Annotated in this window: 132 protein-coding genes (2 of these 132 cut by a window edge); 121 read left to right on the plus strand and 11 right to left on the minus strand. The window is 55.0% G+C overall.

Annotation, left to right across the window (positions count from 1 at the left end):
- The 60 genes from J4772_RS10895 to J4772_RS11190 form a co-directional block, all read left to right on the plus strand.
- On the plus strand, window positions 1–668 hold the 3' portion of the coding sequence (locus J4772_RS10895) for a UbiA-like polyprenyltransferase (protein WP_116064441.1). The gene continues 208 nt to the left of window position 1, outside the view; 668 of the gene's 876 nt are visible here — the last part of the coding sequence; the start codon falls outside the window, past its left edge; the stop codon is at window positions 666–668.
- On the plus strand, window positions 662–1,288 hold the full coding sequence (locus J4772_RS10900; protein ID WP_247741071.1) for a UbiX family flavin prenyltransferase: 627 nt from the start codon (window positions 662–664) through the stop codon (window positions 1,286–1,288). The genes J4772_RS10895 and J4772_RS10900 overlap by 7 nt, the downstream gene beginning before the upstream one ends.
- On the plus strand, window positions 1,281–2,156 hold the full coding sequence (locus J4772_RS10905; RefSeq protein WP_209075215.1) for a menaquinone biosynthetic enzyme MqnA/MqnD family protein: 876 nt from the start codon (window positions 1,281–1,283) through the stop codon (window positions 2,154–2,156). Before J4772_RS10900 ends, J4772_RS10905 begins: the two co-directional genes overlap by 8 nt.
- Before the next feature lie 4 nt (window positions 2,157–2,160).
- A complete protein-coding gene (hepT, locus tag J4772_RS10910) occupies window positions 2,161–3,135 on the plus strand; it encodes a heptaprenyl diphosphate synthase component II (protein ID WP_209075216.1) in 975 nt (324 codons plus the stop codon).
- A gap of 73 nt (window positions 3,136–3,208) precedes the next feature.
- On the plus strand, window positions 3,209–3,652 hold the full coding sequence (gene ndk / locus J4772_RS10915; RefSeq protein ID WP_116064444.1) for a nucleoside-diphosphate kinase: 444 nt from the start codon (window positions 3,209–3,211) through the stop codon (window positions 3,650–3,652).
- Between the two features lie 18 nt (window positions 3,653–3,670).
- Complete coding sequence (locus J4772_RS10920; RefSeq protein ID WP_116064445.1) at window positions 3,671–4,498, plus strand: CheR family methyltransferase; 828 nt, start codon at window positions 3,671–3,673, stop codon at window positions 4,496–4,498.
- Between the two features lie 60 nt (window positions 4,499–4,558).
- Window positions 4,559–4,720 carry a hypothetical protein gene (locus J4772_RS10925; protein ID WP_181918042.1) on the plus strand — a complete coding sequence of 54 codons (162 nt, stop codon included), beginning with the start codon at window positions 4,559–4,561 and terminating at the stop codon, window positions 4,718–4,720.
- A 90-nt stretch (window positions 4,721–4,810) separates the two neighbouring features.
- A complete protein-coding gene (gene aroC / locus J4772_RS10930) occupies window positions 4,811–5,980 on the plus strand; it encodes a chorismate synthase (RefSeq protein ID WP_209075217.1) in 1,170 nt (389 codons plus the stop codon).
- A complete protein-coding gene (gene aroB, locus J4772_RS10935) occupies window positions 5,980–7,086 on the plus strand; it encodes a 3-dehydroquinate synthase (protein ID WP_116064447.1) in 1,107 nt (368 codons plus the stop codon). The genes aroC and aroB overlap by 1 nt, the downstream gene beginning before the upstream one ends.
- A gap of 6 nt (window positions 7,087–7,092) precedes the next feature.
- Entirely contained in the window at window positions 7,093–7,461 is a 369-nt protein-coding gene (aroH, locus tag J4772_RS10940; protein ID WP_209075218.1) for a chorismate mutase, read from the plus strand.
- Window positions 7,462–7,670: 209 nt separating this feature from the next.
- On the plus strand, window positions 7,671–7,970 hold the full coding sequence (locus J4772_RS10945) for a hypothetical protein (RefSeq protein WP_209075219.1): 300 nt from the start codon (window positions 7,671–7,673) through the stop codon (window positions 7,968–7,970).
- Window positions 7,942–8,349, plus strand: a complete 408-nt coding sequence (locus tag J4772_RS10950) for a hypothetical protein (protein ID WP_209075220.1) — start codon at window positions 7,942–7,944, stop codon at window positions 8,347–8,349. Before J4772_RS10945 ends, J4772_RS10950 begins: the two co-directional genes overlap by 29 nt.
- 734 nt (window positions 8,350–9,083) lie before the next feature.
- Window positions 9,084–10,661 (plus strand): anthranilate synthase component I, encoded by a 1,578-nt coding sequence (trpE, locus tag J4772_RS10955; protein ID WP_209075221.1) that lies wholly within the window; start codon window positions 9,084–9,086, stop codon window positions 10,659–10,661.
- Between the two features lie 22 nt (window positions 10,662–10,683).
- The gene (gene trpD, locus J4772_RS10960; protein ID WP_209075222.1) at window positions 10,684–11,730 is read left to right on the plus strand and encodes an anthranilate phosphoribosyltransferase; all 1,047 of its coding nucleotides are present in this window, start codon (window positions 10,684–10,686) and stop codon (window positions 11,728–11,730) included.
- Window positions 11,720–12,526: an indole-3-glycerol phosphate synthase TrpC gene (gene trpC / locus J4772_RS10965; protein ID WP_209075223.1), complete on the plus strand. Its 807-nt coding sequence runs from the start codon at window positions 11,720–11,722 to the stop codon at window positions 12,524–12,526. Before trpD ends, trpC begins: the two co-directional genes overlap by 11 nt.
- Window positions 12,523–13,209, plus strand: a complete 687-nt coding sequence (locus J4772_RS10970; RefSeq protein WP_209075224.1) for a phosphoribosylanthranilate isomerase — start codon at window positions 12,523–12,525, stop codon at window positions 13,207–13,209. Before trpC ends, J4772_RS10970 begins: the two co-directional genes overlap by 4 nt.
- Window positions 13,206–14,411 carry a tryptophan synthase subunit beta gene (trpB, locus tag J4772_RS10975; RefSeq protein ID WP_209075225.1) on the plus strand — a complete coding sequence of 402 codons (1,206 nt, stop codon included), beginning with the start codon at window positions 13,206–13,208 and terminating at the stop codon, window positions 14,409–14,411. Before J4772_RS10970 ends, trpB begins: the two co-directional genes overlap by 4 nt.
- Window positions 14,408–15,241, plus strand: a complete 834-nt coding sequence (trpA, locus tag J4772_RS10980) for a tryptophan synthase subunit alpha (RefSeq protein ID WP_209075226.1) — start codon at window positions 14,408–14,410, stop codon at window positions 15,239–15,241. Before trpB ends, trpA begins: the two co-directional genes overlap by 4 nt.
- Window positions 15,242–15,397: 156 nt before the next feature.
- Window positions 15,398–16,495, plus strand: a complete 1,098-nt coding sequence (hisC, locus tag J4772_RS10985) for a histidinol-phosphate transaminase (RefSeq protein ID WP_209075227.1) — start codon at window positions 15,398–15,400, stop codon at window positions 16,493–16,495.
- 4 nt (window positions 16,496–16,499) lie between these two features.
- On the plus strand, window positions 16,500–17,645 hold the full coding sequence (locus J4772_RS10990) for a prephenate dehydrogenase (RefSeq protein WP_116064456.1): 1,146 nt from the start codon (window positions 16,500–16,502) through the stop codon (window positions 17,643–17,645).
- A 190-nt stretch (window positions 17,646–17,835) separates the two neighbouring features.
- Window positions 17,836–18,681: an STM4015 family protein gene (locus J4772_RS10995; protein WP_209075228.1), complete on the plus strand. Its 846-nt coding sequence runs from the start codon at window positions 17,836–17,838 to the stop codon at window positions 18,679–18,681.
- 2 nt (window positions 18,682–18,683) lie between these two features.
- On the plus strand, window positions 18,684–19,901 hold the full coding sequence (locus J4772_RS11000) for an STM4014 family protein (protein ID WP_209075229.1): 1,218 nt from the start codon (window positions 18,684–18,686) through the stop codon (window positions 19,899–19,901).
- Entirely contained in the window at window positions 19,889–20,674 is a 786-nt protein-coding gene (locus J4772_RS11005) for an STM4013/SEN3800 family hydrolase (RefSeq protein WP_209075230.1), read from the plus strand. The genes J4772_RS11000 and J4772_RS11005 overlap by 13 nt, the downstream gene beginning before the upstream one ends.
- 16 nt (window positions 20,675–20,690) lie before the next feature.
- Window positions 20,691–22,031 (plus strand): STM4012 family radical SAM protein, encoded by a 1,341-nt coding sequence (locus J4772_RS11010; RefSeq protein ID WP_209075231.1) that lies wholly within the window; start codon window positions 20,691–20,693, stop codon window positions 22,029–22,031.
- Window positions 22,028–22,882, plus strand: a complete 855-nt coding sequence (locus J4772_RS11015; protein WP_209075232.1) for an STM4011 family radical SAM protein — start codon at window positions 22,028–22,030, stop codon at window positions 22,880–22,882. The genes J4772_RS11010 and J4772_RS11015 overlap by 4 nt, the downstream gene beginning before the upstream one ends.
- A 56-nt stretch (window positions 22,883–22,938) precedes the next feature.
- Complete coding sequence (cysC, locus tag J4772_RS11020; RefSeq protein ID WP_209075233.1) at window positions 22,939–23,529, plus strand: adenylyl-sulfate kinase; 591 nt, start codon at window positions 22,939–22,941, stop codon at window positions 23,527–23,529.
- A gap of 967 nt (window positions 23,530–24,496) precedes the next feature.
- Window positions 24,497–25,093: an RNA polymerase sigma factor gene (locus J4772_RS11025; RefSeq protein WP_116064523.1), complete on the plus strand. Its 597-nt coding sequence runs from the start codon at window positions 24,497–24,499 to the stop codon at window positions 25,091–25,093.
- Window positions 25,090–25,686 carry a hypothetical protein gene (locus J4772_RS11030; protein ID WP_209075234.1) on the plus strand — a complete coding sequence of 199 codons (597 nt, stop codon included), beginning with the start codon at window positions 25,090–25,092 and terminating at the stop codon, window positions 25,684–25,686. Before J4772_RS11025 ends, J4772_RS11030 begins: the two co-directional genes overlap by 4 nt.
- Window positions 25,683–26,294 (plus strand): histidine phosphatase family protein, encoded by a 612-nt coding sequence (locus J4772_RS11035; protein ID WP_116064465.1) that lies wholly within the window; start codon window positions 25,683–25,685, stop codon window positions 26,292–26,294. Before J4772_RS11030 ends, J4772_RS11035 begins: the two co-directional genes overlap by 4 nt.
- 131 nt (window positions 26,295–26,425) lie before the next feature.
- Window positions 26,426–27,706: a hypothetical protein gene (locus tag J4772_RS11040; RefSeq protein WP_209075235.1), complete on the plus strand. Its 1,281-nt coding sequence runs from the start codon at window positions 26,426–26,428 to the stop codon at window positions 27,704–27,706.
- Window positions 27,707–27,819: 113 nt separating this feature from the next.
- Entirely contained in the window at window positions 27,820–28,002 is a 183-nt protein-coding gene (locus J4772_RS11045; RefSeq protein WP_116064524.1) for an IDEAL domain-containing protein, read from the plus strand.
- Window positions 28,003–28,176: 174 nt separating this feature from the next.
- Window positions 28,177–28,605, plus strand: a complete 429-nt coding sequence (locus J4772_RS11050) for a DUF2487 family protein (RefSeq protein WP_116064467.1) — start codon at window positions 28,177–28,179, stop codon at window positions 28,603–28,605.
- A gap of 261 nt (window positions 28,606–28,866) precedes the next feature.
- Entirely contained in the window at window positions 28,867–29,400 is a 534-nt protein-coding gene (locus tag J4772_RS11055; protein ID WP_116064468.1) for a Rieske (2Fe-2S) protein, read from the plus strand.
- A 19-nt stretch (window positions 29,401–29,419) separates the two neighbouring features.
- Entirely contained in the window at window positions 29,420–30,091 is a 672-nt protein-coding gene (qcrB, locus tag J4772_RS11060; RefSeq protein ID WP_094042727.1) for a menaquinol-cytochrome c reductase cytochrome b subunit, read from the plus strand.
- A 19-nt stretch (window positions 30,092–30,110) separates the two neighbouring features.
- Complete coding sequence (locus J4772_RS11065; RefSeq protein WP_209075236.1) at window positions 30,111–30,980, plus strand: menaquinol-cytochrome c reductase cytochrome b/c subunit; 870 nt, start codon at window positions 30,111–30,113, stop codon at window positions 30,978–30,980.
- Between the two features lie 72 nt (window positions 30,981–31,052).
- Window positions 31,053–31,706 (plus strand): DUF1405 domain-containing protein, encoded by a 654-nt coding sequence (locus tag J4772_RS11070; protein ID WP_209075237.1) that lies wholly within the window; start codon window positions 31,053–31,055, stop codon window positions 31,704–31,706.
- 44 nt (window positions 31,707–31,750) lie between these two features.
- A complete protein-coding gene (locus tag J4772_RS11075; protein WP_209075238.1) occupies window positions 31,751–32,680 on the plus strand; it encodes a sporulation protein YpjB in 930 nt (309 codons plus the stop codon).
- Between the two features lie 293 nt (window positions 32,681–32,973).
- On the plus strand, window positions 32,974–33,342 hold the full coding sequence (locus J4772_RS11080) for a nucleotide pyrophosphohydrolase (RefSeq protein WP_116064472.1): 369 nt from the start codon (window positions 32,974–32,976) through the stop codon (window positions 33,340–33,342).
- Between the two features lie 83 nt (window positions 33,343–33,425).
- The gene (gene dapB / locus J4772_RS11085) at window positions 33,426–34,229 is read left to right on the plus strand and encodes a 4-hydroxy-tetrahydrodipicolinate reductase (protein WP_209075239.1); all 804 of its coding nucleotides are present in this window, start codon (window positions 33,426–33,428) and stop codon (window positions 34,227–34,229) included.
- Between the two features lie 71 nt (window positions 34,230–34,300).
- Complete coding sequence (locus J4772_RS11090; protein ID WP_116064474.1) at window positions 34,301–34,723, plus strand: methylglyoxal synthase; 423 nt, start codon at window positions 34,301–34,303, stop codon at window positions 34,721–34,723.
- 6 nt (window positions 34,724–34,729) lie between these two features.
- Complete coding sequence (gene bshB1, locus J4772_RS11095) at window positions 34,730–35,440, plus strand: bacillithiol biosynthesis deacetylase BshB1 (RefSeq protein ID WP_209075240.1); 711 nt, start codon at window positions 34,730–34,732, stop codon at window positions 35,438–35,440.
- Between the two features lie 107 nt (window positions 35,441–35,547).
- Window positions 35,548–36,711: an N-acetyl-alpha-D-glucosaminyl L-malate synthase BshA gene (bshA, locus tag J4772_RS11100; protein ID WP_209075241.1), complete on the plus strand. Its 1,164-nt coding sequence runs from the start codon at window positions 35,548–35,550 to the stop codon at window positions 36,709–36,711.
- A gap of 20 nt (window positions 36,712–36,731) precedes the next feature.
- Window positions 36,732–38,048, plus strand: coding sequence for a CCA tRNA nucleotidyltransferase (locus tag J4772_RS11105; RefSeq protein WP_209075242.1), 1,317 nt, complete (start codon window positions 36,732–36,734; stop codon window positions 38,046–38,048).
- Window positions 38,045–39,022, plus strand: coding sequence for a biotin--[acetyl-CoA-carboxylase] ligase (locus J4772_RS11110; protein WP_209075243.1), 978 nt, complete (start codon window positions 38,045–38,047; stop codon window positions 39,020–39,022). Before J4772_RS11105 ends, J4772_RS11110 begins: the two co-directional genes overlap by 4 nt.
- Before the next feature lie 306 nt (window positions 39,023–39,328).
- Window positions 39,329–40,198, plus strand: coding sequence for a 3-methyl-2-oxobutanoate hydroxymethyltransferase (gene panB / locus J4772_RS11115; protein WP_116064479.1), 870 nt, complete (start codon window positions 39,329–39,331; stop codon window positions 40,196–40,198).
- Window positions 40,195–41,106: a pantoate--beta-alanine ligase gene (panC, locus tag J4772_RS11120; RefSeq protein WP_209075244.1), complete on the plus strand. Its 912-nt coding sequence runs from the start codon at window positions 40,195–40,197 to the stop codon at window positions 41,104–41,106. The genes panB and panC overlap by 4 nt, the downstream gene beginning before the upstream one ends.
- Window positions 41,091–41,474 carry an aspartate 1-decarboxylase gene (panD, locus tag J4772_RS11125; RefSeq protein ID WP_116064481.1) on the plus strand — a complete coding sequence of 128 codons (384 nt, stop codon included), beginning with the start codon at window positions 41,091–41,093 and terminating at the stop codon, window positions 41,472–41,474. The genes panC and panD overlap by 16 nt, the downstream gene beginning before the upstream one ends.
- Window positions 41,475–41,548: 74 nt before the next feature.
- A complete protein-coding gene (locus J4772_RS11130) occupies window positions 41,549–42,187 on the plus strand; it encodes a tetratricopeptide repeat protein (RefSeq protein WP_209075245.1) in 639 nt (212 codons plus the stop codon).
- 17 nt (window positions 42,188–42,204) lie between these two features.
- Window positions 42,205–45,114, plus strand: coding sequence for an ATP-dependent DNA helicase DinG (gene dinG, locus J4772_RS11135; RefSeq protein WP_209075246.1), 2,910 nt, complete (start codon window positions 42,205–42,207; stop codon window positions 45,112–45,114).
- Complete coding sequence (locus tag J4772_RS11140) at window positions 45,111–45,770, plus strand: redox-sensing transcriptional repressor Rex (protein ID WP_116064484.1); 660 nt, start codon at window positions 45,111–45,113, stop codon at window positions 45,768–45,770. The genes dinG and J4772_RS11140 overlap by 4 nt, the downstream gene beginning before the upstream one ends.
- A complete protein-coding gene (locus J4772_RS11145; RefSeq protein ID WP_209075247.1) occupies window positions 45,767–47,071 on the plus strand; it encodes an amidohydrolase in 1,305 nt (434 codons plus the stop codon). The genes J4772_RS11140 and J4772_RS11145 overlap by 4 nt, the downstream gene beginning before the upstream one ends.
- Window positions 47,068–47,592, plus strand: coding sequence for a hypothetical protein (locus J4772_RS11150; RefSeq protein ID WP_209075248.1), 525 nt, complete (start codon window positions 47,068–47,070; stop codon window positions 47,590–47,592). Before J4772_RS11145 ends, J4772_RS11150 begins: the two co-directional genes overlap by 4 nt.
- A gap of 165 nt (window positions 47,593–47,757) precedes the next feature.
- Window positions 47,758–48,294, plus strand: a complete 537-nt coding sequence (locus J4772_RS11155; protein WP_116064487.1) for a hypothetical protein — start codon at window positions 47,758–47,760, stop codon at window positions 48,292–48,294.
- Window positions 48,287–49,786 (plus strand): AAA family ATPase, encoded by a 1,500-nt coding sequence (locus tag J4772_RS11160; RefSeq protein WP_247741072.1) that lies wholly within the window; start codon window positions 48,287–48,289, stop codon window positions 49,784–49,786. The genes J4772_RS11155 and J4772_RS11160 overlap by 8 nt, the downstream gene beginning before the upstream one ends.
- Window positions 49,787–49,930: 144 nt before the next feature.
- Window positions 49,931–51,448 carry a methyl-accepting chemotaxis protein gene (locus J4772_RS11165; RefSeq protein ID WP_209075249.1) on the plus strand — a complete coding sequence of 506 codons (1,518 nt, stop codon included), beginning with the start codon at window positions 49,931–49,933 and terminating at the stop codon, window positions 51,446–51,448.
- Window positions 51,449–51,593: 145 nt separating this feature from the next.
- Complete coding sequence (locus tag J4772_RS11170) at window positions 51,594–52,160, plus strand: RNA polymerase sigma factor (protein WP_342772522.1); 567 nt, start codon at window positions 51,594–51,596, stop codon at window positions 52,158–52,160.
- The gene (locus tag J4772_RS11175; RefSeq protein WP_209075250.1) at window positions 52,150–53,343 is read left to right on the plus strand and encodes a hypothetical protein; all 1,194 of its coding nucleotides are present in this window, start codon (window positions 52,150–52,152) and stop codon (window positions 53,341–53,343) included. The genes J4772_RS11170 and J4772_RS11175 overlap by 11 nt, the downstream gene beginning before the upstream one ends.
- A gap of 136 nt (window positions 53,344–53,479) precedes the next feature.
- Window positions 53,480–54,352: a 3-hydroxyacyl-CoA dehydrogenase family protein gene (locus J4772_RS11180; RefSeq protein ID WP_116064490.1), complete on the plus strand. Its 873-nt coding sequence runs from the start codon at window positions 53,480–53,482 to the stop codon at window positions 54,350–54,352.
- Entirely contained in the window at window positions 54,349–55,581 is a 1,233-nt protein-coding gene (locus J4772_RS11185) for an acetate kinase (RefSeq protein WP_116064491.1), read from the plus strand. The genes J4772_RS11180 and J4772_RS11185 overlap by 4 nt, the downstream gene beginning before the upstream one ends.
- Window positions 55,578–56,279, plus strand: coding sequence for a DnaD domain-containing protein (locus tag J4772_RS11190; protein ID WP_116064492.1), 702 nt, complete (start codon window positions 55,578–55,580; stop codon window positions 56,277–56,279). The genes J4772_RS11185 and J4772_RS11190 overlap by 4 nt, the downstream gene beginning before the upstream one ends.
- Before the next feature lie 484 nt (window positions 56,280–56,763).
- Here J4772_RS11190 and mtnB read toward each other — a convergent pair whose 3' ends face one another.
- The 7 genes from mtnB to J4772_RS11225 form a co-directional block, all read right to left on the minus strand.
- Window positions 56,764–57,417, minus strand: coding sequence for a methylthioribulose 1-phosphate dehydratase (gene mtnB, locus J4772_RS11195; RefSeq protein ID WP_209075251.1), 654 nt, complete (start codon window positions 57,415–57,417; stop codon window positions 56,764–56,766).
- The gene (locus J4772_RS11200; RefSeq protein ID WP_209075252.1) at window positions 57,414–58,106 is read right to left on the minus strand and encodes a 2-hydroxy-3-keto-5-methylthiopentenyl-1-phosphate phosphatase; all 693 of its coding nucleotides are present in this window, start codon (window positions 58,104–58,106) and stop codon (window positions 57,414–57,416) included. The genes mtnB and J4772_RS11200 overlap by 4 nt, the downstream gene beginning before the upstream one ends.
- Window positions 58,103–59,338 (minus strand): 2,3-diketo-5-methylthiopentyl-1-phosphate enolase, encoded by a 1,236-nt coding sequence (locus J4772_RS11205; RefSeq protein ID WP_209075253.1) that lies wholly within the window; start codon window positions 59,336–59,338, stop codon window positions 58,103–58,105. The genes J4772_RS11200 and J4772_RS11205 overlap by 4 nt, the downstream gene beginning before the upstream one ends.
- A 27-nt stretch (window positions 59,339–59,365) precedes the next feature.
- Window positions 59,366–60,238 (minus strand): pyrroline-5-carboxylate reductase, encoded by an 873-nt coding sequence (gene proC, locus J4772_RS11210; protein ID WP_209075254.1) that lies wholly within the window; start codon window positions 60,236–60,238, stop codon window positions 59,366–59,368.
- Window positions 60,239–60,252: 14 nt separating this feature from the next.
- Window positions 60,253–61,500, minus strand: coding sequence for a glutamate-5-semialdehyde dehydrogenase (locus tag J4772_RS11215; RefSeq protein WP_116064497.1), 1,248 nt, complete (start codon window positions 61,498–61,500; stop codon window positions 60,253–60,255).
- Window positions 61,493–62,620: a glutamate 5-kinase gene (proB, locus tag J4772_RS11220; RefSeq protein WP_209075255.1), complete on the minus strand. Its 1,128-nt coding sequence runs from the start codon at window positions 62,618–62,620 to the stop codon at window positions 61,493–61,495. The genes J4772_RS11215 and proB overlap by 8 nt, the downstream gene beginning before the upstream one ends.
- Before the next feature lie 353 nt (window positions 62,621–62,973).
- Complete coding sequence (locus tag J4772_RS11225; protein ID WP_209075256.1) at window positions 62,974–64,149, minus strand: pyridoxal phosphate-dependent aminotransferase; 1,176 nt, start codon at window positions 64,147–64,149, stop codon at window positions 62,974–62,976.
- Between the two features lie 205 nt (window positions 64,150–64,354).
- On the opposite strand from J4772_RS11225, the gene J4772_RS11230 reads away from it, so the two are divergent.
- On the plus strand, window positions 64,355–65,155 hold the full coding sequence (locus J4772_RS11230; RefSeq protein WP_371822894.1) for a carbon-nitrogen family hydrolase: 801 nt from the start codon (window positions 64,355–64,357) through the stop codon (window positions 65,153–65,155).
- Between the two features lie 345 nt (window positions 65,156–65,500).
- Here J4772_RS11230 and J4772_RS11235 read toward each other — a convergent pair whose 3' ends face one another.
- The 3 genes from J4772_RS11235 to J4772_RS11245 form a co-directional block, all read right to left on the minus strand.
- Window positions 65,501–66,406: a LysR family transcriptional regulator gene (locus J4772_RS11235; protein WP_209075257.1), complete on the minus strand. Its 906-nt coding sequence runs from the start codon at window positions 66,404–66,406 to the stop codon at window positions 65,501–65,503.
- A 103-nt stretch (window positions 66,407–66,509) separates the two neighbouring features.
- Window positions 66,510–67,769, minus strand: a complete 1,260-nt coding sequence (locus J4772_RS11240) for a tyrosine-type recombinase/integrase (protein WP_209075258.1) — start codon at window positions 67,767–67,769, stop codon at window positions 66,510–66,512.
- A 127-nt stretch (window positions 67,770–67,896) separates the two neighbouring features.
- The gene (locus tag J4772_RS11245; RefSeq protein WP_247741073.1) at window positions 67,897–68,247 is read right to left on the minus strand and encodes a helix-turn-helix domain-containing protein; all 351 of its coding nucleotides are present in this window, start codon (window positions 68,245–68,247) and stop codon (window positions 67,897–67,899) included.
- Window positions 68,248–68,427: 180 nt separating this feature from the next.
- Between J4772_RS11245 and J4772_RS11250 the strand changes: the two genes are divergently transcribed.
- The 3 genes from J4772_RS11250 to J4772_RS11260 are packed head-to-tail and all read left to right on the plus strand — an operon-like array spanning window position 68,428 to window position 69,201.
- Window positions 68,428–68,700: a helix-turn-helix domain-containing protein gene (locus J4772_RS11250; RefSeq protein WP_209075260.1), complete on the plus strand. Its 273-nt coding sequence runs from the start codon at window positions 68,428–68,430 to the stop codon at window positions 68,698–68,700.
- Between the two features lie 4 nt (window positions 68,701–68,704).
- On the plus strand, window positions 68,705–68,989 hold the full coding sequence (locus J4772_RS11255) for a helix-turn-helix domain-containing protein (protein ID WP_209075261.1): 285 nt from the start codon (window positions 68,705–68,707) through the stop codon (window positions 68,987–68,989).
- Window positions 68,990–68,994: 5 nt separating this feature from the next.
- Window positions 68,995–69,201, plus strand: coding sequence for a hypothetical protein (locus J4772_RS11260; protein WP_209075262.1), 207 nt, complete (start codon window positions 68,995–68,997; stop codon window positions 69,199–69,201).
- A 9-nt stretch (window positions 69,202–69,210) separates the two neighbouring features.
- Here the strand turns inward: J4772_RS11260 and J4772_RS11265 are convergent, their stop codons facing one another.
- Window positions 69,211–69,444 (minus strand): hypothetical protein, encoded by a 234-nt coding sequence (locus tag J4772_RS11265; RefSeq protein WP_209075263.1) that lies wholly within the window; start codon window positions 69,442–69,444, stop codon window positions 69,211–69,213.
- 56 nt (window positions 69,445–69,500) lie between these two features.
- On the opposite strand from J4772_RS11265, the gene yyaC reads away from it, so the two are divergent.
- The 57 genes from yyaC to J4772_RS11550 all read left to right on the plus strand — a co-directional run.
- Window positions 69,501–70,259, plus strand: a complete 759-nt coding sequence (yyaC, locus tag J4772_RS37400; protein WP_305827862.1) for a spore protease YyaC — start codon at window positions 69,501–69,503, stop codon at window positions 70,257–70,259.
- 349 nt (window positions 70,260–70,608) lie between these two features.
- Window positions 70,609–70,938 (plus strand): hypothetical protein, encoded by a 330-nt coding sequence (locus J4772_RS11280; RefSeq protein ID WP_209075264.1) that lies wholly within the window; start codon window positions 70,609–70,611, stop codon window positions 70,936–70,938.
- Between the two features lie 118 nt (window positions 70,939–71,056).
- Window positions 71,057–71,953 carry a hypothetical protein gene (locus tag J4772_RS11285; protein WP_209075265.1) on the plus strand — a complete coding sequence of 299 codons (897 nt, stop codon included), beginning with the start codon at window positions 71,057–71,059 and terminating at the stop codon, window positions 71,951–71,953.
- Window positions 71,950–73,143, plus strand: a complete 1,194-nt coding sequence (sbcD, locus tag J4772_RS11290; RefSeq protein ID WP_209075266.1) for an exonuclease subunit SbcD — start codon at window positions 71,950–71,952, stop codon at window positions 73,141–73,143. Before J4772_RS11285 ends, sbcD begins: the two co-directional genes overlap by 4 nt.
- Entirely contained in the window at window positions 73,140–73,472 is a 333-nt protein-coding gene (locus J4772_RS11295; RefSeq protein WP_209075267.1) for a VVA0879 family protein, read from the plus strand. The genes sbcD and J4772_RS11295 overlap by 4 nt, the downstream gene beginning before the upstream one ends.
- Before the next feature lie 190 nt (window positions 73,473–73,662).
- Window positions 73,663–73,860: a hypothetical protein gene (locus tag J4772_RS11300; protein ID WP_209075268.1), complete on the plus strand. Its 198-nt coding sequence runs from the start codon at window positions 73,663–73,665 to the stop codon at window positions 73,858–73,860.
- Entirely contained in the window at window positions 73,857–76,391 is a 2,535-nt protein-coding gene (locus tag J4772_RS11305; protein ID WP_209075269.1) for an AAA family ATPase, read from the plus strand. The genes J4772_RS11300 and J4772_RS11305 overlap by 4 nt, the downstream gene beginning before the upstream one ends.
- The gene (locus J4772_RS11310) at window positions 76,381–76,614 is read left to right on the plus strand and encodes a RidA family protein (protein ID WP_209075270.1); all 234 of its coding nucleotides are present in this window, start codon (window positions 76,381–76,383) and stop codon (window positions 76,612–76,614) included. Before J4772_RS11305 ends, J4772_RS11310 begins: the two co-directional genes overlap by 11 nt.
- 217 nt (window positions 76,615–76,831) lie before the next feature.
- The gene (locus J4772_RS11315) at window positions 76,832–77,098 is read left to right on the plus strand and encodes a hypothetical protein (protein WP_209075271.1); all 267 of its coding nucleotides are present in this window, start codon (window positions 76,832–76,834) and stop codon (window positions 77,096–77,098) included.
- Window positions 77,095–77,247, plus strand: coding sequence for a DUF6906 family protein (locus J4772_RS37515; RefSeq protein ID WP_371822845.1), 153 nt, complete (start codon window positions 77,095–77,097; stop codon window positions 77,245–77,247). Before J4772_RS11315 ends, J4772_RS37515 begins: the two co-directional genes overlap by 4 nt.
- Window positions 77,248–77,258: 11 nt before the next feature.
- On the plus strand, window positions 77,259–78,212 hold the full coding sequence (locus tag J4772_RS11320; RefSeq protein ID WP_209075272.1) for a hypothetical protein: 954 nt from the start codon (window positions 77,259–77,261) through the stop codon (window positions 78,210–78,212).
- A complete protein-coding gene (locus tag J4772_RS11325) occupies window positions 78,199–78,549 on the plus strand; it encodes a replicative helicase loader/inhibitor (RefSeq protein ID WP_209075273.1) in 351 nt (116 codons plus the stop codon). The genes J4772_RS11320 and J4772_RS11325 overlap by 14 nt, the downstream gene beginning before the upstream one ends.
- A complete protein-coding gene (dnaB, locus tag J4772_RS11330; RefSeq protein ID WP_209075274.1) occupies window positions 78,546–80,009 on the plus strand; it encodes a replicative DNA helicase in 1,464 nt (487 codons plus the stop codon). Before J4772_RS11325 ends, dnaB begins: the two co-directional genes overlap by 4 nt.
- A 121-nt stretch (window positions 80,010–80,130) precedes the next feature.
- Window positions 80,131–80,547: a RusA family crossover junction endodeoxyribonuclease gene (locus J4772_RS11335; protein ID WP_209075275.1), complete on the plus strand. Its 417-nt coding sequence runs from the start codon at window positions 80,131–80,133 to the stop codon at window positions 80,545–80,547.
- A 5-nt stretch (window positions 80,548–80,552) separates the two neighbouring features.
- Window positions 80,553–81,557, plus strand: coding sequence for a hypothetical protein (locus tag J4772_RS11340; RefSeq protein WP_209075276.1), 1,005 nt, complete (start codon window positions 80,553–80,555; stop codon window positions 81,555–81,557).
- A 14-nt stretch (window positions 81,558–81,571) separates the two neighbouring features.
- Complete coding sequence (locus J4772_RS11345; RefSeq protein WP_209075277.1) at window positions 81,572–82,789, plus strand: hypothetical protein; 1,218 nt, start codon at window positions 81,572–81,574, stop codon at window positions 82,787–82,789.
- A gap of 4 nt (window positions 82,790–82,793) precedes the next feature.
- On the plus strand, window positions 82,794–83,030 hold the full coding sequence (locus J4772_RS11350) for a hypothetical protein (protein WP_209075278.1): 237 nt from the start codon (window positions 82,794–82,796) through the stop codon (window positions 83,028–83,030).
- The gene (locus J4772_RS11355) at window positions 83,030–83,632 is read left to right on the plus strand and encodes an HNH endonuclease signature motif containing protein (RefSeq protein ID WP_209075279.1); all 603 of its coding nucleotides are present in this window, start codon (window positions 83,030–83,032) and stop codon (window positions 83,630–83,632) included. The genes J4772_RS11350 and J4772_RS11355 overlap by 1 nt, the downstream gene beginning before the upstream one ends.
- Before the next feature lie 252 nt (window positions 83,633–83,884).
- Window positions 83,885–84,394: a hypothetical protein gene (locus tag J4772_RS11360; protein ID WP_209075280.1), complete on the plus strand. Its 510-nt coding sequence runs from the start codon at window positions 83,885–83,887 to the stop codon at window positions 84,392–84,394.
- Entirely contained in the window at window positions 84,391–84,702 is a 312-nt protein-coding gene (locus tag J4772_RS11365) for a hypothetical protein (protein WP_209075281.1), read from the plus strand. Before J4772_RS11360 ends, J4772_RS11365 begins: the two co-directional genes overlap by 4 nt.
- Window positions 84,699–84,944 carry a hypothetical protein gene (locus J4772_RS11370; protein ID WP_209075282.1) on the plus strand — a complete coding sequence of 82 codons (246 nt, stop codon included), beginning with the start codon at window positions 84,699–84,701 and terminating at the stop codon, window positions 84,942–84,944. The genes J4772_RS11365 and J4772_RS11370 overlap by 4 nt, the downstream gene beginning before the upstream one ends.
- A 268-nt stretch (window positions 84,945–85,212) precedes the next feature.
- Window positions 85,213–85,440: a hypothetical protein gene (locus J4772_RS11375; protein ID WP_209075283.1), complete on the plus strand. Its 228-nt coding sequence runs from the start codon at window positions 85,213–85,215 to the stop codon at window positions 85,438–85,440.
- A gap of 2 nt (window positions 85,441–85,442) precedes the next feature.
- Window positions 85,443–85,739 (plus strand): hypothetical protein, encoded by a 297-nt coding sequence (locus tag J4772_RS11380; RefSeq protein ID WP_209075284.1) that lies wholly within the window; start codon window positions 85,443–85,445, stop codon window positions 85,737–85,739.
- Window positions 85,736–85,894 (plus strand): ASCH domain-containing protein, encoded by a 159-nt coding sequence (locus J4772_RS37520; RefSeq protein ID WP_371822846.1) that lies wholly within the window; start codon window positions 85,736–85,738, stop codon window positions 85,892–85,894. Before J4772_RS11380 ends, J4772_RS37520 begins: the two co-directional genes overlap by 4 nt.
- Window positions 85,895–86,003: 109 nt before the next feature.
- Window positions 86,004–86,477: an ArpU family phage packaging/lysis transcriptional regulator gene (locus J4772_RS11390; RefSeq protein WP_209075285.1), complete on the plus strand. Its 474-nt coding sequence runs from the start codon at window positions 86,004–86,006 to the stop codon at window positions 86,475–86,477.
- Window positions 86,478–86,490: 13 nt separating this feature from the next.
- Window positions 86,491–86,817, plus strand: a complete 327-nt coding sequence (locus J4772_RS11395) for a hypothetical protein (RefSeq protein ID WP_209075286.1) — start codon at window positions 86,491–86,493, stop codon at window positions 86,815–86,817.
- Between the two features lie 225 nt (window positions 86,818–87,042).
- Window positions 87,043–87,513, plus strand: a complete 471-nt coding sequence (locus J4772_RS11400) for a hypothetical protein (protein WP_209075287.1) — start codon at window positions 87,043–87,045, stop codon at window positions 87,511–87,513.
- A gap of 28 nt (window positions 87,514–87,541) precedes the next feature.
- Window positions 87,542–88,834 carry a site-specific DNA-methyltransferase gene (locus J4772_RS11405; protein ID WP_209075288.1) on the plus strand — a complete coding sequence of 431 codons (1,293 nt, stop codon included), beginning with the start codon at window positions 87,542–87,544 and terminating at the stop codon, window positions 88,832–88,834.
- 133 nt (window positions 88,835–88,967) lie between these two features.
- A complete protein-coding gene (locus J4772_RS11410; RefSeq protein WP_209075289.1) occupies window positions 88,968–89,180 on the plus strand; it encodes a hypothetical protein in 213 nt (70 codons plus the stop codon).
- A gap of 244 nt (window positions 89,181–89,424) precedes the next feature.
- Entirely contained in the window at window positions 89,425–90,327 is a 903-nt protein-coding gene (locus J4772_RS11415; RefSeq protein ID WP_209075290.1) for a phage terminase small subunit-related protein, read from the plus strand.
- A complete protein-coding gene (locus tag J4772_RS11420; RefSeq protein WP_209075291.1) occupies window positions 90,320–91,735 on the plus strand; it encodes a DEAD/DEAH box helicase family protein in 1,416 nt (471 codons plus the stop codon). The genes J4772_RS11415 and J4772_RS11420 overlap by 8 nt, the downstream gene beginning before the upstream one ends.
- A 24-nt stretch (window positions 91,736–91,759) precedes the next feature.
- Complete coding sequence (locus J4772_RS11425) at window positions 91,760–93,253, plus strand: phage portal protein (protein WP_209075292.1); 1,494 nt, start codon at window positions 91,760–91,762, stop codon at window positions 93,251–93,253.
- Window positions 93,250–94,932, plus strand: a complete 1,683-nt coding sequence (locus tag J4772_RS11430) for a minor capsid protein (protein WP_209075293.1) — start codon at window positions 93,250–93,252, stop codon at window positions 94,930–94,932. The genes J4772_RS11425 and J4772_RS11430 overlap by 4 nt, the downstream gene beginning before the upstream one ends.
- Window positions 94,929–95,084: a hypothetical protein gene (locus J4772_RS11435; RefSeq protein ID WP_209075294.1), complete on the plus strand. Its 156-nt coding sequence runs from the start codon at window positions 94,929–94,931 to the stop codon at window positions 95,082–95,084. The genes J4772_RS11430 and J4772_RS11435 overlap by 4 nt, the downstream gene beginning before the upstream one ends.
- 146 nt (window positions 95,085–95,230) lie before the next feature.
- Window positions 95,231–95,860 (plus strand): phage scaffolding protein, encoded by a 630-nt coding sequence (locus tag J4772_RS11440; protein WP_209075295.1) that lies wholly within the window; start codon window positions 95,231–95,233, stop codon window positions 95,858–95,860.
- Window positions 95,861–95,866: 6 nt separating this feature from the next.
- Entirely contained in the window at window positions 95,867–96,244 is a 378-nt protein-coding gene (locus J4772_RS11445) for a hypothetical protein (protein WP_209075296.1), read from the plus strand.
- A gap of 27 nt (window positions 96,245–96,271) precedes the next feature.
- Window positions 96,272–97,321, plus strand: a complete 1,050-nt coding sequence (locus J4772_RS11450) for a major capsid protein (protein ID WP_209075297.1) — start codon at window positions 96,272–96,274, stop codon at window positions 97,319–97,321.
- 53 nt (window positions 97,322–97,374) lie between these two features.
- Window positions 97,375–97,665 carry a hypothetical protein gene (locus tag J4772_RS11455; RefSeq protein WP_209075298.1) on the plus strand — a complete coding sequence of 97 codons (291 nt, stop codon included), beginning with the start codon at window positions 97,375–97,377 and terminating at the stop codon, window positions 97,663–97,665.
- Window positions 97,662–98,057, plus strand: coding sequence for a DNA-packaging protein (locus tag J4772_RS11460; RefSeq protein ID WP_247741074.1), 396 nt, complete (start codon window positions 97,662–97,664; stop codon window positions 98,055–98,057). Before J4772_RS11455 ends, J4772_RS11460 begins: the two co-directional genes overlap by 4 nt.
- A complete protein-coding gene (locus J4772_RS11465; protein WP_209075299.1) occupies window positions 98,054–98,425 on the plus strand; it encodes an ABC transporter ATP-binding protein in 372 nt (123 codons plus the stop codon). Before J4772_RS11460 ends, J4772_RS11465 begins: the two co-directional genes overlap by 4 nt.
- Window positions 98,425–98,793 carry a hypothetical protein gene (locus J4772_RS11470; protein WP_209075300.1) on the plus strand — a complete coding sequence of 123 codons (369 nt, stop codon included), beginning with the start codon at window positions 98,425–98,427 and terminating at the stop codon, window positions 98,791–98,793. Before J4772_RS11465 ends, J4772_RS11470 begins: the two co-directional genes overlap by 1 nt.
- Window positions 98,786–99,277, plus strand: a complete 492-nt coding sequence (locus J4772_RS11475) for an HK97 gp10 family phage protein (RefSeq protein WP_209075301.1) — start codon at window positions 98,786–98,788, stop codon at window positions 99,275–99,277. The genes J4772_RS11470 and J4772_RS11475 overlap by 8 nt, the downstream gene beginning before the upstream one ends.
- 6 nt (window positions 99,278–99,283) lie before the next feature.
- Window positions 99,284–99,724, plus strand: a complete 441-nt coding sequence (locus J4772_RS11480) for a phage tail terminator family protein (RefSeq protein WP_209075302.1) — start codon at window positions 99,284–99,286, stop codon at window positions 99,722–99,724.
- The gene (locus tag J4772_RS11485; protein WP_209075303.1) at window positions 99,714–99,902 is read left to right on the plus strand and encodes a hypothetical protein; all 189 of its coding nucleotides are present in this window, start codon (window positions 99,714–99,716) and stop codon (window positions 99,900–99,902) included. The genes J4772_RS11480 and J4772_RS11485 overlap by 11 nt, the downstream gene beginning before the upstream one ends.
- A gap of 3 nt (window positions 99,903–99,905) precedes the next feature.
- The gene (locus J4772_RS11490) at window positions 99,906–101,222 is read left to right on the plus strand and encodes a phage tail sheath family protein (protein ID WP_209075304.1); all 1,317 of its coding nucleotides are present in this window, start codon (window positions 99,906–99,908) and stop codon (window positions 101,220–101,222) included.
- 13 nt (window positions 101,223–101,235) lie between these two features.
- Window positions 101,236–101,703, plus strand: a complete 468-nt coding sequence (locus J4772_RS11495) for a phage tail tube protein (RefSeq protein ID WP_209075305.1) — start codon at window positions 101,236–101,238, stop codon at window positions 101,701–101,703.
- A gap of 32 nt (window positions 101,704–101,735) precedes the next feature.
- Complete coding sequence (locus J4772_RS11500) at window positions 101,736–102,143, plus strand: phage tail assembly chaperone (protein WP_209075306.1); 408 nt, start codon at window positions 101,736–101,738, stop codon at window positions 102,141–102,143.
- A 231-nt stretch (window positions 102,144–102,374) separates the two neighbouring features.
- Window positions 102,375–102,953: a stalk domain-containing protein gene (locus J4772_RS11505; RefSeq protein WP_209075307.1), complete on the plus strand. Its 579-nt coding sequence runs from the start codon at window positions 102,375–102,377 to the stop codon at window positions 102,951–102,953.
- 76 nt (window positions 102,954–103,029) lie between these two features.
- The gene (locus J4772_RS11510; RefSeq protein WP_209075308.1) at window positions 103,030–105,222 is read left to right on the plus strand and encodes a tape measure protein; all 2,193 of its coding nucleotides are present in this window, start codon (window positions 103,030–103,032) and stop codon (window positions 105,220–105,222) included.
- A complete protein-coding gene (locus J4772_RS11515) occupies window positions 105,222–105,926 on the plus strand; it encodes a LysM peptidoglycan-binding domain-containing protein (protein ID WP_209077104.1) in 705 nt (234 codons plus the stop codon). The genes J4772_RS11510 and J4772_RS11515 overlap by 1 nt, the downstream gene beginning before the upstream one ends.
- An 11-nt stretch (window positions 105,927–105,937) precedes the next feature.
- Window positions 105,938–106,906 (plus strand): XkdQ/YqbQ family protein, encoded by a 969-nt coding sequence (locus tag J4772_RS11520; protein WP_209075309.1) that lies wholly within the window; start codon window positions 105,938–105,940, stop codon window positions 106,904–106,906.
- On the plus strand, window positions 106,903–107,211 hold the full coding sequence (locus tag J4772_RS11525; protein ID WP_209075310.1) for a DUF2577 domain-containing protein: 309 nt from the start codon (window positions 106,903–106,905) through the stop codon (window positions 107,209–107,211). Before J4772_RS11520 ends, J4772_RS11525 begins: the two co-directional genes overlap by 4 nt.
- Window positions 107,208–107,609: a DUF2634 domain-containing protein gene (locus tag J4772_RS11530; protein ID WP_209075311.1), complete on the plus strand. Its 402-nt coding sequence runs from the start codon at window positions 107,208–107,210 to the stop codon at window positions 107,607–107,609. The genes J4772_RS11525 and J4772_RS11530 overlap by 4 nt, the downstream gene beginning before the upstream one ends.
- Window positions 107,602–108,681 (plus strand): baseplate J/gp47 family protein, encoded by a 1,080-nt coding sequence (locus J4772_RS11535; protein WP_209077106.1) that lies wholly within the window; start codon window positions 107,602–107,604, stop codon window positions 108,679–108,681. Before J4772_RS11530 ends, J4772_RS11535 begins: the two co-directional genes overlap by 8 nt.
- The gene (locus tag J4772_RS11540) at window positions 108,674–109,261 is read left to right on the plus strand and encodes a putative phage tail protein (RefSeq protein WP_209075312.1); all 588 of its coding nucleotides are present in this window, start codon (window positions 108,674–108,676) and stop codon (window positions 109,259–109,261) included. Before J4772_RS11535 ends, J4772_RS11540 begins: the two co-directional genes overlap by 8 nt.
- Window positions 109,258–109,545, plus strand: a complete 288-nt coding sequence (locus J4772_RS11545; RefSeq protein WP_209075313.1) for a ketopantoate hydroxymethyltransferase — start codon at window positions 109,258–109,260, stop codon at window positions 109,543–109,545. Before J4772_RS11540 ends, J4772_RS11545 begins: the two co-directional genes overlap by 4 nt.
- On the plus strand, window positions 109,545–111,683 hold the 5' portion of the coding sequence (locus J4772_RS11550; protein WP_209075314.1) for a hypothetical protein. The gene runs 378 nt beyond the window's last position; 2,139 of the gene's 2,517 nt are visible here — the first part of the coding sequence; the start codon lies at window positions 109,545–109,547; the stop codon falls past the right edge of the window. The genes J4772_RS11545 and J4772_RS11550 overlap by 1 nt, the downstream gene beginning before the upstream one ends.

Here is a 111,683-nt window from a genome sequence, read left to right on the forward strand (position 1 = left end):
TTGACGCCCGCAACCCCAGAACGGCCAATCGGGCGCTGCCTGCCGGTCTATTGAAGTCGGCCGAAGTCATCGTCTATATTGTCGTTTCGTTCGTTCTGTTGTTCTGGGCGGCGGCCAAGCTGAATCCGTTGGCTGTAAAGCTGCTGCCAATCGCCGTGTTCATGACGGTTATTTATTCGTATACGAAGCGTTTTACGTGGGCTTGCCACATCGTGCTGGGTCTGACGCTCGGCTTGGCTCCGCTCGGAGGATGGGTCGGCGTGACGGGCGGCGTCACCTTGGAGGCGATGATCCTGTATGTGACCGTTGCGCTCTGGAGCGCCGGCTTCGATATCATCTATGCCTGTCAAGACGTGGAATTCGACCGCAAGGAAGGCTTACATTCGATTCCCGCCCGGTTCGGAATCGCCGGCGCTCTCTGGATCGCGCGCGCGTTCCATGTGCTTACGGCCGTCGGGTTTGCGCTGATTTTGGCGTTGACCGATCTCAGCTGGTGGTACTTTGCGGGAATGATCGTCTCGGCCGCGCTGCTCCTTTACGAGCACAGGCTCGTCAAGCCTAACGATCTGAGCAAGCTGAATGCGGCGTTCTTTACGATGAATGGCATTTTGAGCGCTGTTATTTTCGTGTTTACGTTCATCGATCTGGTGGTGATAAGATCGTGGTGAGCGGCATTAGCGCTTCCGCGAAGCGCTGGGTAGTCGGCATTACCGGGGCCAGCGGAGCGATATATGGAGTTACTTTGTGCCGGCAATTGTTAAATGCCGGTTTTCATCTGCATTTGGTCGTATCCGAAGCCGGGTGGCGCGTTCTGAAGGAAGAGCTAGGTTGGAACGTCACGAATCGGTTAGAATGTATAAATAAAGCGTTCGATTCCGCCCAGGCGGAAGGCAGAATGACGTACCACCCGCTCGGCGACATCGGCGCAAGCATTGCCAGCGGTTCGTTCAGATGCGAAGGGATGGCGATCGTGCCGTGCTCCATGGGATCGCTGTCCGCGATCGCGAGCGGTGCGTCCACGAATTTACTAACCCGAGCGGCCGACGTCATGCTGAAAGAAGGACGTCCGCTGCTGCTCGTGCCGCGCGAGACGCCGCTGAACGCCATTCACCTGGAAAATATGCTCAAGCTGGCGCGTCTAGGCGTGCGAATCATTCCGGCGATGCCTGCGTTCTATAACGGGCCGCAGACGTTAGACGACGTCGTCGATTTTATCGTCGGCAAAACCATGGACGGCATGGGCATTGAACATAATCTCTATCGAAGATGGGGCCACCCGAATGAATAATACGAATTCGCGGCCGATCCGGCTCGGCCGCATCTCTTACACGAATGCTTGGCCGGTGTTTCATCATTTTGATCCGACGCAACTTCCGTTTCAGACGGAAATCCACTCGGATTTACCCGCGACTCTTAATCGCAAGCTGAGAGCGGGCGATATCGATATGGCGGCGATTTCTTCTTATGCTTACGGAATTTCCGCCGACTCTTACTACTTGCTGCCCAATTTGTCGGTAAGCTCGTTCGGAAGAGTTCAATCGATTTTACTGTTTCTCAAGTCGCCGCTGGAGCAAGTGCTGCATGGCAAAATTGCGCTCACGACAGCTTCAGCCACGTCAGTCAACCTGCTGAAAATTATTATGGAGAAGTTTTATGGAGGCAAACCGACTTACGAGGACGCGGAACCGGTACTGGAGCAGATGCTGGAAAACGCGGACGCGGCGCTTCTCATTGGGGATCACGCAATCCGGGCGTCATGGATCAATCATGGCCACCGAGTGCTGGACCTCGGGGAAGTGTGGAACATTTGGACTGGCCAGTGGATGACGTACGCGCTATGGGCGGTGCACAAGGAAACAGCGCATCGCTACCCCGAAGCGATTCGGGAAATCTATGAAGCTTTGATAGCCGGCAAGAGCAAATCCTATGACGATATGGAGCCGATCGTGGACAAGGCGCTTCGCCAGATCGGGGGAACGGCCGCTTACTGGCAAAGCTACTTCGGCAATTTGTGCCACGATTTCGGAGATGCGCAAAGGTCGGGACTCAAGCTTTATTTTCAATACGCCAAGGAACTCGGACTGATCGAAGGCGAGCCCGATATCGCGGAATTGCCGCTGCCCTATCTTCTAGATAACCTATCCAACCGCAGGTGAACTTATGAAATTAATGCAGCTCTACGCATCGTTAAAACCCGAATTGCAGGCGATCGAGGATCAGATGGCACGAACCGTCACCTCGGATTTGCCGATTCTGAGCGAGACGTCGCTTCATCTACTGAAGGCCGGCGGCAAAAGGATCAGACCTGTGCTCGTGCTGCTTGCGGGCAAGTTCGGAGACTATTCGCTCGAGACGCTCAAGAAGGTCGCGGTGCCGCTTGAGCTGATACATATGGCTACGCTCGTGCACGACGACGTGATCGACGATGCCGATACCCGTCGCGGCCAACTTACCGTGAAGTCGAAATGGGACAACCGGATCGCGATGTATACCGGAGACTATATTTACGCCAAGGCGCTGACCGTTGTAACTGAGTTGGACAAGCCGCGCGTTCATCAGATTTTGTCCGGTACGATCGTACAGGTGTGTATCGGCGAGATGGAGCAGATCCGCGATTTCTTCAACGTCGATCAAAGCGTACGCAATTATTTGCGAAGAATCCGGCGGAAAACGGCGCTGCTCATCGCGATAAGCTGCCAGCTCGGCGCGGTCGCGACCGGAGCTCCGGCCAACATCTGCAACGCTCTGTACAGCTTCGGCTATAATCTAGGCATGAATTTTCAGATTATGGACGACTTGCTCGACTTGTGCGGTACCGAGAAGGCGATCGGGAAGCCGCCGGGCAGCGATCTTAGGCAAGGCAATATTACGCTGCCGGTTCTATACGCGCTTAGGGAAGATTCGATTCGGGACCGTCTGCTGACGGAGATCGAAGCGATCAAGCAGAGTGACGGCCGCGCTGATTCCTCGGCGGCGGTGAAGCTGGTACGTTCAAGCAAGGGCGTGCAGGAAGCGGAACGAATGGCGGACCGCTACATCGCCAAGGCACTGAAGGCGCTTGATTCGCTGCCAAATATTCCGGCCAAGCGGAATTTGACGGATATTGCAAGATTCGTGGCGAAACGCAGCTACTAGAAGTGATGAAAAGGCTGTTTTTATGGTAATATAGAAAATGACAAGCAGGTTGAATTTGGAAAGGAGGAGGAACATGGAGAGAACATACTTAATGGTGAAGCCGGATGGCGTGCAGCGCGGGCTGATCGGCGAGATCGTCGGGCGCTTCGAGCGCAAGGGGTTAAAGCTGATCGGAGCCAAGCTCATGCAGGTATCCGTCGAGCGCGCCGAACGTCATTATGCCGAGCATAAGGGCAAAGATTTCTACGAGAAGCTGCTCCAGTTCATTACATCGGGTCCCGTATTCGCGATGGCGTGGGAAGGAGATCAGGCTGTGGCTCACTGCCGCGCGCTGATCGGTAAAACCAATTCGCTGGAAGCTGCTCCGGGAACGATCCGCAGCGACTTTGCCGTACATACGAATTTCAATTTGATTCATGGCGCCGATTCCTTGGAAAATGCGGAACGCGAAATCGCCATTTTCTTCTCGGATGACGAGCTGGTTTCCTACGATAAAGCCATTCAAGCGTGGATATAAGGGAGAGAGCAGAACGTCATGGGAGACATTCGTTCCATTCCGGGCGCGAGCTTGAGCTCGGGCTTTTCCGAGGACGAGGATTTTTCGCGGTTTATCGTGAATATCAAGAGACTAACCTCCATTGATCTGTCCCAGTATAAGGAAAATCAGATGAGGCGGCGGCTGACGACGCTGCGAATGAAGCACGGATTTCGGTCTTTCGACGAGTATTTCGCGGCTTTGTCGACCGAAGCCCGGCTGCGCAACGAATTTCTCGATCGGATGACGATCAACGTCTCCGAGTTCTGGCGCAATCCGAATCGCTGGCAGGTGCTGCGGGAGAAGTTTCTTACGCAGATGCTGAAGCAGTCTTCTCGGCTGAGTATATGGAGCGCTGCCTGTTCAACCGGGGAGGAGCCTTACACGCTGGCGATGATTATGGATTCGCTGGGCGCTCTCGACAGGTCGACCGTGCTCGCCACCGATATCGACGACGGCGTTCTGGCCAAAGCAAGAGAAGGCGTTTATTTGGAACGTTCGCTGCGGGATGTACCGGCCGACTTCAAGTCAAAGTACTTCATTCCGGAGGACGGCGCTTTTCGCATCGACAGCCGCTTGAAGAAAGCGATCAAGCTGCAGAAGCAGAATTTGCTGCTGGATACGTTCGGAAGTCATTTTGATCTGATCGTATGCCGTAACGTTATGATTTACTTTACCGAAGACGCCAAGCATATTTTGTACGGCAAATTCGCGCAAGCGCTTAAGCCGGGCGGCCTGCTGTTCGTCGGCAGCACCGAGCAAATTTTCTCGCCGGGACAATATGGACTGGAGACGGCCGATACTTTTTTCTACAGACGTGTGAATTGACGTATGTGAATGAATCTTCCAACCGATAATAAGGCTAGTCGAGCCATGCGGAGGGTGTCTATGGACAAACGCAAAGTGATCGCGGCTTATCGGCGAGGATTGATATCTGTACAAGAATGCGCGCAAATATTAGGCCTGGATAACGTGGAGCTACTCGGACATTTGAGAGATCCGGGAACGCCGATAACGAAAGCCGGCAAGAAGCAGTCCGTCCGTACGTGACGGGCTCTTTTCTTGTCAAACGCTTTAACGCTGTACTATAATGATCAGAGATAGGCACGGCTTGCGTGGATATAAAGGGAGGAACCGGAGTTGAGTTTACGTTATTTAACCGCGGGAGAGACGCATGGCCCGCAGCTTACTGCTATTATTGAAGGATTGCCCAGCAACCTGGAGCTGGATTTCGAGGAATTGAATTTTCAATTGCAGCGCCGTCAGAAGGGTCATGGGCGCGGTCGCCGCATGCAGATCGAGACCGATACGGCGCAGATCGTAGGCGGAGTGCGCCACGGCCGGACGACTGGGGCGCCGGTAGCGGTTGTCGTGGAAAATAAAGACTGGAAGCATTGGACTTCCGTCATGAACGTCGAGCCAGTCGAAGGCAGCGACGAGACGAAGCGCCGGGTGTTCCGGCCTCGTCCGGGGCATGCCGATTTGAATGGCGGTTTGAAGTACAACCTGCGCGACTTGCGCAACGTGCTGGAGCGCTCCAGTGCCCGCGAGACGGCTGCGCGAGTCGCGGTCGGCGCCATCGCTCGCCAACTGCTCGGTGCTTTCGGCGTTAAGGTGGCCGGCCATGTCGTCTCGATCGGAGGCGTCGAAGCGGCCGCTCCTAACTTGCCGATCGACGAGTTGATCGCGGTGACGGAGGAATCTCCGGTTAGGGTAGCGGATAAAGAAGCGGAGCAGAAAATGATCGAGCTGATCGACCGCACGAAAGCGGACGGCGATACGATCGGCGGAGTCGTCGAGTGTATCATTACGGGTCTGCCTGTTGGACTGGGCAGCCATGTGCAGTGGGATCGCAAGCTGGACGGGCGCATCGCGCAAGCGGTCGTGTCGATCAATGCGTTCAAGGGCGTCGAGGTCGGCATCGGCTTTGAAGCGGCTCGCATTCCGGGTTCGCAGGTGCACGACGAAATTTTGTATTCCGAGGAGAAGGGCTTCTATCGGGGCTCCAATCGCGCGGGCGGCTTCGAGGGCGGGATGACGACCGGCGAGCCGATCGTCGTACGCGGCGTAATGAAGCCGATTCCCACGCTGTACAAGCCGCTGGCAAGTGTGGACATCGATACGAAGGAAGCGTTCACTGCGCAGGTAGAGCGCTCGGATGCTTGCGCCGTTCCGGCTGCAAGCGTCGTGATGGAGCATGTCGTCGCTTGGGAAATGGCGAAAGCGTTCCTGGAAAAGTTCGGCGGCGATTCCATCGAGGAAATGAAAGCAAACCTGGACAGCTACTTGAGCCAGGTCGGGGCGTACTAATGGCGAGCGGAACGAGAGAGCTGACCGTAGATCTCGGGGAACGTTCCTATCCGATCTATATTGGAACAGGGCTGATCGCGCAATTGGGGGAGAAATTTGCCGAGCGCGGTTTCCCTGTCAAATCGCCGATCCTGCTCGTAACCGACAGCGCCGTCGAAGGCTTGTATGCTTCTGCGGTTGAAGAGAGCCTGCGCGCGCGGGGCTATACGGTCGCACGAGCGGTCGTCCCGTCCGGGGAAGCGTCCAAGTCGTTGGAGATGCTGGACACTCTCGTTGAACAGGCGCTTAAGGCGGGATTGGATCGGAAATCGACCGTTATCGCTCTGGGGGGCGGGGTTGTGGGCGATCTGGCCGGCTTCGTGGCTGCATCTTACATGCGCGGCGTGAGGTTCGTGCAGATTCCGACGACGATTTTGGCGCATGACAGCAGCGTCGGGGGGAAGGTCGCCGTTAACCACCGCCTGGCGAAAAACATTATCGGCGCGTTCCATCAACCCGAGTTTGTGCTGTACGATCTCGACACGCTGGCCAGCTTGCCGATGCGCGAAGTGCGCGCCGGTCTGTCCGAGGTGATCAAGCACGGGCTGATCTGGAACGCGGAGTTTGTTGCATGGTGCGACGATAATGCGGAGCGGCTGCTCGGGCTCGACCCGGATGCGCTCGGCTATGCGCTGTATGAGGGCTGCAAGGTGAAGTCGATTGTCGTCTCCCGCGACGAGCGCGAGAACGACTTGCGCGCGATCTTGAACTTGGGCCATACGATCGGGCATGCGCTCGAGGCTGTGGCCGGATATGGCGAGCTGTTGCACGGGGAAGCGATCGCCATCGGCATGGTCGGCTCGGCCAGGCTGGCGGGACGGTTCGGCTACGCCGCGGACATCGAGGAGACGACGGAGCGGATTTTCCGCAAGTTCGGGCTGCCCGTTCGCATCCCGGAAAGCTGCCCGACCGACGAGATTATGAGCGCGATGCTGCACGACAAGAAATTTTCCGAAGGCAATATGGTGTTCGTCGTGCCTACGGCGATCGGAAGCGTGGAAATCCGTCGCGACGTGCCTTCTGCATGGGTTACGGACATCGTGAACGGATTAAGAGAGGGGAAATAGACGATCATGAGCGTTAGGGGAATCCGCGGAGCCATCACAGTCGAGCACAACGAGGAACAGCTCATTCTGGATGCGACCGTCGAGCTATTGAACGGAATCGTTGAAGTGAATCAATTCGAGCCGGAGGATATCGCCAGCGTGCTCGTCACGGTCACGCAGGACCTGGATGCTACGTTCCCGGCCAGAGCGATCCGCCAGATGGCGGGATGGGAGCTTGTGCCGCTCATGTGCTCGCTTGAGGTGCCGGTCAAGGGCAGCCTGGAGAAATGCATCCGCTTGATGGTGCTCGTGAATACGGACGTGGCGCAGAAGGATATTCGTCATGTCTACTTAAACCGCGCGCAAGCTCTTCGTCCGGATTTGGCGGCGAAGTAGGATTTTAAGTGCTTGGTAGCATAGTCGCAGCAGCGCGATTGAGCCGGGTTCTGAAGACGTATCGGAATGATCGAGCGTTTATTGCTTGATAAGCTTGAAAAGTACGGACCAAAATGGAATAATTAATCCAGATATTAGCGTGAAGCACACGCCGTTTCTCTCTTCGGAGGGAGCGGCGTGTTTATTTTTTATAAGGGAGAGTGTGGATTATGAGTCATTCGTTGGCGTTCGCAGACAAGGAGTATGAAACATTGCTTGAGGAACAGAGGAATATGGCCTCAGGTCCCCGGCTTGAACTCCTGCAGAAACATGGGGAGGCTGAGCGTAAACTGCTGATCAACATCGTGTGGCCGGTGAAACAATCGTTTAAGGGATTGATTTTGGAGAAGGAGATTGTGACGCTGACAGGTGCGAAAGCTTATATCGACGTCTTCGACGAAACGGTTTTCTTTGGGCTCGAAGCGGAAGGCTATACCGTTCATGCGGGCAATATTACGCGCGCGGTTTGATTTTGAGAGAAATAAAGCCCGCTCAATGTCGGCTCTTGGTATACGATATATTCCGTTTAGCTACGACGAGATGGATAAGAAGCCTGAGGTTTGCCAGCGTTCGCTGTTTGAACTGTACGGCAAATACGGTACGAACGCGGATAGCGCAACCTACAAGGAGGCAACTTCGTCCGAGCGGGAGCTTATTCGATATGCGATGCGGTTGGGCAGACCGTTTCAGATGCAGGAGATGCGAAGTTGCCTGGGGAAAGGTCCGGAAGCGTGTCGTGAAATTGTTCGCGGTCTGGTGAGTAAGGGGATTGTACATCCGGTAAAGCCGGGTTTGAAAAGAAACCATTTCTATACACTGGACAAGGATGCCGGACGTTTGTTGTGGTAGCGTGGCGTTGAGGGGCGAGTGGCCTTCACTTAGTGGCCGCGCGGAGCAGAGCAGAGGAAAGGAAAGGAAGGAAGAGCGAGGAATGAGGACAGGGGACGGATGAGCTTACGATTGGCATGGGATTAGCATGGTGATTGATGGTTTTCGATGGTATGCGTGCAAATGGCGCGGTGATGGATGGTTTCGGCGGTATGCGGGGTGAGCAGCACGGTGGTTGATGAGCGTCAAATACACTAAAGCGGAGAATCCCCCTTAATTTCTATAAATGGACCATTATGAGCGAAATAGAGCGGATTATCTAGCTTAAATTTGGAAAAATCCGATTATTCGGAAAATAAGCCGGAAAATCCGCTCTATTTTCGCCGATTTTGTTCAGTGGACGAAATTAAAGCGGAAAATCCGCTTTATTCACAGACGAGGAATAAGAGTGACCGTTCACCCGTCCAGTTGCAAATAAGCGTTGACGCCATATCTGCCTGATGCTATAGTAAGAAACATATTATGCGGAGCGGAACGGTCGGCCACAGGGACGACAACTTACGCGGAAGCAGCCTAGCAGAGTTGAGATCAGATGAGCGGAGTTGCCGTATTCGACGTGCAGCGCGGATTTGCCGTGCAGGTGTCGGAAGTCGGTCAACATAATCTTATCTATGAACGCATCTCTGCGCAACAGAGGTGCTTTTTTGATTTTCGGCGAAGAGGGCGCAGCCCGAGCCGACGGGGGAGAGATCAGGATGGATCAGCGTGAGCTTCAGGAAATCAAAGCAATGGCAGGACGCTATAACGTCATTCCGGTCGTACGCAAGCTGCTGGCGGATACGGAGACGCCGATCCGGGTGTTCCAGCATTTGAGCAGAGATAAACGGGCGTTTCTGCTGGAAAGCGTCGAGGGAGGCGTCAAGTGGGCCAGATATTCCTATATCGGCACGGATCCGTTTCTCGTGCTCAAGCTCAAGCATAACGCGCTGACGCTTGAAGAGAGAGGCAAAGTAGAGTCGTATACGACCACTGAGCCGTTGCAACTGCTAAGGGAGAAGCTGCGATCCTACCGGAGCCCGGCCGTGCCCGAGCTTCCCCCGTTTACAGGCGGCGCGATCGGATTTTTCGGCTACGACCTGCTGCAATATTACGAGCGGAAGCTGCCGCCGCACAAGCAAGACGATTTGAACATGGACGACATGCAGTTTATGTTCTGCGATCTGGTCATCGCTTTCGATCATTTCAAGCAGCATGTGCTTGTCATCGGCAATGTGCACATCCCTGAAGGGGCCAGCGATGCGGTCATTGAAGCCTCCTATCTGGAGACGCTGAACGGGATCGACGATACGATCCGCCGGATTCAGCAGCCGATTCCGGTGCAGCCGTCAAGAAGTACGCCTCCGCAGGATCCCGAGCTCGGAGAGGTTTCCTCCAACCTGACGAAGGAGCAGTTTATCGACAACGTCAATCAGGCGAAGGAGTACATTCGAGCGGGAGATATTTTTCAGGTGGTGCTGTCGCAGCGGTTTCACATCGAGACGGAGGTCGATCCGCTTCATGTCTACCGCGTGCTGCGAACGATGAATCCGTCGCCGTACATGTATGTGCTGAAGCTGGACGACGAGGTAATCGTCGGCACGTCGCCGGAGCTGCTCGTTAAAGTCGACAACGGCAAAGTCGAAACCCGCCCAATCGCGGGAACGCGGCCGAGGGGCAATACGCCGGAAGAGGATTTGCAACTGGAGCGAGAGCTGCTCGCCGACGAGAAGGAGCGAGCCGAGCACGTCATGCTCGTCGATCTGGGCCGCAACGACATCGGCCGCGTATCGACGTTCGGTACGGTGAAATGCGACAGCTATATGGAGATCGAGCGCTACTCTCACGTCATGCACATCGTGTCCAACGTAACGGGCGAGCTGCGGCCGGACAAAGATTTCTACGACGCATTCCTGTCCTGCTTGCCTGCGGGCACGGTATCGGGCGCGCCGAAGCTGCGGGCGATGGAGATCATCGCGGAGCTGGAGAACGAAGCGAGAGGCGCCTACGCCGGAGCGATCGGCTATCTCGGCTTTTCGGGTAACTTGAATACGTGCATTACGATCCGAACGATCATCTTCAAACATGGCAAAGCGTACGTGCAGGCCGGGGCAGGAATTGTCTGGGATTCCGTTCCGGAAAACGAGTACCTGGAAACGCAGAACAAAGCCAAAGGGATGCTCAAAGCGATCCGGGCAGCCGAAGAGGCGTTCCCGCCTGCCGGCGCGAAGCGCAATGCGAGCGAGTTCTCGACCGTACTGGCGGGAGATCGGCGCACGAATCTGGATTACGATTGATCAAGAGGAGGACTTGGGCAAAATGAGCGAAACGATAGCATTGAGTTTGCCGCAGGCGCTCTCCAAGCTGATGAGCGGGGACGATTTGACGAGAGAAGAAGCGTTCGGCGTGATGACGACGATTATGAAGGGCGAAGCGACCCCGGCGCAAATTGGCGGCACCGTGATCGCGCTGCGGATGAAAGGCGAGACGCCGGATGAAATTCTCGGCTTCGCCGAGGCGATGCGGGCGGTCTCCAACCGGGTCGCGACCGAGCACAACAACCTGCTCGACACATGCGGGACGGGCGGCTCCGGCGTTCATAAGTTCAATATATCGACGGCCTCGGCGATCATCGCCTCCGCCGCAGGCGTTAGAGTCGCGAAGCACGGAAACCGCGCGATGTCGGGCAAGGCCGGCAGCGCCGATGTGCTGGAAGCTCTCGGCGTCAACATTAATCTGACGGCAGAGCAGGCGGCCGAATGTCTGGAGCAGACGGGAATCTGCTTTATGTTCGCGCAGCTCTACCATCCGGCGCTTAAGCATGCGGCGGCTCCGAGAAAAGAGCTGGGCGTGCGCACGATTTTTAATATGCTTGGACCGCTGGCCAATCCGGCCAGGGCGGACCGCCAAATGATCGGCTTGTATGATCGCTCCCGCACTTCGACAGTCGCTGAGGTGCTGTCCGGTCTCGGACTGAAGCGGGCGATGGTCGTCGGCAGTCATGACGGTCTGGACGAAATCAGCATTTCGGCGCCGACGCAGGTGTCGGAGCTGCGTAATGGCGAGGTCCTTACCTACGACATTACGCCCGAGGAAATCGGTCTGTCGACCGTCTCCCTGAAAGCCGTGCAAGGAGGCAACGCGATGGAGAACGCGCACATCATTCGCCGCGTCCTGGGCGGAGAGAAGAGTGCGTATCGCGACATCGTACTGGCGAACGCGGGAGCTTGCATTTACGTTGCCGGACGCGCCGACTCGCTGAAGGATGGAGTGGCCGTGGCGGCCGAGACGATCGCATCGGGCCATGCCGCCGACAAACTGCAGCAATGGATTGCTACGACGGGAGAGTTGAGCCATGTTTCTTGATCGGATCGTCGCCACCAAACATCAAGAGGTGGAGACGCTTAAACAAACGCTGTCGATATCCGAAGCGGAGAAGCGGATCGCCGAGCTTCCAGCCTGTAAGGGCTTCGAGCGAGCGCTTGTCGGCCGCAACCGTCCGGTCGGGTTGATCGCGGAAGTCAAGAAGGCCAGTCCCTCCAAAGGACTGATCCGTCCGGATTTCCATCCTGTCAGTCTGGCCCAGGCGTACGAGCGCGCCGGAACCGACTGCATTTCCGTGCTGACGGATGTCGACTACTTCCAGGGAAGCAACGATTACTTGACGGAAATCCGTAGTCAGGTTAAAGTTCCTTTGTTGCGCAAAGATTTTACGATCGACGAGCGGCAGATTTACGAAGCGAGATTGATCGGCGCGGATGCGATTTTGCTGATTGCGGCCATTCTGACTCCGAAGCAGCTCGCGGATTTCCATACGCTTGGACGCGACCTCGGCCTGGATGTGCTTGTGGAGGTGCATAATCGTCCGGAACTCGAGACGGTGCTGGAATTTGGGCAAGCGACGCTTATCGGGGTCAACAACCGCGATTTGAAAACGTTCGTTACCGATCTGTCCGTCACGGAACAGTTAATCGGGCTCATGCCGTCCGGGGTCGTTGCGGTCAGCGAGAGCGCGATCGCAACGACGGACGATGCTGCTTATGTTCGCAAGGCGGGAGCGCAGGCGGTGCTGATCGGCGAGCATTTTATGCGTCAGCCGATCGTCGAGGACGCGGTGAACGCGCTACTCGGACCTGCGCTGAAAGAAGGCGCAACGCAATGACGGACGAGCGCAAGGCGGCAGAACGGTCGACTGCCGTGAAAATATGCGGGATCAAAGAGGAAGCGACCTTGCGGGGCATGGCGGGATTGCAAGTCGACTATATCGGCTTTGTGTTTGCCAAGAGTCGTCGGCAGGTGACGCCGGAGCGGGCCGCCCAGCTCCAAGAGGAAGCGCGGCGCGTTTCGATGGCGAGAGGCAAACCGCCGCTTACCGTCGGCGTGTTCGTCAATCCGACGCTTGAGCAGCTTGCGCAGACGTTAGCCGTTGTGCCGCTGGATGTCGTGCAGCTTCATGGCGAAGAGACGCCGGAGTTTGCGCGCGAGGTGCGGGAGCGTCTATCCGTCGACGTATGGCGGGCGCTGTCGGTGGGGGACGAGGATTCGGCCGAAGGAGCGGCGCGTCTGCAAGCCTATGCCGGCGTTGTGTCGACAGTGCTGCTGGATACGGCGGGCGGAGGAACGGGAAAAACTTTTCGCTGGGACGTGATTCCGGCTTATCAGCAAGCAGCTGCCGACAGCGGACTGAGATTGTTTGTTGCGGGCGGACTGTCCCCGGACAACGCGGACGAGCTCGTCGCAACATATCGGCCCGCAGGCGTCGACATCTCCAGCGGCGTGGAGACCGACGGGGCGAAGGACATCGGTAAAATCGCCGCATTTGCAGAAAGGGTGAACTACGCATGAGTCAAGTGCCGGATCAGCACGGACGCTTCGGTCCGTTCGGCGGAAAATATGTGCCTGAAACGTTAATGAACGCCTTGATCGAGCTGGAGGACGCTTATCAGAAATATAAGGACGATCCGGAATTTCTGGAAGAGGTCCGCTATTTGCTTAAGCAGTATTCCGGGCGGCCAACTCCGCTGTACTATGCGGAGAGGTTGTCCAACCAACTCGGCGGCGCGAAAATATATCTCAAGCGCGAGGATTTGAATCACACCGGAGCGCACAAGATCAACAATACGATCGGACAAGCTGTGTTGGCGAAGCGGATGGGGAAGAAAAAGGTCATCGCCGAGACGGGCGCAGGCCAACACGGCGTCGCCACGGCTACGGTAGCCGCTTTGATGGGGCTGGAGTGCAAGGTGTTTATGGGCGAGGAGGATACGAAGCGCCAGCAGCTTAACGTGTTCCGCATGAAGCTGCTCGGCTCCGAGGTCATTCCCGTGCTGTCGGGAACCCGCACTTTAAAGGATGCTTGCAACGAAACGCTGCGTTACTGGGTCAGCCACGTTGAAGATACGTATTACATTCTCGGCTCCGTAACCGGACCGCATCCTTATCCGATGATGGTCCGCGACTTCCAGCGGATTATCGGTCTTGAGTCTCGCGAGCAAATTCTCGAAGCCGAAGGCCGTCTGCCCGATGTTGTCGTGGCGGCGGTCGGCGGAGGCAGCAATGCGATCGGGATGTTCCATCCGTTCATCGGGGACAAGAGCGTTCGTCTTCTGGGCGTGGAAGCGGCCGGTCGAGGCGTCGACACGGAAGAGCATGCGGCGACGATGACCAAGGGTCGTCCGGGCGTTTTCCAAGGTTCGATGAGCTATGTCCTGCAGGACGAAGGCGGGCAAGTGCTGCCGGCTCACTCGATCTCCGCCGGACTCGACTATCCGGGCATCGGGCCGGAGCACGCGTATCTGAAGGATACGGAGCGAGCGGAATATGTGCCGATTACCGACAAGGAGGCGCTTGACGCGCTGTCCACGTTATCCCGTACGGAAGGCATAATCCCGGCGCTGGAATCGGCACATGCGATCGCGCAAGTGCTTAAAATCGCGCCGACGATGAGCAAGGACGAAATTATCGTCGTCAGCCTGTCGGGACGCGGGGACAAAGACGTGGAATCGATCATGTCGTATTTGGCGAATGAGGAGGGGCAATCGTTATGAGCGCGACCAATGCGATCGACGCGGTATTCGCGAGGTTGAAGGAAACGGGCGAGACGGCGCTTATTCCGTTCATGACGATGGGCGATCCCGACCTCGAAACTTCTGTCGAGCTGTTGCAAGCGGCCGAAGAAGCGGGAGCGCACATGATCGAGCTGGGCATTCCCTATTCCGACCCGCTCGCGGACGGACCGGTCATTCAACGGGCGTCCGAACGCGCCCTGCGCAACCGGATCAGCCTGCTGGATTGCATGTCCGTCGCTTCCAAAGCAAGGGAGCGCGGCGTGAAGCTGCCGTTCATTTTGTTTACTTATTTTAATCCGGTGCTGCAGCTTGGGCTTGAGCGTTACTTTGAACTGCTCAAGGAGCATGGCTTCAGCGGCATGATCATCCCCGATCTGCCGCTGGAGGAAGACGGCGAAGTTCGCGCTTTGGCGGAAGCAAGCGGGATCCATCTTATTCCGCTCGTTGCGCCGACCTCGGAAGCTCGGGTTGAGCGAATCGCCGCCAGAGCCCAAGGCTTCGTCTATTGCGTCTCCTCGCTTGGCGTGACGGGCGTACGCTCCTCTTTCCACGAGGGCATCGATTCGTTCCTGGCTTCGGTGCGCAAGGCGGCGAGCGTGCCGATCTGCGTCGGCTTCGGCATCTCGAATCGCGAGCAGGCGGAGCGCTTTGCCGGCCAATGCGACGGCGTGATTGTCGGAAGCGCCATCGTGCGCCAGGTAGAACAGGCGCTGCCGCTGCTGACGTCCGAGCAAGCGGGCGAACGGGAGCGCGGTCTGGCCTCCGTTCGCGATTTTATCGCCGATCTGAAGCCGCGCGTCACGGCCTGATCCCATCATTTTTTACGGGAAAAAGCCAAAAGGCACCTGTACAGCACCGCGTTGGTGTGTCACAATAGAAGCACTATAATTTTACGGAGCGACTGATGTCCCGCTAGCGGCGGGACAGGCAGCGCTCCGTTTGCCGTATCTTTAGGAGGGACAGCGATGCAACCGAAACCGAATATTGTCCACTTGCCGGTGTATCAGCCGGGCAAGCCGGTAGAAGACGTAAAGAGAGAGCTGGGCTTGACCGAAGTAATCAAGCTGGCGTCCAACGAAAATCCGTTCGGCTGCTCGCCGAAAGCGAAGGAAGCGATTGCCCGCGAACTCGAAAATATGAGCATCTACCCGGACGGAGCCGCCGTGGAGCTGACGAACGCATTGGCCAAGCATCATGGGGTGAATCCGGATCAGGTCATTTTCGGAGCGGGCTCCGACGAGATCATTCTGATGATTTGCCGCGCGTTCCTGCAGCCGGGGGACGAGACAGTGATGGCGGATCAGACGTTCCCGCAATATAAGCACAATGTGACGATCGAGAACGCGAAGTCGATCGAGGTGCCGCTTAAAGAAGGCACTCACGACCTCTATTCGATGCTGGAACAGGTAAACGAGAAGACGAAAATCGTCTGGATCTGCAACCCGAACAATCCGACCGGAACAATCAATACGGCGGATGAGGTGGAGTGGTTTCTATCCAAGGTGCCAAGCCATGTGCTTGTCGTGCTTGACGAAGCTTACTGCGAATATCTCGACGATCCTTCCTTCCCGGACGGAATCAAGCTGCTGCAAAAATACCCGAACGTCGTCGTACTCAGAACATTCTCGAAAATTTACGGACTCGCTTCGCTCCGCATCGGTTACGGCATCGGACAGCCCGACGTCATCCGCAGCATCAATCAGGTGCGCGAGCCGTTTAATACGTCCCGGATGGGTCAGGCGGCTGCGCTGGCAGCGCTGCAGGACGTGGAATTTATCGCCTTCTGCCGCGAAGAGAACAAGAAGGGGCTGGCCTATTTCCGTCAAGCGTTCGAAGATTTGGGCTTAAAAGCGTTCCCGGCGTACGGAAACTTCATTATGGTCGACGTGCAACGTCCGGGTCAGGAAGTGTTCGAGGCGCTGCTTCGCAAAGGCGTTATTATTAGAGCCGGGCATAAGCAATATCCGACGAGCGTGCGAATTACGGTCGGCAATGCGGAGCAAAATGCGAAAGTGGTCGCCGCGCTAACTGCGGTTCTAAAAGAAATCGCGGTAAAGGTGTGACGGTATGAGCGGAGAGTTTAGCGACTTTACGGACTTTAGCGATTTTGATGAAGCGAATCCGATTCGCATCGCCATCTTCGGCGTCGGCTTAATCGGCGGCTCGCTGGCATTATGCTTCAAGGGCAAACCGGGCGTGCACGTCGTCGGACACTCGATCAATGCGGCGTCGACGGAGAAATATGTGGCGCTCGGAGTTGTGGATTCGGCCACGACTTCGCTGGCGGAGGCGGCCCAGGACGCCGATTTTATTTTCCTGTGCGTGCCGGTCGGGCGTTTGGAGGAGTACGTGGACGAGCTGTCCAAGCTGCCGCTTAAGCGCGGCTGTATCATCTCCGACGTTGGCAGTACGAAAGCTTCCGTTGTGCATCATGCCGACAAACTGGGCTTGCGGGGCGCCGTCTTTATCGGGGGACACCCGATGGCGGGCTCGGAGCGTTCGGGCGTCGAAGCAGCCAGTTATTATTTGCTGGAAAACGCCTATTACGTGCTTACGCCGACGGCGGAAACGCCGCCCGAGTATGTCGGCAAGCTGGAACGGCTGCTTAAGCATACGCGCGCGCACATCGTTAAAACCGATGCCGTGCAGCACGACGACATCGTCGGCGCGATCAGCCATCTTCCGCATATCGTCGCCGTTGCGCTGGTCAATCAGATCGCCGGGTATAACGAGTCGAACGAGCTGTACATGCGGCTGGCGGCCGGCGGTTTCCGCGACATTACGCGCATCGCGTCCAGCGATCCGGTTATATGGCGCGACATTTTGCTAAACAATCGCGACGTTATGCTAAAGCTCGTTCGCGATTGGCAGGGCGAAATGGAGCGTTTCGCGGCGCTGCTGGAACGGGAGGACGGCGAGGGGATTGCCGAACAGTTCCGCTCGGCAGGGGTTTTCCGCAGCCAGCTTCCGGAGCGGCGCAAAGGCATGATAACTTCGCTGTTCGAATGCTACGTCGATGTGCCGGACCATCCGGGCATTATCGGCAAGATCGCGACAGAGCTCGGGCAGGCGAAGATCAACTTGAGCAATCTGCAAATTATCGAGAGCCGAGAAGACGTGCCGGGTATCATGCGGCTGTCGTTTAAGCAAGCCGACGATCTGGACAGGGCGACAGCGTTGCTCAAATCGCTCAATTACGACGTTCATATGTGATCGTTTGATCAAGATGAGCATCCCGCTAATGCGCGGAATCGGCATTTGCCGTTTTCGTCGTGGCGGGGTGCTCTTTTTTTATGCGCGAATAAGAAGCATGTTGTCAGCATTAAGTGAGTAAATTTGAAATTTCCATATCCGGCTTTTATAATGAACGAAGTATTCGCATTCATTCTCAGGAGGGATCGTCATGTCCGAATGTAAACTGTTTGTCGATTATGATCAACACGAGAATGGAGTCCAGATCGTAGATTTAATAGAGAAGCTGGCCGACAGTCCAGAGAGCGCGCAGCTCGAAAGTCTCATTATCGGCGACTGGGGCGGCGCCTACGAGCATGATTCGAGCCCGGTTGTCGAGTCGCTAGTTCGCTTGAAGGACCGTTTTCCGCAGCTGCGCCGTTTGTTTATTGGCGATATGTCTTACGAGGAATGCGAAGTCTCCTGGATTAATCAATCCAATATCGGACCGATTTTGACCGCTTATCCTGAACTGACATCGTTGACGATCAAAGGGAGCACGGGCCTCAGCCTTGATCCCGCCCGTCACGACAAGCTGGAGGAGCTTGTCATTATTTGCGGCGGACTGGGCAAAGAGGTTATCGCCAGCATTAGCGAAGGAAGCTTCAAGAGCTTGAAAAAGCTGGAATTGTATTTGGGGGTAGAGGATTACGGTTTTGACGGCGGTCTGGAAGACGTTCTCCCGCTGATCGAACCCGGCAAATTCCCGCAGCTTACTTATCTCGGCCTCAAGGATAGCGAGATTCAAGATGAAATCGCGATTGCCGTAGCGAACGCTCCGATTGTCGATCAATTACATACGTTAGACCTCTCCATGGGCACATTGTCGGATGAGGGAGCAGAAGCTCTCCTTCAGAGCGAGAAGGTCAAGAAGCTGGATTTTCTTGATCTAAGCTACCATTATATGTCCGATAAAATGATGAAGCGTTGGCAGGAGTCGGGCATTAAAGCGGATATTAGCGATCATCAGGGCGACGCAGAAGATGAGGATTATCGTTATCCTTCCTTGACGGAATAACGATGAAAGCGATGATTATCATCGGCAATTCCGACAACAGAAGAACGAACGGACTGCAAGCGGCGAGAGCTCGGCTGGGGTTGCCCCCAGCCTTTGTTTTAGATTACATCGATGTGCTGCAGGGAAAATCATCCTTGCGTTCGCTTGCCGAGCGGTTGAGGCAAACAACGGATGAACCGCCGCTGCTGCGGATCGACGCGCCGGGGGAGCATTTTGAAGTCGAGAGAGAGCTGATTGCGCTTGGCGCTTCCGATGCGGATCGCCCCGGTCTCGGTGACCTCGACGATCGCTGGCTAATGACGGAGGGCAAAGCGCCGTTTCAACCTGTTTCATCGCGGGCTGCCCGCAGCATGAAGGAAATCAAGGGCAAGCTGTATCATCCATCCCAGTGGTTTCGCGGGTATTGCCGTTTGCTGTCGCAGTTGGAACGGGAAGCCGGGCAACTGTGGACCGAGCCGTGTTGGATGAACGCTCCTGAAGACATTGCGGCCATGTTCGATAAGAGGCTTACGCATCGGTTGTTATCGTCCGCCGCTTTGCCTGTGCCGAGAAGATTGGCTGCTCCGGAAGCGCTCCCGGATTACGATGCTCTGCGCGAGGCGATGGATAGCGAGAGAGTGCGCCGGCTGTTTATAAAACTCGCAACAGGCTCGGGAGCCTGCGGCGTAATCGCTTATCAAGTCAATCCGGTTACAGGGGCGGAATCGGCGGTCACGACAATCGGCGTGGAAAACTATGCGGCCAAACCTCCGTTATTTTATAACGTCAAAAAGCTGGTGAACTACACCGAGCAGCGTTCCATCCGTCAAATCGTCAACTGGGTATTGGGGCATGGCGCACATGTGGAGCAATGGATTCCGAAGGCCGCTTATCAGAATCGCACGTTCGATATCCGGCAGCTTGTCGTGTCCGGTAAGTCGTGTCATAGCATCGCCAGGGCAAGCAAAACACCAATAACGAATTTGCATCTAGACAGTCAGCGTTTGAGTTTAGGCGAGGTTGGCTTGTCCGAAGAACTGCAAGCTTCCGTACGCCAATGCGCCGAACAGACGTTAGCGGTATTTCCGCGTTCTGCCGTTGCCGGTATCGACGTGTTGCTCAGCAGCGGCTCCTATCGGCCTTTTGTGCTGGATGTGAATCCGTTTGGCGATTTGCTCTATGATTGCTACTACGAAGGATCGAATCCTTACGAATGGGAAATGAAATCATGTTTAATATGAACGAAATTGTAGGCAGTCACGATCTTCTCATGATTACATTGGACACGCTGCGCTATGACGCGGCAGTCCTGGAGGAGAAGAATTGCCCGAATTTGTGTGGCGGCGGGCATTGGGAGCTGCGGCATACGCCGGGCAGCTTTACTTATGCGGCTCATCACGCTTTTTTTGGCGGATTTCTGCCGACTCTGGCGACCAAGAACAAATCGGAACACGTGCGTCTGTTTCATTCGAAGAATACGGGATTAAAGACGCATCCGCATACATGGCAATTTGATTCGACCGATCTCGTATCCGGGCTGCAGGCGGAAGGCTACCGTACGATTTGCATTGGCGGCGTCATTTTTTTCACCAAAAAAGTTCCGCTGGCCAAAGTGCTCCCCGGCTATTTTCGGGAGAGCTACTGGCGAATGACGTTCGGAGTGACGAATCCGCGCTCGACCGAACATCAGGTCAACCATGCGCTCAAGCTGCTGCAAAATGCGGATCAGGGTCAGCGTCTGTTTCTGTTTATGAACGTATCGGCGATTCATGGACCGAATCATTATTTCGTGCCGGGTGCGAAAGTGGACTCGGTTGAGACGCAGCGAGCGGCGCTTCGCTATGCGGACGGTGAGCTCGGTCGGCTGTTTCAGGCTTTCAGAGAACGGGAACGACCCGTATTTTGTATGGTATTCTCCGATCATGGCACCGCTTATGGCGAAGACGGCTATCACGGCCATAGGTTGGCGCATGAGGTCGTATGGAATGTGCCTTATCGGGAATTTATTTTGTAAGGGGAGAGGGATTACGATGAACCAAGTAGACCATTTACGCAGTTGGAAGGATCATCTGACCTCGGAGCCTTATCGCTCTTATTTGTACTCTTATCCGCACAAAACCGCCTATCGAACATTGGAGACGAAGCTGCCGGTTTCCGAGCTATGGAGCCGGGAGCTAGCGGATACGTTCTTTTTATATATGCATATTCCGTTTTGCGGGGCTCGTTGCGGCTTTTGCAATTTGTTCACTTTACCTGACAAAAGAGCGGACGTACACGCCGAATACGTGGATGCTCTGGAAAGACAAGCCGCACAGTGGGCTCCGTTCATTCGGAGCAAGCCGATCGCCAGGTTTGCCGTCGGTGGAGGAACTCCGACTTTGCTCGTCCCCGAACAGCTTGATCGATTGTTTCATATTGCCCAGCATGTTGTAGGCATGGACCCGTCTCATGCTTCCATCTCGGTAGAAACCTCTCCCGAAACGGTAACTCCCGACCGCTTGGCTATTTTAAAAAATAGGCAAGTCGACCGGGTCAGTATGGGCATTCAAAGCTTCGTCGAGTCCGAAGCGGAAGCAATCTACCGTCCGCAGAAGCCGCAGGAAGTGGAAACGGCTTTGAAGCTGCTCAAGCAGCAGCAATTTCCGATTCTCAATCTGGATTTGATCTATGGACTCCCCGGTCAGACGCTCCAGTCCTGGATGTATTCGCTAGATCGGGCGCTTTCTTACGAGCCGGAGGAAGTGTTTATTTATCCGCTGTATACGCGGGAGCATACGATTGTCAAGCCGGAGCAGATCAGACAGAGCGGCGAGGATCGGAGGTTGGAGCTTTATAAGGCGGCGCGGGAGCGGTTGCTGGAGCGAGGGTATACTCAGTATTCGATGCGCAGGTTCGCCAAAGCGGAAGCCGGCTCGGACAAAACGTTGCTTTCTTACGGCTGCCACGACGAAGGTATGATCGGACTCGGTTGCGGAGCGCGCTCTTATACGAATACGGTCCATTACTCCTCGCGCTACAGCGTGGGACGCTCCGCCACGGCGAGCATTATTGCCGATTATGTGGCTCAGAACGATTACAGCTATGCCGATTACGGGGTTGTGCTTAGCAAGGACGACCAACAGCGCCGTTTTATTCTGAAATCGTTGCTTCATACGGAAGGCTTGGCGCTGGACGGCTATGCGGAGCGGTTCACGGCGTCGGCTCTCGCCGATTATCCCGAACTGAACCAACTCCTGGATACCGAGCTTGCCGCGATTGAGAATGGTACGCTGCGGCTCACGTCGGAAGGGCTGATGTATTCCGATGCGATCGGGGATTGGTTCATCTCGCCGGAAATACGGGAGCTTATGGAAAGCTGCGTGGTCTCATGATAGCGACGGTTTATTTTCGCGGGAGCTTAATCTCCTGCAATTACGACTGCCCGTACTGCCCTTTCAGCAAAAACATCGATAGCAGGGAAACTTTGGCTAAAGATCGGTTGCAGGTTCACACCTTCGTGGATTGGGTAAAGGATCAGGAGAAGAGCGGGCATCAGTTGTCCGTGTTTTTTAATCCTTATGGCGAAGGACTCACGCATCGCTGGTACAGGGAAGCAATGATTCAGCTGTCGCATATGCCGCATGTTCGTAAAGTCGCGATCCAGACCAACCTCTCTGCCAGCCTCGATTGGACAGATGATTTAAACCCGGCGACGGCCGCATTTTGGGCAACCTACCATCCCGGTCAGACGAAGGAAGAGCGATTTGTGCAGCAATGCGGTGAGCTCTATCGGCGGAAAATTCCGTTTAGCGTAGGCTGCGTCGGCGTCAAGAGCGCGTTCCAGGCGATTTCATCCGTTCGTGAGGCATTGCCTGAAGATGTGTACCTGTGGGTGAACGCCTATAAAGATCAAGCCGATTATTATTCGGACGAGGATTTGGCGTTTTTGACACGTATGGACCCTCATTTTGCGCTTAATGTGCAAAATTATGACAGCATGGGCAAGTCGTGTCGTGCCGGGCAACAAGTGTTTTACGTTCAGGGAGACGGCCGCGTGAAGCATTGCTACAAGGATCGTCAGGTAATCGGGAATTTGTACAGGGACGGTCTGGAGGGAATATCGAAGGAACGTCCGTGCCGGATGAAGCAATGCGATTGTTATATCGGCTACATCCATATGGAGGGGCAAGCGTTTGAACCGATTTATGGGGAGCGCTTGCTTGAACGAATCGCTTTCATATAGAGGGGAGCAGCAGTTGGGCTTGTGCGCATTGGACGGAGGCAGGGGGAGAGGCGTCTATGGGGACAGATGAAGAGGCGGATGCCGAGATAGAGAGAAGGTTAACGGAGCTTTCCGGTTGGAAGGTGGCAGCGACAATATGGTTGACGGGACTTCCCAGCTCGGGGAAGACGACAACGGCATTCGCTCTTGCGGCGGCGCTTCGGGAAAGCGGCGTTAAGGTCGAATGTCTGGACGGTGACGAGCTTAGGCGCAAAGTCGGGCGTGAACTGGGGTTTAGCAGAGAGGACCGGCTGGAAAACATTCGCCGCGCCGTCTACATCAGCAAGCTGCTGAATCGCAACGGGGTTACGACGGTGATCTCGATGATTGCGCCCTATGCGGAAATGCGCGACTACGCGCGAGCCGAGTTGGAGTCCTACGTTGAAGTGTATGTGCATTGCCCGCTGGAGGAATGTATACGTCGGGACGTAAAAGGTTTATATGCCAAAGCGATCAAAGGCGAGATTGCTGCATTTACCGGAATTTCGGACATTTACGAGCCGCCGACCCATCCGGAAATCACGATCCATACCCATACCAACGGGGTCGAATCGAATGTACGACAAATTTTAGACTCCCTCGCGCGGATTGGTACAAATAGAAGCTAGTCTGCGGTAGTTCGGGCGGATAATCGCATAAATAGGAGCTAGCCTGCGGTATTTGGGTGGGGGGGATAAGTATAAAGGGGCTTGCCTGCGATTAGGGGGCGGATCGGTACAAATAGAAGCTAGTCTGCGACATTAGAGGGCGGACGCCGCTACGAGGAATCGGCGCATAAGGAAGCAGCAGTTTGCACTACCTCGGAAGTGGGAGATAAGACCGCCACACGGTCTTATTGGCCCGGTCCGGTGTCGGAAGAGGGAGATAAGCCCGCCACGCGGTCTTATTGGCTCGGTCCGGTGTCGGAAATGGGAGATAAGTCCGCCACGCGGCCTTATTGGCTCGATCTGATGTCGGAAGTGGGAGATAAGTCCGCCACACGGTCTTATTGGCCCGATCCGATGTCGGAAGTGAGAGATAAGCCCGCCACGCGGTCTTAATAAGCGATTGGGGAAGGCAAGCAGCCAATGAGAATAAGTGCCCGGCCCGCGCATATGCTGAAAAATGGGCAAAAAAAACCACCCCGGAGGGTGGCTGCACATTGTGCAAGGATTGGATAGGAGTGGAGAGAAACCATACTGTACTTTTATTATATGTATTCGTTTTCATTTTGTCAATAAGCGCTTACATTTTATTTTTGAAACGGTTTCATGACGGTTAAATGTAACTTCTCGCTCATTTGGTACGTCTTATTTTGTGCTGAGCGGCAATTCGATTGCGGATTCTTAATCCGCTGCGCTATTCGGACGCGAAAAACCATGCGATTCCTTAAGACAAACCGCCAATAATTTTGAGAAATTTTTAAGCACATAACCCTATTTCCTGTGTTACAATAGCATATAGTATTTGTAAAATACTGGCTCACCAAATTTTACTGCGCTTTCGAGCGCAACTTTTTCGTTTTTGGCCGGTACAATTAGGATAGAACGCCGGCTGCGAACGTTCACCCTGAATAGGGGGAGGGTCGCGGGAATGATGACCGATTCCCAGTTGATACGGGAAATCAAGGACGGAAACGTCGAACTATACTCGATGCTTATGGGAAGATACCAGAAGAAGATTCTTTCTTTTGTCTACCACATGCTGAAGAGCGCCAAGCTTGAAATCTTGGCGGAGGATCTATGTTCCGAAACGTTCTATAAAGCCTATCGAAGCTTACACTCCTTCAGAGAAGTGGATGCGTCCTTTTCGACGTGGCTATATACGATTGCACGCAACACCGTTCTAAGCGAATTGCGCAAGCAAAAAGCAGCGCACCTCTCGCTGGACGACTCCACATACATACCTGCCGCCCCATTGGAAGAGGCGCCCGAGCAGCGACTGCTGCGCAACGAGAAGGTAACCATGGTAAGAGACGCCATCAACAGCTTGCCCGAGAAGCAGCGCTCCGCGCTTATTCTTAGGGAGTACGATGGAATGGATTACCAAGAGATCGCCAACATTCTCGGGCAGACGGTCAGTTCCGTCAAATCGTTGTTATTCCGGGCCAGGGCCAGTGTAAAGGTGCAATTGGAATCTTACTTTGCAGAACCGGCCATGATGAAGGAGTACGAGGAGATGAAGCTGCGATGAAATGTGAAGAGGCTGCGGAATGGTTCGGAATATATCGCGATTTGCCGGATGATTCGGCAGATAAATTTGCTATAGATTTGCACGTTCAGAGCTGCAAAGCCTGCGAAGAGGAGTTCCGGATATGGGAGGAGAGCGCTCTTCTCATTCATGAGCTTCCGCTGGATGACGAACAGGACGTCGTGCCAATCTCTTCGGCGCAGATTAATAAGAATGTTATGGACCGTATTTATACGGAACAGAGCTGGTACATGCCGGCGACGCGCCGGACGTACGCCTTCTCGTTTCTGTTCAAGAAACGGGTCGCTGGCGTTCTTGCCGCGCTATTGGCACTGTTTGTATGCGGATTTCTGTACGCTTCGTTCGGCATCGGCCTCATCGTCGACCAGGCGGGGGGCAGAGAATCGGCCAACGCTTTCGCAGTCAGTCACCAATACGGAGACGACATTCGGCTGGATATTCCCGTCGCCAGTCTGAGCGATCCGATCATACTAAACGTATCTCCGGCGGTACCGGAGTATTGGATCGCTTTCTCGATCGTAGGCATGATTATGACGCTGTTAATTTTGAATTGGCTGTCAAGGGTGAGATCATGAATAAAGCAACGCGCATCGGCTGGGTTCGCCACGGCATTACGGAGTGGAACCAGCGGGGAATCATTCAAGGAGTCACCGACATTCCGCTCAGTCCGGAAGGCGTGAGGCAGGCTCGGCTACTGGCCGATCGGCTGCACGGGGAGCAGGGGCGGTGGGACGGCGTTTACTGCAGCGATCTGCAGCGTGCCGCGCATACAGCGGAAATTTTGGCCGATCGGCTAGGAATCCCCGTTATTCGGGACTCACGCTTACGCGAAAGATCGTTCGGGGAAGCCGAAGGCACGACATTGGCGGAACGATTGGATCGATGGGGAGAGGACTGGAGACGGCTTGTGCCCGACCAGGAAAACGACGACTCCGTGAGGGAGAGAGGCTTTGCGTTCATTCGGGAGCTGACGGACAAACATGCGGGGGAAGCGTGGTTGGTCGTTACGCATGGCAGTTTTCTGGCCAGAATGCTGCAAGCGATGTGCCAAGGGTTGGACGATTCCCATCTGCTGAACATGTCGCTGACGGTGCTCGAACAGGGACAGAACGTATGGGAGCCGCTAATTCACAATTGCACGAGGCATTTGGCGGAGACGGAAGAAACATTAATGAATCCATAGCTTCATCTTATAGTATGAATGTCTGCACAGGGCCGTCCTTTAAGGGCGGTCCTGTTTTTGCTTTCTACGTTTAAGACGTCGGCACCGCGACTATACTGAACAGTAAATCCTCCAGGAAAGGGGGGCGTCGAATGAACTTGGCCGATATGCTATGCTACGCAGACATTTCCGAGTTGAAAAAAATTGCCGACACCTATGACTGCGCCAGCACGAGCCATTCGAAGAACGAACTGATCCAAACGATTTTGGCAACCGTTCAGCGAAGGGACGTCATCGAATCCCGAATTCGGGAAATTTCGGGGAACGATTTGCGCTTTCTGAATTCTCTCGTGTTTGAGAACCGAACCGTCTATAGCTTGGAGGAGTTGAAGGCGAGGGCGCTGGACAAATCGGCACAGCCGACTCAATCGGCGCAAACGATCCAGTCGATTCAATCCAATCCGGTTCAGCCGACAAAGCCGGGCACCTCAGGCGCTCCCAATCCTGCGACACGGAGGAAGCCGCGCTCCCGCAAGGCGAAGGACGAAGAGCAGAAGCCGCCGCCGGGACCGGAGGAGAACGCACGACTGTCGATCTCAAGATTCAAGAGCTTCGGTTGGTTGTTTAACGGCGTTTCGCAGACAACCCGTTCGCTGTTTCAAGTGCCGGAGGATATCAAGACCAGGCTGTGCGACGTTCTGGAAAAACGCTACAAAGAAAACCTGATTTACACCGACGAGCCGCTCGCCTATCGGGACGAACGCAGCCTTCTAGCCGAGGATGCCGTGCATTTTCTTCGTTTTGTAAGGAACAATACCGTGCCGCTAACAACGGAAGGCGTCATGTACAAACGGCAAATCTCCCAAGCATTGGAGCAGCTTGCCGTAGTGGAATCGCTGCCGACGCGGGGAGGGTGGCGGTTCGGATACGGACGACATTTTCGCGATTATCCCGACCGTTTTTCGCTGCTGTACGACTTCGTCTATTACGAAGGACTGATCGCAGAGCAAACCGAAGGCGGCTTAACGCTTACGCAGGCCGGATTCGATGTGGCCGCCGGGCTTGTCAAACCCGACCCTGCGAGCCTGTATCGTTTCTGGATGCGGCTCTATAAGTCGCCGATTCCGAATCTCGCGGCTTTAGTACAGTGGATCGGAAGATTGTCCTCGCAGTGGGTCACGGTCGATTCGCTGAGGGAAACGCTGCAGCCGCTGATTCGTTCCTATTATTACGATACTGCGGCAGACATTTTCGAACAGCGTATTTTGCGAATGCTGATGCATCTAGGCGTGCTGCGTTGGGGGGAAACGGAGCTTGGCCTTCAGGTCGTCAAGGCGACGACCCAGGGGAGAGCGCTCGTCTCCGGGCATCCGCTTGCTTTTGAGGATGAACTGCCGCATGGAGCGGGCGAAAACAAGCTGCGCAACAGGTAGGCAAAGGTATATTGATCGACAGAAGGGCTATCGTCTTGAACGGGGCGGACATCGGTGAATATGCTTTATTGGGAGCCGATGCGCTCGCAGCCGAACAACCGGAGGTGCAACGAATGGACAACATGAAAGTCGCCTACGAGACGATGCTGGGATTGGCGGCAGAAATGGTCCTGGACGAAGCGCTGCGCAATTACCGGACGGAAAAAATCTACACCGCAATCGATGACGCGCTTGCGCAAGGAGACGTAGAATCGTTTCGGCGCTTGACCGACGAATTGAAGGCTATCCAGGAATAGCTTTCATTTGTCCGCAGTGACGAAAAAAAATCGGAACAGACGTGACGACTCGACCCGGCGAAGCCGGGTTTTTGCCGTTGGGTTCACGTTTTTCTTCGACTTCGACTTCCTTTGTCCAGCTTTTTGGGGTACGATAAATAGAGAAAGCAAGATAGAAAGGAGAGGGACAAGCGGATGAAATTTAGCGAGATTGATCCGCAGAGCTGGCCTGAGCTCCAGCCTTATTTGGATACGTGCCTGCTGCCTCTGTCCGGCCTGACCGGCCAGGAGTCGCCCTCCGAAGCGACGGAGAAGGTCGCGCGGACCGGGGAGTGGTTGTCTCCGCTGGAAGAAGCGTTCCGCGGACGCACGGTTACGATGCCGGCGTATCACTATGGCGCGGGCGGCCCGGAGCACATCGGGAAAATCAACGAACTGATCGCGTCTTGGAGGAACGATGGTTTTCGGTACGTCGTGCTCGTATGCGGGCAGCCGATTGATCTGTCGGAAGCGGACGCGGATGCATACATATGCCCTTCGGCTGAACAGGAAGAACCTGACGACCGGACGATCGCCCAGTCTGTAGCGGATCTGTGGCGCAGTCGGGCAAAATCGGCGAACTGATTCGCTCCGCAGCATCGTGGAAAAAAACGGCGGCGGGCGAATAGCCTGGCAGCATAGGGCAAACAATAGCAAGGCGCGGGTTTGCGAGGAAATGTGACAATTTGAGAACATTTTGGTTCTGTTCCTCCCGCTTGCGCAAGGAAACACGGGAGCCTATTCTTGACGCTCTATAGCGCGTGGGCTATTATAGTTATGTCCTTGTGAACAAAATGTTAAGTCCGTATCGGACGCGAGATTGGTGTGGCAAAGGGGGTAGAACAAATGGACCACAATAAGCAGCAAGAAACCGCGCACAAACCAGTCAAGCGCAAAGAGATGTCGAGACGTCAATTTCTTTCGTATACGCTTGGCGGAGCGGGCGCATTTATGGCTGGCGGAGCCATATTACCGATGATTCGTTTTGCGGTTGATCCTATCCTGCAGAAGAAGGAATCGGGCGGATTCGTCAAAGTTATCGAGGAAAGCAAAGTGACGAACGAACCGACCGAGGTGAAGTTCAAGATTCATCAAGTGGACGGCTGGTACGAGAGCGATCCTAAGCTTGCGGCTTGGATTACGAAAGGCAGCGACGGCAAAATCTACGCGCTGTCCCCGGTGTGTAAGCACTTGGGTTGCATGGTGAGCTGGGGCGGCTCCGAAGCCCCGAACGAGTATCACTGCCCTTGCCACGGAGCGCTATACACGAAGGACGGCAAGAATTTGAAAGTAGCGCCTAAGCCGCTTGACGAATATGAAGTCAGAACGGAAAACGGCTGGGTATATCTCGGACCGATTACTCCGAATAGTCGCGTATAGAAGGAGGGCGTTTCGTCCCATGTTCAAAAACATGTACAACTGGATCGACGAACGTCTTGATATTACGCCGATGTGGAGAGACATCGCGGACCATGAAGTGCCTGAGCACGTCAACCCGGCGCATCACTTCTCCGCGTTCGTTTATTGTTTCGGCGGATTGACGTTCTTCATCACCGTCATCCAGATCCTCTCGGGGATGTTCTTGACGATGTATTACGTCCCAGACATTATCAACGCCTACTACAGCGTTGACTATCTGCAGCATCAGGTCGCCTTCGGCGCGATCGTGCGCGGGATGCACCACTGGGGAGCAAGTCTTGTTATCGTTATGATGTTCCTACATACTCTGCGCGTATTCTTCACGGGTTCCTACAAGGCGCCTCGCGAGATGAACTGGGTTGTCGGAATGTTGATTTTCTTCGTCATGCTGGGCCTTGGCTTCACGGGTTACCTGCTTCCGTGGGACAACAAAGCTTACTATGCGACGAAGGTAGGTCTGGAGATTGCCGGATCGGTGCCTTTCTTAGGGGAGTACATTAAGGAGCTTATGAACGGTGGAACGATCGTCGGCGCTCAGACGCTGACCCGATTCTTCGCGATCCACGTGTTCTTCCTTCCTGGCGCACTGCTCGCATTGCTTGCCGGACACTTCTTTATGATTCGAAAACAGGGCATTTCCGGGCCGCTGTAAGAGAGGGGAGTGACTAGCGATGGCACATAAACATGATCCAAATGAGAAGGTCGTATTCATCGGCGATTCGCGGATTCGGAAACGGGACTATTCCAACGTGACTCCGCCCGATTATACGTCATACCCGGGAAAATCCGAGGCCTTCATCCCGAACTTCCTGCTGAAAGAATGGATGGTCGGCGTTGTCGTACTCGTTGGTTTCCTGACGCTCGTTATTGCGCATCCGGCTCCGCTCGGCTACCCGGCGGACCCGCTGAACAGCGCGTTTATTCCGATGCCGGACTGGTACTTCCTGTTCCTGTATCAGCTCTTGAAATATCCGTACGCTTCGGGCGACTATATCGTACTCGGTATTCTCGGTCTGTCCGGCATTCCGTTTATCGCCCTTCTGCTCGCTCCGTTCCTGGATACGGGCAAAGAGCGCCGCTTCTACCGCCGTCCGATCGCATCTTCCCTGATGCTCGTGTCGCTGGTTGCCGTTTCTTATCTGACTTGGGTGTCCTGGGACCATTACACGCACGAGCTGGAAGCGAACGGACAAACTCCCGAGCACATCGAACGGGCAATCAAAGCCAAGGAATCGGTCGAGTCCGGCAAAGGCCGTTGGATTCCGGGCAAAGAGAAGATTCCGGCGATGGTCGCTGCGGACGATCCGGCTTTCACCGAAGTCATGACGCAAGCGCAATGTATCGCATGTCACGGTGCAGAGCTCGAAGGCGGCGGCGGACCGGCGCTTCGCGGCATCGGCGACGTGCTTAGCAAAGAGGAACTCGTCGATATTATTTCGAACGGTGCCGGAAACGGCGCGATGCCTGCATTCAAAGGCGATCTGACCGACGAGCAAATCGACCAAGTCGCAACATGGCTTGCGCAACAAAAAGCGGAGTAATTCGAACGCTATCAAAACCTGACCTTCATCGGTCAGGTTTTTTTATAACAACTTCGTAAAGGACGTGCGCCGATGGTATGGATCAGGTGGCTGCTGTCCAGGAATGTATTGCTTCATCCCGCGATTTTATGGCTGACGATGATCATCTACGTTCCCGGCACGGTCTACGGGTATTATTGGTATAAAGGGCAGTTGATCGAAACCTGGAACGAACACCCGCATTGGCAGCTTCCGTTCGTGCCGGACAGTCCGACGGCGTCGCTGTTTTTCGCTTTGGCATTGCTCTGGCTGTGGGTGTCTCCCAAACGGTCGCGTCACGCTTGGATTAACGCGATTCGCGGCATCATCGAGACGCTGGGCGTCGTTACTTCGGTTAAGTACGGCATATGGGCGACGGCGATTATTTTCGCCGGACAAGCGCAGGGCGATATTTTGGTCTGGGAGCATTGGATGCTCATAATCGGTCATTCCGCTATGGCTATTATGGCGCTGCTGTATGCTCGCTTTTTTACTTTCGGCGGCATGGCGCTGCTGGCGGCAGCGGCGTGGACCTTTTTGAACGATACGGTTGATTATACCTATGACGTATACCCGTATTTGCCGTCCCAACTGGACGACGATGTGCCTTATGTCGCTATGTTTACCTTCGCGTTGACGGCTTTGAGCGTACTTGCAGCCGCCTTCGCCAAGTTTCCGTTCGAACGACGGAAGGACAAGGCGTTCTAATCGCGGACATCCCTTCATATCCATTGGGATAGGAGGGGATGTCCGTGTTTTCTTTTCGATCGATCTGTCTGGGAGCCGTCGTCGCATTGGGTCTGCTCACGGCCGGAAACGCCGCCGCCTCGCGGGAAAGCGCTCCGCAGTCTCCGGCGGCTTCCGTCCCCGGACAAGCTTACGACAAATTTCTGGCTTCGGCGGAGCGGCTCTACGATTCCGTTAACAAGGGTCAGCTTGAAATGTCTTTGAAGCAGCTAGCCGATATCGAAAGCCAACTTCGAGGCTTGCCGATGAAGGAGATTGCTTCGGCGGAGGGAGTACGCGCGCTGGCTCATGATGTGGCGGAAATGAAGCGGGTCGCCGCAGCTGTCATGCCGGACGAAGCCAAATGGAAGCGCGGAGCGGCTTCTTTAAGATTGGCTGCAGATGCATTGGCACATCCGGACAAGCCGATCTGGCATCGTTATCGTTCCGTTCTACAGGAAGACATCGGCAAACTGGCGGCGGAACTGGATAAGACAGCAGGAAAACAACCTGCCGCAGCTGCCGTTCATATCGCATACGAGCAGCTTGCCCAGCACTATAGCCTCATTCGGACGGCAGCGCTGCTTCGTGCGGAGCCTTCGAAAATAGAGCGTGCCGATGCAGTCCTTCGCTACGCGTCGCGCATCTATGAAGCGGACTCGCCGAAGCCGGAGCTTGTGTCGGGCACGCTGCCGTCGATTCGGGAAGCGTTCCGCGAGTTGTTTCCGCAAGGAGGCGCAGCCTCCGAGACGATCGTTCCGCCGCTTGGCGCGGTTCCTCCTTCTTGGGGGTGGTCGGCAATGATGGGCACGTTTATCGTGACGATTTTGACTTGGGCGGGCTGGAGAAAATACAAGTATGAGGAAGCTTTCGGCGGCAGCCCGTCCGCTCTGCGGCGCGAAGAGCGCCAGGACGCCGCGGAGAAGCTGATCGGACGCTGGCGCAGAAAGAAATAATCTGGCATAGTCGCGATTGTTGTTTGTCAAAAGCATCGGCGGTGTTGATGAGAAAAGCCCTTCATTAGACGCGGAGTCGGTACCGATTCCCGCCGCAGAAGCGGCTTTTTACTTTTGTCCGTCATGTGAGAGACAAGCGAACGAGGATCGCATCGGTTAGCCTCTTAGAGCATGTCGTCGTTTTGCGCCAGCTCCTAGTCGATTTATCGGGAAATTCGTGCAAAATTGCATTTGTTTTCGCCTACATCTTGCGATAACATAGGATAGAAACCATCAGGAAAGGAAACTCGGAGATGGCAGAATCCCGGATTGTCGATTTGACGCTGCAGGAACGCACACTGGCGGATATGCAACGCGAGGTGGACGCTTATATTTCGCAGTTTAAGGAAGGCTACTTCTCGCCCCTTGCCATGCTGGCCCGCATGACGGAGGAAGTCGGCGAGCTTGCCCGGGAAGTGAATCATCGGTTCGGAGAAAAACCGAAGAAACAGGACGAAGCCGATAATTCCATTGAGCTGGAGCTGGGCGACATTTTATTCCTCGTCATTTGTTTCGCGAACGCGCTCGGCATCGATATGACGGAGGCGCATCGCAAGGTGATGGAGAAATTCAATACGCGCGACGCGAACCGCTGGACGAAGAAGAACACGGATAACGGCTGATACTCATATGCTGAACGATCTCCCTTATCAGTATCGGCCTTTTTGAACGACCTCTATTATTTGAAAAGGAACAGGTGATATTCATGTCGCAGAAAATTACAGTAGCCGTGGCAGGAGCAAGCGGCCGCATGGGACGCGAAGTCGTCAATATGGTGCTGGAGGATCCCGAACTGGAGCTTGTCGCCGCAATCGCCAGGTCGGCCGGGCCCGTGGACGCCGGGACGCTCGCCGGCAAGCCCGATACCGGCGTTATCGTATCGTCATCGCTTGCGGAGGCACTGAAAGCTAGCCGCCCCGACGTGCTTGTAGACTTCACAGGCCCGAAATCCGCTATGCCGAATGCCGAAACCGCGCTTGCTTACGGGGTTCGTCCGGTTATCGGAACGACGGGGTTTACGCCGGAGCAGATCGCGGAATTGGACAAGCAATGCAAGGACAAAGGGATCGGCGGCCTGATCGCGCCCAATTTCTCGATCGGCGCGATTCTGATGATGAAATTTTCGGCGATGGCCGCCAAATATTTTCCCCATGTGGAAATTATCGAGTATCACGGAGATCAGAAGCTGGATGCGCCTTCCGGAACGTCGATCAAGACGGCCGAGTGGATATCGGAAGCGCGCCAGGAGCTGCGTCAAGGCAATCCGGACGAAGAAGAAGTCATCGAAGGAGCCAGAGGCGGCTATTACAACGGATTTCGCATACATAGCGTGAGACTTCCGGGCGTGTTTGCACAGCAGGAGGTCGTCTTCGGGGCGTTCGGTCAAACGCTGAAAATCCGCCACGATTCGTACGACCGTGCGGGCTATATGCCGGGAGTGAACACAGCGATCAAAAAAATTATGAACGTAACCGGAATGGTATACGGGTTCGAACATTTCCTGGATTAACCCGAATAGCAACATAGCAGCAACTACAGCCAACAAAGCGATTCCCCCTCAGGGAGAGGAGACTGAAATCAATGATCGACATTGCGCTTATCGCGCATGACCGCAAAAAAGACGAAATGGTGAATTTCGCCATCGCCTACGAATCCGTGCTTAAGGATCATCGATTGTACGCAACGGGGACGACGGGAACGCGCATTATGGAAAACACCTCCTTGAAGGTGCATCGGTTTATGTCCGGTCCGCTTGGCGGGGACCAGCAGATCGGAGCGCTTGTCGCCGAGAATAAAATGGATCTGATTTTGTTTTTCCGCGATCCGCTGATGGCGCAGCCCCATGAGCCGGACATTATCGCATTGCTGCGGCTATGCGACGTGCAGGGCATTCCGGTGGCGACCAACGTTGCAACGGGCGAGCTGCTGATCAAGGCGCTTGAGCGCGGGGATTTCGCTTGGCGCGAGCTTGTCCATAAATACAAACCGGGACTGGAAGGCTGACCGAGTATGAATGCCGTACAACCTGGTACATTGGACATGCTCGTCTTCGCCGCGCATCCGGACGACGCGGAGATCGGCATGGGGGGCACGATTGTCAAGCATGCGCAAGCGGGACGGTCCGTCGGCATCGTCGATTTGACTTATGCCGAAATGTCGTCCAACGGGAACGTCGAGACGCGCCAACGCGAGGCGGAGCAGGCCGGTCAAATTCTCGGGCTTGCCGCAAGGGATAATCTGGGGCTGCCGGATCGCGGTCTCTCGGGAAATTCCGAGCAGCTTGCCGCAATGGTTGCCTCCATCCGCAAATACCGGCCGAGAATCGTGTTTGCGCCGTATATTATCGATCGCCATCCCGATCACATCGCTTGCAGTCGTTTGGCGGAGGAGGCGGTGTTCAATGCCAAGCTGCGCAAGTACGCGCCCGAGCTGCCGGCTTGGACGGTGGACCAGCTTTATTTTTACTTCATCAACGATGCCCACACCCCGCAGCTGCTAATCGATATCAGCGACGTTCAAGAGACGAAGATGGCTGCTTTGCGCGCCTACCGTTCGCAGTTTACGCCTGAAGGCAACGAAGCGGACTGGGTGGAGACGCCGCTTACGGGCGCTTACTTGGACAATATCGTCGCGCGGGACAGGCTGCTTGGCCAACCGCGCAAGCTGCAATACGCAGAAGGCTTTATCGCCAAAGGACCGATCGCGCTGGAACGATTCTAGCAGCGAAGAATCGGGGAATACAATAAGGAATGACGACCGGCAGCGCCGGATTCGCCGAATCCGCTGCCGGTTAATTGGCGTTCGAACTGGGAGGCATGAGGAACGACATGAATCGACCGCTCAAAATCGGAATTACTTGCTATCCTTCTCTCGGGGGCTCCGGCGTCGTAGCGACGGAGCTTGGCAAACTGCTGGCCGAGAAAGGACACGAAATTCACTTTATTACGCACAGCATGCCGTTTCGTCTCGGCAAATTCCATCGCAACATTTTCTACCATGAGGTCGAAGTGTCGGATTATTATGTGTTCCGGTACCCGCCCTACGATCTGTCGCTGGCGAGCAAGATGAACCAGGTAGCCAAGCTGCAGAAGCTCGACCTGCTTCACGTGCATTATGCGGTTCCGCACGCTATCTGCGCGATTTTGGCCAAACAGATGGCCGGAGACGATTTGAAGGTCGTGACGACGCTTCACGGTACGGACATTACCGTACTGGCCCAGGATGAAACGCTCAAAGACATTATCCGGCTCGGCATCCGTCAGAGCGATGCCGTCACCGCGGTCAGCCGCGATCTGATTCGCGAGACGCGCGAGCTGCTGGACATTCAAGAGCCGATCGATCTGACCTACAATTTCGTGGACAAAAGAATTTATTATCCGCGGGAGTGCCGGGATCTGCGCAGAGAATACGCGGAGCCGGACGAGAAGGTGCTCATGCACATCTCCAATTTCCGGCCGGTGAAACGCACGGCCGACGTCGTCGACATCTTCGCCAAAGTGCAGGCAACGACGAAAGCGAAGCTTGTACTGGTTGGAGAAGGGCCGGATCTGCCGCGCATTCAGACGAAAATTCAAGCGATGGGTCTGTCCCATCGCGTGCACTTTCTGGGTAAGCAGGACGATGTGGCGCAGGTTATCTCCATCGCCGATTTGATGCTGCTTCCGTCGGAGAAGGAAAGCTTCGGCCTTGTCGCTCTCGAAGCGATGGCTTGCGGCGTGCCGACGATCGGCTCGCAGGCCGGAGGGATACCCGAGCTGGTGGAGCATGGCCGCACCGGGTTCCTGTCCCCGATCGGGGACACGGACGATATGGCGGCGAACGCCTTAAAGCTGCTTACGGACGAGAAGCTGTACGCGGATTTCCGCGAGGCGTGCCTGCAGCGGGCGCACCATGTATTCTGCAACGAGCTGATTACGGCGCAATACGAAGCGATCTATTATCGGGTGCTCGGAATCAAGCAGGATGTTCCTGTGCCTGCCTGCAAAGTATAAGACCGGAAATGAGGAACGGAATGCGTATGGAAGACCAAGACAGCCAACTGTGGGAAGCCGGGCTAGCCGTAGTGCGGGCGCTGGAAAGCGCAGGACACCAGGCCTATTTGGTCGGCGGCTGCGTCAGGGACAGATGGCTTGAACGGCCTCTGAACGACATCGACATCGCCACTTCGGCTAAGCCGGAGGCAGTGACGGAACTGTTTGAAAGGACGCTGCCGACCGGTCTTAAACACGGTACGGTGACGGTGATGGAAGGCGGATATTCGTTCGAGGTAACGACGTTTCGCCGGGAATCCGGTTATTCCGACGGTCGGAGACCCGATGAGGTGGCGTTCGTCAGCGAGTTGAACGAGGATCTCGCACGGCGCGACTTTACGTTTAACGCAATGGCCTTCTCCTCAGCCGGAGAGCTAATCGACCCTTATGGCGGACAGGATGCGCTGCGGGCCGGCGTCGTCGATTGCGTGGGGGCTGCCGAGGAGCGCTTCGGGGAAGATGCGCTTCGCATGGTGCGGGCGATTCGATTTGCCGCCGAATTTGGCTTTGAGCTGCTGCCGGACGTCTGGGAGGGCATCGTGAAGCAGCGGGACAGGCTGAAGCAGGTCGCCGTCGAGCGTATCGGGACGGAATGGGACAAAATGATGGCCGGAGCGGGACCGGAACAGGCGATGCATTACTTGTTCAAAAGCGGACTGCTCGCTTACGTGAAGGAGCCGCTTCCGGAGGCGTTCGCGCAGGCCGCGGAACGCTATCGGCTAAACGGCGCTCCTCCGCAATGGGAGCCTTGGGGCGCCCTGGCGACCGACGAGGCTACGCTCGGAAATTTGCTGTGCCTGCCTGCGCTGGCGGACCCGGATTTGCGTTGGGCGGCGCTGCTGTCAGGCATGTATATCGGAGCGGAGGACGCGTCGGCGCTGCTTCGCGCGCTGCGGCTCGGCGGACAGAGAGCCGCCCGGGTCGCGGCGGTCGCCGGAATTTTCGAACGCCTGGGCGGCTGTGAAGAGGGCGAGCGGAGAGCGGCATGGATCGGAGCGGTGCTCGATTTCGGCCGTTCGGCTGCAGAGGACGCGCTGGATATTCGAGCTGCTTGTGAAGCTCCATGGGACGAGGAAAGATCATGGCTGGATCAGATGACGATTTCTTCCGTAGCAGAGCTGGACGTGAAGGGAGACGAGCTATCGGGCTATTTGGGACAGTCGCCCGGACCATGGATCGCTGAGACGCTTTTCCATTTGCTGGCAGAGACGGCCTCGGGCCGGCTGCCCAACGAGAAGTTCGTTCTTCTGTCCGCGGCCAAAGAGATGAGAGCTTTACAGCGGGAGGGACGCAAATGAGCAAAATAAGCTTACTGGGGTTTCTTGAGGAGCGGGCAGGCCAATACGTCTCGGGCGAAGAGATCAGCCGGGAGCTGAACGTGAGCCGGACGGCCGTCTGGAAGCAGGTTCGCAAGCTGGAGGCGGAAGGCTATCGGATCGAGGCGGTTCCACGTCTTGGCTACCGTCTCACCGCCAAGCCTTCGCGTCTGACGCTTCAGGAGCTGCTGCCGAAGTTGCGGACCACTTCGTTCGGCCGCCGTTTGACGCTGCTCGACGTGACCGATTCGACGCAGAACGAGTTGCGTAAGCTGGCCGAACAGGGAGCGCCGGAAGGCACGCTAGTCATCGCCGAGCAGCAGACGAACGGGCGAGGACGCATGGGAAGAAGCTGGGTGTCTCCCGCCGGCAAAGGGATCTGGATGAGCCTGCTGTTGAGGCCGCCTGTTCCTCTGCCTCTCGCTCCGCAGCTGACGTTGCTGGCAGCCGTCGCCTTGAGCAGGGCGATTGCGCAGCAACTGCCGATGCTTGAGATCGGGATCAAATGGCCGAACGATCTGCTCGTCGGAGGCAAAAAGATCAGCGGCATTTTGCTCGAATCCGCTGCAGAGGACGAGCGTCTGAGCTACGTCGTCGTCGGTCTTGGCATCTCGGCGAATCTGGATGTCGAAGATTATCCCGAAGGGCTGCTGGACAAAGCGATCTCGCTAAAGATAGCTTCGGGAGCGACAGTAGATCGCAGCGAACTGATCGCCGCCGTGCTGGAGCAGTTCGAGCAGCTGTACAAGCTGTATCTCGAGCAAGGCTTCGCGCCGATTCGCACGCTGTGGGAGGCGCGTTCGGTCACGCTTGGCAAGCAAACGGAGCTATACACGCCCCAAGGAACCGTCGTCGGTTTGCCTCGCGGACTGGACGATATGGGCGGCCTTCGCGTCGAGCTGCCGGACGGCTCTACGCGCACCGTCTATTCCGCAGAAGTAGGTTCAGGCACTTAGATCATTGGCGAAATGTGGGAAAACAGTCGTAGACGAAAGACGCGGGTTCTGTTATAATCGCTGTGCGAGGTGGTATCGCATGAACGGCGAACCGCACTTGCTAATAATGGAAGTATACAACGGAATGTAAGCAGCGATAGTAACTCTATACCGTCACAGATTCGCGGCGGATTCTGCTCTGAGCCGAAAGGACCGAGACAGAAGGACGTGAAGGACGTTCTATGTTGAATGGGAACCCTTTTTTGCTCATGGGCAAAATGGGTTTTTTTGCTGTTACTCCGTCTGAACTTCCTAGGAGGAACTCCCATGAAACAAGCGTTAACCGTGCCCAAATTAAAGGCGATGAAAAACCAGGGGAAGCCGATCGCGGTAGTGACGGCATACGATTACCCCTCGGCAGTGTTGTCCGAAGAAGCGGAAGTCGATATGATTCTTGTTGGAGATTCGCTTGGCAACGTCGTGCTGGGCTACGAGACGACGGTTCCCGTCAAGCTTGAAGATATGATCTACCATACGCGAGCAGTCGTTAGAGGCGCTCCGGGTACGATGGTCGTGACGGATTTGCCGTTTGCGACTTATCGACTGGGACCGGAGGCGACGCTGCGCAACGCCGCGCGTTTGATGCAGGAAGGCGGCGCTCACGCCGTTAAGATGGAAGGCGGGGCGGAGCTGGCGGACGAAATCCGGCTTCTGACTTCGGCAGGCATACCGGTACTCGGCCATCTCGGACTCACGCCGCAATCGATCCACCAAATCGGCGGTTATAAAGTGCAGGGCAAAAGCGAGGCGGAAGCGGAGAAGCTGCTGAGCGACGCCAGGGCGTTGGAGCAGGCGGGAGCGTTCGGCATCGTGCTGGAGCTTATGACCGAAGAGTTGTCCGCTGAAATCTCGCAGGCGATCGGCATACCGACTATCGGAATCGGAGCCGGACGCGGCTGCGACGGGCAAGTGCTCGTCTTTCACGATCTTCTGCGCTACGGCTCGGGCATCCGGGAGAAGAAAATGGTGAAAAGCTACGCTAACGTCGGAGATACGATCCGCGAGGCGATTGCGCAATACGTTAATGAAGTGAAAACGAGAGCTTTCCCGGAAGAGAAACACTCCTTTACTTCGCAAAAGGCGGCCGATCCCGCCCAAAGCGAAATGGGAAAGCTGTACGGAGGAGAGCGTAAATGAAACCGACAATCGTTCGCACTATTGTCGAGCTTAGGAAGGAGATCGCTTCCTTTCGTCATTCGAGGCCGCTCGGGGAGGCCAGCGTAGGCTTCGTGCCGACGATGGGCTATCTGCACGAGGGTCATGCCAGCTTGCTGCGCCGCTCGTCTCAGGAGAACGGTCTCACCGTGCTTAGCATTTTCGTTAATCCGATTCAGTTCGGACCAAACGAGGATTTGGACAAATATCCGCGCGATGAGGAAAAGGATGTCGCCCTTGCCGCTTCCTGCGGCGTCGATCTCGTATTCCTGCCGTCGGTGCAGGAGATGTATCCGCAAAGCCGGGTTACGACCGTTACGGTATCCGAGGTGACGGAGCGCTTATGCGGCGCAAGCCGTCCCGGTCACTTCGACGGGGTGGCGACGGTCGTCGCCAAGCTGCTAAACATCGTTCAGCCGGATCGTGCGTACTTCGGCTTGAAGGACGCCCAGCAGGTCGCCGTCGTGACGCGAATGGCGCAGGATTTGAATATTCCGACGGAAATCGTACCCTGCCCGATCGTAAGGGAAGAAGACGGATTGGCGCTCAGCTCGCGCAACGTGTATTTGAACGCGCAGGAGAGGGAGCAGGCGCTGTCGCTCTCGCTCGCCCTTGCCAAAGTGCCGGAGTGGATTGCGGAAGGCGTCGGCGCAGCGGAGCTATCCGAGCTGCTGAAGCGGGAGATGTCGCGCTCGCCGCTGGCGAACGTCGAATACGCCGACGCGTTGACGTATCCTGACCTGCTGCCACCGGACGCGGACGTTCCTTTGCGAAGCATCGACGGTTTTGTGCTGGTCGCTCTCGCCGTTCGTTTTGGAAACACCCGCTTAATTGACAATCGGCTGTTAAATCCCATGGAAGCAGGTGTTGAAACATGTTCCGCCAAATGATGAAAGCCAAAATCCATCGCGCGACGGTAACTGAAGCCAATTTGAACTACGTGGGCAGCGTTACGATCGACCAGGATTTGATGGAGCTTGTGGATATATTGCCCGATGAGAAGGTGCAAATCGTCAACAACAACAATGGCGCAAGGTTCGAAACCTACGTTATTCCGGGCCCGCGCGGCTCCGGCGTTATTTGTCTCAATGGAGCTGCAGCCAGACTCGTCCAGCCGGGCGATCAGGTTATTATTATCAATTATGGGCTGTTCTCGGACGAGGAAGCCCGTCGTCATAAACCGCGGGTCGCCATTATGGACGAAGGAAACCGAGTCGTCAAATTGTTGGCGGAAGAGCCGCATTCGACCGTTTTGTAATGCGTATGAAACACCCCTCCGAAACGCAGAATGAGCAGTACGGTATCACTTTGCGATTAAGGGGGGGAACGAACATGATCCAGCAATGGTTCGCAACGATGAACGATGTGCTCGACGATCTTATTTTACGTTATCCGCAAGCTTCGTCCGAAGAAAAAATCGCCTGTGGGCAACAATGGGACATGCTCAAAACGCTAAGTGATGATATTATTGAGTTATGGCTGCAATTCGAGGAAAAAATGGGCTGCTTCCGCGAGCTGCAGCAGCAGCCCGAGCCTGCAATTCAAGAACCGCAGCGAACGCTTGGGTCGTTCGTCAAAGGCCAAGGTTACTTCAAACTGCAAATGTTCAAACACTCTTCGGAGCAGTTGGAGGAGACGATTGCCGTTTATCCGGATTTTCTGTGCGCGAGGCTGTTTCTGGCGATGTCGCTAATGCATTTAAAAAACTGGAGCGAAGCTCAGCGCCATTTCCAGCTAATCGCGGCGATTGCCGAGGAGAAACGGCTTCAGGCGATCGCCTACAATGCGCTCGGATGCATCCAAGCGGTGTACGCCCACCTCGATCAAGCTCAAACGTATTTTCGCAAGTCGCTCGAAGCCGATCCCGGCTTTGCCGATCCGAAGCATAATTTGCAATCGCTCGTCCAAGGCAACACCGAAATTCAATTGCAATTCGGCAGCGCGGAGCTGCAATCGCTCGTGCAGGCGTGACGGAAAGGAAGTCTGTAATGAAATTTGCCGTGCTCGATTTTGAAACGACGGGCATGTCGTCCGATAAAGATGAAATCATCCAGACGGGACTCGCTTTTATTGACGAAGCGGGGACCGTTTGTTCCACCTATGCGAGTTTCGTGCGGCCTTCCAGACCTATTCCCCAAGAAATTACCCGGCTTACCGGCATTGTCGACGCCGATGTAGCGAACGCGCCGGAACTGGAGGATATGCTGAGCGACATCGTGCCAATGCTTCAGGATGTCGTGCTTGTTGGACATAACGTAGGCTTCGACGCTCACTTTTTGCAAGCCGCCCTCGATAAGAGCGGCTATTTGCCGTTTGCCGGGCGGATGATCGATACGGTCGATCTGGCCAGAATTGCGTTTCCGACGCAGCCCTCGTTCTCTTTGGGGGCGCTTACGCAGGCGCTTGGTATCGCTCACGAACGTCCGCATCAGGCCGACAGCGACGCAGTCGCTACCGCCGAGCTGTTCCTGCTGTGTCGCGACAAGCTGAGAACGCTGCCGATGTTTACGTTGCAAAGGCTGGCAGCGATGTTTGATCGCGACCAGAACGACCTCGGGTGGTTGATTGCCGACGCCCTTGCTTGGCGGGAGAATCGGCCGCCGTTACCCGAAAACGGGGTTCATCATTTCCGTCAGTTCGCCATGAACGTCGGCGATTGGAGCGACGATCAGCCTTCCTCTCGCGAAGATGAGCTTATCGGTTCCCTCGAATGGCAAAGCATGGACTTCGATCGCTATTTGGAAGCGGTGCGGAACAACTTGCAGACGATTTTTCCCGGTTACGAATCCCGCGAAGGCCAAGACATTATGTTTCAAGAGGTGCATGGGGCGCTCCAGGATGACGCCCATTTGCTCGTCGAAGCCGGAACCGGTACCGGCAAGTCGCTCGGTTATTTGCTTCCTGCCCTCTATTATGGGCGGAAAGAGGACAAAAAAATCGTCGTCAGTACCCATACGATCCAGTTGCAGGAGCAGCTGCGCGAAAGAGATTTGCCGCTCCTGCAGCAGGTGCTGCCAATGCCCTTCAAGGCGGCGGTATTCAAAGGCAGAAGCAACTATTTGTGTCTGAGAAAATTTGAGAGTCGACAGCAAATTCCCGAGCATGCGCTCGGCAAAGAGGAAGCGGTCACCCGAGCGGGCATGACCGTATGGCTTGGGGAGACGACTGGCGGCGAATCCGAGGAGTTGAACGTCGGGGGGCGCGGCCGCGAAGAGTGGGCGGCCGTCGCAAGCGATGCGGCATCGTGCTTGAATCGTGCTTGTCCCTGGTTCAAACGATGTTTCTACCATCGAGCGAGGAACGAAGCGGGCAAAGCCGATCTAATCATTACGAACCATGCCTTGCTGTTCACCGACATGCGCGCCGAGCATCGCCTGCTCCCGGCCTACGATCGGCTGATCGTAGACGAGGCGCATCACCTGGAGGAGGTAGCCAGCAGCCATCTGGGCCAGAAAACCTCGTATTCCTCCTTGATCATTCCGCTGCAGCGAATGTGGAAGGATGCCCGTACAGGGCTATTGCCGCAACTGATCGGAGCCGTTTCCGGGTTGGCTTCGGATTATGCCGGAGCTTGGGCCGAGAAGCTTGAGCTGCTAATTCCCAAAGTGCAGGAAATTCGCGATGCTTGGGAGCGTTGGATGGAGGCGGTGTTCGCGATGCTTGCTTCCAACGCGGCGGCCGATGAAACCGGCAGTTTAACGATGCGAATCAAGCCGGCCGATTTGCCGACCCAATGGGACGGGCTCAGCGTGGACGGCAACAACGTCATTCAGCTGTTGTCGGACCTGATTCGTCCGCTTGAGAAGTTAACGGTCGATATTCGCGAGGAGTCGGACGAGCTCGGGATGCAGGGCCTGCTCACAGATCTGGGGGGCGTATTAAAAGACCTATCCAACATTCGGGCGGACACGCAGTCGTTCGTAACGCTAGGACGCCCCGAGTTCGTCTATTGGGCGGAAGGGCATACGCAGTATCGCAATCGTTCCGTCGGGATCTACGGGGCTCCTGCGGACGTTAGCGAGCTGCTGAAAGAAGGGATGTTCGATAAAAAAGCGAGCGTCGTCATGACGTCGGCGACGCTGACCATCGACAAATCCTTCAAGTACGTGACCGATCAGCTTGGGTTGAGCGATGCGGAGAAAAACGGGCGACTCAAAACGGCGATGCTGCCGTCTCCGTTCCGTTATCGTGAACAGGCGCTTGTGCTCATTCCGCGCGATTTCCCGGGCATCAAGGGAAGAGACGGAGAGGCTGCCTTCGTGAGCGCGCTGATCGCTTCGCTGCACGAGACCGCCTTGACGGTAGGCGGGAGAATGCTTGTTCTGTTCACTTCTTACCGGATGCTAAGGCATGTGTACGGCCCGCTTAAAGACAGCCTGGAGCAAGCCGGCATTCAGGTGCTTGGCCAAGGAGTGGACGATGGCAGCAGAACGAGGCTGACGCAGCAGTTCATGAAGCGGCCGGCTTCGGTACTGCTCGGTACCAGCAGCTTCTGGGAAGGCATCGATTTGCCGGGCGACGCGCTCACCTGCCTCGCGATTGTCAGATTGCCGTTTCAGCCGCCGAACCACCCGGTTGCGGAAGCTAAGTCGGAGAAGCTGCAAGCCGAGAATCAGAATCCGTTCATGAAGCTGTCGCTGCCGCAGGCGGTCATCAAGTTCAAGCAGGGATTCGGACGTCTTGTTCGCACGGCGAGCGACAAAGGGATCGTCATTTTGTACGATACGAGAGTGATCGATACGAACTACGGGAAGTACTTTCTGTACTCGCTGCCGGGTCCGAAGATGGAGCATTTGCCGCTGGCCGGCATGACTTCGCGCATTCGGCAATGGCTGCAGCCGCAAGACGGCGAACTTAACACGCTCGCCACGGGGCAAGAGAGAGGGGACATGCGATGAAGCCGATTAAAATATCCGAAGCCGTCGTTAGAAGACTGCCGATCTATTTGCGTTACCTGAACGAGTTGAGCCTCAGCAATATTCAGACCGTATCCTCGCAGGACTTAGGAGAAAAGCTAGACCTCAATCCGGCGCAAATCCGCAAGGACTTGGCCTATTTCGGAGAGTTCGGGCGTAAAGGCGTCGGCTATAACGTCGATTATCTGATCGAGAAGATTCGACAAATATTGAAATTGGACAAAACGATGAACGTCGCTTTGGTCGGTACGGGTAACCTGGGGCGAGCTTTGTGCAACTATAATATGTATATTAAAGACAATATGAAAATCGTGGCCGTATTCGATGCGGACATGAGCAAGGCGGGAACTTCAATCAACCACCTTCAGGTGCAACCGATGCAGGAGCTGGCTGAGACGGTGCGCAAGCTGGATATTGCGGTCGGCATTATTACCGTGCCGGCAGGCGAAGCGCAGAACGTCGCCGACCGGTTCGTCTCGGCAGGCATACGCGGCTTGCTTAACTTCGCCCCTGTCGTCCTGAAGGCCGCTCCCGGCGTACGCATCCATAACGCCGACTTTACCGCCGAGCTGCTCAGTTTGGCCTACTACATGGACGATCAAAACGAGGAACAAGAGGAAGGGGATGCGGAGCAATGACGCGGCTGCTGATCAAGCAAGGGACATTCGTAACGATTGATGAACAATTTTCCGTGTTTCAAGGATGGCTGGCCGTAGAGAACGGCCAAATCGCAGCTATGGGGGAAGGCGAAGTTCCGCAGCGGGAGAGCGAGTCGGCGACCGAGATATTGGACGGCAGCGGACTGCTGTTTATGCCGGGTCTTATTAACACCCACGGACATGCGGCGATGTCGCTGTTGCGCGGAATGGCCGACGATCTCGTGCTTCAGGATTGGCTGCAAAATCATATGTGGCCGACCGAGGCCAAATTTACCGGAGACGACGTGTACTGGGGCTCGGCGCTGGCCGCAGTAGAGATGATCAAGAGCGGCACGACGACGTTCGTCGATATGTACGACCATATGCAGCGCGTGGCCGAAGTGACAGAGACGTCCGGTTTGAGGGCCAGCCTGACGCGCGGCGTAATCGGCCTTTGTCCGGAAGACGTGCAGAAGGCAAAGCTGGAGGACGCGATCCGTTTTGCGAGGGAGTGGCACGGCCAGGCGAACGGACGGATCAACGTTATGATTTCGCCGCACGCTCCATACACCTGCCCTCCAGATTATATTTTGAAATTCGTCGAGGCGGCGCACGAGCTGGATTTGCCGATGCACACGCACATGTCCGAAACGCTGGCCGAGGTGGAGCAGAACGTGCGCGACTATGGCTGCCGTCCGGTCGAGCATCTTGATCGTCTCGGCATGTTCAGCCGGCCGACTCTCGTTGCTCACGCAGTTCACCTGAACGATGAAGAAATCGCTTTGCTGGCCGAGCGCAAGGTTGCCGTATCGCATAACCCGATCAGCAATCTGAAGCTGGCTAGCGGAGTAGCCCGGGTGCCCGATCTGCTCAAGGCGGGCGTGACCGTATCGCTCGGAACGGACGGCGCGGCCAGCAACAACAATCTTGACCTGTTCCAGGAGATGACGACCGCCGCGTTGCTGCATAAAGGCGTGAGCGGCGATCCGACCGTCGTCCCGGCCGTGGAGGCGCTGCGCATGGCGACGTTGTACGGGGCGCGCTCGCTAGGTCTGGAAGGCGCTGTAGGCCAACTGAAGGTCGGTCTCAAGGCGGACATCATCGCCGTCAATATCGCGCAAGCGCACTTCGTGCCTCGTACGGATTTCGTATCTCATCTCGTCTACTCGGGCAGAGGCTCGGATGTCGTGCACGTATGGGTTGACGGGAAGCAGCTGCTTCGCGACCGTCAGCTGACGACGCTTGACGAGGAGAAAATTATGGCCGAAGCAGAGCGCTGCTACCGGAGGCTGCGCGCATGAATAGGAGCCGAAGCGAAGGCAAGCGGGTGCTGCCTTCCTTTACGCTTGGCAGATGGCTGTTCATTATAAGCGGATTTATTCTGTTCCTTATCGTCTCTTTCGTGCTTTACGTACGTTCCGCTGATTCGGACTATCGCCGCGCGGAAAACGAGGCAATCCGGATCGGCAAAGCTCAGGGCGAGCTCGTCAACGTGTTCGAGGCTGTGCGCCATACGTGGCAAGGGAATGTGTGGATCGTGACGGGAGAGGATGCCGGCGGCGAGCGCTGGACCGTATTCGAGCTGGAGAACGAAATCGTACGGAAAAAAGCGAGCGAAAACCTAACCGAGGAGCAGATGCTCGCCAAGTTTGCAGCAGCTCATACCGGCAAGCCGATCCGCATTATGCCCGCTTGGTTCAACGGTCAGCCGGCGTGGGAAATTCGCTATCGGAACGAAGGCGACGAGCGACTTCAGTCTCTCGATTTCTATTCGTTCGAGGATGGATCGCTCATTCGTACTTATGTATTGTCGAACCTTTAAAAAACGCCGATAAGGCGTTTTTTTGTTGGATTCCCAGTCATCGTCTAACGATTCGTCTATCATTTCCTGATATACTATGTGATGTACTTCTCGTTTGACCAAAACTGACCAGTCCCGATCGTCGCCGACGGCGCAGTCAAGTTTAATGATGGAGGGGATCGGCTAATGAATAAGCTGAAAATCGTACCGATAGCGATAACCGCGGCGTTGACCGCAGTTCTATTGTTCGGAGGATGGTTTGCCTATCGCCATTACGGCATTGAGAAGCCGCTTGATAGAGCGGCGGCATCGATTCCCGGCGTGGAGGCCGCAAATATCGAAACGACCGGGACGCTCGTAAAAGTCAGCGTCGAACTGGATTCCGACGCCGACTTGGGCGAAGTGTACCGTACGATTAAGAAGAACGGGGCTCAGCAGATCGGCAGCCGCCAACTGGAGCTGCAGGTGACGGCTCCCGGCAGCGAGCTGCTGGACAAGGCATGGAGCTATTCTTTGTTCGATGTCGCCGAAGCGATGGAGAATCGCAAATATTCGAGCATCCGCGAAGCGATGACGAAGCTGTCGGAGCAGTTTCCAAACGTAGAGGCGACAACGGATATCGACGAGAGCAACGTTTACGTTTCGTTAAAGGACGGAGACAGAGCGAAATTCGTCGTGCTTCCGCGTCAGCCTGCGACATTGGGGGTGTGGCCGAATGCGTAAAATCGGAAATTACGGAAAAGAAATGGCGGTCGGAGCGCTGATCGTCACGCTTGTTTTTCTAGTGTATGTCGGATTGCCGCCAGCCATACTGGTGATGGGACTCGTCATGTTCGGCGCGATTTATTTGTTCAGCCGTTCGCGCGGAATGGCGATGGGAGCGGCCGGAGGCAAGAAAACGATCGTTCGCAAACCGGAATTTCTCACCTTCGACGATATCGGCGGACAAGACCAGCCGAAGCGGGAGCTGCAGGAAGCGTTGGATTTTCTTGTTTACAAGGACAAAATTAAGAAGCTCGGCATTCGTCCGCTTAAAGGCATTTTGCTGACAGGGCCACCTGGGACAGGGAAAACGCTGCTAGCGAAAGCAGCGGCGCAGTACACGCACTCCGCATTCATAGCGGCGTCCGGGAGCGAGTTCGTGGAGATGTATGTCGGCGTGGGCGCCGGGCGAATTCGCGATCTATTCAAGGAGGCGCGCCAGCAGGCCGTTAAATTGAAGCGCACCAGCGCCATTATTTTTATCGATGAGATCGACGGAATCGGCGGCAAAAGAGACGGAGGCCAGCATCGCGAGTACGATCAGACGTTGAACCAGCTGTTGACGGAGATGGACGGCGTGCAGGGAGACGAAACGGTGCGCGTGCTGCTGATTGCGGCGACGAACCGCAAGGAGCTGCTTGACCCGGCGCTGCTGCGCCCAGGCCGCTTCGACCGCCATATTCAGGTCGATATGCCGGATAAGAACGGCAGAGAGCACATTTTGAAGCTGCACGCTCGCAACAAGCCGCTGGCCGGCGATGCCTCGCTCGTTAAGGTGGCGGAGGAGACGTTCGGATTTTCCGGAGCGCAGCTGGAAAGCGTCATGAATGAAGCGGCGATCTATGCCATGCGCGAGGAAGCGGAGCAAATTGCGATGGCGCATCTGTCGCAGGCCATCGACAAGGTCATGATGGGCGAACGGATGGATCGCGAGACGACGCGCGAGGAGCGGGAGCGGGTGGCGATTCATGAGTTGGGCCATGCGATCGTCGCCGAGACAGTACGTCCGGACAGCGTTGCGCAGGTGTCGCTTACGCCGCGCGGACAAGCGCTAGGCTACGTGCGTCATCATCCCCGCCAGGATAGCTACCTCTATACGAAGACAGTGCTTGAGGAACAAATTATGATCGCGCTTGGCGGCGCCGTCGCGGAAGAGATTTTTTACGGCGGCCGGAGCACGGGCTCTAAGGGAGACTTCGATCAAGCGACTTCGATCGTTAGGACGATGATCGAATCCGGCATGTCCGAGCTGGGCATCGTTCACCCGCAGGCGCTGACGCAGGAACAGTGGTCGGCGGAGAACGCCGCTATTCTCGGCGGTTTGACAGACAAGACGAGAGAACTGCTGGATCGACGCAATGCATCGTTTAAGCTGCTTCTCAACCATCTGATCAGCGAGGAAACGCTGTCCGGCAAGCAGTTGAGAGATATTTTGAGTGGCGAAGCCGCGTAAGTCGAAGTGAATAATCGAAAATGAACCCCAGTTTCCGTAATTCTCGGAGGCTGGGGTTCTTTGCGCTGCTTTCAGAAAAATTTCAGAACGATAATATATAAATAAGAGTTGAGGATGTATCGGTGAAAGGATGAATAATTAGTCATGCAAGATAAAAAAAACGACCTGATGCTGCGATTGTCCGCCGCGGCAGCCGCGCTCGGCGCGGTAGTTTTTGCGATCACGAGACAGTTGGACCCTTTTCGCCATCACGCAGGAGGACATGGCTCCGGTTTCGGAATGACGCCCGCGATTTTTTTGGGGCAGTTGATTTTGGTGCTTGTTCCGTTTGGATTGCTGGCTTTCGCTCTCTATTGCTTTCGGCAAAATCGGGAGCATCCCTATCTGCCTTGGCTTAATACGCTAACGCTTACCTTCTCTAGTATGGCGATTATTAGCGGCAGCGGCGGCGGAGTCGAATTTCATTTCTCCATCTTTATGGTGCTTGCGATCGCGGCATATTATGAAGATATACGGTTGATGGTTCTAATGACGACGCTATTCGCCGTTCAACATCTCGCCGGCTTCTTTCTCAGTCCCCAGCTTGTGTTCGGAACGGATTCATACCCGTTCCTGATGCTGGTCGTTCATGCGCTGTTTCTAATTTTGACGTCCTGTGCGACGTCTCTGCAGATTGTGTCCAAGAGAAAGATAACTACGCAGTTGGAGGCGGAGAAGAGAACCAAGGAGGAGCGCCTGTTTCAACTGATCAACCAGATCGAGAAGCTGTCCGAACAAATTCGCTCGACCTCCGAGACGGTGTCCGACAAATCCGAGATTAATGTTCGTGCTAATGAAACGATGCGCCATTCTTTTGACGAAGTTACGGGCGGGCTGCGGGATCAGCTGATATCGCTCGAGCAAATGGACAGCAATTTGGAGCGGATTAACGCCTCCGTTCAGAGCGCCTTTTTCGCCTTCGAGGAAATGAAGCTTAACGCCGTTGCGACCGAGCAGGCGGTAACTTCGAATTACGAGTCGGTGCTGGCCATTCGCGAGCAGAACGAGAGCGTAGTTGAGGCGGTTACTTCCATCGTGATGTCGATGGACGATCTGCAGCAGGCGGCGGCTCAAGCTCAGAGCATGGTCAATAAAATTCGCGAAGTGTCCGATCAGACGAACCTGATCGCTTTGAACGCATCGATCGAAGCGGCAAGAGCGGGAGAGCAAGGTAAAGGCTTCGCCGTTGTGGCTGGCGAAATTCGCAAACTGGCGGATCAAAGCCGCGGCGCCGCGGACGATATTCAGTCGATGATTGCGACCATTCGGCAAGAAAGCGAGACGAGCGTGGGCCAAGTCGAACGAGGACAGGAAGCGATCCGGCAAACCGCCGTCAACATGGAGACGTTCGCGGCCGAGTTCCAGCAATTGCGGCAGCGCCTGCGCGAGGTACTCGAGTTTATTTTGAATTTGAACCGAATGATGACCAATATTAGGCAGGAGGCAGGGAACGTAAGCGGCGAAATGACTCGCATCTCCGCCGTTATCGAAGAAGAAATGGCGGCCATGGAGTCGCTGAGGGGCATGAGCGGCGAACAGACGGAATCCGCTCGTCAAGTCGATCGGGAAGTTGCGAAGCTTAACAATCTTAGCCTGTCGCTGCGCGAACAATTCAAAGCTTGATCATATAACCGAAAATGAACGGCGGGAAGAGCTTCCGAGCAGGAGGAGCTTCCCGCCGTCTTCTTTTCCTCAAGAGAAGGAAATTCATCAAAAAATATGTTAGCATTGAACCTGGTGAGCTTATGAATCGTCTAACGGATTAGAGGTGGCAAGATTGGAGTCTGAACGCAATTTCGATTTCCTTAAATATATGGTTGAAAGCGACGATAACAAGGGGTTGCTGAACGAACTGATGACCGCCTACGGCAAGGAGGTTTGGAATTACGCTTACAGCATAACCCGCAAGTGGGATCTCGCCGACGACATTACGCAGGAAGTGTTTATTAAAGTTTTTCGCAATATGCATGCTTTTCGTCGTGACGCTTCTGTCAAAACCTGGTTGTTGACCATTACCCGCAACACTGCGATCGACTTTCAGAGATCGGCTTTTTTCCGCAAGGTGACGCTGTCGGACTTCGTCGAGGATTACGGGCAGCGGCATTCCGTGGAGCAGGACGTCATGGAGAAATCGGCCGTTAGCGACATGTGGGCCATGGTGCTCGAATTGCCCAAGAAGTACAGGGAGGTTATCATACTATACGCTCATCATCAGATGTCCTTGAAGGAGATCGCGCAAATATTGGACGTGACGGAGGGAACCGTCAAATCGCGAATGTTCCACGCCCGTCAGAAGCTGGCCAAAATGAAGGAGGCGAACCGCAATGGACGATAAAGATTTATTCGAACAGCTAAGCAGCGGTCCGTTTTCCCGAAGCGGGTTCGATGAGAATCTGCGGAGGAAAATCAACGATAATTTGGACAACCCGAGGCGGGGGGCGAAGCGGCCTTCCTTCCTCAGATTAAGCGTCATTAGCGCTTCGTTTCTCTTCATTGCGATCGTAATCGGCGCGTTATGGAGCTGGAGAAGCTTTGACGGCGCGGAGAAGAGTCAGAAGCTCGCCGTTCCGACTGGGCAGGCTTCGGCTTCCTCGGTTGTTGAGGATGAGGACGAAACGAACAAGACGCCTCATTCCGCGGTTGTCATCGGGCTGCGCAAGGACGAGGATAACAGGCGAAGCAGCTATCGGACGGTCGTCGTCGCACCCGAGAACGATCGGCTGATAGAGATCGGCAGCGGAGAAGGCATTTGGATGCCTTACGGGCAAAATTTCTATCAGATCGAAGCGGCGGAAGATTCGCTGGGCAAAGGAGATCAGCGGCTCGTCGCCTACTTGAAGGGCAAGAAGTCCAAGGTCAATGAAGCGGACGCCGCGCAGCTGAGAAGAACGGAAAAGCTGCTCTATGCGGGAGATAAGTACGTTTCGATTTTGCAGACGACCAACATCGACGTCAAGGGAGCGAAGGTCGAGCAGAGCGAAGTTGTGGTCAATCAGCTTCCGACGCTGGCGCTGGCCAACCGGGCGGCCAATCCCGATGCGTTGACTGCGGGGAACGTTTCGCTGGGCGAGGCGCTCGAAACCCAGGACCTTGTCGCTCAGGTCGAGAGATGGGCAGTCGTCCGGGAAAACAACGCTTGGGTGGCCAAACAGGCGTTCAAAACATCAGGCGTCTACGACGTGGCGCAAATACGTCAATGGCAGTCGGTCGACGTCTCGCTGACGAATACGAAGGTGGTCAAAGACAAGCCGCTTGCGATCGACTGGGACGAGGTGGAGCGTATTGAACCCGATGCGGTCGATGCTTATACCTCACAGGACGGAGACGTCGCGCTTATCGTCACGGACGACCAACTGCAGCTCGTGGCGCATCGGCTTCCTGAAGCGGAGAGAAGCTCCGTGACAATCGATCTTGCTCCGAATGAATCGATCGTCATGGTACAGTGGGCGATTCAGGAGAATTACGTAAAAACGTGGAAACAATGGTTTACCGAATGGTTCTCTGATTCGTCACACTGAATCGGATATGATAAGATGAGAGTACCCGATAAAATGTTCCGAAATGTGAGATTTTTCAATGCGGAACGGGTGCGATCATCTTATTCTATTTGTATAGCGAGAAAAATCGCTGCATTCGGGGTGGAGGGACAGAAGCATGTTTAGAGTCATTGGCGTTGTAGGAGCAGGCACGATGGGACAGAGCATTGCCGAGATGCTCGCTGTGAAAGGACTGGACGTCTACCTGGTGGAGAAGACGCCGGAGAAGCTTCAGCAGGCAAGGGAAATGCTGGAGACCAGCTTGGATCGACAGCTCGAGAGATGGGCGATTACGGCGGCGGAGAAGAAATTGACGCTAAGCCGAATACATATGGAATCCTCCTTGCACGATCTGGCCAAATGCGATCTGGTCATCGAAACGATCAGCGAAGATCTCGACAGCAAAAAAGAAGTGATGCGGCAAATTGACGATATTTTGACTCCGGATGCGATCGTGGCAAGCAATACGTCGACATTGAGCTTGACCGAGCTTGCCGGCGCAAGCCGATATCCGGGACGCGTCATCGGCATGCATTTCGTTTACCCGGCATTCCGAATCGACGTTGTAGAGATTATTCGCGGTCTGCAAACCTCCGATGAGACGTTCGCCAAGACCAAGTCGTTTGTCGACGATGTTTTATCCAAAAAGGGCGTCATGGTGTACGAGTCGCCGGGTTACGTAACGACAAGGCTGATTTGCCTGCTTATCAACGAGGCGCTGCACGTGCTGGAGGAGGGCGTGGCCTCTCCCGAAGATATCGACGACGCGATGAGCATGGGCTACAGCTTCGAGCATGGACCATTGGAGATGGCGGACAGGTTCGGACTCGATTCGGTCTTGGCCGCTCTGGAACGGATGTTCCGGGAATACGGCGAGCTGAAATATCGGCCTTCATTTTTGCTTAAGAAAAAAGTGCGCGCAGGTCAGCTCGGCATCAAGACGGGAATCGGATTTTTCAAGTACAACAAGGACGGTGATCGGCTGTCATGAACATTCTTGTCATCAACGCGGGAAGCTCCTCGCTCAAATATCAACTGTACGATATGAAGACGGAAACGGCCATAGCGACGGGGCGGGTGGAGCGGATCGGCATGGACTCCTCGATTCTGACGCACGAGGTCGCGCATCAGCCGGAAGTACGGGAAGTGAGCGAAATTCTCGATCATACGACAGCGGTCAAAAAAGTGTTGGACATGCTCACGCACCGGAAGTTCGGCGTGCTGCGGAACATCTCGGACATTCAGGCGGTCGGCCATCGAGTCGTTCACGGCGGCGAATCGTTCAGCGAGTCGGTGCTGGTCGACGCCAAGGTCAAGCTGGAAATTCGTCGGCTGTTCGACCTGGCTCCGCTGCACAATCCGGCGCATATGATGGGCATCGCCGCGGTTGAAGAAAACTTGCCGCACGTGCCGCAGGCAGTCGTGTTCGATACGGCGTTCCATCAGTCGATGCCGCCTACCTCGTATTTGTACGCCATTCCCACCGTGCTGTACCGCAAGCATAAAATTCGCCGCTACGGCTTCCACGGGACGTCGCACGACTATGTTAGCCAACGCGCGGCGGAGTATCTGGGCAAGCCGCTTGAGCAGCTTAAGCTGATTACGTGCCATATCGGCAACGGGGCGAGCTGCACCGCGATTTTGCACGGCAAATCGTTCGATACGAGCATGGGCATGACCCCGCTGGAGGGGCTGATGATGGGAACGCGCAGCGGAGACCTTGATCCGGCCGTCGTGCCGTATACGATCAACAAGGAAGAGCTGACGTTGAACGAGGTCAATTCGATGTTGAACAAGCACAGCGGACTGATTGCCATCTCGGGCGTCAGCAGCGACATGCGCGAGATCGTCGAAGCGATGAACGACGGCAACGACAACGCGAAGCTTGCTTTCGATATGTACACTTATCGGATTCGCAAATACATCGGAGCTTACATTGCGGCAATGGATGGAGCGGATGCGATCATTTTCACGGCGGGCGTTGGGGAAAATTCGGACGTACTGCGCAAGGCGGTGTGCGAGCGGCTGACGTTTTTCGGCGTACAGCTTGACGAGGCGAAAAATGCGATCCGTTCCCCGGAGCCTCGAAAAATTACGACCGACGATTCCGCGGTCAGCGTGCTGGTCGTTCCGACCAACGAAGAGCTGCTGATTGCCAGAGATACGTACCGGCTCGTCCTCACCAAGCTGGTCGGCCAAGGGGTTGAGACCGAAGGATGAATGATCGCAGCTCTTTAGCCAAAGGAATGGCAGAGGCTTACATGGACGGAGCCGTCAGCGTTCCGTACGCCTTGCTTCGCACCTACAGAGCGCTTCAACTGAACGATACGGAGACGATGCTGCTTCTGCATCTGATCGCGTACCGCCAGCTGGAGCTGAACGATTTTCCGACGATCGAGCAGCTTCAGGAAAGATTGGGCTGCTCGCCGTCGCTTGTCGGTCAGACGCTGCAGAAGCTGATGAAGCTCGGCTTCGTCTCGATCGACGAAGTGTTCGATCCGGCAAGCGGCGTTCAATCCGAGCGTTACAACCTGTCCGGACTTTACTACGAGATCGGAGCTTTGCTGTCAGCCGGCGAGCTGCCGCTTCGGGGCGGACAAGAGGAAGAGGCCGCTGCGGCCCGCGACAGACAGTCTGCGCGTCCGACGCTGGCTCCGGTGGCGGGCAGCCTGTTTACGCTGTTCGAGCAGGAATTCGGCCGCCCGCTGACGCCGATGGAGTTCGAGACGATGAACAGCTGGCTCGACCAGGACCAGTATCCGGAGGAACTGATCCGCTTTGCGCTGAAGGAATCGGTGTTTGCGGGCAAGCTGAGCTTTCGTTATATCGATCGGATTCTTTTCGAATGGAATCGAAATCGTGTCACGAACGTTGAGGAGGCTCGCGACCACGCGCAGAAGTTCCGCTCGGGCCGCTAAATCGAACGTAAAAGAAAATCCGCTTCTCCGACTGCTTGGGGCAGATGTGGAAGCGGATTTTTCTATGGCTGACTAATTCGCGTAGATGAACTCCCTTAAGCAAGGAAATTCGAGTGCTCGATCTTCCCTTAGGGCCTGCGGGACCCTTACGCAAGGAAGTTCGAGCGCTTGATCTTCTCTAAGTGCCTGTGAGACCCTTATGCACGGAAATTTGAGAGATCGATCTTCTCTAAGGGCCTGTGAGACCCTTATGCACGGAAAATCGAGTGCTCGATCTTTCCTAAGGGCCTGCGGGGCCCTTATGCACGGAAATTCGGCAAATCGATCTACTCTAAGGGCCTGCGAGACTCTTACGGAAGGAAGTTTGAGTGCTTGACAGGGTCTCTGTCTCTTGCATCCCGACGGGCCGTTTCACGAGTGGCCTTATGCTCGTTAATTACAAAGCCATTTGTGCCTCGTTGATACCAGTTGCAAGGGGTCCCTCTTAGGGCTTCCCTCTATTCAGCAGTTCCCAGCGGTACACGTACTCGAATAGAAACTCGAACGCTTCCAGGTGCTTTTTCGCCTCAAAGGCGTCCTTGCCCCAAGCGCAGATGCCGTGTTTGCGGATAAGCAGGCCGGGTACGCGAGGATCTAACCGTTCGGTAATTTCCGGAACGATGCGGGGCACGTCGGCGTAATTGGTGAGAATCGGCACGTCGATTCGCGCGTCCTCCTCCCAGATATTGAACGCCTTGATCAGCTCAACCCCTTGAATCGGCACGGCGCGGCGGTCCCAGAACCATTCGGAGACGATGTTGTTGAACACGCTATGGATATGGAAAATGGCGCCGGCGCCCGTCAGTCGGTAAATTTCGCGGTGCAGCGACGTCTCGGCGGAAGGCTTGAGCGCCGTCGCCTCGCACGGCTTGCCGTCCTGGTCGACGAATAGAAAATCCTCCGGCGTCGAGCGCGTCTTGTCCTTGCCGCTGGCCGTGACGGCGAAATAAAAACGCTCGGACGAGTAGGGGCCGATACGCATCGACAGATTGCCGCCCGTGCCTGCAAACCAGCCGCGCGAGGCGAACTCCGCTTTCACCTCGGTAAATTCGCCCAGCACGCGGCGTTTGTCTTCGGTCGTAATATCCGAGAAGCTCATGAGCGCAAGCCCCCTTGCTCCAGGTGATGAATGACGTCGTGGAACGTCTCGAACGGCAGGTGAGGAAGACCCAGCTCCTGGCATTTGTCCGTCAGATGGGAGCGTGAGAAAACGAGATCGACGATCTTCGCTCCGGGGAAATCGGTAACGCTGTCTCCGATCAGAATACGATAGTAGCGATCTGCCGGAAAACCGCGGATGACGGCGGTTTTGCACATCCCGCAGCGGCCGCGGTTGTCGCAATGCTCGTCGCAGTCGTGCGGCCACGTAATTCGGATGCGGTCTCCGCTAAAATCGCTGCCGTTGCAGTAAATATGGTCGGCCGGAATGCCGAACGGCTCCAGCAGCGGATGGACGAAAAAGTCGATGCCGCCGCTCGTCACGTAAAACGGCACGTCGTTCGCCTTGCACCAGGCGAGCAGCTCGGCGAAGCCCGGACGAATGCCTGCGTTTGTCAAAATATAGTCTTTGACCTCATGTTGCATGGAAGAGGGGAGCAGTGCGAACATTTCGCCCACACCCTGTTTGACCGACTTGGCGTCGGCAATAATATCCTGTACGATCGCATCCCAACCCGACGGGTTAAAATGCTTCATGACGGCGATAATGTTGTCGTTAAGCGTGATCGTTCCGTCGAAGTCGCAGAACAATACCGGCTGACGCGGGAATCTGGCTGTCGTGCCGTTCAAGATGTGCGTACCCCCCAGCGTTCGATCGCGATGCGCAATTCCTCGTGATTTTCAGCGTATTTTTCCAGTTGGATTTCCGCTTTGGTTGCATCTACCGCCTGACGGAAGGCGCGTCCGCCGGCAGCCGCTCCTCCGGGATGGCCGTGCACGCCTCCGCCGGCGTTAACGACGACCTCCGGCCCAAAATCCCCCATAATGAGCGGGACGAGTCCCGGGTGAATGCCTGCGGACGGAACCGGGAACGACGGCTTCTGCGGCAACTCGGACGTCAGCAGCGCCTCCATCACAGCGAGATTTTCCGCCTTCGGCATGACGACCGAGCCGTAAGGGGAAGGGAAGAGCGACAGATCCGCCCCGGCGATCCGCATCAGCTTGCCGAGCAGAACGGGCGCGGAGATGCCGTAGTGAGGCGACGGATAGAATGCTCCCGCCATGGCGGGATGGGCGGCGATCGGGACGTTGATGTCCGGATCCTTGGCCAGCTCGGCCAGCGCATCGAAGCCGTAGGCGAGCACGTTGAATAAGAGGCCGTTCGCTCCGGCTGCAATCGCGCGCTTGGCGTTCGCCTTCAGCTCGAAGGTCGATCCGGTTAAGTTCGCGAAATAGATCAGCTTCTGTCCGGTCGTCCGCTCCGCTTCGCGGGCGGCGGATACGCACGCTTCCACGCGGCGTTCCAACGGAGTCAACGGATTCTCGAACAATATTTCGTCGTCCTTGATCAAGTCGACGCCGCCCAGCGCCTGCTGGAGGAATTGCTCGCGAAGATTGGCGAGATCGTGGCCTATGACGGATTTGAAAATGCTCATCACGAGCGGACGGTCGTGAACGCCGAGCAAACCCCGCACGCCCTCAATGCCGAATTTCGGCCCGGTGAATACGCTCAGGAAATCGGCGGACGGCGCAATATCGATCAGCTTGATGCGACCGTCCATCGACAGCTTGCCGAACGCGGTCACCAGAAACGCGGGAATATCCCGGCTGAAGTTAACGTCCGGGTAGGCGATCGTAATGTCGGCATAGCGTTCGCCCGGCTGCGCCCCTTCAGGCTCATGCGCGTCTATTGATACGACTTGGCCGAGATGTTTCTGCATTTGCTCCTTGGCCGCTTCCGGAAGCTCGGTCCAGCTGCCGACCGTCAGGCCGACGGCGATGCCCTGAGCTTTCTTGGCGAAATCGGCCTTGTCGTCATGCAGACGGTAAGTAGCCAAGCTATAGGATTGGGATAGATTCATTCGAGATCAACCTTCTTTCCGTGCAAATCAAAGTTTAGCGGCCTCTTCCCGGATCGCATCGCCCATCTCGCGGGCTCTTTCCGCGCAGCGGACGATGGCCTGGTTCATCGCATCGCGAAACTCGAACCGCTCCAGCGTTTGGATGGCCGCTTCGGTCGTTCCGTTCGGAGACGTCACCTTGCGGCGCAATTGCTCCGGATCTTCGTCAGTGACGAGCACCATCTCGGCCGCTCCCCTAACCGTCTGAACGGTAAGGGCCTTCGCCGCTTCAGGCGTCAGGCCGAGCCTTACGCCGGCGTCGATCATCGCTTCCATTAAGTAGTAGACGTAGGCCGGACCGCTGCCGGATACGCCGTTAACCGCTTCGATTAGCGGCTCTTCGACGACAGCGGTCATGCCGATCGCGCCGAACATCGTCAGCGCCAATTCGCGACGCTCCGCGGAGACGCCTTCGGAGAAGCTGATGCCCGTCGCGCCGAGTCCAATTGTGCTGGACGTATTCGGCATAGTGCGCACGACGGGCTGCTCCCGGCCAAGCAGCTGATGAATCGTGGAGATGGACAGACCGGCGATCAGCGAGACGACGAGCTGGTCCGGACGAAGCAGCGGCTTAAGCGCGCGGATCGCTCCGGCGGCGTCCTTCGGCTTCATACCGAGCACGACGACGTCGGCGGACGTTAGCGCGGCGCTTTTCTTGTCGTCCGTATCGGCAGGGACGACGCCGTAGCGGGAGGACAGCTCCCGAAGACGCTCGGCGTTCTGCCGGTTCATGACGGAGATGCTGCCCGGTTCGGCCAGCTTGGGCTCGACCAGCCCGCGCAAAATCGCTTCCGCCATCGAGCCGGCACCGTAAAAGCAAAGTCGAACTCCCCGCAAAGGGGATGAGGTTGAATTCGTCATCTTATTTACAGCTCCTAAGCTCTGATTTGGCCCGTTCCGACGACGCGGTATTTCGTGGAGGTCAAGGCAGGCAGTCCCATCGGGCCGCGTGCGTGCAGCTTCTGCGTGCTGATGCCGATCTCCGCCCCGAAACCGAATTCGAATCCGTCGGTAAAGCGGGTGGAGGCGTTGTGGTAGACGGCGGCGGCGTCGACTTCCTGCAGGAAGCGGTCGGCGTTCTCCGCGTTTTCCGTTACGATGCATTCCGAATGCTGTGTGCCGTACTTGCGAATATGGGCGAGCGCCTCGTCTACATCTTTTACAATTTTCAGATTCAAAATGTAGTCGTTGTATTCAGTGGCGAAGTCTTCTTCTGTTGCGAGTTCGATTGTCGGAACGATCTGGCGCGAAGCTTCGCAGCCCTTCAGGGCGACGCCGGATTGGATGAACTTGTCGGCGAGCGCCGCAAGATGCTTGGCCGCGAACGACTCGTGCAGCAGCAGCGTCTCCATGGAGTTGCACACCGACGGGCGCTGCACCTTCGCATTCAGGGCAATCGCCGCCAGCATGGCGTAATCGGCGCTCTCGTCCGCATACGTATGGCAGATGCCCGCGCCGGTCTCGATGACGGGAACCGTCGCGTTCTGCACGACATTGCGGATAAGCGACGCTCCGCCGCGCGGGATAATGACGTCCAGCAGCCCGTTCAGCTTCAGCATTTCGTCGACCGATTTGCGGTCGGAGTCCTCGATCAATTGAAGCGCGTCTTCGGGCAGGTCAGAGCGGGACAATGCTTCTCTCATTACCGCGATAATGGCGCGATTGGAGGAAAGTGCGGCGGAGCCGCCGCGAAGCACGACGGCGTTGCCGGTTTTCAGGCACAAAGACGCGGCGTCGACGGTGACGTTCGGGCGCGATTCGTAGATCATGCCGATGACGCCCAGCGGCACGCGGCGCTGCTCGATATGCAGCCCGTTCGGCCGCTCGAATCGGTGCAGCGTTTCGCCGACCGGATCGGGCAGCTCAACGACCTCGCGAACGCCTTGGGCGATGCCTTGCAGCCGCTCCGGGGTCAGCTTCAGCCGGTCGAGCATCGATTCGGACGTGCCCTGTTCCCGGCCGCGGACGATATCTTCCTCATTGGCGGCAAGCAGCCGCTCCTGCGCTGCGATCAGCGCGTCCGCGATCAGCAGCAGCGCCTCGTTCTTCTGCGCGGTTGTCAGATTGTTTAATGCCGTAGTCGTTTCGCGTGCCGCTCTAGCTTTCGTTATCACTTCACTCATTTGCATGCGCCTCCTTTAAGATCGTAGCTGCGACCCATTCGTCACGATGGATGACTTCGATGCGGGCGACGTCGACGCGCTTGCGCGCCTCGTCGGTGGATAAGCCTGCGACGGCGGTGATCTGCCAAGGGGCATAGTTGGAAATGCCTCTTCCCAGCACGCGGCCATCGCTGCCGACGACCTCGACGACTTCGCCGGGATGAAAATCGCCCTCCGCCGCCGTAATGCCTGCGGGAAGCAGGCTGCTTCCCCGGTTGAGCAGCGCGTCTTCGGCTCCGCCGTCGACGATAATTTTTCCTTGCGGATCGGACAGAAACCCGACCCAATGCTTCTTCGCGGACAGCGAGTGGAGAGCCGGCACGAAATAAGTGCCCTTGCCCCGTCCGGCTGCCGCAGCCTGCAGATCGCCGGACTCCGACACCCGTCCGACGAATAGGGGAACGCCGCCGCGCATGGCGATGCGAGCCGCGTCGAGCTTGGATCGCATGCCGCCGGTGCCGACCGACGAGCCGGCTCCTCCCGCCATTTGGTACAGCTCCTCGGTGAGTGTGTCGACGCTCTCGATCCGAACAGCCTCCGGCATTTTGCGAGGATCGCCGGTGTACAGTCCGTCCATGTCGGTCAGAATGTATAAGCCGTCGGCTTTGACCAGATTGGCGACCAGCGCGGAGAGGGAATCGTTCTCTCCGAATTTGATTTCGTCGACGGCGACGGTGTCGTTCTCGTTAATGATTGGAATCGCTTGTTGCTTCAGCAGCTCCTCGATCGTGCGGGTAGCGTTCTGCGCTCGGCCCCGATTGCTGAAATCCGGCCGGGTGAGCAGAATTTGCGCGGCGGCGATTCCGCTTGCGCCCAGCGCCTCCTGATAGGCCTGCATCAGCAGCGCCTGGCCTACGGCAGCGGCGGCCTGCTTCTCATGCACCAGCTTCGGCCTTGTCGCGTATCCCAGACGGCGGAAGCCCGCCGCGATTGCCCCCGAAGTGACGAGCAGCACCTGATGACCTTCCGCGTGCAGCGACGCCAGCTCATCGGCAAAAAACTTCACCTGATCGCGGTTTAATCCGCCTTGCTCGGAGGTGAGGGAGCTGCTGCCTATTTTGACTACGATACGTTTGCTCATACGTCCAACCCCTTATCCAGCCATAAAAAAAACTCTCGCCCCGTAAAGGACGAAAGCTTAACTTCCGCGATACCACCTTCGTTGACGGCGCCAGAATACAGAGGCATCCGTCCTCTCATGCTCCCGATAACAGCGGGCGCTGTCCGGCTCGTCGCCGTCCGCTCGGGGATGGGGGAGGCGGGGGGCAAGGCAAGTTCTCTCAGCCAAGGAACTTGCTCTCTGCGCGTGCCCGGGTTCGCTTCGTTTCCCGTCATGGCGTTGCTATAATCGCGCCGGTCGCCCCGGCGCTCGAATAACCTAAGAATACCATGCGCTGCAAGGGTTGTAAAGGAATGAGGGCGGGAGGGGCGGGATTAGAACAGCCCGAGCCGTCCGACTCTAGCCGCCACCTCGCGCAGCCGTTCTTCGCTCGTCAACAGTCCGAGCCGGACGTAGCCTTCGCCGCTATCGCCGAATCCGGAGCCGGGAGCGACGACGACGTCCGCCTGTTCGAGCAGCAGATTGGCGAATGACATCGAGGTATGTCCCTTGGCGATCGGCAGCCAGCAGAAAAAAGAGCCTGCAGGCTTCGGAGCTATCCAGCCGATCTCGTCCAACGCCGCGTACAGAGCGTTGCGCCGGCTTTCGTAAGTCGCCACCAGCTCTCTGACGGATTGCTGCGGACCGGTCAGCGCCTCAGCGGCGGCTTCCTGTATGCCGCCGAACAGGCTGCAGTACATATGGTCCTGGATCAGGTTGATCTGCTCGATGATGGCCGCATTGCCGACGGCAAAGCCGACTCTCCAACCCGCCATATTGTAAGTTTTGGACAGGGTATAAAATTCGACCCCGACTTCTTTGGCCCCCGGCGTTTCCAGGAAGCTGACCGGACGCTGGCCGTCGAAGCCGATCGCGCCGTAGGCGAAATCGCTGGCGACGACGATGCCGTGCTTACGCGCGAATGCGACGGTTCGCTCGTAGAATTCGGGCGTTGCCGTTGCCGCCGTCGGGTTGTTCGGATAGTTGAGGAACATCAGCTTGGCCCGGTCGAGAGCGCCGGACGGAACCGCATCGTAGTCGGGCAGAAAGCCGTTCTCTTCCTTTAGAGGCATGAAGCACATTTCTCCGCCGGCCAGCGCGACGCCCGACCAGTAATCCGGATAACCCGGATCGGGAACGAGGCACACGTCGCCCGGATCAAGGTAGATTTGGCTGATTTCGACGAGGCCGGACTTGCCGCCGAACAAAACGGCGACCTCTGTCTCTGGATGAAGCTCGACGCCGTAATCCGCTTTGTAACGCTCGGCGACGGCTTGCTTCAGGAACGCAAACCCGCGAAAAGGCGGGTATTTGTGGTACAAAGGATTTTCGGAAGCGGTTTTTAGTCGTTCCACGATATTGCGCGGAGTAGGCAAATCGGGATTGCCCTGTCCGAGATTGATGACATCGCTGCCGGTTGCCGCTCGGGCGTTCGCTTTGGCGACCAGTGCGGCGAAAAACTGTTCGGGCAAAGCTTGCATCCGCTTCGCCGGAGTAATCTTAAAACTCATGCTCAATCGTCACGCTCCGTCATGCTTGAAATAGGATAGGTTGAATGTAGCATAATGGAAACGGCTCGGCAACGGATTCGGGCTGTTTTCGAGAAATAATTCAAATATTACGGGTGGGAATAGTATGATATGGTCCGAATTTGTTGCCGGAACGGGGAGGATACAGTACGATGGAGGTCATAAGTCTATTGTCGAAGTGGAGTGAATAGCGGTGAGTCAATTGCGGATTGCGCTAGTTCAGATGAATATAGAAGCGGGGAATACGGAAGCGAATTTCGCGAAAATGGAGGCGAAGCTGGAAGAGGCCGCTGCGCTTGCGCCTAAACCGGATTTGATCGTGCTGCCGGAAATGTGGAATACGGGCTATGCTTTAACGGAAATCCGCAAGCTGGCGGACCCGGACGGAGAGCGCTCGAAGCGGGTCGTAGCCGACTTCTGTCGACGTCATGGCATCGTCGTGCTGGCGGGATCGATCGCGCAGCTTCGCGGCGACGGAGTCACGAACACGCTCCACGTATTCGACCGAACGGGAGAAGCGATTGCCGAATACAGCAAAATTCACCTGTTCCAGCTAATGAACGAGCATCTGCACCTGGAATCGGGAGACACGGCGGGAGCGTTCGAACTGGAAGGGATTCCGGCAGCGGCGATGATCTGTTACGACATTCGTTTTCCCGAGCTTGCACGCAAGTTGGCGCTTGGCGGGGCGAAGCTGCTGATCGTTCCGGCGGAATGGCCGCATCCGCGGCTGCATCACTGGAGAACTCTGCTGCAAGCTCGAGCGATCGAGAACCAGATGTTCGTTGTCGCTTGCAATACGGTTGGCGAGAGCGGCGGAACGAACTTCTTCGGCCACTCGATGGTCATCGATCCGTGGGGCGAAGTGCTTGTCGAAGCCGGCGAAGAGGAGACGATTGTCGTCGCCGACGTCGACTTGGCGCTTGTCGACGAGGTGCGCGGCCGCATTCCGGTATTTTCCGATCGCAGACCGCATTTGTACAATTGAGCTGGCTGGCTCGGGGGTTTGTTAGAGGTTCGGGAAACGTGTGAATGGTGCGCATAACGGTCTGGCAGACCGTTATAGGTTCGGGAAACGAGTGGATGGTGTGCATAACGGTCTGGCAGACCGTTAAAGGTTCGGGAAACGTGTGAATGGTGCGCATAACGGTCTGGCAGACCGTTAAAGGTTCGGGAAACGTGCGGATGGTGCGTATAACGGTCTGGCAGACCGTTAAAGGTTCGGAAACGTGTGAATGGTGCGCATAACGGCCCTACAGGCCGTTATGAGCCCCCGCCGTCGATACTGCCGCCCCCTGCCGCCGATTGCACAATTGTACACTATTTCCCCAAGTCATTTTCCCAAGTCGATTTTGTCGATCGTAGAACGGAAAGTGGAGATGAACGCTTCGGCGGCGTTGGACAGGTATCTTCCCTTACGATAGGCGATGACCAGCGTACGCGTTGGATTGCCTTCCAGCCTTAAGTAGACCGGAGCACGGCCCTGCCAGTCGCTGCGCGTTACCATCTTCGGCAGGAAGGCGACTCCCATGCCCGCGGCGACCAGAGCCTGAACGGTGTCGATGTTGGCGCTCTCGAAGACGACGCGAGGGTCGAAGCCGGCTGCGGCGCACATGTCGTGAGCGATCAGACGGAAGCCTTGACCTTTCTTCAGCAAAATAAACGGTTCGTCCTTCAACTGGGAGACGGAGACAGCTTTATCACGATACTGTGCCAGCGGGTGGTCGGGTGGAACGGCTAGGCAGATGACTTCCTCGATGACGGGAAGATAGGCGAGCGAAGGCTCGATCAGCGGCAGCGACAGCAAGCTGACGTCGGTCCCGCCGCTGGCGGTTAACTGCTCCAACTGCCGCGTCGTCTCTTCGATCAGCACAATTTCAATGTTCGGATATGCCTCCCGGAAAGCGGGGAGCACATGCGGCAGCACATGAGCGCCGGTCATCGGCAGACTGCCCACGACGAGACGGCCTTTGCGCATGTCGGCGATATCCTCCATTTCGCGGCGAAGCTGGTCGGCCATATCGACGATTTGCTGCGCTTTTTTGACGAATACGTCGCCCGCATGCGTCAATTCGACGGAGTTGGTGCTCCGTTTGAACAGCAGCACGCCAAGCTCCTTTTCCAACTTGGACAGCTGCTGGCTGAGCGACGGCTGCGCGATATGAAGCTTTTCCGCGGCGCGCGAGAAGTTTCTTTCCTGTGCGATCTGGATGGCGTATTGCAATTGTCGGAACTCCATATGGCGGCCCTCCTATAGTCTGGAACTATTAACCTTATAGAAATTATAACATGAAATGACTGGTGTTTCAGGGGATTTGCCCACGACATGCCCACAATGGATATCAGATATCGTGAATTAGAGGAGAGAGGAGGAGTTCGAGTTTGTCTACATTTGCTTTTCTGCGAGCTTCGGTCACGTGCGTATAAATCAAACGTGTCATTTTGTCTGAAGCATGTCCCAGTTGAGTCTGAATATCTTCTAGAGGCATTCCGGCCTCCGCACAAAGACTTGCATAAGTGTGTCTTAATTTATGTGGGGTGATGCTAGTTGGTAGTTCTGCTCTAGTTAATGCTTCGCGGAGTCCTGTTCCCAATTCCTTGGTAATAAGTGGCCATCCGGGGTATTCCTTATAACCAACGAATACATGCAGAGGTCCTGAGTAAAAATCTGTTCCTTTTGACAACTTAAAAGCTTTTACGTCGGTTATCTGGGAATCAAGCATTTCTATTACGGACTGGACTACTCCGACTCGTCTCAGCTTTGAGTTTTTAGGCGTTCCTAGGTGGTGGCCTGAATACCCTTTATGTGTATTAAGTGTTGCGGCCACAACAATTTCTTTCTTCCGCTTGTCTATACGATCTGGCACCAAAGCGCATAACTCACCAACGCGCAATCCGGTATTAGAAAGTACATAAACTGCCCTGAATAGTTGCCTCATTGCAAAAGCTTCAATTGTAGTTTGTTGCTCAGACTCCATCAGCTTGATAGTTCGTAGGAGAGATGCTAATTGTTCTTTCTCGAGATACTCTGGCAATTCATCGTCTTGGATAGAAATCAACTGTTCAACAGTAATCTCATGCTTTGGTGGGGTTACATTTTCTGTAATATCTACTGCGATCATCTTATGACTTACTGCGAGTCCCCAAAGTAGTTTTGCGGATGAATGATACATTGATATTGTATTGTTCTTTAGGTTTAGATCGTCCCGCAAATAAAAAAGATAATTCTGATACTCATGAGATTCAATATCTTTAAATTTTTTTCCTTTGAAATATTTTCTAGCGTGGCTGAGGTTTGATGTATGGGAGACAATAGTTTTTGATTTTAAGTTTTTGGCCTTTGCGTACATTTCTAGCCCCTTTGTAGACCAATCATCAAATGATGCATTAATTGGATCGACAAACGTCCCTTTGATCAACTCCGCCTCTATCAACACACCTGCTTGATATGCCTCTAATGCAGTAGGGTATTGTGGTGTGTCGGTTTGTTTTCTTCCTGGTTTGCCGTCAGGCTTGACGATCGGAATATCATACCGATATGTGTACCCCTTCCCTCGTTTCCGCACTCCTGGATATTCATCATCTTTTCTTTTTCTAGGCATTTCCATCACTCCAAACATATGTTCGATAAGTGGGTATGATAAACCGCCTTGCGGCGGGGAAGCGCAAGATTATACGCAGCAAAATGGCATGTCGACAGTTTTACAAGAGATTATTTACAAAGAATCATCACTTCTTGGGGCGCCAGGACTTAATAAGCTCCTTAAACGAACGAATTACTTCTAGTTCTTCTTCTGTCCAATCCTCGCCATCACATTGAGCGGCAATATCCTTGAGGTTATCATCTTTATCTTTAGAATCAAGGTTCAATCCTAAAAGATCATCTAGTGTAATTCCAAAGAATGCAACGATCTTTCGTCCATTATCTAAGCTTGGTTCTTCGACATTGTTTTCCCATTTTGAAATCATGCTCTTATTAATATTTGTCCCGAACAAGTCATTGAACTGTTGTGCTAAGGTCTCTTGGGTGAGGCCTCTATTTGTTCTTAGCTCTTTGATCTTATTGCCGAGTGAATACACTAACAAAACCTCCAGAGCAACTGTTGTTTAGATGGGTCTAAACAAATATTAGCAGATAAGTTTCGAATTCGCAACATAATTCTAGAAAAACGTACATTTGTTGTTGACATCGAAACAAAGAGGTGTTTATACTTTGGGTGTGAAGTTTCGAATACGAAACAAGAGAGGGGAGGTTCAATCATGGGGATTGTTAAGCGTCGACATGTGCCATATTCCAAGTTTAAAGCATTCATGGGGGAAAATAGAATCAAGCAACATGATCTAGCACTCGCATTGGGTAAATCTAAAAGTGCTCTCAATCAGAATCTTAATGGAACAGGCGGGGACTTCGCAATGTTTGAGGTTAGAGCTATTTGCTCTATGTATGGTATCAGTGCTGATGAGTATTTTGTTTGTCCAGAAGTTTCGAAAACGAAACAGAGTGAATTGTTTCATCATCCAGAAAAGGGGTGACGTAATGAGTCGCGTTATTCAAGCAACAGGAATCGTATCTCAATTATTAAATTGGCTTAACCCCGATGAACAGAAAGAAGTAGTTCGATCACTCGTAAATGGTTATGGAGTACGCGATCAGGAGAGGTTGCCCCCTCTTTATACTGATCAGCAGGTAGCGGAAAGGTATAACGTATCAGTTTATACCATTCGAGAATGGCTAGGATCGGGAAAAATAAAAGGGTTCAAAGAGGGGCGGCAATGGCTCATTCGAGAACCGGACATTGCTGCTTTTGAGGAAAGGAGGTGAGTTGGGTGCAAATGAGCGTCCTTGTGGGCAAATCTATCGTTCGAGAGACGGCCGAAATGTTGATCGTCAAGGATGGCGAGCGGACCGACAGCTACAATCGCAAGTATTATCGGCAGGCTGGCGAAGCCGGTGAGTCGGTGGCATTGGTAGTCACGCGTAAGTTGCCGGTCCAGATCGTGACCGGACTGCATGGCGTACTGGCGCCACTCTAATCTATCAAACTACAGAATGGAGTGAATGCGGTGAACGCAGTAGTAGTTGCGAATGTGCTGCAGCAGCGAATTGATAGGCTCGACAGTTTGCTTACAGTTACGGTGGAGCATCCAGATTGGTTCGTTGATGTACGACGGACTCAGCTGGGAATCGAAAGGCGTATCGCGCTTCTTGAGCGCCTGCAGCTCGCAGAAATGAAAAACAGCCGCCCTGGCCGGCGGCTGAATTCGAAGGCAAATCAAAATGTAATTGCTCCTATTGTACCGCAGTGGCAGCTCACCGGCAAGGGGGCATCGACTTGAATGAAGCAATGGCGAAATTGGCGCAGGACTTAGCGCCGGACCGGATCACTTTCTTTTGCATCGGGACCGATCGGTCAACCGGCGATTCGTTTGGCCCATTGGTCGGATCCCGCTTATTGGAACTCGGATACAACGTAATTGGCACGATGGATAGCACTGCACATGGCGCGAATCTTCATGAACGAATGCGAGAAATACCCGAGGGCCACGCCATTATAGCAGTAGATGCATGCTTGGGTCGTCCCGAATCTGTTGGTGAAATTCGATTCCATACAGGACCGGTCCGTCCAGGCGCGGGGGTTGGAAAGGACTTATCGTCAGTCGGTGACTACCACCTCGTTGGCATTGTTAATGTCGGCGGCTTTATGGAGTATTTTGTCCTGCAGAATACGAGGCTGAGTCTCGTCATGCAATTGGTACAGCAAGCAGTAGAACTTATTTCCGCAGCGATTCCGCTGCCATCAAACGCCGCCGAAGCAGCGGCCACAATGGAGGAAACGAATATGAAAGCAACGGGTATTGTTCGGCGTGTTGATGATCTTGGACGTGTAGTTATTCCGAAGGAGTTACGCCGTACGTTGGGTGTGGCTGAAGGAGATCCGCTTGAAATCTTCGTTGATGGTGATCGAATCATCCTTCAGAAGTATGTTCCTGGCTGTGTAATCACCGGCAGCCAAGATGACCTGATCGCTTATCAAGGCAAGCAATACAGTCGAGCAGCCATTCGGAAGTTAGCTCGGAAAGCCGGCTTGTAATTCGGACAAGCCTTCCCGGTCGGGCATTCGGCCGGGGTGGCTGTCAACCATATCCGAAGACGTGCGAGTAGGCCTCTCCCCGGCCATGTCAGTGGCTCGTGCGTCTCCAGATGCGGCTGACGCATCAATTCGTAAGGAGAGGAGGGATCGCATGGGTGAAGCTGCAGAAGCTGTGCTGGAAGGATTGTATTTCCAGGTTTGCGGGGATCTGATCGACGGCGAAGAGCCGGGGTATCCGCGTAGTTGTGAGGATTGTGGAAATGAAAAATAGCCCGTTGCAGCGGGCTATCCGTAAAACCAAATCTGCCGCCATTTTACCACGATGGCGGCTCCCCTACAAGGAGGACTTATGGATAAACAATCGATTATCAATCGCCTGCTGGCGTTGCCGGCGGAAATTGCCGAAGCGGAGGAAGCTGTTCTTCAGGTCAATGGCCGGGTGGTCTTGGCAAAGGAGTCCTTGCAGGCAAAAGAGGATTCGCTCCTTCTCAACAACGTGATTGACGGGAAGAATGCCGAGACCCGTGCCGCACAAGTACGCCAGTATACTCAGAACGAACGTGAAGCACTGGCGGACGCCGAACTGAATTTGAAGAATGCGGTTGCTCGGCTGGGTAAAGTGCGGGACGAGTTCCGCGCACTTCGGGCGGTGGCCGAGCTCCTGAAGGAGGCGGCTTAATTTGTCCGAGGCTAACCTTACCGTTATGCCTCAATCCTCCGGCGGTGGCGCCGGGGGTGGGGCAATCGTTGATTTCGAGTTTGGGAGCGCGGCGGACTTCCGCCGGAGGATGGTAGACATGAAGCAAAAGTATGATGCTGTTCAGGAATTTTTCAAGGAAGTCATGGTCAAAGACGAAGATTTCGGCGTCATTCCTGGCACGCAGAAGCCATCTTTGTACAAGCCCGGGGCGGAGAAGCTGTGCGAGCTCTACGGGTTCGCGGCGATCGTCAAAGAGAAGATAGAGGAGCGAAGCTTCGAGACGGGGTTCTATCGTGTTTCGTTCACGCTGCAGATGATTCATCGCTCTAGTGGCGTTATCATTGGCGAAGGCGTCGGCGAATGCAGCACGAACGAATCGAAGTACATGTATCGCTGGGTAAGCGAGAATAAAATTCCGCGTCTTCTCAATAAGGATGAACTTTTATTTGAAGAAAAAGAAGGGCAGTACGGCGCATACAAGTCGTTCCGTATCCCGAACGAAGACTTGTATTCGCAATGGAACACTATCCTGAAGATGGCCTATAAGCGTGCATACGTCGGCTTGACGCTCCAATGTACTCGCTCGAGCGGCATCTTCACTCAGGACGAAGCGGAGATGGACGATTACGCCGACGTCGCTCCTGAAGATCGCAAGCAGCAGCGCGGTGGCCGTGCGGCTAATGCAAATAGCGGGCGTTATCAGGGCGGCGGACAGAAGAGTGGAGGAACTTCTGGCGGCAGCCGCTCTGCCGGCGGGCAGAGCGGTGGATCCGCGCAGAAGAATCGCGTTCTCGCACTGATGAAGCAGCAGGAACTTGATTGGAACAGTTTGGCCGACACTGCGAGCATTGCGTTGGGCCGGCAAATCAAGAAGGTTATCAGCGATATCCAGACTGAGGCGGATTGGAAGATTGTTGGCGATTTTCTCGAGATGGAAGCCAGCACGCAGCAGGATGGCGGATTCGACCCCGCCGATCTTCCGGAGGACTTATGACAAAAATCGCACACGTTGCAGACGCCCATTGGGGCTTTAACTATCCCGGCCCGACGCCGGGGGCGCGCTTCGCCGACATTACCCGAACCATGGACTGGGTGGCGACTCGCATTATCGACGAGCAGTGCGACCTCGTGCTGTTCGCCGGCGACGCATTCAAGGACGCCCGCGTCTTCATCGACCGGGCGACGGAGGAGATTCAGGCATTCGTTGCCTGGCTCCGCCGTCTCTCAAACGCCGGCATCGAGGTGATCGTCATCAGCGGAACGCCGTCGCACGATGCGATCAGTGCCTATCATTTAATTCGCGAGATGCAGATCCCGGGCGTCGAGGTCGTGACCGAGCCGCAGATCGCGGCGCTGCCGTCCGATGGAGATGTGATCGTCGCATGCCTGCCAGGCATGAACCGCTCGTCCTTTGCGACGGACCCGCGTTACACCGGCCTGCCGCCGCACGAATTCCACGCCAAGATGACCGAGGACATCACTGTTATATGCTCGGATATGCGGGAGGATTCCGGAGGCGTGCCGGTAATCTTGATGTCGCATCTCTCCTACAACCTGGCGGACTTGGGCTTCGAGGACGCGCTGTTGCAAAACGAGCCGATCTTGACGGATGAGGCTGCCCGCATGTTCGACCTCGTGGCCCTGGGGCACATCCACCGTCCGCAGCGAGCTGGCCGGAACGTTTATTACTGCGGTGCTCCGGAGCGGCATAGCTTCGGGGATGAGCATACGATTCCGGGATTTTGGATTCATGACTTCGACGGGCTTAACCTATCCGGTCCCATTGAAGGCGTAACGTCGCAATTTATAGAAACGCCGGCCCGCCGCTTCCGCACGATCGATTGGTGCGACATGGACATTGCGGCTTGGCTGGATGGCCAGGTGGACGACTTTGCCCATGTCCGTGACACAATCGTCCGGGTGCGGTATTCCTGCAGCGAGGAGCTGCAGAAGCGGTTCGATCGACGTTCGCTCGAGCGGGCGCTGTACGATGCGGGTGCTTTCTTCGTCGCGGAGATCCGTGCCGAAGTTGAGCGTTCGGAGCGGATCCGTGACACCGAGGTGACGGAGGGGCTGACGCCGCTCGCCGCGCTGGCTGCATGGGCAAATAATGAGGGGCTTGCGGAGGCGGAGTCTGCCGAACTGCTGGCCATCACGGAAGAATTGATGGGGGTGCTGAGTTGATCAAGCAAACTTTGGACGAATGGCGGGACGAAGCACGGGAACGCTTTGGCAACAAGGGAGTGGATTGGAAGTTCGTCTGCCCGAGCTGCGGGAATGTCCAGTCTCCGCAAGATTTCATTGATTCGGGTTGCAGTGAAGCGGAAGCAGCTCGGCTCGCCTATCAAGGATGTATCGGACGTCTCGCCCATGCTGGGATGAAAGTTGAAGCAAAAAGCTGTAACTGGTCCGCATACGGATTTCTCGGAACGATGGGGAAAGGGCGTATCGTGATTACTCCGGACAGCCAGGAAGTCGAAGTCTTTGATTTTGCTCAGGAGGCGGAAGCGTGAACGAATCTGCAAAGTGCGCATATTGCGGTGCTGAAAGACCTAAAACAGAGACGAAATCTGGCTCTATCATCTTCCAAGACTACAATTTCGTGACCAGGAAAAAATTCGTGAATAAGAAGTGGAATCTCTATTGCACCGACAAGCCGTGCCATGCGCACGATCAAATGGCGCACGAAGGGTAGGTGGTAACGTGGAAATCCGTGAAATCAGCGTAGACATGCTCTATACGAAAAGCCTGCCGAATTACGAGAACCTTAAGCTCGAAGCCGGCGTTACCGTCGCGCTTGCTCCAGGCGACAGCGTGGAGGAAGCCTACGACAAAGCTTGGAAGCTGGCTCGGGGCCAAGTTCGTGCTCAAATTCCGGCAAAGGGGGCGCCGCCGGTATGATTCCTATTCGCCTCATCATTAACAATTTCAGAGCCATCGAGCACGCCGACATTGATTTGTCGGCGGTTTCCTTGGCAGCGATCGCCGGACGGAACGGTGCCGGCAAGTCGTCCGCCTTCACGCTGGCGCCACGCTTCGCATGCTTCGGCGATGTGATCAGCGGCGTTAGTCTGGACTCCCTTGTCCGCAGCGGGACGACTGAGATGTCCGTCGAGTTCTGGTTCGAGCACCAGGGATCCACGTTCCGCGTTATCCGGACGCGCAGCACGAAGGGCAAGGGAAAGTCGACGCTCGAGTTTCAGCAGCGTGTCGACGATCGGTGGGAAAGCCGGTCCGCTGAGAAGATCGTTGACACTGAAGTCGTAATCAGGGGCCTACTTAACCTGGACGACGGAACATTTACGGCCAGCTCCATGATCCTGCAGGTGCAGGCCAATGCTTTTACTGGCGCAACGGCCGGCATGCGTAAGGAAATCCTGTCGCAGATTCTCGGGCTCAACGTCTATGAGCAGTTGCAAGAGCGCACCCGGCAACGGGCCTCCCTGCTCAACATCGAGATCGAGAAGGGGAAGGATAAGCTACTGGCGTTGGATGATCGGCTCACGGGGCGCGCAATGAAAGATAACGAATTGCAGAACCTCCTACAGAAGAACAGCGAGCTGCTGGCGGCGATCGACAAGGACGAGCAGGCGGCCAAAGCACTTGAGGCTCAACTCGCCCTGCTTAACACGAAGCTATCCCGCGCGCAGCAGATCGGTCGCGAAATCGTAGCGATCGAGGGTGAGGTCGATGCGTTGCGGCAGGAGAGGGCCGAGCACGGCGGCCGCCTCGAGCGCGCCGAAAAGATCCTCGCGAATGAAGAGCTTATCCTATCGAAATCGGCCGAACTTGAACGCATTCGCGGGGAACTGGCTTCGCTGGTGACGATGAAACCGAATGCGGATAGGTTGCGGACTGACCTGGGCGCAATGCTGGTCGACCTGCAGAAACTCGACGAGGACTTGTCCCAGATTGAGAAAAAGTCGTTCGAAACGGCGCTGAAGCTTGCCGGGCGCGAAGAGCTGCGGCAGCGGGCAGATGAGTATGAGCGACAATCCTTGCGGCTCCGCGACTTCGAGGTAAAGGCAGAAGCGTGGAACGCGCTGGAAATGGAGATACACTCGCTCGAGGCACGGCAGGATCGGGAGTTCGTCCGTGTTGAGGCGGAGGAGCGGCGCCTGAAAGAACGTATAGGCGCGCTTGAGCAGCAGGAGGCGCACATCCACGACAGCGGATGCCTACCGACGTGCAAGTTCCAGCAGGCGGCTGCGGCGGCCGTGGCGGATCTCCCCATACTTTGCGAACAGCTCGCTTTGCTCGATCGGTCGTCATTGGCCGCGCTCACGCTGACGATCGCCGAGAAGCAGACCGAACAGCAGGGACTCGGATACGACTTCGCCGCGCATCGCGATTGCAAGCGCTCGGTGGACGATCTGCGGGAGGCCGCGACGGCGTTCGCTCAGCTCTCCGGGAAAGACGAGCTGTTGCAACAGTTGGAGCAGCAGACTGCCGAGAAGCTGGCCCGCAAGGCTACCGGCGAAGCAAAACGGGATGATCTGCAGCAGCAGTTAGCTGATCTCGAACGAGCGCTCGAGCCGCTGCCGGAACTTCGCCTCAAAGTGGAAGACTTGCAGCGTTACGCCCGCCTGAAGGACGAGATCGGCGCTGCTCGCGTGGCAGCCGCAAACGCGAATGAGCGTATAATCGCCATCGATGCGGCGATCGGCGTGAAGCAGAGCCGGCGCGATGAACTGGCGCTCGAGCAAGCCACGCTCGAAGTCGAGACGTTGGATCACGCAGCGACCAGCGAGCGACTGGCCAGCCTGCAAACGATTATCGCGGTCGCTCGCCGGCAACTTGCCACCCTGGGCGAGCAGATCGGCGGGATGAAGGCCATCATGGCCGCGCTGGACGACGATCTGCTAGAACGTGACCGGCTTTCTGCCGAACTCGAGCCGAAGGCACTACGGTGGACGCGGTACCAGACGCTCATCAAGGTGTTTGGTAGGGACGGCATCCCGGCGTTGATCATCGAAAACGCCGTACCGCAACTTGAACGCATCGCGAACGAGATCCTTGGCCAAATGTCGAAGGGCAAGCACTACGTCCGCTTCGAGACACAGCGCGAGCTCAAGTCTCGCGCCGGCGTATCCGAGACGCTCGACATTTTGGTCGGCGATTGGACGGCGGAGCGACCGTATGAGACGTATTCGGGAGGCGAGCAGCTCCGCATCGACTACGCGATCCGATTCGCGCTTGCCGAGTTGTTGGCACAGCGCGCCGGCAGCAAGGTGGAGTGGCTGACGATCGACGAGGGGCTCGGCTCCCAGGACGCGGAGCATCGCGCGCTCGTTCTCGAATCTATTAAGTCGGTGGCTAATCGATTTAAGAGAGTCCTTGTCATCACGCACATTGAAGACGCGCAAGCTGCATTTGACCAGGTTATTCGCTTCAACAACGCTGACGGTGGGGTTGAGATCTGTGTCGCATGATTCAGCGGGGCCGGCGGGGCCGGTATATGACGACGACGGCGTGCTGTTAACCCAGTCCGGAATTGGTGAGCAGGCTTGGGCGCTGTACCACACCGATCCGGCGGCTTTCCGGCGCGCGGTTAAAGAGTACTTCGCTCTCGGTTATCCGGGATGGACGGCGCGGAAGGTGTCTTATAAGCGCAGGATTATCTGGATTCGTGACGATAGGGGGCGGACGATTTGACGGTAGAGCAGCTATTGCTATTTTCTGAATCTCGTTCCGAGCCAAGTCCGCCGAAGATCATCGCAGTCCGACCCATCGTCCTTAACGGATTTTATTATGAGCATAGCAGCCGAAAATTCGTTTCTTTCGTCCAGGGCAGGCGCCACTACGAGATTCCTGCAGCACGCTGCAAGTTTGATCGGGAGTGGCAAGACAAAATTAAGAGGGAGCGTGCGATATGAAAGATAAATTGAAGGTCATGGACAAGTGGCTGGAAGAAGCTATGGCAGAAGGTGATGAGGCAGCTCAAGCTCATCTGAATGCAATTGCACGTATTGTTGGCGGACAAGTCGCCAGACTGAGCAAACCTGACGACGTGCCTCCTACAATTGCGCGGACAGTTGAGGAGATGGGCAAAGGCGTTACGGCGGGCATGCTGATGCATCACGGCCAAGCGGGCTTTATGCACGTGGAGCTTCACAGCCTGTCCCGGAGCGGCCGATGAAGCACGGCAAGCGGCCAACAAGACGGCAAACGCTACAGATCAAGGCAGCCGGCTTTAACGCTGACAATTGGCTTGTGGTCAAGAGTATGCCAACGCAATTGCACCTCATCCATCGTTATACGAGTACGATCAAGATTATTGCAATTTAGGGGTTGAGCGGATGCCTCAGACCAGTTATCCCTTTCCAATGTACTCCGGTCTGTTGGAGCCAGAACACTACAAAAACATAGGCAGCGCGATCTGGCTTTTCCTGTGGTGCGTCAGCTCCACCACGTCCGAGAAGGAGAAGGATGGAATCGTCTGGGGCATCGTGCTCGGGAATAAGCCAGTTAAAACAGAGGAACTTGCAGCAAGCTTTGATGTGAGTGTCCGGACGATTCGCGACTGGCTGAAAGTGTTGAGGGAGCATGAGTATATTCGCGTAACACGTGCACCTACTGGAATCATTTTAACGGTTCGGAAATCCAAGAAGTTCCTTCACAGATCGGCAGAAAAGTTCCGATCAGATCGGCAGGATTCTGCCGATCACTTGGCCGAAACCGGGGGCGATCGGCAGAATAGTTCCGATCACTCAGAGGAGAGATCGGCAGAATCCTGCCGATCCAATAAAGATATTATAGGTTTTAAAGATCTTGCTGTTGTTGTAGAAGAAGATGACTCTAGCAAATCTGATGACGAGGGTATGCTGTTACCCAGGCATGGTGCCGACCCCGCTGCCGCTGCTGACCCGGATGCCGACTCCGGGCAGTCAGGAGTATCGTTCACTGATTTTCGACAGGTCATCATCGACAAGTTCATTTCCCGACGGGCGAGGGGAACATTTTTGTCTCCGAAGGACGAGGATGCGCTTGATGAGCTAGCCACATGCAATGTCCCTCTTGATACCGTTTTGCGCGGGATCGATAAAGCATACGACGAGTACAAGCCCAAGCACCACCGGGACGCGGTTCGCACGTTGGACTACTGCGTCCCGATCATCCTTGATCTGTATGTAGCTGAGCAGAGAAAGCGCGAAACGCCCGGAACGAAAAAGCAGCGCAAGTCAAAGCAGCAACAAGAACTCGAAGACTTGCGGCGCAAACGAGAGGAGGCGCGCCAACGTGACCAGAGATGAGCTTTACGAGATTTTCGAGGAGATCAAGTCCGAATACCCATTTTTCGAGGTCGGTGAAGAAAATTTCGAGCGCCATTGGCGGTATCTTCAAGATTTCCCGTTCGTGGACGCGATGTCCAACGTTGTCCAACACATCAAGACGACTCCTCGGAGACCGCCTGGCATTGGTGATATCCGAGGGCATCTAGGTGATATGCTGGATAGCCAGCGGAGCAAGGAACAAACGGCAGCTTATTTCGCCCAACTCGAAGAGTGGGAGCGTAATTCTAGCCCGCCGCCTCCAGGTTGGCTGGACGGGATCAGAGCCAAGCTGAGGGGAGACATGAAAGCCGAATGAGCATGATGGACGAGTGGATGGACATGCCACCGCCGGTGGACATGGCAGCCGAACAGTCGGTGCTTGGGGCGATCCTGATTGACGAGGACGCGATCGATGCTGCGCTGGAGATCCTCAGACCGGAGTGTTTTTACTCCGTACAGCATCAGCACGTGTTCGAGGCGATGGCCACGCTCCGCGAAGACGGTGTCGCGATCGACTTGACGACGCTGACGGCAAAACTCAGGGATAATAAGCATTTGGATTCAGAGAACGATATTTTATATCTCACGCAACTCGCCAGCGCAGTGCCGACCGCGGCCAACGTGGCACATTACGCGGAGCTCGTTCTGGAAGTCTATCGGCGCCGGAAAGCAATAAAAATTGCGACGAGCATCATGCGAAAGGCCATCGAGCAGCCGGATTCAACCGAATTTCTTGCGGCGATGGAAGCGGAGATTACCGTTTTTTCAGAGCAATCGGTGCCAAAACAAGAGTTCAAGTCCATCCGGAATGTTGTCGTGGATGTCGTTGAAGACGCTGAGGTCCGTTACGTCAACCGCCAGATCAACCGCGGGGTGACAGGGATCGCTTCCCACTTCCCCGATCTCGATCGTAAGACGGCGGGATTCCAGCGTGGCGACTTAATTATCGTGGCTGCACGTCCATCTGTTGGCAAGACGGCGTTCGCGCTGAACATTGCGCAGAATGTTGCGCTAAACCGTGAACAGAATGGAGTGATTGACTTGGGCAAGAATGTGGCCATCTTCAGTCTCGAGATGTCCGCTGCCCAGCTCGTACAGCGGATGGTGTGCGCGGAAGGGGATGTGGACGCAAGCCGGATGCGAACGGGATTCTTCGAAGGTGATGATTGGGAGAAGATTATGAAAGCAGCCGGAGTTCTCGGTTCGTCGAACATATTTATCGACGATTCCCCCGTCATTACGGTGAATGAGATCCGTTCTAAGTGCCGTCGGTTGAAAAAGGAGAAAGGGCTGGACATGATTCTGATCGACTATTTGCAGTTGATCCAGGGGCGCAGCCGCCCAGGCGTGAATCGTCAGCAGGAAGTCACGGAAATATCCCGCACGTTGAAGCAGATTGCCCGCGAGCTGGATGTTCCCGTTATCGCATTGTCTCAGCTTTCCCGCGGCGTAGAGCAGCGGACGGACAAACGGCCGATGATGTCTGATCTGCGGGAATCCGGAGCGATCGAACAGGATGCCGATATTGTCGCATTTCTGTATCGAGACGATTATTACGACAAGGAAACCGACAAGAAGAACGTCATCGAAATCATTATCGCCAAGCAGCGGAACGGCCCGGTCGGCACTGTGGAATTAGTCTTCCTCAAGCAGTTCAACAAGTTTGTTTCGTTGGACCGCACGTACAGCACCAATCCGGAGCCACCGGACCCGGGATCGCCGCAAGGCAAAAGCGGCCGAATACCGGACATGTACCGAAAGGGGAAAAGCGCGTGAAGCCTGCACGGATTGACAATTTGTTTCAGACGCGTCGCCGGCAGCTCGTCTGGTTCCGCGGGCGCGTGATAGGTGAAGTTTACACGTTGCCGCCGCGGCGGCGGGGAAGGAGAAAAGCCAGATGATCGCATTTACCGTTTACGGAGAGCCTGTCGCCCAAGGCCGCCCAAGGGCAAGTACGGTGAGTGGTCACGTTCGGTTGTATGATCCAGCGAAGTCCCGGGATTACAAGGATTATGTCCGACTAGCCGCTGCGGAGCACGCTCCGTCGAAGCTGCTGGAAGGTCCCCTGGCCGTCATGGTGACTGCCTATCGTTCCATCCCGAAGAGCTTTAGCAAGAAAAAAGCGGCTGCCGCTGAAGCTGGCGAAGTTTATCCGATCAGCAAGCCGGATGCTGACAACTATCTCAAGGGTGTCAAGGATGCACTCAAGGGCGTGATGTGGGTGGACGACAGCCAGGTCGTGGACGCTTATGCCCGCAAGCGGTACAGTTTCAAACCTCGTATTGAGGTCAAAATCAGACAAATCGGAGCGTGAATCGCATGGCTTACACCGAATTCAAAGCCTTGTTAAAGAAAATCAATCTTAAGCCGAAGGGCGTGAAGGAGATCGTGCTGGAGGTTTCCGACGGCGCGCTTTACGGCAAAATCGATATGCTTTCCGAAATGCTGGACGGAAGGGTGGCTATTGCTGTCGACTCGGAGGTTGTTCGGTATAACGTCCAGATTAACACTCGGACAGAGAAGCCGATCAAGTCGTACCGTGTCGATGATCAAGGCGTCGTCTCGGAATACAAGCCGGAAGGCGATCAGCTTGAAATGGATCTCGACGTTGCTAAGAAGCAGGATCCGATCGAGGAAGTTCCGGAAGAGATCAGTCGCGAGGTCGTAGACGATTTTATTCTCTCCGGGCTTGCCCCGCGTCCGGAGAAGCACTGGTATCCGATCCATGAATGGGTCGCCAGGCTGGCAGACGGTGAAACGTATCTTAAGTTAGCCAACGAAGCAGGCATCAGCAGTGGGCGAGTAGTTGATCTGGTCGATGAGTACCGCGAGTCCGTCGCGCCGCTTGCGGCCAAGTGGGATGAATGGCGAAAAAGTAAGGCTGACAAGCCGGCTTCCGAGCTGGAAGACGATGAATCCGACGATCTGCATGAGAATGGCGAAGAGGATTTGGCCGAAGGTGACGAGCCTGGTCACTTGGACGGCGATTCTGACGACGCCGCCGGAGAGTTGGAAGACCTCGACAAGAAAGTGGAGACTGAAGACGAACTGTCCGATTGGGAGCGTCAGGTTCTTGGCGAGGATCCGCAAAATGCGGGAGCAGAAAAGCAAGTTGATCCAGCGGACATTGAATCGGTGATTCTTGCCGAAAGGCCAGTATTTGAGGATATTCCTTATGACTTTCCGGCGTTACTCATGCGGCGGAAGGGCGGAGAGACTTGGATGCAAATCGCTGGCACCTTGGGCATTCCCTCTACAAAATTGTCGGCAGCTTGGAGCAAATACAAAAAGCGTGTCGCTGAGCAGCAGGGCGGCGCCGCTTAATCCGGAGGTGCGATATGAGCGAGGTCATATCCCGTAAAGCGACGCCGGAGGAGATTGCTGATCTCGACCGGCGCGCACGCCTTAAATACGATGGCCCACCGGTCAAAAAGTGGGAGCCTACGTTGACTAGACAACAATATTTTGAAAAACGGGTTGCTGGTGATGGCCGGCAGGCAATTATACTGAAGCACTTCAACAATGAGTCGGACAAGCTTGCAAAGCAGCTCCGAGAGTGGGGCATCAAGTCATGGAAAGAAGAAATGGCGGAGGTGGAGGCTTTGGCCAAAGGTGTTAAAACGACTCTGACGATCACCAAGGACGAGTATCTGCAGCGGCGACTTGCCGGCGAAACGAGAACCAGAATCATGCGGTCGCTCGGAGGATCGCCTACTAAGTTTTATAAGCTGCTTGAGGAATGGGGCATCCGCGAGTTGGATGCGGAGGAACGGGCGCTTGAGCTGCTGACTCCCGTTAAGCCAGCAAGCGAGGTCGACCGTCGGACGGCGGAGTTGATCGAGCAGAAAGCGACCGCGCGCGGATTGATAGAGTTCAACGCGCAGTATCAGTCGGCGGCGCCCGCGGAAGTTAACGAAGAAACGAAGCCGAATGACGAAAAGCCTGCGGGACAAGAAATTCTGGATCGCGTTGAGCAACGGGCTGAAGAGAAGGAACAAATCATTGCTCAATTGCAGGCAGAGCTTGATAAAGCGGTTGAACAAATCGGGTCACTTCTCGACAAGCGTGGAGAGGATCTACTTCGCTTCGAAAAAGCGGCCATCAAGATTCAAGAGCAGGAAGCAAGGATTTGCGAGTTAGAGGATGACCTTTTAGAAGCTGGTGCGAATCAAGCCGGTTACGACAGTATTCGTGAGCTGGAAGAAGAGCGTGAGATGCTCCTCCGAACGATTGAATCCGCCGCGGTGGAAGCGAACGATTCCGGCCATGTCATCATCCGGATGCCCGTCCTTCCAGTTACGACTGCCAACGCAGAAAGGGCTCGCATCTACGACGCAGTTGAGGCGCTTGGATCCGGAGTTGAAGCCGCCGAAATCGATCGGGAGCGTGTCATGCGGGAATTGTTCGCAATCTTGCAGCGCGCCGTGAGTTTCGTCACGGCGGATCTTGCGGAGTTGCTTCCGGGGCAGGACGTGAGCGAGCACGTGCAGCGGTTTTTCGAGGCTCACAACGTTCGGCATATCGCGAGTGTGGCAGCGATGCAAGAGGCGGGGTGATCGAATGCGGAACACAATGGGAGATTTGAACAATCATCTATTTGCGCAGCTTGAGCGACTGAATGACGAATCTTTGTCAGATGAGCAGCTCAAAAAAGAGCTCGAACGTGCCAAGGCAGTATCGTCTGTTGCCTCACAGATCATTTCGAACGGATTCCTGGTGCTCAAAGCTGTACAAATGAAGGGTGATAATTTGAACGCGGATACGAAGGTGCCGAAGATGTTGGAAGGCGGTAGCTGATGGCTGGCCTGCAGCAGGAAGTAAAATCATTTATTCAAGACCACTATCGAGGTACGCCATTTGCGGAACTGGTCCGGCTTGTGCAGGAACGATTTGATGAAGACGCAACGTATAAGCAAATTCGTAGTTACGTTCACAATCACGGACTATGGAACGGGCTCGACGGTCGAATTAAGCCTGGAAACATCCCTACGAATAAAGGCAAAAAATATCCGGGAACCGGCCATAAGCCAACACAATTCAAAAAGGGGAACCGACCAGCTAATTATAAGCCGGTCGGTTCCGAGCGAGTCAATAGCGACGGATATGTCGATGTAAAGATCGCCGACCCGAACAAGTGGCAGCTCGTTCATTCCCTCATCTGGGAAGCGGTGAATGGCCCCATCCCGAAAGGGCATGTCGTAATATTCGGCGATGGAGATCGACTTAATTTTAATCCGGAGAACTTACTTCTCGTTTCACGCGCACAGCTCGCCAGGCTAAACCAGAATCATCTGATCAAAGGAGAAACAGAGCTGACGAAGTCAGGCATTATTGTAGCGGATCTGATTTCAAAGATTGCTGAGAGAAAGTGCAGGAAGAAAAATGTTTGCCAACGGTGACCCGCTGCTACAGTTGGAACTTTTCGAGATGAGCGAGATCCGGAAAGTACCTGGCTATGACTCTCCCAATCCGATGGTCCGGGCTCACGGTCCAGGCCCGGAGGGGGCGAGTTGTCGGGAGTGTGCTCATCTTTACGGCAAAAGATACAATCGCATCTATTATAAGTGCGGACTCCGGGGCGACACGAACGGCCCCGGAACCGATCACCGGGTTCGGTGGTCGGCTTGCGCGCGGTATGAGGAGGGTTGAAGGTGGCAGGTAAAAGGTACGCAGATGTCGAGCAATACGAGGACAAGCTCGCCAAGGTCATGCAACGCTTCGGGGCCGAGGAATACAATTTCGACTGGGGCCGGCACGGGGGCTGGGTAGAGTTTCGCATTCATGGGCAACTTTACCGTTTCGATCATTCCATTGAAAAAGCTCGGGCGAACGGCCAGAAGATCCAATATGGCAGTGATGCATTCGCGCAGCTTGTTCTCGCCCTCGAAGATTTGGCCAGGCTGGCTGAACGCGGCATCTACAAGCTTCAGACGTGGATTGAGGGTATGCGGTACCTTCCGCCGCCGGTTGAGTTGCCTGAGTGCTTCCGGATGCTGGGGTTTGAGTGTGTGCCGGAGGACTTCGAGACGGTGAATTTCCATTATCGTTCTCTTGTGAAACTGAATCACCCGGACTCACCGACTGGAAGCAACGAGGCATTTATCGCGCTGCAGCGAGCGGCCGAAGAGGCGAAGCGATATTTAGAGGAGCGATCATCTTGAACATTGAAGAATGCATTGAATTTTTGGGATACAGACTTGATCGGATCGACCAGCCGATGGTCGACCTGGTCGTGCCGATCTTCAACGGAATTACTGCAACGAACATTGGCTTACACGTTAATCGCAATCGTTTGGCCAAAATGGCTTTGCCGGACCATCAATTGAAGCAGGTCGACCGGGTATGGCGGGTAGGCATCTGGGACGACACCAACGCCCGTGGAATTTCAATATTTGAAAACGAGTCGCTGATCGAGGCGCTACGAGATGCTGTGGAGTACGTGAAGAAGAACTGGGGGACAACGAAATGAACGTTAATACTGGAGAATTGGTTCGGCTGCAGGAGCAAGAGCGGAAGCGACTTGTTTGCGGCGAATTCGAGCCAATACCCGCGGAGCTGCGGGGAGCTGCTGAGAAGAAGCTGGCCGGCAGCGATCGCGCATTCGTCAGCCAGTCGTCCGGCGGCAAGCTTTCCAAATGGGCGCGGCAGGAGCGGAAGAAGAAGCGGAAGTCTGCGCAGGAGTCGCGCCGGCGGAATCGCATCTTGCCCTAAATAGCAAAAGGGAGAGGTCTGCAGTGTCCTCTCCCTTGCCCGGCGGTCTACGTATCAAATTTTAAGCCTCGACTATAAGTGCCGCTGGCACAGTCTTGCTAACCATGTACTAGCCCCGTTTGTGTAATTATACAGCAACGTTAAATCATGATCCACTGGTACATTATGGTGCGGTTTATCCAAAGGAGGACACATGATTTGAGCTGATCGAATGCCACGAAAGATGCAAATGACCCATTAAGCGCAATAAGTGAAACAGGAGGTAAAGATGGCCAAAATTACGATTCAGTACGACGATGGTCGTCCGGACGAGGTTCATGACGCGGCGCAATTCATCCTCTTCCACGTTCCGCCGAGCGAGACGGAGGAGCAGCTCATTATGACAGCGCAATGCTCGGCTGAGTTTCTACGGCAGGCGATAACCGAGGAGAACGCGCGGGACTACTATAAGCAATCATTCAAGGCGATGAGTCGTAAACGATTGGAGGAGGGCTAGATTTGAAACCTCGCTACTTGATTCTGAAGGGCGGAAGCCCAGCAGTTCACAAGCTCGGAGATATCGGGCGGACGGAAGATGACCTTATTTATGTAGCGGAGGAAACTCCCGGTCACTTCATCGGAAGTTTCGTTGAAGGATTCGGATTTATGGATGTTGAGTTTCGGAAAATTGATTGCCGGCCGCTGACCCCAGATGAAATTGAGAAGCTAAACAACAGCAAAATTCGGCTCGGGGGGACAATCTACAAAACGCGAGTCGATGCCGAAGGCTATCCGATAGAAGGGGATAAGACATGAATGAAGATATTTTCTCCATGAAGGCCATCACCGTATGGCAGCCGTGGGCAACGCTGATTGCGCTGCGGCTTAAGAGATATGAAACGAGAAGTTGGTCGACCAAGTTGATATTTCAACGGATGATTTTGCGAAGCATCAAGCTCGATATGGATTGAGCATCGATAACTAAAACATCCCCCGTATATGCCTGGCAACGGCGCGGGGGATTGGAAGAGAAATGTCATGCCTCACCCAAAAGTATAGCACATCATGGAGGTGTGGGGCATGGCACAGATTCAGTTTCCGTTTGAGATTGATAGAGAGGCGACCCGGGCCGCGGTTGAGCAGCGTCTGGAGTCAGCCCGCATATACAAGCAGGTTGGATTCGTTCGGCGGGAGATGAAGACGACGCCTGCATGGGAGCCGCGCGAACATGGAGCGACGAATGTTGTCGGGAAGCCTGCGGAGGAGATCGCCGTCCAGAACGTCGATGCCGAGGAGCGCATGCGGCTTCAATATGAACAGGTCGAGCGAGCTGTCGACCGATTAGGACGAATGGAGCGTCGCCTGATTGAACTGCGGTATTTGGATGATGAGGGAGTATTCGACTATCAGGTATCCGGCGAGATGCACCTTAGCGAACGGAAGTATTATCGGATCAAAAGCAGTGCATTGTACAAGCTGGCTTTCGCGCTTCGTCTGGAAGTGTATGTCGATCAGGAGGAGCCAGCTTCTACCGCTGACGTTGGCGGCGCGTAAGCGTGGCAGAGAAATGGCGGGATTTTGGCAGGAAAACGGCAGAGCGTTTGCTTCTGGCCATGATATATTTATAGCGTGCCATACGAGGTTGACCACCTCACTCCTCCGTTGCCGCTCCGAAAGGGGCGGCTTCTCCATTTATTCATGGCTTGATTTTGTCGAATCATGTCGAATAATATGGAAGAAAGAGGAGGTGATTGGTTTGTTCTTCAAAGATAAGAAGACGGGTGAAGTCTTCGAATATGCTGGAACAGGCGGAACGATCTGCTTAGAACGGAAGGACCGCACGGTGATTCGTGTTCATGAGAATGATTTGTTCGTACAGTTCGAAATGCTTTAAGGTGATCGCACGGAGCCCTGTAGCCCGTTCTGAGGCACGGGGCTTCTTGCTGTCCCGATGCACGAATTAAAGCAAAGAATGGCAGGAAGGCAACCCCGCACATTCGACCGGGACTGATTTCGGAGGCTCGTGGCTGAAAACCGACTTAACACAAGCCCCCTCTTGACCATAATCAGTTATTGTCTAATACTGGATGATAATATGTGATGGGAATGGGGGATGGTAATGGATTTTGACTGGGGGAGCTTTTTAGGTGGCTCTATCGGTACTCTGGGAGCTTATTTGGCTGCAAGGTATACCATAAAAAAGCAATGGGAAAAAGAGCGGCCAAAAGTAGAGAGGGCACGCTATTCTACAGCACTTTCGATAGCTCATAGCATCGACGCGCTAAGTTGGAAATTGATAAACAATATTCATATATCTTCAAATGAATTGATGAATAAGGTTATAGAGTTCTCTCATGAGCTAGATGGGCTTTTACCAATTGCAATCGAAGGCGGTAGTGAACTTGTAAATCTTATCGAGGATACAAAACGCGAAATATCAGAATTCAATAGAGAAGTCTGGCCTCATATTTCTAGTGAAGAAAGAACATCTGCTGAATATGTGAAGAGAACAATCATAATACTCAATAATAAGATGGAGGTAGCTAGGAGTATAGCGAATGGAATAATTGATAATCGAAAGGCACCCTAATCGGTGCTTTTTTTATTGGAGGGATATCATGAACATTCAAACCATCCCGATCGACCGCCTCAACGCCGCCGCCTACAATCCCCGTGTCGACCTGCAGCCAGGCGATCCGGAGTACGAGAAGCTGCGGCGGAGCATCGAAGAATTCGGTTACGTTGAGCCAATCGTTTGGAACGAGAGAACCGGCAACATAGTCGGCGGCCACCAGCGCTTCAAGATTCTGAAGGAGCGAGGTGATAAAGACGTAGTCGCATCTGTCGTCGGCTTGGACGACCAGCAGGAACGGCTGCTGAATCTCGCGTTGAACAAAGTGTCCGGTCAATGGGACGATGAGGCTCTGGCCAGGCTGCTGGACGAGTTGCAGGCCGACGGTGCCGAACTTGAGCTGTCTGGATTTGATCAGGATGAGATCGGCGAGCTGATCGGCAGGCTCCCGGCTGACACCGAGGTTGATGAGCCGGTCGTTGAAGATGAATTCAATGTTGCCCAAGCGCTCGAGCAGATCCAGAAGCCTATGACGCGGCGCGGTGACGTGTGGCAGCTCGGCCGGCATCAATTGATGTGCGGAGACGCTACAGACGAGGCGGACGTGGAGCTACTAATAGATGGCATTAAGGCCGCGCTAGTCGTGACGGACCCGCCGTACAACGTGGCCGTCGAGAGCGACTCGGAACGCCTGGCGGCGGACGGCCGGGATAAAATAATGAACGACGACATGCCCGCGGAGGAATTCGCGGGCTTTTTGCATGCTGTTTTTCAGAGCTATGCCAGAATTATGGCCGCGACTTCGGCTATCTATGTCTTCCATCCGTCGTCTTACCAGCGGCATTTCGAGGACGCCATGGAGGCGGCCGGTATCACTGTTCGCAGTCAGTGTGTATGGGTCAAGAACGCCGCTTCTTTCGGCTGGTCACAGTATCGCTGGCAGCATGAGCCTGTCTTTTACGCCCATCTCCGCGGGAAGGCACCGACCTGGTACGGAGATCGTCGGCAGACGACGGTGTGGCGCGCCGGATTGCCTGCGGAGGAGCCGGAGCCATCCACAGTATGGGAGGTTTCCCGCGGCGACGTCGGCAAGTACGTCCACCCTACACAGAAGCCATTGCCGCTGTTGGCCATCCCGATCGGGAACAGCAGCCGGGCTGGCGACGTCGTGGTGGATCTCTTCGGCGGATCCGGCTCCACGCTTATGACATGTGAGCAGATGGTGCGCGAGTGCCGCACGATGGAGTTGGATCCTGTTTTCTGCGACGTGATTAAGGAGCGGTTCCTAGCAGCTACGGGCATAGAGCCGGTGCTGGTCCATCGCTCAAAAATAGAATAAAAAAGGAGAGGCGTAGAAACGCCCCTCCCGTCCGACCGGAAACACCCCGGCCGAGATCATGTACAGCCGTGGCCACGGTTTGCGAACACATGATCTCAAATTCATCATAATGGATGCCGAGGTGTTTTGACCAATGCCGAATCAAGATGATTTGCTGCAGCAGCATGAGCTCGAAGTGCTGCTTGGCATTATGGAGAGCAAAGAGCAGTACCGGAAGATTATCAAGGCTGCTGTCGCGCGCTGGGTGAAGGACTTCCAAGACAATCGGATCGAGCTAGGGACAGTCGACGATCTGAGGAAACTGATTGAACTGGATATTGAGCTGCAGAAGGATGAAATGAGATAACAGTAATACTGTGTTTTATTATATTTAACTTTTATGGCCGATCAGGTTGAGGGCATCACCCCCTTCCCGATCGGCCAGACCATTTTAAGGTCTGACCACCATGATTGTTACTCCCATTCCTAAAATCCAGAAGGAAAAGTAGGTAACTTTCATGTGGTCCACCATCCTTATTCAGTTTTTTTGATTCCATTCAATTATATGATACTGAGTTCCTTATATGACAACCGGGGGTGGTGAGCATGTAATGGCAAAGGAACGCAGCCCAAATAGAGACAAAGCGAAGCTGATGTGGCTGGAGAGCGGCGGCAAGATGCTTTTGAAAGACATCGCCGCAGCGCTCAGTCTTGGGGAAACCCAGATACGCAAGTGGAAGAGCCAGGACAAATGGGTTGCCGATCTGAATAGTAACGTTACCAATGAATCTAATAGTAACGTTACCAAACGAAAGGGAGCGCCGAAGGGTAACAAGAACGCCGTTGGCAACAAGGGCGGCGCACCGAAAGGGAACCAAAACGCCAAGGGAAACCGCGGCGGCGCCGGCGGACCACCGGGCAATAAGAAGGCGGTCAAGACCGGCGAGCACGAGACGATATGGTGGGACATGCTCGGAGAGGACGAGCAGGAGCTGCTGGAGGAAATCGACACCGATCCCGTTGCCCAGGCTGACGATACAATCACGCTGCTGTCCATCCGTGAGCGTCGTATGCTAGGACGGATTAAGCGTCTTATGGCTGGTCTGACGGAGGAGCAGCGAAGCGTGCTTCGTGAGCTGCGAACCGTGAAGGAAGCCAAGCCGGTTACCGATCCGAGAACTGGCAAAGAAACGACGGTCGTCACCGAGTCTGAGAAAATGGTTGTTTCCAAGATCGAGACGACGACCATTCGCATCCTTGAAGACATTTTGCGCATCGAAGACGCTCTAACCCGCGTTCAGGCGCAGAAACTGAAGGCCATCGAGCTGAAGAACAAGTTGGTGGCTGTTGATGAGGAGAAGCAAGTCCGGACGGCCATCCTGCAAATCGAACTGCAGAAGCTCCAAGGTGGCGCAGGTGCGACGCAGAGCTGGACCGAAGCTCTCAAGGCGATCGCCGAGCGGCGTAAGGCAAAGCGGGCCGAGCAAGCGGCAGCGGTGAGCAGCGATGAGTAAGCCGTACAACGTCGTATCGGATATTGCATTCCTACTCGATCTTTATTGGGATGATCCGGCTTCTTTTGCCGAGGACATGCTCGGAATGGATCCGGACGACTGGCAGCGAGAAGTAATGATGGACGTTGCTCAGCATCGTCTTGTCAGCGTTCGATCGGGCCAGGGCGTCGGGAAAACTGGTGCCGAGGCTGCGCTTGTCTTGTGGTTTCTGTGCACCCGGCCGAACCCGAAGGTCGTCTGTACCGCACCGACGAGGCAGCAGCTCTATGACGTACTGTGGGCTGAGGTTGCGAAATGGCTTGAAAGCTCGATGGTCAAAAACCTGCTCAAGTGGACGAAGACCAAGGTTTATATGGTTGGCCACGAGGAGCGGTGGTTCGCGACGGCGAGGACGGCAACCCGCCCCGAGAATATGGCCGGCTTCCACGAGGATCACATGCTGTTTGTCGTGGACGAAGCTTCTGGTGTGGCAGATCCGATCTTGGAGACGATTCTCGGTACGTTAACCGGCGAAGACAATAAGCTTGCGATGTTCGGAAACCCCACGCGGACTGCTGGGGTTTTTTATGATTCGCACAACCGGGACCGGGCACGCTTCCGGACGCACAAGGTTGATAGCCGCGATTCAAAGCGAACGAGCCGCGAGAACATCCAGATGCTCATCGACAAGTACGGTGCCGAGAGCGACGTCGTTCGCGTTCGGGTTTACGGGGAGTTCCCGAAAGCGGAAGCCGATTCGTTCATTGCGCTGGAGTTGGCAGAGTTCGCAGCCAATGCGACCGTCGAGGCAACTGGCGATGTATTGCACCTGGGCGTTGACGTCGCTCGTTTTGGCGATGACGAGACGGTCATTGCCCCGCGGATCGGCATGAAGGTCTATAAGCTCCGCTGCTACAACAAGCAGGACACGATGGTTACTGCCGGCCAGGTGATCGCCGCGGCGAGGGAGATGCTTAAGCAGCATTCGTTGAAGCGAGTCGAAATCAAGGTCGACGACAGCGGCGTCGGCGGCGGAGTGACAGATAGATTGAACGAAGTCATCCTGGAGGAGCGTCTGCGGGGTTGGCGGGTTACGCCGGTCATTAACGGGAGCAGCCCAACCAAACATGCTGCGGAGCATTACGATAATCGCGGCACGGAGACGTGGGCGGATCTGCGTGATCTGTTGCAGGAGTCCTTCTCGAAGCACATTCAGGGGCAGCCGGCAGCGGTCGAGTTGCCGAATGACGATCGCCTCGTCACGCAGCTCTCTCAGCGGAAGTACCGCATGACCAGTAAGGGCAAGCTCGCTCTCGAGCGTAAAGAAGATATGAAGAAACGTGGACTGGATTCCCCGGACCGGGCGGATGCGGTCGTTTTGGCGTTCGTGGAGCCTGCACGCAGCGGGGTCTATTTCCCGGATGCCTGACTTTGAGAGGAAGGAGGAATTCTCTTGTCATTATGGCCGAACGGCGAAGAACAGCGCGAACTTGAGAACATCATTATCCGAGGCGCGCGGACAGCGGCGACGCTCGAACAGATCATTCAGCTTGAGATCGGGGACTGGCGGAAATCCGATAAGCGCATGTGGATGGAAATTGGTGAGCGTTATTACCGCAATAAGACGGATATTTACGACCGGCAGCGGACGGCGATCGGGGCAAGCGGAGCCAAGGAGATCGTAGGTAACCTGGCCAACAACAAACTGGCTAACGCCTTCGCGCGGAAGTTGGTCGACCAGAAGGTTGGTTATCTGTTCGGCAAGCCGCTGAGTGTTCAGACGGAAAATTCCACATATGCGGCTGAATGGAAAGAGATATTCAAGCCGGCCATGTTCCGTCGCATACAGAGTACCGGAAAACAGGCTGTTAACATGGGTATTTCATGGTGGTTCGTGCACTATGATAATGCCGGTAAGTTGTCATTCCGCAAGATGAAGAGCCCAGAGATCATCCCATTATGGGCCGACGAAGATCATACTATCCTGGATGCTGTCATCCGCGATTACGAGGTTACTGTGTATGAGGGGCTTCAGCGTAAGACGGTCCGGAAAATCGAATGGTGGGATACTCAGGGTGTGCGCCGGTACGTCGTGGATGGCACGGGGCTGACACCTGATGTCGAAGCCGGGGCGGTCGGTTCGCACTTTACTGTCAAAGTGGGCGATAAGGAGCAGGGGATGAACTGGGAACGTGTGCCGTTTATCTGCTGGAAGTACAACGAGGAGGAGCAGCCGCTCGTCGAGATCATCAAGTCTCTGGTGGACGATTACGATCGGAACAAGTCCGACAATTCGAACAATCTGGAGGATCTACCTGACAGCATTTACGAGGTGAAAAATTATAGCGGCACTAATCCAGGCGAATTCAGGAAGAATCTCGCGACATACCGTACTGCATTTGTAAATGATGACGGTGGGATTAAGGCAGTTAATTTGGAATTAAACGTCGAAGCGTACAAGACTCATATGGAGCAAGCCCGGAAGGACATCTACGAGTTTGGGCGCGGAGTCGACACGCAAGGCGTGGACATTGGCAGTGCGCCGTCCGGCATTGCGCTGAAGTTCCTTTATTCTGACCTTGATTTGGACGCTTCGCTGATGGAGACTGAATTCCAGGCTTCGCTCGAACAGCTTCGCTGGTTCGTCGACACGCATCTATTCAATAGCAAGCAAGTCGACTACAGCGGTGAGGATCTGTCCTTCATCTTCAACAAGGACATGCCGATCGACGAGACGGCGATCATCACGGCCATCAAGGACAGCGTCGGCATTCTGTCGGACGAGACGCTTGTCGCGCAGCATCCATGGGTTAAGGATGTGCTGGCCGAGCTCGAGCGCATTAAGAAGCAGAAGGAAGAAGCGCTGAAGCGAATGGCCGACGGATACGGTGGACTTACGCCCGACTCGGATCCGGATGGGGACGGGGGCGGCGGTGACGCCGAATGAGGTCGGAGGAATACTGGGCCAAGCGTATGGAAGCTCAGAACGAAGCCCAGCTTGAGAAGGGCGAAGCGTACATTCGCAAGGAGAAGGCAGAATACGACAAAGCTATGGCCCGGATCAAGCGGGACACGGAATCCTGGTATGCGCGCTTGGCCAAGAACAATGCCGTCAGCATGGCCGAAGCCCGCAAGCTTTTGTCGGCGAGTGAGCTGAAGGAATTCCGGTGGAACTTGGATGAGTACCGGGAAGCTATCATTAAGCATGGCGGCGATCCGAAGTGGCGCAAGGCCATCGAGAATGCCCGGGCACGGATCCACATCAGCAAGCTGGACGAGCAGAAGATCCGGATGCGACACGAGGTCGAACTGCTGGCCGCCAAGCGAGTTAAAGGCACGACAGGTACAATGTCCGACATTTACAAGAACGGCTACTACCGTAGCGTGTACGAGGTGCAGCGCGGCAAGGGTAAGGGTGTGCCGCCGACGCAATTGGACAAGCGGCAGATCGATCGCGTACTGTCCAAGCCTTGGGCGCCTGACGGGAGCAACTTCAGTGCCCGTATTTGGGCTGATCGGACTAAACTTGTTTCGGAGCTGGAGACGTCTCTTGAGCAGCATATCATTCGCGGAGAGCCGTTGCCGACAGTCATCAAGGATTTTTCAGAGAAGATGGGCGTGAGCATGCGGACCGCAGAGAGGCTGATCCGCACGGAGTCTGCTTACTTTTCGGGGCAATCCCGCTTGGATGGCTATCGGGAGTCTGGTGTCGAGCGGTATAAGTATGTGGCCACGATGGACCATCGCACATCCGAAAAGTGTCAAGGCATGAACGGAAAGGTCATCCTCGTCAGTGAGGCAAAAGCTGGTGTCAACTATCCGCCGTTGCATGCGTACTGCCGTTCGACGACGATTCCCATTTTCGGAGAAGTCGAAGAAACGCATGAACCGGAAGAAGCAAAGGAACTGAAGGAGCCAGAGAAGGCCAAGGACAAGCCAGACGACGAGCAACCAAAACAGGAGCAGGATCCTCAAGCTGATGATCCGGATTCCTACGACGTTCCTCCCGATGAGACATTCAGCGATTGGGCGGAACAGCACGCTCCGGATGCGACGGAGAAGCCGGAAGCACCGGAACCGCCTGCGGCGGTTACGCCAACTCCGGTAAAACCGGTGAATCCGTCGCCAGAACCTCCAGTGCCTAAACGAGTGGAGGAGCCTCCTGCACTGACACATGACGAAGAAGCTGCAGTTACACGGTACGTTGGCGGGGAGTCCTACGGACTTAACGATAAGCTGCGTCGCGGCGATCCGCTCGACAGCAATGAGATGCAGTGGGTTGAAAATCTGGATAGGGCTCTTGCTAAGCTGCCGACGTACAGTGGGGATCTGTCCCGTTCATTACATTTTGCTTCGGCTGCTGCTTTGGCTGCGTTTATGCAAGACGTCAAGCCTGGCAGCGTGGTACAATATCCTCAATACATCTCGATGACGGCGGGGGCTTTATACAATCCTGCAGGACAGGTCCAATTCTACATTCTGGGTGCAACGCTTGGTTCGGATATTCGGAAGATGAACCCCGGTGAACTTGAAGTGCTGTATGGGCGGGATTTTCCGTTCAAGATCGTTAATCTGGATTTCATTGACGGCGTCTACTTTGTCATGTTGGAGGAACTCGTGAAATGAGCGAAAAGAAAAAGCCCTTCTCAGATCCGCGCTGGAACGACACCTCGAAACCGAAGGTCATCGGTTATCAAGAGATTTCCGAGGAAGATCGGGCAAAGTATGAAAAGCTCAGCAAAGAACACTTAAAAAAAATAGGCGTTTTGAAAGAGTGAAGCACTCCCGCATACACGAGAGTGCTTTTTTTGTGGGCTCCGGTTGAGACTACCGGGGCCTAACCGTCGTTGCCTGCGGCGCAAAATAAGAGGCCATCACCGGTCGCAACCGGGGAAAAAGCGAGATGAATAGGGAGGAAATTGGTGTGAATAAAGAGCAGTTTGTTGCATTGGGCTTGTCGGAGGAACTGGCGGAGAAGGCCGCGGTGGCGTCCGTCGAGGAGTTGAAGGGATTTATTCCGAAAGCTCGCTTCGACGAGGTCAATGACGGGAAGAAGCAGGCAGAGAAGGACCGGGATAAGATTTCCGCTCAGCTCGAGGATTTGAAGAAATCCGCCGGCGACGCAGCGGAGCTGACGAAGAAAATCGAGACGCTGCAGGCGGAGAACAAGGCGACTAAGGAGAAGTATGAGGCTGATGCGGCAGCCTTGAAGCTCGGCACTGCCGTGAAGCTGGCGCTCACCGGCAAGGTACACGATCCAGATATCGTGGCCGGTCTGCTGGACAAAACGAAGATCGAGCTGGATGACAACGGTAACGTGAAGGCCGGCCTGGACGACCAAATCAAAGCCCTGCAGACGAGCAAGGCTTTTTTGTTTGTTCCGGAAGACAAGGGCGGCCAGTTTCAATTTAGAGGAGCCAATCCGTTCGAAAGCGGCGGCTCCGGTGGTGGCGGTACCGGTGACAAGGCTGCTGACTTCGGTAAACGCATCGCCGATTTCGCGAAAGCCAACTCCGCGACGTCCGATGCACAAAAATCTTATTTTGGAGGCTGATAGGACATGAGCAAGTTTGTTACGACAGCGTACGGAAATCGGACCGAGATCCTGAAGTTCCCGGATCATTACGTAGCTGTCTCGGTCACCGTTGATGACGCAGGTGTGGCTGCTGTCGCTGGGAGAAAGATCGTTCCGGCTGGAACGATCGTCGGCGGCGGCACTCTGGCTGATCCGGAAGAGATGGTGAAGAAGGCAACTACGACGGCAGGAACGCCGGACACGACGGACGCGGAGGGCGTCCTGCTTAACGATGTGGACGTGACCTACGGCCCGGCCCCGGGCGCGATGGTCATTCACGGCTTCGTGGACGAGACGAAGCTTCCGAAAGCGCCGGACGATGCTGAGCGCGCTGCCCTGAAGCAAATCACATTTATCGCCTAAGCGGGCGGGAAGGAGAAATGAACGAACATGCCAACCATTTTCGATTATGTGACGGCACCGGCACTGGCCGCCTACGTCACCAACAACCCGAGCAACAACATTCCGTATTTGGGAGCAACCTTGTTCCCAGCGAAAAAGAAGCTGGGGCTTGATTTGTCCTGGATCAAGGGAGCCCGCGGCGTACCGGTCTCGTTGCAGCCTTCCGCGTTTGATGCCAAGGCGACGCTTCGCGACCGCATTGGCTTTTCCAAGATTGAAACGGAGATGCCATTCTTCCGCGAAGCCATGAGGCTCGGCGAGAAAGACCGCCAAGAGCTACTCCGGCTGCAGGACAACAGCAATGATCAATACATCATGCCGCTGATTACGCAGATCTTTGACGACCGGGCGCAACTCGTGGCCGGCGCGCAAGTCATTCCGGAGCGGATGATTATGCAGCTTCTTTCCAGCGGCCAGATCCGGATCACATCCAACCAGACGCGCCAAGACTACGATTATAATTACGGCTTCTCCGGCAGCCACAAGGAAACGCTGACGGGGGCCGCGCGCTGGAACCAATCGACCAGTACGCCAATTCAGGACATCCAACGCTATAAAAAGACCATCAATGGAGACACCGGGGCGACGCTGACTCGAGCGATCTGCACGGAAAAGACGTGGGGCTACCTGATGGATCACCCGGCAATCCGGCTGGACATGAACCCGATCGGCGGCAACAACATCATCATGACGGACGAGCTGCTCCGCGCATATTTGCTGAACAAGCTGAGCATCAGGGTTTCGGTGTACAACAAGATCTACGCGTTACAGGACGGCAGCATGCACCAGTTCTTCCCGGATGACTTCTTCACACTCATTCCGGATGGGAACCTCGGCAACACCTGGTACGGCACGACGCCGGAAGAGGCCGACTTGATGGCCGGCGCGACGGCCGCTGAAGTATCTGTCGTCAATACCGGCGTGGCGATCACGACGATTAAGGAGCCGCACCCGGTCAACGTCGAGACGGTCGTTTCCGAGATCGTGCTTCCGTCGTTTGAAACGATGGACACGGTATTCATCGCCAAGGTGGCTTAATGATGAGGGAGGGGCGAAATCCTCTCCTACTTAATGAAAGGAGAATGAGAGCAATGCGAAAGAAAGATGAAACGGCTACAACGGAACAAGGGTTGCCTTTGGATGATCAAACGATGGGGGACGGTATTCAAGGTTCGGATCCTTCGGGCGAACCTCCTGCAGAACAGGAAGGGGCCAACCAGCCGCCTTCCCCGCCGGAACCGCCCGAAACGGAATGGGGAATCTGCTTGACCAATATCAAGCACGACCGAACCCATTTCCGTGCCGGAGATAAAGTGGAGATCCCCGTGACCACTTTTCGAGAGCTGTTGGCGGCCAAGGCCGTTCGCCGGCTGGCCGAATGATTACGGCAGCGGATGTATGGCCGATCGTTAAGCTTCGTCTTGATCTGCCGGATGATTCCCGGAAACCGCTGATCGACACGTACATTGCGGAGATCGAACGGCGGGTATTGCACGATATCAATCATCGCCGGATGCCGGACGGGCTGCTGTACGTGTGGGCCAGTATGGTGGTGGACGCCGTGCGCGTCGATCTGCCTCATGTCGACGAGATTGACGCGACGGTCGGCGGCCCGGCCGGCAGCGTTAAGGTGGGCGACACCTCCGTCTCCGGCGGTGGTGGATCCGGCGGTGGTTTAGCCAACACGGCCAAATCCGTGATCGATCAGGTCGTGTTTAACTATCGAACCGACCTGAACCATTACCGCCGCATGACATGGGGGCCAGGCCGATGATCAATTACCGCCGACACCGCCGAGAGATTGAGCGCATGTACGAGGACCGGGCCACGATTAGCCGGCACGCGCCGGTTAAGGATCCGGACACGAAGGAGACAAAGCAGGTACTGCAGCCGGTATACGAGGACAAGCCCTGCAAGCTCTCGCAGACGGGGCTTCCGCGTAATGGGCAATCTGAGGCACAGAACGATATTCGATTCGATGCGAAGCTGTTTATCGCTCCGGAGTTGGAGATCAAGCAGGGTGATATCATCGCCGTGACGAGGGCGGCTACCGGACAAGTGGAGACGTTCTCGGCCGGCAAGCCGTTCCCGCCGTACAGCAGTCATCAGGAAGTCTATCTTACTGCTAAGGAGTGGGCTTGATGACAGTCATATTTACGGAGGAGCAACTGCGGCAGAAATGCGAGGACTGGCAACGTATCCTCCGGCTGCAGGATTGGGATGTCCGAACGTCGATTGTTAGAGCAAGGGATATGCGAATGAAAGAGAGCAATGCAGAGATTACTGTAAATATTCAACATCGGTCCGCAACTATTCGGATTATTGATCCAAACGATTATGACCGGGAAAATGTGAACCCTCAGGACATGGAACGACATCTTGTCCATGAGTTACTGCATATTCATCTCTGGCCGTTTACGGATGAGTTGACCGGTCCGCTGGCAGACGCAGAGGAGCAGGCCATTAATATGATCGCAAGCGCGCTTATCAGGTTGCATCGCAATGGCTAACCTGGGGAGCTTTGACTTTTCCGAGCTGGTGAAATTCCGTGACAACCTAGTGGACATGCAGAGGCACTTTCCGGATTTTATGCGGAAGTGCCTCTATCATCTTGCTGATGAGATGCTGGCAGACGTCGTTATGCGAACACCATCCAGTAACGGTGCTTTGCGTCGGGGGTGGACGCTTGGAGAGCTGCGTCCGGTGGGAGACGGGTATGAGATCGAAGTTCATAACACTGAAGAATACTCGTTTTATGTCGAGAACGGCTTCGCTGCTCACTGGGTCCCGGGAAAGTGGGTAGGCAATACGTTTTACTACATCAAGAATTATGAGCCGCCGAAGGGAGAACCGGGCGGGATGTATGTTGGTCCACGCAATGGCTGGGTGGAAGGTAAGTTTATGATGCTGATCTCAAGCGAACTGTTGGAACGTGAAATACCCGCGATCATGGAGCGCGAGATGCAGCGCTTTATTGATCGTTTTTTGAGGTGATGCCCTTTGTCGCAAGAAGTCAGCTTTAACTCGGTCCGGTACGCGGTCCAGAACGCACTGGATGACGCCTTTCCGGATATTCCAATCACCGGAGAGGAGATCCCGCAGGGGCTCGAGGCGCCGTATTTCTACGTCCGTTTAGTGGAGCCGGGACACAAACAGGAATTGGGCCGTCGATTTGGGCGGCGACATCCATTTGTGATTCGGTACTTTGCCGTCAATCGTGAGAATGACGCGATGTACACAATGGCCGATAGTCTTACCGCGGCACTGGCACGAATCACTGTTGGTGGTCGACCGTGTGCGGGCTTGGACATGCGGTTTAAGATCGAAAATGAGGTGCTTTATTTTTGGGTCACGTACGCGTTGAAGGTGTGGGAACAGCGCCCGAGTGATTCGGCAATGGAGACACTCGAACAGCATGGAGGGATTAAAGATGAGTCGTAAATCCGACGAGGCCGGCACACAGCCGGCGAAACATAGCAAGACCAGTCTGCTGCAATCCAAGCGGTTCACGCCGCAGCAGAAGGACTATCTGCGAGCGTTGCTGCAGGATGGCGAGTCTTATTCCGTCGCCGAAGCCGCGCAGCTGCTCGACAAATATTTGAAGCAGGAGGCGAAGTAAGCGATGGCCGGTGGAAACTGGACTGTACAAAATAAAGTGCGCCCTGGCGTTTACATGAATATCGTGACCGCGCCTAAAGCGTTAGGGACGCTGGGCGAACGCGGCATTGTGTCGATCCCGCTGTTGCTTCCGTGGGGCGAGCCGAAGGTGATCACGACGATCGAAGCCGGCGAGGACACGATGCCTAAGCTGGGCTATCCGATCACGGATCCGTCGCTGTTGCTCGTGCGCGAGGCATTGAAACGCGCGCAGAAGCTGCTGCTGTACCGAGCGAACGCCGGTACCAAGGCTGCCGTCACCAGCGGGAACCTGACGGTTACGGCTAAGTGGGGCGGCGTGCGCGGGAACGACCTGACGGTCGTGATCGCAGAGAACGTCGAAGACGAGGATCTGTTCGACGTGCGCACGCTGTTGAACGGCGACGAGGTAGATGCGCAGACGGTGGCCAACATTGCGGGGCTCGCGGCGAACGACTGGGTCGTGTTCTCTGGAACCGGCGCTCTCGCCGCTTCCGCCGGCGCTCCGTTGATCGGCGGCGCAAACGGGAGCACGACGAACCAGGATTATCTCGACTACCTGGTCGCGATCGAGCCGCAGGACTTTAACACGATCGCGTTGCCGTCCACGGACGCCACGGCGAAAGGAGCGTTCGTTTCCTTCGCGAAGCGACTCCGCGACGACGAAGGGAAGAAGATTCAGGTTGTTCTCGAGAATTACCCTTCCGCCGACTACGAAGGCGTGATCTCCGTTAAAAACGGTGTCATCTTGGACGACGGCACGGTGCTTACCGCAGCACAGACAACGGCGTGGGTGGCCGGAGCAACTGCCGGGGCCAATGTGAACGAGTCGTTGACGTATGCGGCCTATGAAGGCGCGGTAGACGTGGCCACGCGGTACACCAATAGCCAGATCATTGCCGCGCTGCAGGCGGGCGAATTCGTCTTCACACCGAACGGCGGACGAGCGGTCGTGGAGCAGGACATTAACTCCCTTACTTCGTTCACGCCGGACAGGGGCAAGGCATTCAGCAAGAACCGCGTTATCCGCGTGCTCGACGGCATCAACAACGACTTCGTCCGGATCTTCTCGCAATTTTACATCGGGAAGGTCAGCAACAACGCGGACGGTCGGAACCTGCTCCGGGCCGAATGTGTGAATTACCTGACCTCGCTCCAGAACATCAACGCCATCCAGAATTTCGACAGCCAGGCGGACATTTCCGTGGCGGCCGGTAATGACGTGGACGCCGTCCTGATCGAAGCGGACATTCAACCCGTTGACAGCATCGAAAAAATCTATATGACCATTACGGTCCAGTAAGGGAGGGACTGAGATGCCATTTTTCCGTGAAAGCGATGCGATCAGCGGCAAACAAGCCAAAGCATTCGCGACGATTGGCGGCAGAGTTGAAGAACTCTTTTACGCAAAAACCATCGAAGCTACGATTGAGAAAAACAAAGTCGATGTGCCGGTCCTCGGTCGCACTAATACGCCGCAGCGCTCCGCCGGCTGGAAGGGCAGCGGCACGATGACTGTCTATTACGTGACATCTGTGTTCCGTCAGCTCATGCGTGATTTCGTCAAAACGGGGAAGGATTTCTGGTTCGATCTCCAAATCACTAACGAGGATCCGACATCGGGAACCGGTAAGCAGACGGCCACGCTATTAAAATGTAACTTGGACAGCATCATCGCTACGAAGTTTGACGCCACGTCCGACGACATGCTTGAGGAAGAAATGCCGTTCACGTTCAGCGATTACGATCTGCCGGATTTGTTCAATTCTATTTCGGGCGCTTGATTAGCGCCCATTTACGATAAGGAGCGATTAAGATGAGTTTACAAGATTTCCTCAATGCGAACCCGGTCGACAATTTGACCGAAGAGGTTGCTGTTTCGCCTCGCTTCAAAGGTAAAGACGGCACTCTGCTGAAATTCAAAATCAAGGCCATGTCCAATCAGGAGTTCGAAGAGGTTCGTAAGAGCGCGACTACGCCGCGTAAGGGCGGTAAGGTCGATTTCGATTCGCAAAAATTCAACCTGAAGGTCGTCATTAACCATACCGTCAATCCGGATTTCCGGCACGCAGAAAGCATCAAGAAACTTGGTTGCCGCACGCCAGAGGAATATGTGCAGAAGGTGCTGTTGGCCGGGGAGATCGCGGAACTGACTAAGAAGATCAGTGAACTCAGCGGCTTTGATGTGGAAATGGAAGACTTGGTCGAAGAGGCAAAAAACTGATCAAGGAGGGCGATAGCGAGGCAAACTACGCCTACTACGCCCTCCACAAGTTTCACAAATGGCCGAGTGAATTTCTGGCGCTCTCGCGAGAGGAAAAAGCTTTTGTTATGGCAGCAATCGACGAGCGTATCGAGAAAGAAAAGAGAGATGCAGCGAGAATAAAGAGTAAATAGCCTATCCTTCCTCTTTTGTGGTAATATGTAGAAAATAGTAGACTGGAGGAGATTGGGTTTGAAGAGAATCAGGGATATTGCAACAGGGATTATTATCGGTGCTTTGTTAATGATTGGCGCAACAGCTGGATACGCTGCTGTAAAACAGTACGTTTTGACTGAAGCACCTTATCCGGTTTATGTGAACGGTGTGAAGTATGCGAATGCTGAATACCCTATATTAACTCATGAAGGAAGCACCTATGTTCCGTTGGCTAAACTCGGGGACATTACGGGAGTTAATTATAAATGGAACGCTGCTCAAAAACGCGTTGAAATCGTGGTGGCGGGCCAGAAGGTACAACAAAAAGTATATAGCGATTATACTGGAAATGTTCCTAACTATGCATATGTAGTTGGTATTGAGGACGGTAAGAGAATAGTCAATAAGGAAAGCGATTCTATTCTGTATAAGTATGATGTGACCGATGCGTTGGACTCTAACTTGCAGAAGTACGATGCTGCTCTTGAGAAAGCTGGCTTTGTTTATGAGGAGGATACATCAACTGATGAAATTTTGTACTATTCTAAAGGAAAAACCGTAGTTGGAATGTGGATTGATGGTAATGATTTTTACGTTCTCTTAACAACAGATTAATAGATTACGTACCCGAAGAAGTGGCTGAATGAGGCCGCTTCTTTTTTTGTTTTCAAGCGTTTTGGGAGGGTGGACTATGCCAACGATTTCGACAACCTTGAAGTTGATGGAGAGATTCGCAACTCCGCTACAAAAGGTTACTAACCAAGTCAATACTGTTATCGGTGCACTGGAACGAATGAGGAGGTTGATCGAACGACCTTCTACACTCGCAGTGCACATCAATGCTGCAGCGATCAACGCACAACTAAGGAGTATCCACGTAGCTCCTATATCTGTCCCGGTAAGGGTTGTCACAACAGGAATCAGCTCAGCGCTGAGTGGTCTACATGTGCCGCCAATACTGGTGCGGGTACGCCTAAATACAGCCCGTGCAATTACCCAGGCAGAAGCGCTCAGGAATCGGATAATATCTCGCATTGGAACGATCACTGCGACCATCCACTTGAGCAGCAACCTCACATCTCTGCTTAGCCAACTCATCACCTTAGTTCGGCAGTTGGATCAAGCCGTACGAAACATACCGCCTCCTGGTGGAGGTGGTGGGGGAGGCGGCGGACCAGGTGGATCTGGCGGCGGGAGAGGTGGAGGCGGAGGCTTCGGTGGGCTTGGCGGTCTGGCTGCGGGCGTCCTGTCGGTTGCTGGAGTTGGATCCGCCATGAAAATCAGCGATGAATATATTAACGCTAAGGCTCGATTGGATCTGATTAACGACGGCCTGCAGACAACTGATGAGCTTCAATCTAAAATTTTCGCGGCGGCCGATCGTGCGCGAGGTAGTTATGCCGACATGGCCGGCGTTATTGGTCGTATGGGAACATTAGCGTCTGAGTCCTTTAAGAGTAACGATGAGTTGATCGCTTTCAGCGAACTCATGCAAAAATCTTTCCGTGTCGGCGGCAGCTCGACTATGGAGCAGCAAGCCGGTATGTATCAGCTCAGTCAAGCTATGGCAGCGGGGAAGCTTCAAGGTGACGAATTCCGGAGCATCATGGAAAACGCTCCGATGCTTGCTGATGCAATTGCTAAATTTACAGGAAAGTCAAAAGGCGAGTTAAAAACGATGTCGGCGGAGGGCACGATTACAGCGGACATCATCAAGGGCGCAATGTTCGCCGCTGCAGATAATATCAATACTAAATTTTCAAAGATGCCACGGACATTTGGAGACATCTGGACCGAAGCCAAAAACACCGCCTTGCAGTCGTTTGGCCCGATCATCGAGAGGGTTAATGCTTTCCTCAACAGTGATGCGGGAGTTAGGTTCGGTCACAATCTGAGCCTAGCGATTCAGCAAGCTGCCGAAGTAACGAATACGCTTTTAAATGCAATGTCCAGTGTGTACAATTTTGTATCTGCCAACTGGTCTACTATTGAGCCGATCCTAACCGGCGTTGGCGGCGCATTATTGGGTATGTATGCCGCGCTGAAGTTAGTCGCAATTGGTCAGGCCATTGTAAATGCAATCATGAACATGAATCCTATGATTCTCATTATCACATTGATTCTTGCTCTAGTTCTCTGGCTCGTCCGACTTTGGCAGACCAATGATAAATTTGCGGCGGGGATGATGAGGACATGGAATACGATTCTCAACTTTTTCGATCAGGTTCCGATCTTTTTTACGCGGGTCGGCAACGGCATAACGAATGCATTTCAAACTGCGAAGGTGAAATCACTACAGGTTATGGAAGACCTCATTAATGGGACCATCGATAGGATCAATTGGCTCATTGAAAAACTAAAAAAAATACCAGGCGTCTCGATGGATACCATTAGTCATGTTGAGTTTGCTGCTTCAGCTGCCGCCGAGGCCGAGGCAATTCGCCAAGCCGGAGAGGATGCTGTCAAGGCTATGGAAGCCAGCGCAGCAGAGAAAGCTGCAGCCCGCGAACAAAAGGTACAGGACATGCTTGAAAATCGTCAAGCTAAACGTTTGGCCGAGGAAGCGGAGCAGGCGCAGAAAAATGCCGGAAAAGACAGTCCCTTTGATTTTCAAGGGAGCATCCCGAAAATCGATAATATAGGTAAAGTCGGCGAAGTTGGAAAAATCAAAGACTCAGTTGATATTTCCAGTGAGGATTTGAAGATGATGCGCGAGTTGGCCGAGATGAAGAACATCCAGAACTTTGTCACGTTGACGCCTCAGTTAAGTTTCGGCGACACTCATGTCAGGCAAGACGGAAGATCGGTCGACGAGATCATCGATAATATAACCGATAAACTAAATGAGTCAATCGCTTCTGGAGCACGGGGGGTGTATGCGTGATGGCCTATGGTATCTGGCTCTCATACAATAACCAGCAAGAGGGCTTTCAGGTCCCTGTCAACCCGAGCAGTATTGAGATGAGCGACGGCAGCAAAGGGGCGACCTATGATATTGTGGAACTCGGGGAAATCAGTGTGATTAAGCACCCGAAGCTGACGACGTACCGGTTCAGCAGCATCTTCCCGGCGCAGCGCTATCCGTTCGTCGACGTTCCGCTGCTGCAGACATTGACATCGGCGAACGAATCCAGTGTTAAGGTGAAAACTAATCCTTACGTAGATTACATTACAAGATGGATGGCCACTAAGCGGCCCATCCGTTTTGTTTTTACCGGGGATACCTTCGATATTAATGAGGCTGTCAGCATCGAATCGTTCGATTGGAAGGAAGCGGCCGGAAGCTCTGGAGACATCGAATATACTCTGGCGCTAAGGAAGTACGTATTCTACTCCGCGCAGCGCCTGATCGTTAAGACCGCGGCAGGTGGCGGAGGCAAGAAGCTCGCAAATGCGGGCAAGCCCCGAGCCGATGATCGGGAGAAGCCGAAGACATACACGCTTCGCGCCGGGGATACGTTATGGAAAGTAGCCAAGAGCGTGCTGGGTAATGGCGACCGATGGCGAGAGATCCAGAAGTTAAACGGTCTGACCGATGCACAGCTTAAGAAGCTGGCTGTTGGAAAGGTGCTGAAGCTGCCGACGTAGGAGGGATTATCGTGATTGAGCTGCTGTTAGACAACAAGGACGGCAACATGTGGGATCTGTCCGGCATCGCTTCGGATATTTCGTGGAAGACAACGCGAGTCGGACGGCCCGGAAGTTTGGAGTTTTCCATCATCCGGAATGGAATATACCAGGCGAAGGATTTTAAGATCAACACCGGTGATGTGATCAGCTTCAGGTACGGCGGAGCAAATGTCTTTTTCGGCTACGTATTTAAGATATCCGAAGGTGACGGCGAGACTGTTAAACTGCTTTGCTATGATCAGATCCGTTATTTGCAGAATAGTGATACTTACTCCTTCACCAGCGCGACGGCTGCCGATATCCTGTGGCGGGTCGCTGGCGACTTTGGCCTGAAACTCGGCAGGGTAGACGACACTGGATACCGGATCCCGACTATGCTGGAGGATAACCAAAAGCTAATCGACATCGTTTGTAAATCTCTTGATCTGACGTTGATTAATGGTGGCCAGAGCTACTTTCTGTTTGACGATTTCGGAGAATTGTCCCTACGGAAGTCGGAAGATTTTCTGCTCGAATTCGTCGTCGGTGATCGCAGCCTCATGACCGGTTATGGCACGGAGCGTTCGATCGACAGCGACACGTACAATCTGATTAAATTGTACCGCGACAACAAGAAATCCGGAAAGCGTGATACGTACATTACGAGGGACAGCGCGAGCATGGCCAGATGGGGTGTGCTGCAGCTCAGCCAGTCGATAGATGAAAATATGAATGATGCGCAGATCAGCGATCTCTTAAACTCACTCATCGCGGTGAAGAACCGGGAGACCCGCACGCTGAAGGTAGACGCGATCGGCGACGTGCGGGTACGTGCCGGTTGCTATATGCCGATCGTGATCAGTGAGCGGGGGATCAATCAGCCGTTTCTCGTCGATTCCTGCGCGCACCGGTTCGACGGCGGGGACCACACCATGAGTTTGGAGCTGAAGGTCATATGAGCATCGATAAACTAATGGGAGCAATTAAGCAAGCTAGCATGGGGGCAGTGGATGCGTCCGCGCCGGTTGCCGTCCGGATCGGGACGGTGAAGAGTGTATCGCCGCTCGCTGTAACCGTTGATCAGCGGCTGACGCTCTCATCCGAGTTTTTGCTCCGGACGGCGGCTACGCTGCCGCTGAAGGTGATTATCGGTGGCACAGACTATCCGGTACGGGAGAATCTGCAGGCTGGCGACAGCGTCGTGCTTCTGCGCGTACAGGGTGGCCAGCAATATGTCATATTGGACAAGGTGGTGGATTCATGATTCCAGTCGGTGCATCGATCGCGGACACAGCGGTGCAAGAGGTTACGCAGCCCTCTCGCACGTATAAGCTGGATTTTGCGCGCGGGCGCGTTGCTGGCAAGACGGACGGCTTGGAAGCTGTGAAGCAGGCAGTAGTTAAGATTCTGCAGTCCGACCGGTTCTTCCATGAGATTTATTCGTTCGACTACGGCCACGAGCTCGGCGCGGTGATCGGCGGGGCCCCGGCCTTTGTCAGGTCAGAAGTTTCCCGCCGCATCCAGGAAGCGCTGCTGCAGGATGACCGGATTGTGGCTGTGCAAAACATGCAGGTGACCATTGAGGGAGACAGTTTTACAGCGTCCTTTCTTGTCATTTCGACTGAGGGTAGTTTTCAGCAGGAGGTGGGCAATGGTGTATGAATTGCAGACGTATTACACGATTTTGGAACGGATGCTCGACCGAGTTCCCGACGATTTGGATAAGCGTGAAGGAAGCATCATCTACGATGCACTGGCGCCGGCCGCCGCGGAGCTCGCTCAACTCTATATCGATCTCGATATCAATTACAATCTTTCGTTTGCGGACTCCGCGGCGGGAGATTTTTTGTCTCGGCGGACGGCCGAGTTTGGGATTAATCGGCGAGCTGCGACTAAGGCGATCCGGAAAGGATTATTCTTCGGATCCGGCGGTGTGCCCTTGAACGTGCCGATCGGTAGCCGGTATGCGATTGAGGAGCTGACATACAACGTGGTGACGCAAATTTCGACCGGGGCATTTCGGCTTGAGTGCGAGATCGCCGGCGTCGTCGGTAACCAGAAATATGGCGACTTGTTGCCGATCACGAGTATTCCCGGCCTCGAGAGTGCAGAGCTGGCGGAGGTTCTTGTACCAGGAGAGGACGAAGAGTCGGACGAAGCGCTGCGAGAGCGGTTTTATACCGCGGTCAACGAGCCGGCATTCGGCGGAAACATCGCCGATTACAAGAAGAAAATTAATGCGATGTCAGGCGTCGGGGCCGTAAAGGTCTATCCGGCATGGGCCGGCGGCGGGACGGTCAAATGCACGATCATCGCCGCGGACTGGTCGTCCCCGTCACCGGCACTTGTTAATGACGTACAGACCGCCATTGATCCGACGGTGAATAGCGGGCAGGGGATTGGGCTGGCTCCGATCGGCCACGAAGTGACGATCACGGGCGTATCCGGAGTGGCGATCAATGTGGAGACGACTTTGACGCTGGCCAGCGGCGTTACGCCTGGACAGGTGCAGGCGGACGTGGAGTCGGTCATCGACGCGTACTTGTTGGAGCTACGGCAAGACTGGTCCAATCAGCAGCAGCTCATCGTCCGGACGGCGCAGATCGATGCGCGCATGCTCACTGTGCAGGGCGTGGAGGACGTAGCCGATACCGAGATTAACGGCGCGGCTGCCAATCTGACGCTTGCCGCGGATGAAATCCCGGAGCTTGGGACGGTGATCATTAATGAATAAACCGATTCAAGAGTATTGGCCATCTTTTTACGAAGACATAAAGGACTTTGTGGAACTGGCCAAAACCGAGGACGAGGAGCTGCAGCTTGCCGCCGGCGCGGTCGATCAGTTATTCAGCGATCAGTTTGTTATGACTTCCGGCATCGATGCGATCAGGCGCCGAGAGAAAATGCTTGGCATCCAAGCAGACCCATCAGCCGAAACGCTCGATTTCCGCCGTCGACGCATCGTCAATCGCTACTCGACCAAGCCGCCGTTTACCCTGCGCTATCTGCAGCAACGACTCGACCAGCTCGTTGGGCCTGGGCTGACGATAGTATCGGTGGACGTCGAGACCTTTGTCCTGTACGTGACGGCAAATATCCAAAATGCCAATGTATTCCGCGAAGTGCAGTACACGATTGAGACCGTCAAACCGGCCAACCTCGTTTATCAGCAAAACACTTCGATAGCCGAGAGGGTTGGACTTGAAGAGCATATCGCCATGAAGTCGATCAATTGGAACTACAAGCTGAATGGAACGTGGCAACTCGGCGAGAAGTCGTTTGCTTCCTATGGATCGGAGGTCATCGTCAAATGATAACCGCACAGTTTTTAAGCGACGTCACCGATTACGTTGACGGACGGATTGCAAAGGTAGTGCTTAACGGCACGGTCGAGATAACAAGCTTCATCGTGAAGGAAGCGCCGGATCGGACGGTCATCCTGCAATACATTATCCCGGTGGCCGACGTCTCACTCGTCGAGCTGATCGAGCTGAGAGATGATTCCGGAGCGATCCTATCCTCAAACCCGGTCGAGATCCCGATTACATCGGATACGCGTATGTTGCAGACGGTCGAAATCAAGGAGGTCATGACGTAATGGCAAAAACAGATTGGATGCTCGACGATACAGTTTTGCCGGAGGATATGAATCAAATCGGCGAAGAGATCAACGCCAACGCCGACAAGCTCGCCGACAACCTGGACAAGCAGCCATGGGAGCCACTAACCCTCAATCCAGGCGTACAGGTAGTCCAAGGCGGCGACGTCCCGGCGATCCTTCACCCAACGATGCAGGGACGGACACTCGTCAATCTGCTCGGGCGATCCGGAAACTTTGAGAGCCTAACCGGATGGACAACAGCCGGGGCAGGAGCGGCAGCGGCTCTCGATACTACAAACAAGGCATACGGGACCAGTAGCGTCAAGCTGACGGTTGGGTCGGCAGGAGACGCCGGAGTCTTTCGGGACATGAAATCGATGCTTAAGACGGGATCGTATTACATCCTGGTCGGAGATTGTAAAAACGGAAATGCGACTCGGGCGCAATTGAGGGTTAATTTTAGCGGTGACATCGGGATTGTTAATAGCTCGGGGGTTACAGACACAACGGCATTCAAGCCGCAATTTATCAAGATTCAGCCGTCCGACTTCGACACGGCGACTAGCGTCTATATGTATGCTCATGTTGTCGGATCAAATGGACAATATGGATATGTCGACGGAATGCGCCTTTTCGAGATTACACAGGCCGAATATAACGCTCTAACTAGTATGACCGCCGATCAGATCGCCGCGAAATACCCCTACATAGACGACATGAAGCACGTCAATGCCGTCTATATCGAGAATAAGGGGAAGAATCTGCTTCCGTCGTTTTCGGAGTGGAATGCGGCAGGGGGAAGCGCAACTGCAACCGGGCCATATGTGCTTGCTGTAACGGCGGCGGCAGCATTTGAAGGAGTGTTTGCCGAAATATCTGTCACCAAAAATGCGGACATGGTTTTGAACGTTACGCACAATGGCAGGATCGGGGCATTTAAGACGGATGGCAGCACAAGTTTGCATGGAGGATACACGACCAATCAACAGATCGCATTTAATGCCGGGGAAAATGATCGCATTCGTATCTACTTCACGAGTACGGCAGCAGGACCTTTCAACTTCTCGAATCCTATGCTCAACATCGGCTCCGAAGCTCTCCCATTTGAGCCGCAAAAACCATCCTATCTCTATCTACCAGACTGTAACCTACGCTCCAACGTAGACGGCAGCGTAGCAGATCGGCTGTATACGGATGGACAAGGCAAACCGAGGGTGACACGGCGGTTCCGGGAGAGGGTGCTGGATGGCTCGTTGCAGTGGGAATATTCTATCCCTCTGACAGGTTCAAAGGTAGTAAAGTCTCCATCTTTCGATTCCAATGTTATTAAGGGGCAAGGACAAGGAGTGGCAATTAAGTACAATGGAAATCCATTAAAAAATCTTTTTGGTTCCGTTGGTACGACTTGGCAAGATCCGGACTTGTGGCAAATCAACTCGAATGAGTTGTGGCTCTCTATTCCCAACACCGACAGCGGTTGGGGAGAATACTACACGCCTACAGCAGAGGAGATTAAGGCTTATTTCTGGGGATGGAAGATGGTCGACGGATCGCTCAATCCGTACCCCGGAAACGGAACGAAATATTGGGTTTATGCAAACGGTCTTGGCGGGTGGACAGGTACTACAACAATTTTGCCAACGGACTTTTCCCCTGCTGTGACGAACAAAACAATATCGTCCTACCGCCTCATGTACCAACTCGCCCAAAGCGTAGACGAGCCAGTCACCTATGAAGGCTCCTTAATGCTGCATGAGGGCGCGAACCAGGTCGAGGTCGGGGCGGGGGTTGTGGTGCGGGAAGCCGTTGTACCATCTGGACCGAATGCGAACGGGTATTATGCAATTAATGCAATATCAGCGTCATATCCTACGCTAAACCCATTATCAAGACGCGCCGAAAGAATCACCCAGGTTTATAAAGATGCGAATGCAGACAAGTCGTGGGAGAAAGGTTCTGCGTTAGTGGCTTCATGGTACGGCGGGGGATACGCATATACGCAGACTAAGCCGAGTCAAAGCGCCACCTATTCCGTCACCTACCTAGCACTCGACACCTACACGCTCGGAATCGCCCCGCAGACGATCAGCGCCGAGTATGCGCCGAACATCCGGGAGTCGGTCGAATCGCTTGTG

This window comes from Cohnella sp. LGH, assembly GCF_017671885.1.
GTDB classification, from domain to species: Bacteria; Bacillota; Bacilli; order Paenibacillales; family Paenibacillaceae; genus Cohnella; species Cohnella phaseoli.

Excerpts from the sequence above, each read along its gene's own strand:
- J4772_RS10905 (WP_209075215.1), top strand. The coding sequence starts at position 1,281 with ATGAATAATACGAATTCGCGGCCGATCCGGCTCGGCCGCATCTCTTAC.
- hepT (WP_209075216.1), top strand. The coding sequence starts at position 2,161 with ATGAAATTAATGCAGCTCTACGCATCGTTAAAACCCGAATTGCAGGCG.
- ndk (WP_116064444.1), top strand. The coding sequence starts at position 3,209 with ATGGAGAGAACATACTTAATGGTGAAGCCGGATGGCGTGCAGCGCGGG.
- J4772_RS10920 (WP_116064445.1), top strand. The coding sequence starts at position 3,671 with ATGGGAGACATTCGTTCCATTCCGGGCGCGAGCTTGAGCTCGGGCTTT.
- J4772_RS10925 (WP_181918042.1), top strand. The coding sequence starts at position 4,559 with ATGGACAAACGCAAAGTGATCGCGGCTTATCGGCGAGGATTGATATCT.
- aroB (WP_116064447.1), top strand. The coding sequence starts at position 5,980 with ATGGCGAGCGGAACGAGAGAGCTGACCGTAGATCTCGGGGAACGTTCC.
- aroH (WP_209075218.1), top strand. The coding sequence starts at position 7,093 with ATGAGCGTTAGGGGAATCCGCGGAGCCATCACAGTCGAGCACAACGAG.
- J4772_RS10945 (WP_209075219.1), top strand. The coding sequence starts at position 7,671 with ATGAGTCATTCGTTGGCGTTCGCAGACAAGGAGTATGAAACATTGCTT.
- J4772_RS10950 (WP_209075220.1), top strand. The coding sequence starts at position 7,942 with ATGCGGGCAATATTACGCGCGCGGTTTGATTTTGAGAGAAATAAAGCC.
- trpE (WP_209075221.1), top strand. The coding sequence starts at position 9,084 with ATGGATCAGCGTGAGCTTCAGGAAATCAAAGCAATGGCAGGACGCTAT.
- trpD (WP_209075222.1), top strand. The coding sequence starts at position 10,684 with ATGAGCGAAACGATAGCATTGAGTTTGCCGCAGGCGCTCTCCAAGCTG.
- trpC (WP_209075223.1), top strand. The coding sequence starts at position 11,720 with ATGTTTCTTGATCGGATCGTCGCCACCAAACATCAAGAGGTGGAGACG.
- J4772_RS10970 (WP_209075224.1), top strand. The coding sequence starts at position 12,523 with ATGACGGACGAGCGCAAGGCGGCAGAACGGTCGACTGCCGTGAAAATA.
- trpB (WP_209075225.1), top strand. The coding sequence starts at position 13,206 with ATGAGTCAAGTGCCGGATCAGCACGGACGCTTCGGTCCGTTCGGCGGA.
- trpA (WP_209075226.1), top strand. The coding sequence starts at position 14,408 with ATGAGCGCGACCAATGCGATCGACGCGGTATTCGCGAGGTTGAAGGAA.
- hisC (WP_209075227.1), top strand. The coding sequence starts at position 15,398 with ATGCAACCGAAACCGAATATTGTCCACTTGCCGGTGTATCAGCCGGGC.
- J4772_RS10990 (WP_116064456.1), top strand. The coding sequence starts at position 16,500 with ATGAGCGGAGAGTTTAGCGACTTTACGGACTTTAGCGATTTTGATGAA.
- J4772_RS10995 (WP_209075228.1), top strand. The coding sequence starts at position 17,836 with ATGTCCGAATGTAAACTGTTTGTCGATTATGATCAACACGAGAATGGA.
- J4772_RS11000 (WP_209075229.1), top strand. The coding sequence starts at position 18,684 with ATGAAAGCGATGATTATCATCGGCAATTCCGACAACAGAAGAACGAAC.
- J4772_RS11005 (WP_209075230.1), top strand. The coding sequence starts at position 19,889 with ATGTTTAATATGAACGAAATTGTAGGCAGTCACGATCTTCTCATGATT.
- J4772_RS11010 (WP_209075231.1), top strand. The coding sequence starts at position 20,691 with ATGAACCAAGTAGACCATTTACGCAGTTGGAAGGATCATCTGACCTCG.
- J4772_RS11015 (WP_209075232.1), top strand. The coding sequence starts at position 22,028 with ATGATAGCGACGGTTTATTTTCGCGGGAGCTTAATCTCCTGCAATTAC.
- cysC (WP_209075233.1), top strand. The coding sequence starts at position 22,939 with ATGGGGACAGATGAAGAGGCGGATGCCGAGATAGAGAGAAGGTTAACG.
- J4772_RS11025 (WP_116064523.1), top strand. The coding sequence starts at position 24,497 with ATGACCGATTCCCAGTTGATACGGGAAATCAAGGACGGAAACGTCGAA.
- J4772_RS11030 (WP_209075234.1), top strand. The coding sequence starts at position 25,090 with ATGAAATGTGAAGAGGCTGCGGAATGGTTCGGAATATATCGCGATTTG.
- J4772_RS11035 (WP_116064465.1), top strand. The coding sequence starts at position 25,683 with ATGAATAAAGCAACGCGCATCGGCTGGGTTCGCCACGGCATTACGGAG.
- J4772_RS11040 (WP_209075235.1), top strand. The coding sequence starts at position 26,426 with ATGAACTTGGCCGATATGCTATGCTACGCAGACATTTCCGAGTTGAAA.
- J4772_RS11045 (WP_116064524.1), top strand. The coding sequence starts at position 27,820 with ATGGACAACATGAAAGTCGCCTACGAGACGATGCTGGGATTGGCGGCA.
- J4772_RS11050 (WP_116064467.1), top strand. The coding sequence starts at position 28,177 with ATGAAATTTAGCGAGATTGATCCGCAGAGCTGGCCTGAGCTCCAGCCT.
- J4772_RS11055 (WP_116064468.1), top strand. The coding sequence starts at position 28,867 with ATGGACCACAATAAGCAGCAAGAAACCGCGCACAAACCAGTCAAGCGC.
- qcrB (WP_094042727.1), top strand. The coding sequence starts at position 29,420 with ATGTTCAAAAACATGTACAACTGGATCGACGAACGTCTTGATATTACG.
- J4772_RS11065 (WP_209075236.1), top strand. The coding sequence starts at position 30,111 with ATGGCACATAAACATGATCCAAATGAGAAGGTCGTATTCATCGGCGAT.
- J4772_RS11070 (WP_209075237.1), top strand. The coding sequence starts at position 31,053 with ATGGTATGGATCAGGTGGCTGCTGTCCAGGAATGTATTGCTTCATCCC.
- J4772_RS11080 (WP_116064472.1), top strand. The coding sequence starts at position 32,974 with ATGGCAGAATCCCGGATTGTCGATTTGACGCTGCAGGAACGCACACTG.
- dapB (WP_209075239.1), top strand. The coding sequence starts at position 33,426 with ATGTCGCAGAAAATTACAGTAGCCGTGGCAGGAGCAAGCGGCCGCATG.
- J4772_RS11090 (WP_116064474.1), top strand. The coding sequence starts at position 34,301 with ATGATCGACATTGCGCTTATCGCGCATGACCGCAAAAAAGACGAAATG.
- bshB1 (WP_209075240.1), top strand. The coding sequence starts at position 34,730 with ATGAATGCCGTACAACCTGGTACATTGGACATGCTCGTCTTCGCCGCG.
- bshA (WP_209075241.1), top strand. The coding sequence starts at position 35,548 with ATGAATCGACCGCTCAAAATCGGAATTACTTGCTATCCTTCTCTCGGG.
- J4772_RS11105 (WP_209075242.1), top strand. The coding sequence starts at position 36,732 with ATGCGTATGGAAGACCAAGACAGCCAACTGTGGGAAGCCGGGCTAGCC.
- J4772_RS11110 (WP_209075243.1), top strand. The coding sequence starts at position 38,045 with ATGAGCAAAATAAGCTTACTGGGGTTTCTTGAGGAGCGGGCAGGCCAA.
- panB (WP_116064479.1), top strand. The coding sequence starts at position 39,329 with ATGAAACAAGCGTTAACCGTGCCCAAATTAAAGGCGATGAAAAACCAG.
- panC (WP_209075244.1), top strand. The coding sequence starts at position 40,195 with ATGAAACCGACAATCGTTCGCACTATTGTCGAGCTTAGGAAGGAGATC.
- panD (WP_116064481.1), top strand. The coding sequence starts at position 41,091 with ATGTTCCGCCAAATGATGAAAGCCAAAATCCATCGCGCGACGGTAACT.
- J4772_RS11130 (WP_209075245.1), top strand. The coding sequence starts at position 41,549 with ATGATCCAGCAATGGTTCGCAACGATGAACGATGTGCTCGACGATCTT.
- dinG (WP_209075246.1), top strand. The coding sequence starts at position 42,205 with ATGAAATTTGCCGTGCTCGATTTTGAAACGACGGGCATGTCGTCCGAT.
- J4772_RS11140 (WP_116064484.1), top strand. The coding sequence starts at position 45,111 with ATGAAGCCGATTAAAATATCCGAAGCCGTCGTTAGAAGACTGCCGATC.
- J4772_RS11145 (WP_209075247.1), top strand. The coding sequence starts at position 45,767 with ATGACGCGGCTGCTGATCAAGCAAGGGACATTCGTAACGATTGATGAA.
- J4772_RS11150 (WP_209075248.1), top strand. The coding sequence starts at position 47,068 with ATGAATAGGAGCCGAAGCGAAGGCAAGCGGGTGCTGCCTTCCTTTACG.
- J4772_RS11155 (WP_116064487.1), top strand. The coding sequence starts at position 47,758 with ATGAATAAGCTGAAAATCGTACCGATAGCGATAACCGCGGCGTTGACC.
- J4772_RS11160 (WP_247741072.1), top strand. The coding sequence starts at position 48,287 with ATGCGTAAAATCGGAAATTACGGAAAAGAAATGGCGGTCGGAGCGCTG.
- J4772_RS11165 (WP_209075249.1), top strand. The coding sequence starts at position 49,931 with ATGCAAGATAAAAAAAACGACCTGATGCTGCGATTGTCCGCCGCGGCA.
- J4772_RS11175 (WP_209075250.1), top strand. The coding sequence starts at position 52,150 with ATGGACGATAAAGATTTATTCGAACAGCTAAGCAGCGGTCCGTTTTCC.
- J4772_RS11180 (WP_116064490.1), top strand. The coding sequence starts at position 53,480 with ATGTTTAGAGTCATTGGCGTTGTAGGAGCAGGCACGATGGGACAGAGC.
- J4772_RS11185 (WP_116064491.1), top strand. The coding sequence starts at position 54,349 with ATGAACATTCTTGTCATCAACGCGGGAAGCTCCTCGCTCAAATATCAA.
- J4772_RS11190 (WP_116064492.1), top strand. The coding sequence starts at position 55,578 with ATGAATGATCGCAGCTCTTTAGCCAAAGGAATGGCAGAGGCTTACATG.
- mtnB (WP_209075251.1), bottom strand. The coding sequence starts at position 57,417 with ATGAGCTTCTCGGATATTACGACCGAAGACAAACGCCGCGTGCTGGGC.
- J4772_RS11205 (WP_209075253.1), bottom strand. The coding sequence starts at position 59,338 with ATGAATCTATCCCAATCCTATAGCTTGGCTACTTACCGTCTGCATGAC.
- proC (WP_209075254.1), bottom strand. The coding sequence starts at position 60,238 with ATGACGAATTCAACCTCATCCCCTTTGCGGGGAGTTCGACTTTGCTTT.
- J4772_RS11215 (WP_116064497.1), bottom strand. The coding sequence starts at position 61,500 with ATGAGTGAAGTGATAACGAAAGCTAGAGCGGCACGCGAAACGACTACG.
- proB (WP_209075255.1), bottom strand. The coding sequence starts at position 62,620 with ATGAGCAAACGTATCGTAGTCAAAATAGGCAGCAGCTCCCTCACCTCC.
- J4772_RS11225 (WP_209075256.1), bottom strand. The coding sequence starts at position 64,149 with ATGAGTTTTAAGATTACTCCGGCGAAGCGGATGCAAGCTTTGCCCGAA.
- J4772_RS11235 (WP_209075257.1), bottom strand. The coding sequence starts at position 66,406 with ATGGAGTTCCGACAATTGCAATACGCCATCCAGATCGCACAGGAAAGA.
- J4772_RS11240 (WP_209075258.1), bottom strand. The coding sequence starts at position 67,769 with ATGCCTAGAAAAAGAAAAGATGATGAATATCCAGGAGTGCGGAAACGA.
- J4772_RS11250 (WP_209075260.1), top strand. The coding sequence starts at position 68,428 with ATGGGGATTGTTAAGCGTCGACATGTGCCATATTCCAAGTTTAAAGCA.
- J4772_RS11255 (WP_209075261.1), top strand. The coding sequence starts at position 68,705 with ATGAGTCGCGTTATTCAAGCAACAGGAATCGTATCTCAATTATTAAAT.
- J4772_RS11280 (WP_209075264.1), top strand. The coding sequence starts at position 70,609 with ATGGATAAACAATCGATTATCAATCGCCTGCTGGCGTTGCCGGCGGAA.
- J4772_RS11285 (WP_209075265.1), top strand. The coding sequence starts at position 71,057 with ATGAAGCAAAAGTATGATGCTGTTCAGGAATTTTTCAAGGAAGTCATG.
- sbcD (WP_209075266.1), top strand. The coding sequence starts at position 71,950 with ATGACAAAAATCGCACACGTTGCAGACGCCCATTGGGGCTTTAACTAT.
- J4772_RS11305 (WP_209075269.1), top strand. The coding sequence starts at position 73,857 with ATGATTCCTATTCGCCTCATCATTAACAATTTCAGAGCCATCGAGCAC.
- J4772_RS11315 (WP_209075271.1), top strand. The coding sequence starts at position 76,832 with ATGAAAGATAAATTGAAGGTCATGGACAAGTGGCTGGAAGAAGCTATG.
- J4772_RS37515 (WP_371822845.1), top strand. The coding sequence starts at position 77,095 with ATGAAGCACGGCAAGCGGCCAACAAGACGGCAAACGCTACAGATCAAG.
- J4772_RS11320 (WP_209075272.1), top strand. The coding sequence starts at position 77,259 with ATGCCTCAGACCAGTTATCCCTTTCCAATGTACTCCGGTCTGTTGGAG.
- dnaB (WP_209075274.1), top strand. The coding sequence starts at position 78,546 with ATGAGCATGATGGACGAGTGGATGGACATGCCACCGCCGGTGGACATG.
- J4772_RS11335 (WP_209075275.1), top strand. The coding sequence starts at position 80,131 with ATGATCGCATTTACCGTTTACGGAGAGCCTGTCGCCCAAGGCCGCCCA.
- J4772_RS11340 (WP_209075276.1), top strand. The coding sequence starts at position 80,553 with ATGGCTTACACCGAATTCAAAGCCTTGTTAAAGAAAATCAATCTTAAG.
- J4772_RS11345 (WP_209075277.1), top strand. The coding sequence starts at position 81,572 with ATGAGCGAGGTCATATCCCGTAAAGCGACGCCGGAGGAGATTGCTGAT.
- J4772_RS11350 (WP_209075278.1), top strand. The coding sequence starts at position 82,794 with ATGCGGAACACAATGGGAGATTTGAACAATCATCTATTTGCGCAGCTT.
- J4772_RS11355 (WP_209075279.1), top strand. The coding sequence starts at position 83,030 with ATGGCTGGCCTGCAGCAGGAAGTAAAATCATTTATTCAAGACCACTAT.
- J4772_RS11370 (WP_209075282.1), top strand. The coding sequence starts at position 84,699 with ATGAACGTTAATACTGGAGAATTGGTTCGGCTGCAGGAGCAAGAGCGG.
- J4772_RS11375 (WP_209075283.1), top strand. The coding sequence starts at position 85,213 with ATGGCCAAAATTACGATTCAGTACGACGATGGTCGTCCGGACGAGGTT.
- J4772_RS37520 (WP_371822846.1), top strand. The coding sequence starts at position 85,736 with ATGAATGAAGATATTTTCTCCATGAAGGCCATCACCGTATGGCAGCCG.
- J4772_RS11390 (WP_209075285.1), top strand. The coding sequence starts at position 86,004 with ATGGCACAGATTCAGTTTCCGTTTGAGATTGATAGAGAGGCGACCCGG.
- J4772_RS11395 (WP_209075286.1), top strand. The coding sequence starts at position 86,491 with ATGGCGGGATTTTGGCAGGAAAACGGCAGAGCGTTTGCTTCTGGCCAT.
- J4772_RS11400 (WP_209075287.1), top strand. The coding sequence starts at position 87,043 with ATGGATTTTGACTGGGGGAGCTTTTTAGGTGGCTCTATCGGTACTCTG.
- J4772_RS11405 (WP_209075288.1), top strand. The coding sequence starts at position 87,542 with ATGAACATTCAAACCATCCCGATCGACCGCCTCAACGCCGCCGCCTAC.
- J4772_RS11410 (WP_209075289.1), top strand. The coding sequence starts at position 88,968 with ATGCCGAATCAAGATGATTTGCTGCAGCAGCATGAGCTCGAAGTGCTG.
- J4772_RS11415 (WP_209075290.1), top strand. The coding sequence starts at position 89,425 with ATGGCAAAGGAACGCAGCCCAAATAGAGACAAAGCGAAGCTGATGTGG.
- J4772_RS11420 (WP_209075291.1), top strand. The coding sequence starts at position 90,320 with ATGAGTAAGCCGTACAACGTCGTATCGGATATTGCATTCCTACTCGAT.
- J4772_RS11430 (WP_209075293.1), top strand. The coding sequence starts at position 93,250 with ATGAGGTCGGAGGAATACTGGGCCAAGCGTATGGAAGCTCAGAACGAA.
- J4772_RS11435 (WP_209075294.1), top strand. The coding sequence starts at position 94,929 with ATGAGCGAAAAGAAAAAGCCCTTCTCAGATCCGCGCTGGAACGACACC.
- J4772_RS11445 (WP_209075296.1), top strand. The coding sequence starts at position 95,867 with ATGAGCAAGTTTGTTACGACAGCGTACGGAAATCGGACCGAGATCCTG.
- J4772_RS11450 (WP_209075297.1), top strand. The coding sequence starts at position 96,272 with ATGCCAACCATTTTCGATTATGTGACGGCACCGGCACTGGCCGCCTAC.
- J4772_RS11455 (WP_209075298.1), top strand. The coding sequence starts at position 97,375 with ATGCGAAAGAAAGATGAAACGGCTACAACGGAACAAGGGTTGCCTTTG.
- J4772_RS11460 (WP_247741074.1), top strand. The coding sequence starts at position 97,662 with ATGATTACGGCAGCGGATGTATGGCCGATCGTTAAGCTTCGTCTTGAT.
- J4772_RS11465 (WP_209075299.1), top strand. The coding sequence starts at position 98,054 with ATGATCAATTACCGCCGACACCGCCGAGAGATTGAGCGCATGTACGAG.
- J4772_RS11470 (WP_209075300.1), top strand. The coding sequence starts at position 98,425 with ATGACAGTCATATTTACGGAGGAGCAACTGCGGCAGAAATGCGAGGAC.
- J4772_RS11475 (WP_209075301.1), top strand. The coding sequence starts at position 98,786 with ATGGCTAACCTGGGGAGCTTTGACTTTTCCGAGCTGGTGAAATTCCGT.
- J4772_RS11485 (WP_209075303.1), top strand. The coding sequence starts at position 99,714 with ATGAGTCGTAAATCCGACGAGGCCGGCACACAGCCGGCGAAACATAGC.
- J4772_RS11490 (WP_209075304.1), top strand. The coding sequence starts at position 99,906 with ATGGCCGGTGGAAACTGGACTGTACAAAATAAAGTGCGCCCTGGCGTT.
- J4772_RS11495 (WP_209075305.1), top strand. The coding sequence starts at position 101,236 with ATGCCATTTTTCCGTGAAAGCGATGCGATCAGCGGCAAACAAGCCAAA.
- J4772_RS11500 (WP_209075306.1), top strand. The coding sequence starts at position 101,736 with ATGAGTTTACAAGATTTCCTCAATGCGAACCCGGTCGACAATTTGACC.
- J4772_RS11510 (WP_209075308.1), top strand. The coding sequence starts at position 103,030 with ATGCCAACGATTTCGACAACCTTGAAGTTGATGGAGAGATTCGCAACT.
- J4772_RS11515 (WP_209077104.1), top strand. The coding sequence starts at position 105,222 with ATGGCCTATGGTATCTGGCTCTCATACAATAACCAGCAAGAGGGCTTT.
- J4772_RS11525 (WP_209075310.1), top strand. The coding sequence starts at position 106,903 with ATGAGCATCGATAAACTAATGGGAGCAATTAAGCAAGCTAGCATGGGG.
- J4772_RS11530 (WP_209075311.1), top strand. The coding sequence starts at position 107,208 with ATGATTCCAGTCGGTGCATCGATCGCGGACACAGCGGTGCAAGAGGTT.
- J4772_RS11540 (WP_209075312.1), top strand. The coding sequence starts at position 108,674 with ATGAATAAACCGATTCAAGAGTATTGGCCATCTTTTTACGAAGACATA.
- J4772_RS11545 (WP_209075313.1), top strand. The coding sequence starts at position 109,258 with ATGATAACCGCACAGTTTTTAAGCGACGTCACCGATTACGTTGACGGA.